The organism is Pseudomonas sp. GW821-FHT03C07 (assembly GCF_059420925.1).
In genome coordinates, this window is record NZ_JBWKUQ010000002.1 from 1 (window position 1) to 113,091 (window position 113,091).

A 113,091-nucleotide genomic window follows, 5' to 3' on the forward strand; every position below is an offset into this window, starting at 1 on the left:
CTCGCTGTCGTTGGCTTCATTAGAATGCCACCGTGGCGCTACAGACGCCTCGGCTTGGGCGAGTCCATCCAATTACAGGGGGGCGGTGTCCTCAAGGTTGACGCTCACTGAGTGTCGGCCGGTTCGATCCGCACAATCTCGATCGACTGATCACCGGCCGGTCGTTTCCACAGCACTTCATCGCCCAGGCGCGCGCCCAGCAGCGCCCGACCCAGGGGCGAGCCCCAATTGATCAAACCGCGAGGGGCATCCGCCTCGTCCTCGCCGACCAACTGTACCTGTTGTTCTTCATCCTGTTCGTTGGCGAAGGTCACGCGACTGCCGATCTGCACCACCTCGCTGGAGGTCGCCGGCGCGGCGAGCTGGGCGCTGGACAGGCGTTGATTGAAGTAGCGCAGGTCGCGCTCGATATCGGCCTGGCGCTGTTTGTCGGCCGCCTCGCCCAGGGCGCTTTGCTGGCCGTATTCGGCTTGCAGCGCCGCGACACGGGTGTGCAATTGCGCCAGGCCCCGTGGGGTGACGTAATTGGGCTGGCTACTGACCTGGCGTTCCACCGGCTGCTCGGCCTGGGCGGCGGCGTTGTCTTCGTTGACGAAGGCGCGGCTCATGGCAATCTCCCGTTCTTGGGTATCGGACCATGCTCGCAGGGTTTGGGTTTGCCGGTATATCCGTAAGCGACCTGTGGTGGTTGGATCTGCACCGTATCGGCTTTCCGAGCGGAGTTCGACGTTCGTAGATGCAGGCGTGAGGTGGGCGCGATAAGCGGTTTGTGAGCCTGGGTGGTAGATTTTTTCGGCGTCGATCGTTCTTTTTCGTTGTAGGGTAATACGACGCCGGATGCTCTGCGTCGAGTGTTTCAGCCCCACGCAGGCGCGCGGGGCGAGTGCAGTCAAAGAAAGCGAGTGTTGTGTATGAGTTGTTTCAAAACCCATGGTATGGGTGTCGGCCTGACCTTGTCCGCCTGTGTCGCCGTGGGCGAGCCATTGCCCGAGAGTTCCTTGTTGGGCCGTTATGGCGTGACGCCGGAGCAGTTGCCTATTGCCACTCGGGCGGAGACGTCTGGCGTGCCTGACGAGAAGTTGCCCAGCCTGTTTCAGCTGAAACCCGAGGCGCCTGCGGTGGATATCCGCTTCGGCGAGCGAACGGCGCCGGAAGATATGGGCAATATCACCATCGACCATATGGCCAGGCGCGATTACGAGCGTTGCGTGCGTTTGCACTCCGAATTGCTGGAGCGCAAGTCCGGCCTGCCGGCCGTGCAGTCCGGGCAGTTGAACTTACAGTGTGAATAGCCCTGTCTGTCTCAATAGTGATACCACTTCACTTCCAGCATCACCTCGTTCTCCGGCGCCGCCAGCTTGCTGAATTCGCGTTGGGCGCTTAACCGCAGCCCCAGGTTGCGCGACAGCTCCCATTGCTGGTTGAGGCTCAGGCTGCGGCGTACTTCGCCATGGGTGAAGTAGTCGCCCTTGGCCTCCAGGCTCAGGTTGCCCAGCGGATTTTTCCACAACAGGCCGCTGTCGAACCCCGCCGCCGGCGAGACCAGCGCCGCAAAGTCGGCATTGTGCTCGACCCGCACGGTGCCCAGGGCAAACCCCAACACATCGTCGGCCAATTGCCAGGTGCCGCCCGCGCCGCCGTTCACATGGCTGACCAGGGTCTGGTCGGCGTGCCGCCCTGGGACTCGCTCCAGGCCACCGGTGACTTGCCACGACCACGGCTGCAACAGCGCATTACGCGGCGTCAGCGAGCGAATGGTCGCCAGGTCCAGTTGCTGCAACTGCCAGTGATCGCCTTCGTATTGGCGCAGTTTCATCTGCAGGATCTCGATCTGCGCGCCTAAGGGAAAGCTCTCGGCGTTGTCGTTGAGGTCGTGATAGGCCATGCGCAAGCCGTACTCGCCGAATGTCCGGCTGCCCCGGGTACCGATTCCGGCCTGCCAGGTGCGTGACTCATGGCCATTTTCCGGCAGGCCCGGACGCTCGATCCGCAGCTCCGGCGGCGGGTTCCGGTTGATCGCCCGCAGCAGCTCGAAGCTGCGTTGGGCCTGCGCCGGATCACGCTCCTGACCATTGGCCCGGTAGCGCTCCAGTCGATAGGCCGCGTCGATGATCAGTGCCTGGCGAGCCTTGGCCAATTGCTTGAAACCGGTCGATTGCAGTTGCTGGGCATCGGCACTGACTTTCAGTACCCATTGCTGTTCCTCTGGATTCAGTGGTTTGGCCCGCTCCAGCAGTTCGCGCTCGCGGGACGGCCGATAATCGATCCTTTCCACCAATCCGGCGTCCTTGACCGCTTTGACGGTATCGGTGGGAATCGCGGTCAGCGGGAACTGTGCGGTCAGGTGCAAGCTCGGACGCGCCACCTGCAACAGTTCCAGCAGGCGGTAGGAGCAGTTTTCATCGAAGAAGAAGTAGTCGAACTGGATCTGCTTCAACTCCCAGACATGCCCGACCATGCGCTGGGTCTCTTCGGGTGTCAGGTTCAGCCGGTATTCCCACAGGTCGCGGTTCTCCAGGCTGCGGTATTCGGACAGCTTTTCCTGGTAGGGCACCATGGCGAACAGACCCGGATAACCGCCCATCAGGCCTTTCCAGGCATAAAGAATGCTGTTGTCGGAGCCTTCGATATAGGCGCCGAAATTGATCGCGTAGCTGAGCAGGGCGGTCTGGTTACGTTGTACGTCGGCTTGGTCGATGCGCAGCAAGGTATGGCCGAACATCGACGACGGGCTGTTCAGGTAGGCCGCCGGGAAAATCATCACCGTGCTGTGGGGCGCGACGTCCTTGAACCACTGCTTGAACTCCACGCAATCCGGCGCCGGCAGGTCAGTCAGTTGCAGCTGCGCCTTGAGCCAGCGCGTACGGGCCGGATAGACGCACTGGGCATGCTGGTTGCCGAGGCTGGCCGGGGCGTAGAGGGCCGTGAGGGTGGCTTGCAGTTCCGCGTCCGGATGATGGGCACCGTCGGCCGCGAGGAAATATTTTTTGTCGCTGACATAACTGCGCCAGCCGCCGAGCTTGGCTGTCTCGTAATGGCCCAGGGAAATCCACAACGGCTCGTGGGCCAACTGCTGCAAACGCTGGGTGTCGAGGTGCGGTGCGGCGTACAGCGGGGCGCAAGCACAGAGTGCCAGGTAGGCAAGGCGTTTGAGCATGGTGGGCAACTGTTGTCAGACGAAAGAGGGCAGCCTGCAAAGCCCGCCCCGGAGGGGGCGGGCAGGTCGGACTCAAGCCTGGGTGGCGTATTTGGCCAGGCGCGGATCGCTTTTCAGGACCGCGAGGGTATTGCTGTGCACGTCGTCGGCGGTCACGTCAGCCTTGCTGAAGATCTGCTGGAAGTGCTCGTGGGTGACCGCGGCGAAATGCTCCCGGTCTTCCGGGGCCACGCCGAGGACCACGGCGTAGGTGGTCAGGGCTTCGCCCTGGCCCTTGGCCATGTCTTCGGAGAGTTCGTTCATCATGCCGTTCATGGCGATCCAGGAGCGGCCACCATAGGTCAGTGAGTCGCGGGTGGAGCAGCCGTTGGTGCCGGAGGTCATGCCGAAGGTGGCGTTGCCGGAAGTGCCGTTGGTGGTGGACGCCAGGACATGCGCCGGGGTGCCGCGCTGGCCCTTGAACAGCATGTTACCCCAGCCGCAATCCGGCCCGCCTGGCGACTCGGCCATGGCATTGAGGGAGACAACCGTGAAGAGAGTACCCAGAAGAATCCGTTTCATAGCTTTGTTCTCTTTATGTGCGTGCCAATGACAAGGGGATCTGGCCTGGTTCAGGGCCAGTAGACGGGTTATCGGTCCCGCCTCGCACGTTGGAGTTTAGGCAGGTTCCAAGGGTTCCATTGATTTTTACTCCGGTGAATGAGGGTGGCGGTTTGTAGTCCCTGTCTGAGGACTTTTGCCACGCTGTAGCGATTCCGCCATCGCTCGCCTTGCCAGTCAGGCATGGCGAGCGCCAGAATGCTTTCATCTGCCCCGCCTGATGTAAGGAAGCCCGATGCCTGATTCTGTTGCTGCCAGCTTGCGACTAGCGCCCGAAGCGCTGACCCGTCCTTTTTCCGCTGAACAGTTCAGCTTCTCTACCACCAATGATCTGGAGCCTTTTCGCGGTGTGCTTGGCCAGGAACGTGCGGTTGAAGCCTTGCAGTTCGGCGTGGCGATGCCACGCCCCGGTTACAACGTGTTTGTCATGGGCGAGCCCGGCACCGGGCGTTTTTCGTTCGTCAAACGCTACCTGAAAGCCGAAGGAAAACGCCTACAGACGCCGTCTGACTGGGTGTATGTCAATAATTTCGACGAGCCTCGCGAGCCACGGGCGTTGGAGTTGCCGTCGGGCAAGGCGGGTGCTTTCATCGCCGATATCAACGGCTTGATCGACAACCTGTTGGCCACCTTTCCTGCGGTGTTCGAGCACCCGTCCTACCAGCAAAAGAAGAGCGCCATCGACCGCGCCTTCAACCAGCGTTACGACCGCGCCCTGGATGTGATCGAGCGCCTGGCACTGGAGAAGGAAGTCGCGCTGTATCGCGACAGCAGCAATATCGCCTTTACCCCGATGAGCGAAGGCAAGGCCCTGGATGAGGCGGAGTTCGCCCAGTTGCCGGAAGCCGAGCGTGAACGTTTCCACACCGATATCGCCGACCTTGAGGAGCGCCTCAACGAGGAACTCGCCAGCTTGCCGCAATGGAAGCGCGAATCGAGCAATCAGCTGCGCCAGTTGAACGAAGAAACCATCACTCTGGCCCTGCAACCCTTGCTGGCGCCGTTGTCGGAAAAGTACGCGGAGAACGCGGCGGTTTGCGGTTACCTGCAAGCCATGCAGGTCTACCTGCTGAAAACCGTGGTTGAGCAGTTGGTCGACGACAGCAAGACCGACGCCGTGGCCCGCAAGCTGCTGGAAGAGCAGTACGCCCCGAGCCTGGTGGTCGGTCAGCCGCTCAACGGCGGTGCGCCGGTGGTCTTCGAACCGCACCCGACCTACGACAATCTGTTCGGCCGCATCGAATACAGCACTGACCAGGGGGCGCTCTACACCACCTATCGGCAGTTGCGTCCCGGTGCCTTGCATCGGGCCAACGGCGGCTTCCTGATTCTCGAAGCCGAGAAAATGCTCAGCGAACCCTTTGTCTGGGATGCGCTCAAGCGTGCCCTGCAATCGCGCAAGCTGAAGATGGAGTCGCCGCTCGGTGAGCTGGGGCGTCTGGCCACCGTGACCCTGACGCCGCAAATGATTCCGTTGCAGGTCAAGGTCATCATCATCGGTGCCCGCCAGTTGTACTACACGCTGCAGGACCTGGACCCGGACTTCCAGGAGATGTTCCGCGTGCTGGTGGACTTCGACGAAGACATTCCCATGGTCGACGAGAGCCTGGAGCAGTTCGCTCAGTTGCTCAAGACCCGTACCTCGGAAGAGGGCATGGCGCCGCTGACCGCCGATGCGGTGGCGCGCCTGGCGACCTACAGCGCCCGCCTGGCTGAGCACCAGGGGCGTCTGTCGGCGCGGATCGGCGATCTGTTCCAGTTGGTCAGCGAGGCGGATTTCATTCGCCACCTGGCCAATGACAACATGACCGACGCCGGCCACATCGAACGGGCGCTCAAGGCCAAGGCCACCCGTACCGGGCGGGTCTCGGCGCGGATTCTCGACGACATGCTGGCGGGGATCATCCTGATCGACACCGCCGGCGCGGCCGTGGGCAAGTGCAACGGGCTGACGGTGCTGGAGGTCGGCGATTCGGCTTTCGGCGTACCGGCGCGGATTTCCGCCACGGTGTATCCGGGCGGCAGCGGGATCGTCGATATCGAGCGCGAGGTCAACCTCGGCCAGCCGATCCACTCCAAGGGCGTGATGATCCTCACCGGTTACCTGGGCAGCCGTTATGCCCAGGAATTCCCACTGGCGATTTCCGCGAGTATCGCCCTGGAGCAGTCCTACGGTTATGTCGATGGTGACAGCGCGTCCCTGGGCGAGGCCTGCACGCTGATTTCGGCGCTGTCGAAAACCCCGCTCAAGCAGTGCTTCGCGATCACCGGTTCGATCAATCAGTTCGGTGAAGTGCAGGCGGTGGGCGGGGTCAACGAGAAGATCGAGGGCTTCTTCCGGCTCTGTGAGGCTCGTGGCCTGACCGGCGAACAGGGAGCGATCATTCCCCAGGCGAACGTCGCCACCCTGATGCTCGATGAGCGGGTCTTGCAGGCGGTGCGCGCCGGGCAGTTCCACGTGTATGCGGTGCGCCAGGCCGATGAGGCGCTGAGCTTGCTGGTGGGCGAGCCGGCCGGTGAGCCGGATGCCGATGGCCAGTTCCCGGAAGGTAGCGTCAATGCGCGGGTAGTCGAGCGCCTGCGGGTGATCGCCGAGATGATCAGCGAGGATGACCTCAAGGAAGCGGAAAAGGAGGCGGCCGAGCAGGCGCTGGCGGAGGTCAAGGCGTCCTGAGGATATAAGGGGAACGGGAGTCAAGGCTTTGGCGCATGCCAACTTGGCGCCCGTTGGTCCTGCAAATGCTTGCTGCCCGTGGTTTTATTCTATTCTCTGGGCAAGGACCTCCACTGCAGTCACTGGACTGATGCAACCTCCCCCCGGAGGCTGAAGACAGGATTTACCGAGGGTCGCCGCCATGCCGCGCAACCTTTGTCTCACCCGTCAATGCCTGGGTCTTGTGACCCGTATCGAATGCAGTATTCGCCCGCTCGCTGGCGATACCGGAATGTGGACCCTCCTGTTCGCCGCCGGAATGGCCGGTGAACAACCCTCGGCCATCAAGGCCCAGGGTCCGTTCCATGGCCCGGTCGTGGCCGAATCCATCCTTGAGTCGATTGTCGAAAGCCTGACCCTGCATGGCTATCAATTGGCCGAGGATCCGCAGATCTGGTGCCTGCATTTGCAGGCCCAGCTACGGGAAATCAACGGTTCGCGAGGTCGGGGCCTGGAACACTAGGCCGCGACCCGGGGATCGTCACTCGGCAGGACCTGAACCCTGGGCCTTGTCGAGCTTGACCTCGAAACCGTACTCGACGGTGTTCAAGGCCGTGCGCTGGTAACTTTCCAGTTGGGTCGGCTGCCCGTAGAAGTAGTGCACGTCGTAGACCGGCGGCGAGTCGGTCTTGTCGCTATGGCTGGTGGCGAGGATTTCCTTGAGGTAATTGCCGCTGTCGTCCTTGGCGTAGAAGCGCCAGGCATCGGCCGGGAAGCGCTTCTGGTCGACGACCAGTGCGTTGCCCTTGAGCTCCAGGCCCGCGGGCAACTGATGGGCGTCGAGGGTGTCTTTCTGGATATCGGCCAGGAACAATGGCATTGAGCCGACGGCATACGCCGGCGTTTCCGGGAACAGGTTCAGGTCGTAGGTGATGGTGCCATCCAGCGGGTTGACTTCGAAGGCCTCGGGGGGCAGTTCCAGGGGCTCGCCACGCTTGCCTTGTTCGTCTTCGGTGAAGAAGGTCACCGGGCTGTCGCTGGGGGCGCTGGGTGAGCCGAGCAGTTCGTCGTTGAAGGTCTTGGGGTGGTCGAACTCGATATTCGCCGCGCTGGCGTCGTCCACCGACTGGCTGATGACCACGCTTTTTTTCAGTTTCTCGGCATCCAGGTTGGCGCCCTTGAGATAGCTCGCCGCCTGGTCGTCATAGACCACCACCGGCATCGGCAGCGGCTGGACATCCTTGCTGGTGGTGTTGTCGAACTGGCGTACCGGCAGGTCGAGCTCCTTGCGGTTGACCGTGGCACCGGAAAAATCCATCACGCTGATTTCCAGCTTGTCGATCATGCCGTTGAAGTAGACCCGGGTGTAGTGGCTGGTCTGCTTTGCTTCGAAGGCTTTTTGCTCGTCGTCGAGTTTTTTCCCGAATGCGTCGCTCCAGCTCTGCTGTTTGAGCATTTCGTCCAGTTGCTGCTGGTAGAAGGCGATCTGCGCGGCATTTTCGTTGATGGCACCGGCGCGCGAGAGAAATTGCCCGGTGCCGTCCATGGCCTGGACGATCAGGGGGTTGAGCGGTGTGTCACCGACCTGGGGCGCTTGCGCGGCAGTGCTGTTCAGTTCGATTTCGGCGTTGTTCTTGTCCAGCGACAGCAGGGTCAGGCTGACGTTGTCGCTGCTTTGCAGCTTGCCGACGTCCTGGCGGCTCAGGTTGAAGGTCACCACCTTGCGCGGGGCGATCACTTCGACCTTGCCGTGCAGGGTCAGGGGTTGCGGCTGCTTTTTCGGATCGACTTCCATGCCTTCGACGTACGGGTAAGTAATCGTCAGGTCGTCGGGGTTGGTCGTGTTGGAGCTGGAAGGGCTCAGTTGGATACCGGGATCGGTCTCCGACCATTCAGGCTGGAATGGGATCACCTGTTTGTTGCTCAGGGTCACCGACTGCCATTCCAGGGCATGGGGAAACGGGAATTCGGTGGGGTAGTTGAAGCTGAACGGGAAGATCGGCTGCAGGTCGGTCAGGTAGTCGGAACTGGCGCTTTTGCGCAGCACGAAGAGGCCGTTGATATAGGTGTCGGCCAGGGCCTGCGGGCTGGGGTAATGCTTGAGCAACGCCAGGGCATCGTCGCTGTATTCGGTTTCGATGGGCTTGTCCCGCAGGCGCAGGCGAGCCCGTTCGAGCAACAGCAGGGAGCCGCCGAGGTCGGCCACGGCATCCTTGAGCTTGGGGTCCTGGAGGGTGTCGAGGGTCTTCTCGAACTGCGCGGTTCTTTCCTCGAGGCTGGTGGGGTGTTGCTTGTCTTTGGGGGAACAGCCGCTCACCAGCAGAGCCACCGAGAGCCCGAGGCAACCCAGGGGAAGTCGCAAATCCATTGTTCAGTTTTCCTGTACACAGTGCACACGCGATGTCGTTGATGCCGACACTAGCAGAAAATCGCCGCGGCGCAGCTGTCCCGATGTTGAACGAGCGCCTGTGGAGGGCTTTTTCCCTTGGGTTTTCGCGCTGATATACTCGCGGCCATTTTCAGTTGGTATGAGATCCATGGAACGTTTTATCGAAAATACGATGTATGCCTCGCGCTGGTTGCTGGCGCCGATTTACCTCGGCCTGTCCCTGGGGCTGCTGGCCCTGGCGCTGAAATTCTTCCAGGAAGTGTTTCACGTTATCCCCAACGTCTTTGCCATGGCCGAGTCCGACCTGATCCTGGTGCTGCTGTCGCTGATCGATATGGCGCTGGTGGGGGGCTTGCTGGTGATGGTGATGATTTCCGGCTACGAGAACTTCGTGTCGCAGATGGACATTGATGACGGCAAGGAGAAGCTCAGCTGGCTGGGCAAAATGGACTCCACCTCGTTGAAGATGAAGGTAGCGGCGTCGATCGTGGCGATCTCCTCGATTCACCTGCTGCGGGTGTTCATGGACGCCAAGAACGTCGATCCGGTACACCTGCAATGGTATGTGATCATCCACATGACTTTTGTCGTGTCGGCCTTTGCGATGGGCTACCTGGACAAGCTGACCAAGCACTGACCCCGCTGTGCTTGTGTGCTAGTCTGCTGGCCCTTTTTGGTTCCGGGTGCGTGGGACAATACCCTGTTCGACAGGTGTTTCCCGCCGCAGCCCACAGCGGAGCAGTGTTATGTCCGAAGTAAATCTGTCCACCGACGAAACCCGCGTCAGCTACGGTATTGGCCGTCAGTTGGGTGACCAACTGCGTGACAACCCGCCACCTGGCGTGAATCTCGACGCGATCCTGGCCGGCCTGACCGACGCCTTTCACGGCAAGCCAAGCCGCGTGGGCCAGGAAGAGTTGTCCGCCAGCTTCAAGGTGATCCGCGAAGTCATGCAGGCCGAAGCCGCTGCCAAGGCTGAAGCCGCGGCGGGTGCCGGTCTGGAGTTCCTGGCGGAAAACGCCAAGCGCGAAGGGATCACCACTCTGGCTTCCGGCCTGCAGTTCGAAGTGCTGACCCAGGGCGAGGGCGCCAAGCCGTCCCGTGAAGACAGCGTGCGTACCCACTACCACGGCACCCTGATCGACGGCACTGTGTTCGACAGCTCCTACGAGCGCGGCCAGCCAGCCGAATTCCCGGTCGGCGGCGTGATCGCCGGCTGGACCGAGGCGCTGCAACTGATGAATGCCGGTAGCAAATGGCGTCTGTACGTGCCGAGCGAACTGGCTTACGGCGCCCAGGGCGTCGGCAGCATTCCGCCGCACAGCGTACTGGTGTTCGACGTCGAGCTGCTCGACGTACTGTAAGTACCGCGCGACTCTGGTCGCCGCTGTACTTGTAGGGGCAGGGCTGGCCCGCGAAGCTTTAGCGGTCTTGAGGACCTCTTCGCGGGCAAGCCAGGTTCCTACAAAAAGCGGTGAGCAGCCGGGACAGCCGCGTCATAAGCGGATCCTGGCATCCAGTTCCCCACTCGGACGCAACGCCCGGGCATAGCAGAACAGAAACAGGTTACGCACCAGTTCCTTGAGCACCAGCGGTTCGCTGGAACTCAAACCACTGACGTCCAGGTCGCCCTGGTCCTGCAGCTCGTTCAAGGCTTCTTCTTCCAGTACCGCACAGACTTCCCCCGTTTCCCGATGCAGGATGCGCAGGTAAGGGTGTGGGCGGTCCAGCCAGGCATCGATCAAATAAGTCATGCTCTCATCTCCTTGATGGGTTTCAATGAGAATAATTCTTATTCAAAGAATAGCAAGTGTCTATTGGCCAATGGCTGGATTTTTTGTAGGGGGATTTGTCTGAGATCAAGGAAGGCGGGGTGTAGAGGCTGTGTTGACTTTGGCGTCGCAACGATGGTCAGCGCGGACCGGTGTAGGAGCCGGCTTGCCGGCGATGGCGTCCGCAAGGTCGCCGCATGGCTCAAGGGCCTCATCGCCGGCAAGCCGGCTCCTACAGGTGGGACAGTGTTTCTTCAGACCTTTCTGACGAACTCGGACTTGAGCTTCATCGGGCCGATGCCGTCGATCTTGCAGTCGATGTCGTGGTCGCCATCGCACAGGCGGATGTTCTTGACCTTGGTGCCGACCTTGACCACCAGGGAGGTGCCCTTGACCTTCAGGTCCTTGATCACGGTGATGGTATCGCCGTCTTGCAGGACGTTACCCACGGAGTCCTTTTTCACGGTGTCGTCGCTGGCGGCCTCGGCTTCGCCGCTGGCGGACCATTCATGGGCGCATTCCGGGCAGACCAACTGGGTGCCGTCTTCGTAGGTGAATTCAGAATTGCATTTCGGGCAGGGTGGTAACGTGCTCACTAAGGTTCCTCGGTTTCGGGAAGGTGAAAAGCGCACATTATATAGGGTTTTAGCGGGGGAGGGGGTACGGCGGGTGAGCAGGTTGGCGCAGAACCTTGTAGGCGCTGGCTTGCCGGCGATGGCGTCCGTAAGGTCGCTGCATGGCTCTAGGGCCTCATCGCCAGCAAGCTGGCTCCTACAGGTAGATCGTGCTGGGTCTTCTCAGTGAGTGCGGGCGACCGCAAACTCGCTCAGTTCCACCAGGGCATCGCGGTATTCGCTCGCCGGCAGGGATTCCAGGCAGGCGATGGCACGGGCTACATAGTCGCGGGCCAGTTGTGCGGTGTAATCCAGGGAGCCGGAAGCCTGTACCGCTTCACGAATGCTTTCCAGGTCTTCGATGCCGCCCTTCTGGATCGCCTGGCGCACCAGGGCCGCCTGTTCCGGCGTGCCTTCGCGCATGGTGTAGATCAGCGGCAGGGTCGGCTTGCCTTCGGCCAGGTCGTCGCCGACATTCTTGCCCAGGGTCTCGGCATCGCCCTTGTAGTCCAGCAGGTCGTCGACCAACTGAAACGCGACGCCCAGGTGGTCGCCGAAGGTCCGCAGCGCTTCGGTCTGCTCCGGCGTCGCCTGGCACAGGGCCGCGGCGCTGTGGGTCGAGGCTTCGAAGAGCATCGCGGTCTTGCCGCGGATGACTTCCATATAGGTTTCTTCAGTGGTGCTGGCGTCGCGGACCTTGGACAGCTGCAGCACTTCGCCTTCGGCGATGATGCGGGTGGCTTGTGAAAGAATCTTCATCACCGGCATCGAACCCAGCTCGACCATCATTTCGAAGGAGCGCGAGTACAGGAAGTCGCCGACCAGCACGCTCGGCGCATTGCCCCACATGGCGTTGGCGGTGGAGCGGCCACGGCGCATGCCGGACATGTCGACCACGTCGTCATGCAGCAGGGTGGCGGTGTGCAGGAACTCGATGGTGGCGGCCAGCAGGCGCAGGTCGTCGCCTTCGCGGCCCAGGGCCTTGCCACACAGCAGCACCAATAAAGGACGCAGGCGTTTGCCCCCGGCCGAGGTGATGTAGTCGCCGATTTTCGAGACCAGTGGCACCCGGGAAGTCAGCTGCTTCTTGATGATGCCATCGACGGCGCTAAAATCGTCCGCCACCGCGCGGTAGAAAGCTTGGGGTTGCATCAGCGAGAGTCGCTCCAGAAGGGTTGCGCGGCATGCTAGGGCGGGGGGTCTACGCTGTCAAGGCACGCGGTCTGCACGCTTGCAATGGCCTGATGGCTTGCGTACAATCGCGCACCCTGAACTTCCTGGGCAGCACCTGCCTTACGCAATTGCAACTGGGCCGTTCCAGCCCCATGCAGCCATGCCAGCCAATACCTTTACCTATAAAGCGCTGGGTGAGCAGGATTATCGGAGAAATACCATGTCTTACGCAGTAATCGTTACCGGCGGCAAGCAGTACAAAGTCGCTCCAGGTGAATACCTGAAGATCGAGAAACTGGAAATCGCCACTGGCGAATCCGTTACCTTTGATCGCGTTCTGTTGGTCGCCAATGGCGATGACGTGAACATCGGCGCTCCAGTGGTTGCTGGCGCTACCGTTGTGGCTGAAGTGATCTCCCAAGGTCGTCACGATAAAGTCCGCATCATCAAGTTCCGTCGTCGTAAGCACCACATGAAGCGTATGGGCCACCGTCAGTGGTACACCGAGATCAAAATCACCGGTATTCAGGCTTAATTTCAGCCTAATCCCCTTTTTGGAGAATTGAACTCATGGCACACAAAAAAGCTGGTGGTAGTACCCGTAACGGTCGCGACTCAGAAGCCAAACGCCTTGGCGTGAAGATGTATGGCGGCCAGGCTATCAAAGCGGGCAACATCATCGTGCGTCAGCGCGGCACCCAATTCCACGCCGGTTACGGCGTTGGCATGGGTAAAGATCACACTCTCTTCGCTAAAGTCGAAGGCGTGATCAAGTTTGAAGTAAAAGGCGCGTTCAACCGCCGTTACGTGAGCATTATCGCGGCTTAATCGCGAGAATGCTGGAGAAGCCCCGTCTTGCGACGGGGCTTTTTCGTTTGTGGGGTGAGTCTCTTGCAAAGCTGTTTGTATGGGCTGCCGGCGCTGGATTTTTCGGTCGTTGATTGAGGTCGCCGCGCTCATCTTTGCAAGAGTCTTATACTTGTATTTGTGATTTTTCGGCTCGTCCTGGTGGCGAGAGGCGTGTGTTATGAAGTTCGTTGATGAAGTATCGATTCGCGTAAAAGCTGGCGACGGCGGCAACGGTTGCATGAGTTTCCGTCGGGAAAAATTCATCGAAAACGGTGGCCCCAATGGCGGCGACGGTGGTGATGGCGGCTCGATCTATATGGTCGCCGACGAAAACCTCAATACCCTGGTGGACTACCGCTATACCCGGCACTTCGATGCCGAGCGCGGTTCCAACGGCGGCAGCACCGACTGCACCGGCAAGAAGGGTGAGGATATGGAGCTGCGCGTGCCGGTCGGCACCACGGTGATCGATTCCGCCACCCAGGAAATCATCGGTGACCTGGTCAAGGCGGGTCAGCGCCTGCTGGTGGTCCATGGCGGTTGGCACGGTCTGGGCAATACCCGTTTCAAATCCAGTACCAACCGTGCGCCGCGCCAGACCACGCCGGGCAAGCCGGGCGAGCAGCGTGACCTCAAGCTGGAAATGAAGGTGTTGGCCGACGTCGGCCTGCTGGGCTTGCCGAATGCCGGTAAAAGTACCTTTATCCGTTCGGTCTCGGCCGCCAAGCCAAAGGTGGCGGATTATCCGTTCACTACCCTGGTGCCGAACCTGGGCGTGGTCAGTGTCGACCGCTGGAAAAGCTTCGTCATTGCCGATATCCCGGGTCTGATCGAGGGGGCTTCGGGCGGTGCCGGCCTGGGGATTCGCTTCCTCAAGCATTTGTCGCGTACGCGCCTGCTGTTGCACCTCGTCGATATGGCGCCGCTGGATGACAGCAGTGCGCCGGATGCGGCTGAAGTAATCGTCAGCGAGCTGACCAAGTTCAGTCCGTCCCTGGCTGAGCGTGATCGCTGGCTGGTGCTGAACAAGTGTGACCAGATCCTCGAGGAAGAACACGAGGAGCGGGTCAAGCAAGTGGTTGAGCGCCTGCAGTGGACCGGTCCGGTCTATGTGATCTCGGCGATCGCCAAGGAAGGGACCGAGCGCCTGACCCGCGACATCATGCGTTACCTGGAAGATCGTCTTGATCGCCTGGCCAACGACCCGGCCTACGCCGACGAGTTGCGCGACCTGGATCAGCGTATCGAAGATGAAGCGCGTGCCCAGTTGCAGGCCCTGGATGACCAGCGTGCCCTGCGCCGCAGCGGCGTCAAGAGCGTCCACGACATCGGAGACGATGACTGGGACGAAGAAGATGTCGATGACGAAGATGGTCCGGAAATCATCTACGTGCGCGACTGACCTTAGGGTTTGTTGCGCGGATTGGCCGCTGCTCGAGGGTGAGTGGGCGGTTTATCCGACTGGAGGCGGTGTTATCATCGTCATCAGCCTGTTCCACCTGGCGCCGCTCATTCGAGCGGCGTTCTGGTTTCTGGGAACCGGCTACCCTGAACAATCGCATGGGCAGCGCTCGGTCGTGCTGCCCGCAAGCCAAGGTTGAAAGATGATGCGGAGCAAGGTGACAGGTGCGCGGCGTTGGGTCGTGAAGATCGGCAGCGCACTGCTGACGGCGGACGGCAAGGGTCTGGATCGCGCCGCAATGGGTGTCTGGGTCGAGCAGATGGTGGCGTTGCATGAGGCGGGCGTCGAGTTGGTGCTGGTGTCTTCCGGTGCGGTGGCGGCGGGCATGAGTCGCCTGGGCTGGACGCTGCGACCGACAGCCATGCACGAGTTGCAGGCGGCCGCCGCCATTGGCCAGATGGGCCTGGTGCAGGCCTGGGAATCGAGCTTTGCCGAGCATGGCCGGCATACCGCGCAGATCCTGCTGACCCATGACGACCTGTCCGATCGCAAGCGTTACCTCAATGCGCGCAGTACGTTGCGGGCACTGGTGGAACTCAAGGTTATCCCGGTGATCAACGAGAACGACACCGTGGTCACCGACGAAATCCGGTTTGGCGACAACGACACCCTGGCGGCGCTGGTGGCTAACCTGGTGGAGGCGGACTTGCTGGTGATCCTCACGGATCGCGATGGCATGTTCGACGCCGATCCGCGCAACAACCCCGATGCCCAGCTGATTTATGAGGCGCGTGCCGACGATCCGGCGCTGGATGCGGTGGCGGGTGGGACAGGTGGGGCGCTGGGGCGTGGTGGGATGCAGACCAAGCTGCGCGCGGCGCGACTGGCGGCGCGTTCCGGGGCGCACACGATCATTGTCGGTGGGCGCCTTGAGCGGGTGCTGGATCGCCTGAAGTCGGGCGAGCGCATTGGCACCTTGCTGTCGCCCGAGCGCGGCATGCTGGCGGCGCGCAAGCAGTGGCTGGCCGGGCACCTGCAGACCCGTGGCACGCTGGTCCTCGATGATGGCGCGGTGAATGCGCTGGCGCGGGATCACAAAAGCCTGCTGCCGGTAGGGGTGAAGCTGGTTCAGGGGAGTTTCCGTCGCGGTGAGATGGTGGTGTGCGTGGCGGCGGACGGGCGTGAGATCGCTCGCGGGCTGGCGAACTACAGCGCGCTTGAGGCGCAGAAAATTATCGGGCTGCCGTCGGATGCAATTGTCGGTGTGCTGGGGTATATGGCGGAGCCTGAGCTGGTTCACCGCGATAACCTGATTCTGGTGTGATGGTTTGAGGGATATGGGTATGGGTATCGCAAAGGGATTGTTGGGATTGGGATTGCTGTTGGCGATGCCGTTGCTGGCGTCGGCGGAAGAGATTGGTCAGGTGTCCACGGTCTTCAAGTTTGTCGGGCCGAACGATCGCATCGTGGTCGAGGCGTTTGACGATCCCAAGGTCGAGGGTGTGACCTGCTACCTGTCCCGGGCCAAGACCGGCGGTTTGAAAGGTGGTCTGGGGTTGGCCGAGGATCGCGCCGAAGCGTCGCTGGCCTGTCGTCAGGTCGGACCGATTCGCTTCAGTGGTGAATTGAAGGATGGCGAGGAGGTGTTCAAGGAGCGCACCTCGCTGGTATTCAAGACCATGCAGGTGGTGCGTTTCCTCGACAAGAAGCGCAATACCCTGGTGTATCTGGTCTACAGTGACCGCTTGATCGAGGGCAGTCCACAGAATGCGGTGACGGCAATTCCGATTCTGCCTTGGTCGCATCAGTGAGGTCTTGAGGTCGCCATCGCCAGCAAGCTGGCTCCTACAAGTGAGCATTTCAACGCAATAATATTGTCATGCGCAAAAAAAACTGTAGGAGCCTGCTTGCTGGCGATAAGGCCTCTGAGTCTTGCATCGATCTCGGGGCTGCCGGTGTCATCTGTATGCTTTCTTGCAGGCAATAAAAAACCGACCCTAGGGTCGGTTTTTTAACACGCGTGTCGCTTAGGCTGCAGCAGCAAGGTTCAGGGCCTTGATGTGGCCGTTCAGACGACCCTTGTGACGAGCGGCCTTGTTCTTGTGGATGATGCCTTTATCGGCCATACGGTCGATAACAGGAACAGCCAGAACATAAGCGGCTTGAGCTTTGGCAGCGTCTTTTGCGTCGATGGCTTTAACCACATTCTTGATGTAGGTACGAACCATGGAACGCAGGCTGGCGTTGTGGCTGCGACGCTTCTCAGCCTGTTTTGCACGTTTTTTGGCGGAAGGTGTGTTGGCCACCGTCGAGCTCCTCGAAAGACTTTTTAGGAAATAGCAAACAAAATAGGCCGCGAATCATGCCGATGAGTTAGAGACTTGTCAAGGGCAGGTGATGCGTTCCGCTGAGTGGTCGATCTTGAAGTGACGGGTGATTTATTTCCGGCGCCTGACCTGTAAACTCGCGAGCTTTGGCTCTGTGCTGTTGCGGCGCGGAGTATCGCACAACTGGGCGCTTTGTTCGCCTGCTCTTTCTCCAAAGGCGCACTCTCTTTTAATGAATCTGCTCAAGTCGTTGGCTGCCGTCAGCTCTATCACGATGATTTCCCGGGTTCTGGGCTTCGTTCGCGATACGATTATCGCGCGTATCTTCGGGGCCGGAATGGCCACCGATGCCTTCTTTATTGCCTTCAAACTGCCCAATCTGCTGCGCCGGATATTTGCCGAGGGGGCTTTTTCCCAGGCCTTCGTGCCGATCCTGGCGGAATACAAGAGCCAGCAGGGCGAGGAGGCGACCCGTACGTTTATTGCTTATGTCAGCGGTTTGCTGACCCTGGTGCTGGCGTTGGTAACGGTGCTTGGCATGGTCGCCGCGCCCTGGGTGATCTGGGCCACGGCCCCGGGTTTCACCAACACGCCGGAGAAATTCAAGCTGACCTCCGACCTGCTGCGGGTGACTTTTCCTTATATATTGTTGATCTCACTGTCCTCTTTGGCGGGAGCGATCCTCAATACCTGGAACCGTTTTTCGGTGCCGGCCTTCGTGCCGACCCTACTGAACGTGAGCATGATTATTTTTGCCCTGTTCCTGACGCCGTACTTCGATCCGCCGGTAATGGCCCTGGGCTGGGCGGTATTGGCCGGTGGCCTGGCGCAGTTGCTCTACCAGCTGCCGAGCCTGAAAAAGATCGGCATGCTGGTGCTGCCACGGCTGAATCTGCGTGACAGCGGTGTCTGGCGAGTGATGAAGCAGATGCTACCGGCGATTCTCGGGGTCTCGGTCAGCCAGATTTCCCTGATCATCAACACCATCTTCGCCTCCTTCCTGGTGGCGGGCTCGGTGTCCTGGATGTACTACGCCGACCGGCTGATGGAGTTGCCGTCCGGCGTGCTCGGCGTGGCCCTGGGCACGATTCTGCTGCCGATCCTGTCCAAGACCTATGCCAGCAAGGATCGCCACGAGTATTCGCGGATTCTCGACTGGGGCCTGCGCCTGTGCTTCGTGCTGGTGCTGCCGTGCTCCCTGGCGCTGGCGATTCTCTCCAAGCCGCTGACGGTTTCGCTGTTCCAGTACGGCCAGTTCAGTGCCTTCGATGCGTCCATGACCCAGCGTGCGCTGGTCGCCTACTCGGTGGGGCTGCTGGGCATCATCATGATCAAGGTGTTGGCGCCGGGCTTCTACGCGCAGCAGAACATCCGCACGCCGGTGAAGATCGCGATTTTCACCCTGACCGTCACCCAGTTGCTCAACCTGGTGTTTATCGGGCCGTTGGCCCATGCCGGGTTGGCGCTGGCCATCAGCGCCGGGGCCTGCATCAACGCCGGGTTGCTGTTCTGGCAATTGCGCAAGCAGCAGCTGTTTGTGCCGCAGCCGGGCTGGTGGTCGTATCTGGCGAAGCTGGTGCTGGCGGTGGCGGTGATGTCGGCGGTGTTGCTGGGGTTGATGCACTTCATGCCGGCCTGGGACCAGGGGCATATGTTCGAGCGTTTCCTGCGCCTGGGGGCCTTGGTGGTGGCGGGTGTGCTGGCCTATTTCGGCGTGTTGCTGGCGTTGGGGATGCGCCTGCGGCATTTCAATCGCAAATCGCTGATGTAGCGTGTGGCCCCCTGTAGGGGCGAGCTGGCTCGCGATGGTGGCCCAGGCGCCTCGAGGAATCAGGCTCCCCGCGTTATCGTTGACGTCCATCGCGAGCCGGCTCGCTCCCACAAACGGAGGCGGCGCAGGAGAGTTTTGTCGGTTCGATCGATTTGGGTAGTGCTGTTGCCTGTCGTCAGCCGCCGGGTGTGGTTATAATCGACCACTTTATGAGCAAGAAGCGCGTTATGCAGCTGGTTCGAGGCCTTCACAACCTGCGCCCCCGGCATCGGGGCTGCGTCGCCACCATTGGCAACTTTGACGGTGTTCACCGTGGTCACCAGGCTATCCTGGCCCGACTGCGCGAGCGTGCGCTGGAGTTGGGCCTACCCAGCTGCGTGGTGATTTTCGAACCGCAGCCGCGCGAGTTTTTTGCCCCGGACACCGCGCCGGCGCGTCTGGCACGGTTGCGCGACAAGCTGAAACTGCTGGCCGCCGAGGGCGTCGACCGGGTCCTGTGCCTGGCCTTCAACCAGCGCCTGAGCAAACTCAGCGCCGCCGAGTTCGTCGATACCATCCTGGTGGACGGTCTCGGCGTACAGCATCTGGAGGTCGGCGACGATTTCCGCTTCGGCTGTGATCGCGTCGGCGATTTCGCGTTCCTGCAGCAGGCCGGCAGCGCCCGTGGTTTTACCGTCGAGGCGGCGCAGACCGTCGAGCTCGATGGCCTGCGGGTCAGCAGCACCCAGGTGCGTAATGCCCTGGCGGCGGCGGATTTTCCCCTGGCCGAGCGGTTGCTCGGCCGCCCGTTCCGCATTGCCGGACGGGTGCTGCATGGCCAGAAGCTGGCGCGCCAATTGGGCACGCCGACGGCCAACGTGCAGCTCAAGCGCCGTCGCGTGCCGTTGACCGGGGTTTACCTGGTCAGCGTCGAGCTCGACGGCCAGCCGTGGCCGGGCGTCGCCAATATCGGCGTGCGGCCCACGGTTTCAGGTGATGGCAGCGCTCACCTGGAAGTGCACCTGCTGGATTTTACCGGTGATCTGTACGACCGGCGTTTGACCGTGGTTTTCCACCACAAGCTGCGCGATGAGCAGCGATTCGCCTCCCTGGAGGCGCTCAAGACGGCGATCAATGCGGACGTCGCCGCCGCCCGTGCCCACTGGCAGGGTTCACCGCTTAAAAAGAGCCTGAAATGACCGACTACAAAGCCACGCTTAACCTTCCGGACACCGCCTTCCCAATGAAGGCCGGCCTGCCACAGCGCGAACCGCAGATCCTGCAGCGCTGGGACAGCATTGGCCTGTACGGGAAGTTGCGCGAGATTGGCAAGGATCGTCCGAAGTTCGTTCTTCACGACGGTCCTCCGTATGCCAACGGCACGATTCACATCGGTCATGCGCTGAACAAGATTCTCAAGGACATGATCATCCGTTCCAAGACCCTGGCCGGCTTCGATGCCCCTTATGTGCCGGGTTGGGACTGTCATGGCCTGCCGATCGAGCACAAGGTCGAAGTGACCTATGGCAAGAACCTGGGCGCGGACAAGACCCGCGAACTGTGCCGTGCCTACGCCACCGAGCAGATCGAAGGACAGAAGTCCGAATTCATCCGCCTGGGCGTGCTCGGCGACTTCGCCAACCCCTACAAGACCATGGATTTCAAGAACGAGGCCGGTGAGATCCGCGCCCTCGCCGAAATCGTCAAGGGCGGTTTCGTGTTCAAGGGCCTCAAGCCAGTGAACTGGTGCTTCGATTGCGCTTCGGCCCTGGCCGAGGCCGAAGTCGAATACCAGGACAAGAAGTCCTCGACCATCGACGTGGCCTTCCCGATTGCCGACCAGGACAAGCTGGCCGCCGCGTTCGGCCTGCCGTCGCTGAGCAAGCCGGCGGCGATCGTGATCTGGACCACCACCCCGTGGACCATCCCGGCCAACCAGGCGCTGAACGTCCACCCGGAATTCAACTACGCCCTGGTGGATGTCGGTGATCGCCTGCTGGTGCTGGCCGAAGAGCTGGTGGAGTCGTGCCTGGCGCGCTACAAGCTGGAAGGCTCGGTACTGGCCATGGCCAAGGGCGAAGCCCTGGAGCTGATCAACTTCCGTCACCCGTTCTATGAGCGCCTGTCGCCGGTGTACCTGGCCGACTACGTCGAATTGGGCGCCGGTACCGGCATCGTGCACTGCTCGCCGGCCTACGGTGAGGATGACTTCAAGATCTGCAAGCAGTACGGCATGGTCAACGATGACATCCTCAACCCGGTGCAGAGCAACGGCGTATATGCCGAGTCCCTGGAGTTCTTCGGCGGCCAGTTCATCTTCAAGGCCAACGCAGGCATCGTCGACAAGCTGGCCGAAGTCGGTTCCTTGCTGCATACCGAAACCATCAGCCACAGCTACATGCACTGCTGGCGCCACAAGACCCCGCTGATCTATCGCGCCACCGCGCAGTGGTTTATCGGCATGGACAAGGCCCCGGTGGCCGGCGATACCCTCCGTGAGCGGGCGCTCAAGGCCATCGAAGAGACCCAGTTCGTCCCGACCTGGGGCCAGGCGCGCCTGCACTCGATGATCGCCAACCGTCCGGACTGGTGCATCTCCCGTCAGCGCAACTGGGGCGTGCCGATTCCGTTTTTCCTCAACAAGGAAAGCGGCGAGCTGCACCCGCGTACCGCCGAGCTGATGGAACAAGTGGCCCTGCGCGTCGAAGTCGAAGGCATCGAAGCCTGGTTCAAGATGGATGCCGCCGAACTGCTGGGCGACGAAGCGCCGCTGTACGACAAGATCAGCGACACCCTTGACGTCTGGTTCGACTCCGGCACCACCCACTGGCACGTGCTGCGCGGTTCGCATCCGATGGGCCATGAGAGCGGTCCACGCGCCGACCTCTACCTGGAAGGTTCGGACCAGCATCGCGGCTGGTTCCACTCGTCCTTGCTGACCGGTTGCGCCATCGACAACCACGCGCCGTACCGCGAGCTGCTGACCCACGGCTTCACCGTCGACGAGGCCGGTCGCAAGATGTCCAAGTCCTTGGGCAACGTGATCGCGCCGCAGAAAGTCAACGACACCCTGGGCGCCGATATCATGCGCCTGTGGGTGGCCTCGACCGACTACTCGGGCGAAATGGCGGTGTCCGACCAGATCCTGCAACGCAGCGCCGACGCCTACCGGCGTATCCGCAACACCGCACGCTTCCTGCTCTCCAACCTGAGTGGCTTCAACCCGGCCAGCGACCTGTTGCCGGCCGACGAGATGCTCGCCCTGGACCGTTGGGCCGTGGACCGCGCGCTGCTGCTGCAACGCGAGCTGGAACTGCATTACGGCGAATACCGCTTCTGGAACGTCTACTCCAAGGTGCACAACTTCTGTGTGCAGGAGCTGGGCGGTTTCTACCTCGATATCATCAAGGATCGCCAGTACACCACCGGCGCCAACAGCAAGGCCCGGCGTTCCTGCCAGACCGCGCTGTTCCATATCAGCGAAGCGCTGGTGCGCTGGATCGCCCCGGTTCTGGCCTTTACCGCCGACGAGCTGTGGCAGTACCTGCCGGGCGAGCGCAACGAATCGGTCATGCTCAACACCTGGTATGAAGGCCTCAGCGAGCTGCCGGAAGGCTTCGAGCTGGATCGCGCCTACTGGGAGCGGATCATGGCGGTCAAGGTCGCAGTCAACAAGGAGATGGAAAACCTGCGGGCGGCCAAGGCCATCGGCGGCAACCTGCAGGCCGAAGTGACCTTGTTCGCCGAAGAGGCCCTGGTGGCCGACCTGGGCAAGCTGAGCAACGAACTGCGTTTCGTCCTGATCACCTCCACCGCGACCGTTGCGCCATTCGCATTGGCCCCGGCGGATGCGGTGGTCACCGAAGTCGCCGGGCTCAAGCTCAAGGTGGTCAAGTCGTCCCATGCCAAGTGCGGCCGTTGCTGGCATCACCGAGAGGATGTCGGGGTCCACCCGGAGCATCCGGAAATCTGCGGTCGTTGCGTGGACAATATCAGCGGCGCCGGCGAGGTACGCCACTATGCCTAATGCCAGTGTCGGCCGTTTCGGCCGCCTGGGCTGGTTGTGGTTGAGCGTGCTGGTCCTGGTCATCGACCAGGCCAGCAAGCTCCACTTCGCAAGCTCGCTGTCGCTGTACCAGCAGATCGTGATCATCCCCGATTACTTCAGCTGGACCCTGGCCTACAACACCGGTGCGGCGTTCAGCTTCCTGGCTGAAAGCTCCGGCTGGCAGCGCTGGCTGTTTGCGCTGATCGCGCTGGTGGTCAGCGCGGTGCTGGTGGTCTGGCTCAAGCGCCTGGGGCGCAACGAAACCTGGCTGGCGATCGCCCTGGCCCTGGTGCTCGGCGGTGCCCTGGGCAACCTGTATGACCGCATCGCCCTGGGCCATGTGATCGACTTCGTCCTGGTGCATTGGCAGAACCGTTGGTACTTCCCGGCGTTCAACTTTGCCGACAGCGCCATCAGCGTCGGTGCGGTGATGCTGGCGCTGGATATGTTCAAAAGTAAAAAGTCCGGAGAACCCGCTCATGGCTGAACACGCAGTGGCTGAGCAACGCATCGGTCAGAACACCCAGGTCACCTTGCACTTCGCCTTGCGCCTGGAAAACGGCGACACCGTCGACAGCACCTTCGACAAGGCCCCGGCGACCTTCAAGGTCGGCGACGGCAACCTGCTGCCGGGTTTCGAGGTGGCGTTGTTCGGCTTCAAGGCCGGCGACAAGCGTAACCTGAGCGTGGCTCCGGAAAATGCCTTTGGCCAGCCGAACCCGCAGAACGTGCAGGTCATCCCGCGCTCGCAGTTCCAGGACATGGAGCTGTCGGAAGGTTTGCTGGTGATCTTCAATGACGCGGCCAATACCGAGCTGCCTGGTGTGGTGAAGGCTTTCGACGACGCCCAGGTGACTGTCGACTTCAACCACCCGCTGGCGGGCAAGACCCTGACTTTCGATGTCGAGATCATCGAGGTCAAGGCGCTTTAAGAACATCGCGAGCAAGCTCGCTCCTACAAGGTTTGTGGCGTGCACAGATGTCGAGTACGACACCAACCCCTGTAGGAGCGAGCTTGCTCGCGATAGACCGCCCCAGCGGTCCCACGATCAAGACACGAGGCACAGCATGCACATCAAACTCGCCAACCCCCGTGGCTTCTGCGCCGGCGTGGACCGGGCGATCGAAATCGTCAACCGGGCCCTGGAAGTCTTCGGCCCGCCGATCTACGTGCGCCATGAAGTGGTCCACAACAAATTTGTCGTCGAAGACCTGCGCGCCCGTGGCGCCATCTTCGTCGAAGAGTTGGACCAGGTCCCGGATGACGTGATCGTGATCTTCAGTGCCCACGGCGTTTCCCAGGCCGTGCGCACGGAGGCCTCGGGCCGTGGCCTGAAGGTGTTCGACGCAACCTGTCCGTTGGTGACCAAGGTGCATATCGAAGTGGCGCGTTACAGCCGCGACGGTCGTGAATGCATCCTGATCGGCCATGCCGGCCATCCGGAAGTCGAAGGCACCATGGGCCAGTACGACGACGCCAACGGCGGTTCGATCTACCTGGTGGAAGACGAGAAAGACGTCTCCGACCTGCAGGTGCGCAACCCGGAAAAACTGGCGTTCGTCACCCAGACCACCTTGTCCATGGACGACACCAGCCGGGTTATCGATGCCCTGCGGGCGCGTTTCCCGGCCATTGGCGGGCCGCGCAAGGACGATATCTGCTACGCCACGCAAAACCGCCAGGACGCGGTCAAGCAACTGGCGGACGAGTGCGATGTGGTGTTGGTGGTGGGCAGCCCGAACAGCTCCAACTCCAACCGCCTGCGTGAGCTGGCCGAGCGCATGTCGACGCCGGCCTACCTGATCGACGGTGCCGAAGATCTGCAGCGCAGCTGGTTCGACGGTGTCGAGCGGATTGGCATCACCGCCGGGGCCTCGGCGCCGGAAGTGCTGGTGCGTGGCGTGATCCAGCAGCTCCAGGCCTGGGGCGCGACCGGCGCCGATGAGCTGGCCGGGCGTGAAGAGAACGTGACCTTCTCCATGCCCAAGGAACTACGCGTTCGCTCCTTGCTGTAAGCCTGGGGAGGTGCAGAGCGACTCTGCCATTTCTCTCTTTTCGAGCCTGATCCGCCCGGTCCCCGCCAGTATCACTTGATGGTGGCTGACCGGGCGATCACTGGCACAGATATGCAGCGTCCCGCCCATCGAGGCGCCGTTCTGCGGATTGACCCATCCGCTAGCCGTGAAGCGAACAAACTGCTGAAGCAACCGGTTGCCTTTGATCGGTGTCAGTCCGGCATTCCGTCGTTCGACCAGCACCGGGTTGTCCGGGTCCAGGTGACCTTGCCCGCTGCGGTCGACGATGATTCGCCAGCCTCGACTCCAATCTTCTTCCAGGGCATGCATGACAACGGCCTGCTGGCGCAGAATCGCCTCGGTTCTCGCCAGTTGCAAGCCATTTGCCATCTCATTGGCGCTCACCTGGCGACGCTGTGAGGCGATCAGTTCACTGAATGTCGGACTGGCGAGTTGGGCAAGAATGCCGATGACGGCCAGGCCAATCAGTAACTGAACAAGACTGAATCCTTTCTGATCCATCTGGGCTCCCTCCTGGAGACTGGGTGTTTCAGCGCGATCCGAGCGCTGGTCCTTGGAAAACAACCGTACGTCCTGATGAAGAATGTTTTGGCTTGTACCGCTAGTTATAGTCGATGAGCCAGGCCGACCACGGCCAGCGCAGCCCGGAGCACCGATCTGGGGGCTGTGGTTGTCACCTGTACGCTGGGCGCACAAAGTCGCGTGATCAATGTGTGCCTCAATGGTCGGGGTTCATTGGGAGGGAGTTGTTGATGCGACGGACGAGGAGCGTGAGGCAATCAGGGATGACCCTGGTGGAGGTGCTGATTTCGGTGTTGATCCTCGTCGTCGGCCTGTTGGGGGCGGCGGCTATTCAGCTCAATGCGCTGATCTACACGGACAGCTCGAAGATGAGAAGCCAGGCCAGTTTCATTGCCTACGACATGATGGACCGTATCCGCGCCAATCCGGATGCGGACTACACCCTGGTCAGCGCTACAGCTAACACCGCAACGGCGGGTTCGACAGTGGTCCGGGATGCCGATTTCCATGACTTCAAGACCAACATCAGTCATTTCGCCGGGGCTCCCGGGGATGGGAGCATTTCCGTGAACGGCAGGGCGGTCACTATCGTCATCAGCTGGAATGATCAGCGGGCCGCCAATATGGCCAGCGACACGGCGAGTAGCCGTTTCACGCTCAATAGCCGCGTTGCAATCGATCCGGTAGCCGGGCCATGAGTCGTCGCAGCAGAGGCTTCGGCCTGATCGAGTTGATGATCGCCATCACCCTGGGACTGATCGTCGTCTTGGGCATTACCCAGATATTTGTCGCGGCCAAGACTACCTATATCAGCCAGAACAAGGCCGCCGGCATGCAGGAGGATGCGCGTTTCATCCTCAGCAAGATGGTCCAGGAGATTCGTATGGTCGGCATGTTCGGCTGCCTGGCCACCAGCGCCATCGATACCTCGACGGCGGCGGATTTCGCGACCATTGCCGCCACGCCGATCACTTGGCATAGCGCCAGCAATACCCTGACGCTGGTGACCGCCGATATTGGCAGCAGTGGCGGGGCGCCAACCTGGACCATCGTCTCCGATTGCCGCAAGGCGGCGAAGGCCGTCCAGGGCTCGGCCTCGCCGGCCCCCGGGCAAATAGCCTTTTCCTTGCGCAAGCAGATCTATGTCTTCGGCAACAACCAGATTAGCGTCGCCACCGGGGCCGGCCAGGCGGCCGGGTTGGTGAGCAATGTCAGGAGCTTCAGCGTTTCCTTCGGCGTTGCGACATCCGCGACCGATATCGCGGTCAGTGCCTACAGCAACAACCCTGCGGACCCGGCAACCATCCGCAGCGTGCGCCTGCAAATGACCCTGTACGATCCGAACGGCCAGGTCGCCGATCAGCAGTACAGCGTGGTTGCGGCACTGCGTAACCGGCTCCGCTAGGTGGACTTCGTATGATGTACTCGCCGCGAAAACACTCAGGCTTGAGGTCCGCTCCACAGCGCGGAATGGCATTGCTGATCAGCCTGATATTCCTGCTGCTGTTGACCCTGATCGGTATTTCCTCGATGCAGAATGCGACGTTGCAGGAAAAAATGGCCGGGAGCGTGACCTTCCGCAACACCTCGTTCCAGACTGCCGAGGCGGCGCTGCGTATCGGTGAAAGCGCGGTGCAGCGAAGCAGCTATGTCCTGGCGGTGTGTGCCACCCTCATCACCTGTGCGCCGCCGGCGGAGTCCGCCACGGTGGTGGCGGCTGGGTCGGGCGGGGCCTCGGGTGTGACCTGGATTGCCGCTGGCAACGGTTTTTATGCGGTGCAGAACCTCGGTACCACGGTGTTGGCGGTCAACGTGCCGAGCAATACCTCGGCCACCCTGTACCGGGTAACCGCCGTGGCGATCAACGGCAATGCGCGGTCAATCGTGGAGAGTGTCTATGCCAAGTATTAAGGGCCGCAGAAGTCGTTTCTCCGGTGGGGCCTGGCGGATTATCGGTGCTTTGCTGGGGTTGTATCTGGCGGTGCCGGGCAGCACCGCCGCTGTCGATACCACCGCTCCTTGCTCCAGCTTCGGTACAGGCAAGGTGGTTGAGTGGGATGCGTTTACCGGCAAGATCTTCAGCGATTCCAGCGGCGGCATCACCGCCATGGCGGAACAGGGCGGTGTTGCTGGCGGTCGGCGGATCATGTGGCGACAAATCCAATAGGGAAGGCGGTGTATGCAAAAAGTCTCCAAAGGCTTTACCTTGATCGAACTCATGATCGTCGTGGCCATTGTCGCTATCCTGGCGGCGGTGGCTTACCCCAGTTACATCGAGTATGTGAAGAGCACACACCGCTCGGAGATCGCCGGGTTGTTGTCCGAGCAGACCCAGAACCTGGAGCGGTTCTACTCGAAGAACGCTACCTACTCGGCGGCGACGGTCAGTGCCGGCAATAGCTATTACGCGATTACCCCGACCTTGAATGCCCAGGATTTCACCCTGGCGGCGACGGCGGCGCCCGGGTCGATGATGGTCGGTGACAAGTGCGGTGGTTTCACCATCACCAACACCGGCCAGCGTACCAACCCCGGGGCTACCGCGGGTTTGACGAGCAAGGATTGCTGGGGCCGCTGACTGCTGCTTTCCAAGGCGCAACCCGCGCCGGTTTCTTTTTCTGTTGGATGACGCGATGGCAACGAAACAACATGTGGTAATCATTGGCGGCGGCGTGATTGGCCTGCTGACGGCCTTCAATCTGGCCGCCGAGGTCGGGCAAGTGACATTGCTCGACCGTTCCGGTCTGGGCCAGGAGTCTTCCTGGGCCGGCGGCGGTATCGTTTCTCCGCTGTACCCCTGGCGCTACAGCCCGGCGGTCACGGCCCTGGCCCATTGGTCCCAGGATTTTTACCCGCAACTGGGCGAGCGCCTGTTCGCCACCACGGGTGTCGATCCCGAGGTGCATACCACCGGACTGTACTGGCTCGACCTGGATGACGAGGCCGAGGCCCTGGCCTGGGCCGAACGTGAACAGCGTCCCCTGAGCGCGGTGGATATCTCGGCGGTGCATGACGCGGTGCCGGTGATGGGCGACGGCTATTCCCGGGCCATCTACATGGCCGATGTCGCCAATGTGCGCAATCCGCGCCTGGTGAAATCCCTCAGGGCAGCCCTGCAGGCCTTACCCAATGTGACGCTTCGCGAGCAGTGCGAGGTCGCCGGGTTTCTCCATGAGGGTGAGCGGGTGGTCGGCGTGCGCACCGCCACGGGCGAACTGCGTGCCGATCAGGTGGTGCTCGCGGCCGGGGCCTGGAGCGGCGAGCTATTGGGCCGCCTGGGACTGGCGCTACCGGTGGAGCCGGTCAAGGGACAGATGATTCTCTACAAGTGCGCGGCGGATTTTCTTTCGAGCATGATCCTGGCGAAGGGGCGTTATGCGATTCCTCGGCGCGATGGACATATCCTGGTGGGCAGCACGCTGGAGCACGAAGGCTTCGACAAGACACCGACGTTGTCGGCGCTGGAAAGCCTCAAGGCGTCGGCGGTCGAGTTGATTCCGGCGCTGGCGGAGGCCGAGGTGGTCGGGCATTGGGCGGGATTGCGGCCGGGCTCGCCGGAGGGCATTCCCTATATCGGTCGGGTACCCGGGTTCGAGGGCCTGTGGTTGAACTGCGGGCATTATCGCAATGGGCTGGTGCTGGCGCCGGCGTCCTGCCAGCTGTTTGCCGATCTGTTGCTGGGGCGTGCGCCGATTATCGATCCGGCGCCTTATGCACCCGAGGGGCGAATCTGAGGCGGCTCCGGTGATCTTGAAAACACTGCAACCCCTGTAGGAGCCCGGCTTGCCGGCGATGGCGGCCGATCAGGCGATGCAAGGCTTACGGGCCTCATCGCCAGCAAGCCGGCGCCTACAATGGACCGTGTCAACCGATGGGCGCTCAATCCAGCCCGAGCTTCTTGAGCCGATAACGCATCGAACGAAACGACAGGTTCAAGCGCTGGGCCGCCGCCGTGCGGTTCCAGCGGGTTTCCTCCAGCGCCTGGAGAATCAGCTTGCGCTCGATGCTCTCCAGGTAGTCCTCCAGATTGTCGATCTGCGCCAGGCTCGGTTCGCCAATTTGCGCGCAGCTCCCGCCGCCTTCGGCCAGGCGCAGGTCGCCGGCTTCGATCTGTTCGTTTTCACACAGGGTGTAGGCCCGTTCGAGCATGTTCTCCAATTCCCGGACATTGCCGGGGAAGCGGTAGCCCTTGAGCGTATCCAGCGCCAGCGGATGAAGCCGGGCCGCTGGCATGCCGCTGCCCGACGCCAGTCGATTGAGAACATTGGTGGCCAAGGGTTCGATATCGTCGCGGCGCTCGCGTAAGGACGGCACCCGCAACTCGATGACATTCAGGCGATAGTAGAGGTCCTGGCGAAAACGCTCGGCACTGACCTCGGCGTTCAGATCCTTGTGGGTGGCGCAGAGGATCCGCACATCGACGATTTCCTCCTGCTGGCCGCCGACGCTGCGCACGGCCTTTTCCTGGATAGCGCGCAGCAGCTTGACCTGCATCGCCAGCGGCAAGTCGGCGACTTCATCGAGAAACAACGTGCCGCCATTGGCGGCCTGGAACAGTCCAGGCTTGTCCTCCACCGCGCCGGTAAAACTGCCTTTGCGATGGCCGAAAAACTCGCTTTCCATCAGTTCGGCCGGAATCGCCCCGCAGTTCACCGGCACGAACGGTCGTTCCGCACGCGGCCCCTGCTCGTGGATCAGCCGCGCCACCAGTTCCTTGCCGCTGCCCGATTCGCCGCTGATATACACCGGTGCCTGGCTGCGGGCCAGCTTGTCGATCTGCTTGCGCAGGGCGCGCATGGGCAGTGAGTCCCCCAGCAACCGGCTGTCGATGGACGGCTGCTTGCCACCACTGGTCGGCAAACGCAGCGCGCTGCTCACCAGTTCGCGCAGGCGCGCCAGGTCCACCGGTTTGGTCAGGAAGTCGAAGGCGCCGGATTTCAGGGCGTTGATCGCGGTGTCGAGGCTGCCATAGGCGGTGATCATCGCCACTGGCAGCTGGGGATAACGTTGCTGGATATGCTGCACCAGCTCTAGACCGGTACCGTCTGGCAGGCGCATGTCGGTCAGGCACAGGTCGAAATTTTCCTGGGCCAGCTTTTCCCGGGCTTGCGCCACATTGCGGGCACTGCTGGTGTCGAGTTTCATCCGGCCCAGGGTTATTTCCAGGAGTTCGCGGATATCCGGTTCATCATCGACGATCAGGATTCTTTGCCGTGGGCTCATGTTCAACTCTGTTTGCGTGCGTGAGCGAAGGTGATGCGAAAGCAACTGCCGCCTTGGCGTACCGAGTAGTCTAGGCGGGCCTGGTTGCTTTCGCATAGCTCGCGGGACAAGTAGAGGCCCAGGCCGGTGCCTTGGCTCTCGGTGGTGAAGAAAGGTTCGAACAGATGCTGGCGTTGCTCGGCGGCGACACCGGGGCCGTTATCCAGGACTTCCAGGGTCGGCAGGCCATTTTTCGGGTCCACTGACAAGGTCAGCCAGACCTGCGCCAGTTCATGCAACTGGGCACTGTAGCGCAGGCCGTTTTCCAGCAGGTTGTTCAGCACCTGGGCCAGTTGCAGCGGATCGGCACGGGTCTGCAGGGGCGCGTCGTCGATCTGCAGGTGCAGGCACTGTCTGGGCCGGGCGCGCTCGCGCCATTCGTTGACAAAGGCCCGCAGCCATTCATTGAGGTCGAGCAGCTGTGTTTGCGTCTGACGCCGCCGGGACAGCTGGAGCACGTTCTCGATCACCAGGTTCATGCGTTTGGATTGGTCCTGGATGATTTGCGTGAGGCGCCGGTCCGCCTCCGGCATCTGCTCCGACTCCTGCAGCAACTGCGCCGCATGGCTGATGGCACCCAGCGGGTTGCGGATTTCATGGGCAATGCCGGCGGTCAGGCGGCCGAGGGCGGCCAGCTTGAGCTGCTGGGCCTGCTGGGCGATCTGCGACAGGTCTTCGAGGAACACCAGTGTCTGGGTTTGCTCGCCGCGTTTCAGGGCGATGAAACTGGGTTGCAGGATCGGTCCGGCGCCGAGGATCTTCAGGCTGCGCGGGCGCAGAGTCGGGTTGCTTTGCCACACCTGCAGGCGCTCGACCAGTTCCAGGGAGTAAGCGTCGATCAGCTGCCCACTCAGGTCCTGCTCGCCTATCAGCGTCAGTGCGCCTTGATTGGCCAGTTGCACCCGGTGCTGCTCGTCGAGTACCAGGATACCGGTGCGCATGCGTTGCAGGATCAGGGCGTTGAGCTCTTCCAGGTTGGTGACGTCACTGGCGCGTTGTTCGGCGAGGTTTTCGCTTACCGCCAGCAGCCGGGTCAGGCCCTGCACCAGTACCGCGGCAGCGAAGCACAAGATGCCGAGCAAGCCGGCCTGCACGTAATAGTTGGCGGCGGCCGGTCGGCTGAAGCTCAGGTAGAAGGTCAGGTAGATGATGCCGATGGCCGAGACGGCGGCGATCAGAAAGCCGATTCGACCGCGCAGCAGCACGTTGCTGATGGCCACCGAGGCGATCAGCAGGTTGCCGAGGCCGCTCGGTGCTCCGCCGGCGGCATAGAACAGGCCGGACAGCATCACCGCATCCGCCAACGCCAGGATGAAGACTTGGCCCTGGCGCTTGGGGTTTTCCAGCAGCGCCACTACCAGGATATTCAGGATCAGGTAGATCCAACTGCCGGTGCGAAACAATTCGCCGTCGGCCAGCTCCAGCAGCTTGTCGTCCATCTTGCTGGAGATCAGCAACACCAGGGCGATGCCGATGCTCAGGCGGTAGAGGTGATAAAGCCGTAGCAGGCGCTGGGCCTGGGCACCGCCGAGACTGAAGGTCTCAGCGCTCACGAGGGCTCGGGCCTTGCTCGAGGTGGGCCTGGCTGCAATACCAGGTCTGTTGCACGTTCAGGGCGCGATCACGGGGCAGGTGCACGCCGCAATGGGCACAGCGGACCATGGGCGCGGCATCCAGTGTGTCTGCCGGGCGGGTGGGGGTGGAGGGCCGATTGAATTTGCGCCAGAACCATACGGCGGCCGCAATCAGTGCAATCCAGAACAGTAGGCGAACCATGGCAACCCGCTTATTGGCAAATGATCCGGCAGTTTAGCCAAGGACATGCCGGGCGCACAGCGCATTTGGTGGGGGGCGTTGCGAAGGCAAAAAAAAGAGCCTCGAAAGGCTCTTTTCTTGGGCACGATGGAATATGCCTCTGTAAACACTACAAACCTGTAGGCGCTGGCTTGCCAGCGATAGCGGTGGTGAATGTTGCATCGCTATCGCTGGCAAGCCAGCTCCTACATTAGGGGCGTGGACTCAGTCGAACACGCCGAAGGTCATGTAGCTGAACCAGGAGCGGTTGCTGTTGCTGCCTTCGGCCTGGTGCTGTTCTTCCTGGACCGCATCGCCTTCAAGCGGCTTCAGGTCCGACGGAATCGCATCTTTGGCGTCCTGGAACTGCCTGACCACGTCCTGGTTGGCGCGGGTTTCGCCCGGCGGCAGCGGTGGACGCGATTCGATCAGGCCGAGGGTGGCCTTGCTTATCCACGAACGGTTGTCGGCCTCGGCTACTCGTGGCACGAACTGACCGTCCACCAGCGATGGATGGGTCGGGTAGTTGGCTTTCAGCACTTCGAGGCTCGAAGCCGCCAGTTCGTCCAGGCGCAGGCGCTGGTACGACTCGACCATCACCGCCAGGCCGTCAGCGACCGAAGGGGTTTCCTGGAAGTTTTCCACTACATAGCGACCACGGTTGGCCGCGGCGACATAGGCCTGGCGGGTCAGGTAGTAGTCGGCGACGTGGATCTCGTAGGCCGCCAGCAGGTTGCGCAGGTAGATCATGCGCTGCTTGGCGTCCGGCGCGTAGCGGCTGTTCGGGTAGCGGCTGGTGAGCTGGGCGAACTCGTTGTAGGAGTCGCGGGCCGCGCCCGGGTCACGCTTGGTCATGTCCAGTGGCAGGAAGCGCGCCAGCAGGCCGACGTCGCGGTCGAACGAGGTCAGGCCCTTGAGGTAGTAGGCGTAGTCGACGTTCGGATGCTGCGGGTGCAGGCGAATGAAACGCTCGGCGGCCGACTTGGCAGCCTCCGGCTCGCCATTCTTGTAGTTGGCGTAGATCAGTTCGAGCTGGGCCTGGTCGGCATAGCGACCGAACGGATAACGCGACTCCAGAGCCTTGAGCTTGGCGGTGGCGCTGGTATAGCTGTGGTTGTCCAGGTCGGCCTGCGCCTGCTGGTACAGCTCGACTTCGCTCAAGTTTTCGTCGACGACTTCCTTCGACGAGCAAGCAGCAGTCAGTGCGAGGATGGCGATCAGCAGCAGGTGTCTCACTTGCATGGCGGCTTGCGTCCCTATGACGGCCGCTGTCTTGGGCGGGGCCGTCCTGTTATGATGAGTGCCCCGTTGATAGCCTCGGGGCAAAAGACGCCGTATTTAACCACAAGCGCGCAGCCGAAACCAAAGGCTGTGCCGACGCCTAGTCCGAGCATGTCCGATAAAATTGAACTTCGCGCAGAGGTGCCGTCCGAACTGGGCGGTCAACGCCTCGATCAAGTCGCCGCCCAACTCTTCGCTGAGCACTCACGCTCGCGCCTTTCCGCCTGGATCAAGGACGGCCGCCTGACTGTGGATGGGGCGGTTATCCGCCCGCGAGACATTGTCCATGGTGGTGCTGTTCTTGAACTGACTGCCGAGCAGGAAGCTCAGGGTGAGTGGATCGCCCAAGACATCGAACTCGATATCGTCTATGAAGACGACGATATCCTGGTGATCAACAAGCCCGCGGGCCTGGTGGTGCATCCGGCTGCCGGTCATGCCGATGGCACCTTGCTCAACGCCTTGCTGCACCACGTGCCGGACATTATCAATGTACCGCGCGCGGGCATCGTGCATCGCCTGGACAAGGACACCACCGGTCTGATGGTGGTCGCCAAGACCATCCAGGCCCAGACGCAACTGGTTACGCAATTGCAGAGCCGCAGCGTCAGCCGGATCTACGAATGCATCGTGATTGGCGTGGTCACCGCCGGCGGCAAGATCAATGCGCCCATCGGTCGTCACGGCCAGCAGCGCCAGCGCATGGCGGTAATGGAAGGCGGCAAGCAGGCGGTGAGTCATTATCGCGTGCTGGAGCGCTTCCGTTCCCACACCCATGTACGGGTCAAGCTGGAAACCGGTCGCACCCACCAGATTCGCGTGCACATGGCCCACATCAACTTCCCGTTGGTCGGCGATCCGGCCTACGGCGGTCGCTTCCGCATTCCGCCGGCGGCCAGCGTGACCATGGTTGAATCGCTGAAAAACTTCCCGCGCCAAGCCCTGCACGCGCGTTTCCTCGAGTTGGATCATCCGACCAGCGGTAAGCGCATGAGCTGGGAATCGCCACTGCCGGACGATTTCGTCTGGTTGCTGACGTTGCTCAAGCAGGACCGCGAGGCGTTCATCGGGTGAGTGACTTCCTGATTCCCGACTGGCCCGCGCCGGCCCGGGTCAGGGCCTGCGTGACCACGCGGGCGGGCGGCGTCAGCCTGGCGCCGTTCGACAGTCTCAACCTCGGCGATCATGTCGACGACGATCCGCGCGCCGTCACGGAAAATCGCCGACGCCTCACCGATACCTTCGCTATTCAGCCCGCCTGGCTACGTCAGGTACATGGTGTCGGGGTAGTCGAGGCCGATCCGACGCTGACCGCCGAAGCCGACGGCAGTTGGACCAGCACGCCGGGCATCGCCTGCACGTCGATGACCGCCGATTGCCTGCCGGTGCTGTTTTGCGACCGTGCCGGCAGCCGTGTGGCGGCGGCCCATGCCGGTTGGCGCGGATTGGCCGCGGGCGTGCTGGAAGCCACCGTCGATCAGATGGGCGTGCCGGCCTCGCAAATCCTCGTCTGGCTCGGCCCGGCCATTGGTCCCGGGGCGTTCGAAGTCGGGGCGGAAGTGCGCGAGGCCTTTCTCTCCACGCATCCCGAAACAATCAAAGCCTTCGTCCCCAGCGTCAATGCCGGACGCTTCATGGCCGACATTTATGCCCTGGCGCGCCTGCGTCTGGCCGCCCGTGGAATCACCGCCGTCCATGGCGGCGGGCTGTGTACGGTCAGCGACCCGCGCTTTTTCTCCTACCGGCGCAGTCCGCGTACCGGTCGCTTCGCCTCCCTGATCTGGCTGGAAGACTAGACTCTTCTGATCTTCGTCAAGCTTATGACGCTTGAAACTCGCAGAATAGGCCGCATCTACTTGGGCATCTGGCAGGTTTCTTTATTCAGGTGCGTCCTTTGCTCCGGCCTGCTCCAAAGGAAGGTGACTCATGCGTATAGATCGTTTAACCAGCAAATTGCAGTTGGCGTTGTCAGACGCCCAATCCCTGGCGGTCGGCCTCGATCATCCGGCCATTGAGCCGGCGCACTTGATGCAGGCGCTGCTGGAGCAGCAGGGTGGCTCGATCAAGCCCCTGCTGTTGCAGGTCGGTTTCGACATCAACAGCCTGCGCAAGGAATTGAGCAAAGAGCTCGATCGCTTGCCGAAAATCCAGAATCCCACTGGCGACGTGAACATGTCCCAGGATCTGGCGCGCCTGCTCAACCAGGCCGATCGCCTGGCCCAGCAGAAGGGCGATCAATTCATCTCCAGCGAACTGGTGCTGCTCGCCGCCATGGACGAGAACAGCAAGCTGGGCAAGTTGCTGCTCGGCCAGGGCGTGAGCAAGAAGGCCCTGGAGAACGCCATCAACAACCTGCGCGGCGGCGAGGCGGTCAATGACCCCAACGCCGAGGGCGCGCGCCAGGCCCTGGACAAGTACACCGTCGACCTGACCAAGCGCGCCGAAGAGGGCAAGCTCGACCCGGTGATCGGCCGTGATGACGAGATCCGCCGCACCATCCAGGTCCTGCAACGGCGGACCAAGAACAACCCGGTGCTGATCGGTGAGCCTGGCGTGGGCAAGACCGCGATTGCCGAAGGCCTGGCCCAGCGCATCATCAATGGCGAGGTGCCGGATGGCCTGAAGGGCAAGCGCCTGCTGTCCCTGGACATGGGCGCGTTGATTGCCGGGGCCAAGTATCGCGGCGAGTTCGAAGAGCGCCTGAAGTCGCTGCTCAACGAGCTGTCGAAGCAGGAAGGGCAGATCATTCTGTTTATCGACGAGCTGCACACCATGGTCGGCGCCGGCAAGGGCGAAGGCTCGATGGATGCGGGCAACATGCTCAAACCGGCCTTGGCCCGTGGCGAGCTGCATTGCGTCGGGGCGACCACGCTCAATGAATATCGCCAATATATAGAGAAGGATGCGGCCCTCGAGCGGCGCTTCCAGAAAGTGCTGGTGGATGAGCCGAGCGAGGATGACACCATTGCCATCCTCCGTGGTCTGAAAGAGCGTTATGAAGTGCACCACAAGGTGGCGATCACCGACGGCGCGATCATCGCGGCGGCCAAGCTCAGTCATCGCTATATCACCGACCGCCAGTTGCCGGACAAGGCCATCGACCTGATCGACGAGGCCGCCAGCCGTATCCGCATGGAGATCGACTCCAAGCCGGAAGTGCTGGACCGTCTGGAGCGCCGTCTGATCCAACTCAAGGTTGAATCCCAGGCCTTGAAGAAAGAAGACGACGAAGCGGCGAAAAAACGCCTGGAAAAACTCCAGGAAGAAATTCTCCGCCTGGAACGCGAGTACGCCGACCTGGAAGAGATCTGGACTTCGGAAAAAGCCGAAGTGCAGGGCTCGGCGCAGATCCAGCAGAAAATCGAGCAGTCGCGCCAGGAGTTGGAGGCGGCACGCCGTAAAGGCGATCTCAACCGCATGGCCGAGCTGCAATATGGCGTGATTCCGGACCTGGAGCGCAGCCTGCAGATGGTCGACCAACACGGTAAGAGCGAGAACCAACTGCTGCGCAGCAAGGTGACCGAGGAAGAAATCGCCGAAGTCGTGTCGAAGTGGACCGGTATTCCGGTGTCCAAGATGCTCGAAGGTGAGCGCGACAAGCTGCTGAAGATGGAGAGCCTGCTGCACCAGCGCGTGATTGGCCAGAACGAGGCGGTGGTGGCGGTGGCCAACGCCGTGCGGCGCTCCCGGGCCGGCTTGTCCGATCCGAATCGGCCGAGCGGTTCCTTCATGTTCCTCGGCCCGACCGGCGTCGGCAAGACCGAGTTGTGCAAGGCGCTGGCCGAGTTCCTCTTCGATACCGAGGAGGCCATGGTGCGCATCGATATGTCGGAGTTCATGGAGAAACACTCCGTGGCGCGTCTGATCGGGGCGCCACCAGGCTATGTGGGCTATGAGGAGGGCGGTTATCTGACCGAGGCCGTGCGACGTAAGCCTTACTCGGTGATCCTGCTGGACGAGGTCGAGAAGGCCCACCCGGATGTGTTCAACATCCTGCTGCAAGTGCTGGAAGACGGTCGCCTGACGGACAGTCACGGGCGTACCGTGGATTTCCGCAACACCGTGATCGTGATGACTTCCAACCTGGGCTCGGTGCAGATCCAGGAGCTGGTGGGGGATCGCGAAGCGCAACGGGCGGCGGTGATGGATGCGGTGAGCACGCATTTCCGGCCGGAGTTCATCAACCGGATCGACGAAGTGGTGATTTTCGAGCCCTTGGCGCGGGATCAGATCGCGGGCATTACCGAGATCCAGTTGGGTCGCCTGCGCAGTCGCCTGGCGGAGCGCGAGCTGAAGCTGGAGCTGAGCGACGAGGCCTTGGACAAGCTGATCTCGGTGGGTTACGACCCGGTCTATGGCGCGCGGCCACTCAAGCGCGCGATCCAGCGCTGGATCGAGAACCCGTTGGCGCAACTGATCCTGTCGGGGCAGTTCCTGCCGGGAACGAGCGTGACGGCCTCGGTGGCCAACGACGAGATCGTGTTTGCCTGAGTCCCCAGGGCCTACACGACCCCCCCGTGTAGGAGCCAGCTTGCTGGCGATGAACGCAAGAGCAGCGCGGTGATCCAGATTCTCCGCGTTATCGTTGACGCCCATCGCCAGCAAGCTGGCTCCTACAAGGGTGCATTGCGATTTCGGAAGACTTTTTTTCGCTAGGGCGTTGAACTCAGTGGCAAAGGCTTGTAAAGTGCGCCCCGCAGCACGTCACCCCTCGGACTTCTCTTACAAGGGAAATTCGGAAAAAAGATTGCAAATCATTGTCTTGAAAGCAATTTAGGGGGTTGACAGAGGTTTTCAGAGTTGTAGAATAGCGCGCCTCAGACAAGCGAACGCAGCGATGCAAAAGCCTGGTTGAGGAAGCTTTCAGCGATGGAAGTCTGCGGTAAAGGTTGTAACTTGAAATATGTAGTTCCGTGATAGCTCAGTCGGTAGAGCAAATGACTGTTAATCATTGGGTCCCAGGTTCGAGTCCTGGTCACGGAGCCAATTTCAAATCGGGGTATAGCGCAGTCCGGTAGCGCGCCTGCTTTGGGAGCAGGATGTCAGGAGTTCGAATCCCCTTACCCCGACCATTTTTGGGTCGTTAGCTCAGTTGGTAGAGCAGTTGGCTTTTAACCAATTGGTCGTAGGTTCGAATCCCACACGACCCACCATTTTTGATACCAGTTCGCTGGGATTAAATCTTAAGATCAGAGGCCAAAAGCGCTGATCGCAGAAGGCGCCTTTAACGGGTGCCTTTTTTTTACCGGGGTATAGCGCAGTCCGGTAGCGCGCCTGCTTTGGGAGCAGGATGTCAGGAGTTCGAATCCCCTTACCCCGACCATATACAAAAAAGGCGTCCAATAGGACGCCTTTTTTTTTGTGTTTGTCCCGTCGGAAAGCAAAAAACCAAGCAGCCGCGGGTCCATCACCCATGCAATGGTCTCCAATACTGTTCTGATCTTTATCAACGGCTGCGCATCAGGCACGGCATCACCTGCTCGATGGTGGATGGTTGTGACTGCTATCAGAACGCCATGGCGGAGCGGGTAAACGGAATTTTGAAGATCGAATTCCTGCTGCACCGCTCAAGGGGCTTGGCAGAAGCGGAGAAATGGTGGGCGAATCGGTCCTGATCTACTGGGGGGGGGGGGGCGGCCGCACTTGTCCCTGAAATACAAAGCGCCGATGCAGTGTATCGGGTGGTTTGAGTGAGGTAGGTGTCACACAGTAGCCGTCCCTCACGTCCAAAAAAATATCTCTCGCCCCTTGGCATGGGGTAAAATTTATCGGCTACTCAATGCGGGGTAAGCTGTTGCATGATCCCTGACGGTCGACGGCCAGATTTTTACTGCAGCAATGGACTGTTTTAGTCATTACGTCTCGTAGCAGGCAGGCATGAGGGACAAAAATCAATCATGCTGGTCTTCACCAGATGCTTTTTTATTTTTCAACAGCATCTGGATCCCGAGCAAGGAATGCCAGTATCTGGCTTTTTAGGCTTTTTGTTCAAGTAGATCACTGATGACATTCAACTCAATCACCCCAGTTATTCTCTGCGGCGGCTCCGGTTCTCGACTTTGGCCGCTGTCGCGTAAAAGCTTTCCGAAACAGTTTGTCCCACTGATAGGTGAAAAAAGCCTGCTGCAGCTAACGCTGGAACGAGTGTCTCACTTGGCAGACCGTGTGCTGATGGTGGCGTCTGAGGAACATCGCTTCCTGGTATCTGACAGCCTACTATCGGTACAAGTGCAGGGAAGTATTATCCTTGAGCCCTGTGCTCGCAATACTGCAGCAGCCATGGCCCTGGCCGCCCTGGATTGCATGCAAGAGGGGCGCGACCTCCTCCTGTTCTGCCCTGCTGACCACCATATTCCTGACGTCGAAAGCTTTTCGAAAACTATCTGGAGCGGCATCGCACAGGCAGAAGCCGGAGCCATAGTTACCTTTGGCGTTGTGCCGAGTTACCCGTCCACCGCATATGGGTACATTCAGCAAGGTGCCACCCAAGAGCTGGGAGGTCGCTGCGTCGAGCGCTTCATAGAGAAACCAGATGCCCCCACCGCGCAAAACATGCTCCTGGCCGGAAATGTACTGTGGAACGCTGGCATTTTTCTATGCAAGGCCAGCACGCTCATTGATGCGCTGGCACAACATGCACCCGATATTCTGGTGAGTTGCAGAGCGTCTCTTGATTCTGGAACGTCAGAGCGCTTCTCAAAGGACACCTCTTTTATTCGTCCCGACCCTGCTATCTTTTCAGCATGCCGCTCACAAAGCATTGATTACGCCGTCATGGAAAAACACGATAATATCGTGGTGGTTCCTTTTAACGGTCAGTGGAGCGACGTGGGCAGTTGGAATGCGTTGGCCGAGTTGACAGTGGCCGATGACGCCGGAAACAGAGTCCATGGAAATGGCACGATCAGCCGGTCGGTCAATACATTTATTCATGCCCCCCATCGCCCGGTTGTCGCACTGGGTACTGAGAACCTTTTAATCATCGACACGCCGGACGCCGTCCTGATTACACACAGGGACTATGTTGAGCAGGTCAAAGACATTGTCGTGCAACTCGAAAAGGAAAATTGCAGCCAAGCCATTTCCCATCGCAAGGTTTCACGCCCCTGGGGCTGGTACGACAGCATTGATATGGGGGAGCGTTTCCAGGTAAAACGCATCGGTGTCAAGCCGGGTGCCTCGTTATCCTTGCAAAAACATCATCACCGCGCCGAACACTGGATTGTCGTCAAGGGCACTGCGGAGGTGACGCGAGGTCAAGAAACTTTTATATTGACGGAAAATCAGTCCACTTACATCCCTATCGGGGAAATCCATCGCCTGAAGAACCCTGGAATGGTTGAGCTTGAAATAATAGAAGTTCAATCAGGCAGCTATTTAGGTGAAAACGATATAGTCAGATTTGAAGATAATTATGGAAGAACCAATGATTAAGAAAGCACTGATAACCGGCGTCACCGGACAAGATGGCGCCTATCTTGCAGAACTTTTGCTGAGCAAAGGTTACGAGGTGCATGGTATAAAACGCCGCAGTTCGTTGTTCAACACTGCTCGAATTGATCATCTGTTCCATGATGTCCATGATAAAGGTCTGCCATTTTTCCTGCATCATGGAGATATGACGGACTCCTCCAGCCTGACTCATATTATTCAAAAAGTACAACCCGACGAAATCTATAACTTGGCCGCACAAAGCCATGTTGCTGTTTCGTTTGAGGAACCGGAATACACCGCCAACTCGGACGCCTTGGGTGCATTGCGCATTCTGGAAGCCATTCGAATTCTCGGACTTGAGAAAAAGACTCGTTTCTACCAGGCTTCTACATCCGAGCTGTATGGTTTGGTTCAAGAGACACCACAGAAAGAAACCACACCTTTTTATCCACGTAGCCCTTACGCTGTCGCCAAGCTATATGCCTATTGGATCACCGTAAACTATCGTGAAGCTTATGGCGTCTATGCCTGCAATGGGATTTTATTTAACCATGAAAGCCCTATCCGTGGGGAAACATTTGTAACACGTAAAATCACCCGAGCGCTCGCACGAATCAAGCTGGGGCTGCAAGAGTGTCTCTACCTGGGTAATATGGATTCACTGCGCGATTGGGGGCATGCTAAAGACTATGTCGAAATGCAGTGGTTGATGCTTCAGCAGGAAAAGCCAGAAGACTTCGTTATCGCTACCGGCGTGCAATATAGCGTGCGTGATTTTGTCAATGCCGCTGCGCAGGAGCTGGGGATCAATATCACTTGGCAGGGCAAAGGCGAAGAGGAAAAAGGCTACAACGACGCGGGTCAATGCATCGTTGCTGTCGATCCGCGTTATTTCCGACCTACCGAAGTTGAAACCTTGCTGGGCGATGCCTCTAAGGCGAAATCGAAACTTGGCTGGACACCAAAAATTACGTTTGCCGAGCTCGTCAGCGAAATGGTCCGTGAAGATCTGAAAAGCGCCGAGCGTGATGAGTTGATTAATCAGCATGGCTACGCCACTTTCAGTTATAACGAATAATTTCACTTGGCGGCCCATTAAATGAGCAAGATGCGAATATTGTTGACAGGCAGCGGCGGAATGGTTGGGCGCAATGTGCTCGAACACCCCAGCATCGGTGACTATGAAGTGCTGGCACCGCGTAGCAACGAACTGGACTTGCGAGATTTTGGCGCCGTTGAGGCTTATCTGGAACAACACAAGCCTGATCTGGTGATTCATGTTGCGGGTAAAGTGGGTGGCATCCAGGCGAACATAAGAGAGCCCGTGAGCTTTCTGCTGGATAACTTGGACATGGGCCGTAATATTGTATGGGCCACCTACAAGGCCGGTATAACGCGCCTGATCAATCTGGGCAGCTCATGCATGTACCCGCGCAACCATTCCGACCCTTTAAGTGAGGAGATGGTCCTCAAGGGCGAACTGGAGCCGACTAACGAAGGCTATGCACTGGCCAAGATCGCTACCGCGCGCCTTTGCGAATACATCATGCGCGAGGATGCTCGCTTTCAATATAAAACCCTCATTCCCTGCAATATCTACGGCCGCTTCGACAAATTTGATCCCGTTCACTCGCATCTCTTGCCCGCCATCATTCACAAGATCCATATGGCGAAAGAAAATGGCGAACAATCCGTTGAAATCTGGGGCGACGGTACGGCTCGACGTGAGTTCATGTACGGTGGCGATCTGGCCGACGCGATAGTGCATGCGATAAAGGAGTTCGATTCGCTGCCACCCTATTTGAACATCGGGCTAGGGCACGACTTCTCTATCAACGAATACTACCAAGCCGTGGCTGCAGTGATGGGATATGACGGGCGGTTTGAGCATAACCTCGACAGACCTGTGGGGATGGCCCGTAAACTAGTAAGCATCGAGCGTCAATCGCTGTGGGGGTGGAGTCCGCGCCACGGCCTGCAAGAGGGCGTCGAAAAGACCTATCGTTATTATCTGGAGCATCAGCAATGAGTATTCAATTTCCGCTGGCAGCCTCTTCCTGGGAAAAGGAAGAGCTTGACGCAATGCAACGTGTTATCGCCACTGGCATGTTTACCATGGGCGAACAGGTTAAAGCATTTGAGCGGGATTTTGCGCAATATGTTGGTAGCAAACATTGCGTCATGGTGAACTCCGGCTCCTCTGCAAACCTGTTGATTGTGGCCGCGCTGTTCTATACTCAAAACACTGCTTTGAAACTGAAACGTGGCGACGAAATCATTGTGCCCGCCGTATCCTGGAGCACGACCTACTACCCGCTTTACCAATACGGCCTGAAGATAAAATTTGTCGACATCGATCTGCAAACACTTAATTACGACCTCGAGCAACTTGAGCTTGCAGTGACCGACAAGACTCGGGCGATTATGGCTGTGAACCTGCTCGGCAATCCCAATGACTTTGGGCGCATTCAGGAAATTATTGGTAATCGTAATATAGTTCTAATCGAAGACAACTGCGAGTCCATGGGCGCCACTTACAACGGTAAACCGGCTGGCACCTTTGGCGTTATGGGTAGTTTCAGTTCCTTCTTTAGTCATCATATCTCGACGATGGAAGGCGGCCTGATTGTGACCGACGACGAAGAACTCTATCAGATTCTGCTTTCACTACGCGCGCACGGCTGGACACGCAATCTACCCAAGCAAAATCTGGTGTGCGGCGAAAAAAGCGATGATCCGTTCGAGGAGTCCTTCCGTTTTGTCTTGCCCGGATACAACGTTCGGCCGCTCGAACTGGAAGGGGCACTTGGCGTGGAACAAGTGAAGCGCCTCCCTCGGATGATTGAGGCGCGGCGTGAAAACGGCGCTCTTCTGCAAGCCGCCATGAGTGATCATCCAGAGATCATGATTCAACTTGAAGTCGGACAGTCCAGCTGGTTTGGCTTTAGCCTGGTGATACGACCTGGGAGCACATTGACACGCAAGGCACTGGTTTCCAAACTGAATAATATTGGATTTGAATGCCGCCCTATTGTTGCAGGGAACTTTGCGAAGAACGAAGTGGTCAAATATTTTGACTCAGAGGTTCATGGGGTACTGAAGAATGCCGAACATATAGACCAATTTGGCCTGTTTGTTGGCAATCATCATTATGCCATTCCAGAAGCATTCACCTTACTCAGCAGCATTCAAGCCTGATGCGATTTATATCTTTCTTTAAAAATAAGATACTGATCGGCCTGGTGAATATTCGTGGTGGCAACCGCATTCGCTCGCACGCCGTCTCAGCACCGGCTGTTGACGGTTCTACGGGCGTAGAAACCCTGCATGACGTAAACGTAGACGCTGCCAGTAACATTGGCAGCTATACCTATATCGGCTCCCACAGCGCAATCACAAAAAGCACAATAGGGAAATATTGCTCCATTGCAAATAATGTATCAATTGGACAAGGTGAGCATTTGCTCGATCGCGTTTCGACTTCAGCGTCTTTTTATAAATCACCTTGGGAGACGCTCACCCAAAAAGAATGCATTATCGAAAGCGACGTCTGGATCGGTGTAGATGCGGTTGTTTTGAGAGGCGTGAAAATCGGGTTTGGTGCGGTGGTTGCTGCAAATGCGGTTGTCACCAAAGATGTGCCTCCGTTTGCCATCGTGGGCGGTGTTCCTGCACGGCTTATTCGGTTCCGTTTTTCAGAAGAGCATCAAAATCTGATTCTGGCCTCTCGCTGGTGGGAGCATGGGCATGCAGAGGCTGAGTTGATAGTCACACGGCTAGAAGCAGAGATGGCGCTGGAGAACATATGAAACATTCTCTTTTACGCGGCTTTGGGCTGCGCAAGAATATTATCTTTGATATTCATAGCTCCTATAACAGAGATAACTGCTTTGCTCCTTATGCTCGGCTTAAGGAGGCTTTAAATGCACGTAATATAGAAATCAACACGTCAGATTCAACCCAAAAAGGTGTTGTTCTTTTTGAGCTCCACCAGGATGTTCAGCTCGAATCAGATGCCGCTGATAACTATCTACTCTTGTTTGAAACCCCATTTATCAGGTCCGAAAATGGCGATCGCTCTCATTTTAATCGCTATCGAAAGATTTTTACTTGGGATGATGAACTGGTTGATGGTAAGCGATTTATAAAGATAAATTTCCCTAACAACCTAGAGGTTCACGGTGTAGACGGTTTCTCTTCAAGAAGCCAGTTTTGCTGCCTTATTTCAAGCAATCGTGCGCTGTCGGTCCCAGACAGCAGAGACTTGTATATTGAACGTGTTGCCGCTATACGTTGGTTTGAAAAGAATGCACCACAAAATTTTGATTTGTACGGCGTGGACTGGAATTTCCCAGCCGCAAAAGGTGGAATCAGAGGTCGAATCGAACGTCGACTCTGGAAGCTTTTAAATCGAGTTATAAAACTCCGCTCTTTCCCAAGTTATCGCGGACGAATTGATAGTAAACATGACGTCCTGAAGAAGACACGCTTTTCTATTTGTTATGAAAATGTAAGTGATTTGCCTGGATATATAACTGAAAAAATATTTGATTGTTTTTTTGCAGGGTGCATACCCATTTATTGGGGGGCGAGCAATATAACCAAGCACATCCCGGAAAACTGCTTCATTGATCGCCGTCGATTTAATAGCATGTCAGAGCTTTATAACTTTCTGCAAGCAATGACCGAAATTGAGTTTATCAGCTACCAACAGCGGATTTCAGATTTTTTGAACAGCGATGCGGCTTACCCTTTTGGAGCGGATTTCTTCGCGGAGACTATCGTTAACACGGTAGCTGAAGATCTTGGCATTTAAGCGTGACTTTCTAGTTATCAGCTTCGGGCGCTTCGGAACGACGCTCATTGCTCTGATCTCGATCCGTGCAGTGACGTCCTTTTTATCACCCGAAAAATATGGCGAACTGGCCATTTTAATAACGATACAGATGTTATGTGGTTTATTCCTGATAAATCCTGTCGGCCAGCATATTAATCTGCATACACATGCCTGGTGGGATGAAGGTACGTTGATTCAACGACTCAAGTCGTACAGCTTATACATCATCACCGCGTCTACTCTTGGTTCTATTGTCGCTTTGGCTGTCACCCATTCGACTTCACCTACCATCGCCGCCTATACGGTGGCTATTGTTTTTATGATGGTGGCTGCGGGAACCTGGAATGCAACACTGGTCCCGATGCTGAATATGCTCGGTTTCCGCACTGCCTCCGTCGGCTGGTCTGTCGCCACGGCAGCAACCGGTCTGATTGCCTCGATCTCCTTCGTCACCCTTTGGCCATCAGCGATTGCCTGGTTCGCTGGCCAAGCGGTGGGGATGCTCGTTGGAGCAATAGGCGCGCGTTATTACCTCAAGGCCCATGTCTCTGCGACTGCTTACAGCCAACCACGATTGCCACTGCTCAACAAAAAAACAGTCACGACATACTGCGCCCCGCTGGCAGTAGCGGCCGGTTTAATGTGGATACAGCTTAGTGGATATCGTTTTGCCATTGAACACTATTGGGGACTCGCTCAACTGGGTTTCTTTGCCGTGGGCCTGCAGCTGGCCGGGCAAATATGGGCCTTGGTAGAGTCCCTTGCCATTCAGTTCCTGTATCCGTTTTTCTTCCGCCGAGTCAGCGAGCACTCTAACGACGCCGAGGTACGATTAGCTGTTTCCGACCTTTTGAATACGCTGCTACCAGCCTATTTACTTCTGGCAGGCCTGACCGTTCTCGCAGCACCTTATCTGTTAAAATTACTCGTTGCTTCCGAGTACAGTAATGCATGGCAATTTGTGGTAGTGGGTGCAGTGATTGAGCTGTGCAGGGCATCAGGAAACGTCTTAAGCAACGCCGCACACGTCAAAAGAAAAACCACCTCATTAGCACTACCTTATGCATCAGGTGCGGCAGTTATTTTAGTGTTTATCGTGGCCGCAGGCACCTACAGGATGGACATCCGGTGGGCAGGTCTCGCTCTGATCGCGGGCGCATTACTGATGCTCTTCACGATGTATGTGAATATGCATAAGCAGGTAAAATTCAAGCTGGATCGCGTGCGTTGTTCAAGTGCCTTTTTTCTGATGATGGGCATGGTGGGCCTCGTCGCGTATATGCCGCAAGCGCTCGGTTGGACTGCCGCTATTGCTGATCTTCTGGTCATATCAATACTGGGAGGGGGGGTATTGCTTCTGATGCTTTGGAAAAACCCCGCCCTCTCAAGGCTGCTCAACGTGCAGCTAAGGAAGAGTTAAGATGGTTATTGCACACCTTATTGGCGGTCTGGGCAATCAGATGTTTCAGTACGCGGCTGCTCGTGCGCTTTCGTCCCGAAAAAATACGGAGCTATTGCTGGATACGGAATCCTTTGAATCCTACACACTTCATCAGGGTTTCGAGCTGGATAGATTATTCTCAGGGGAAATCCGTATTGCCCGTCACTCAGATATTCAACAGGCACTTGGCTGGCAGGCCCCATCTTCAGTCCGTCGCATTTTGCAACGTTCAAAACTATCCTGGTTACGAAAGGCAGGCTTGGCCATCGAGCCAACATTCCAGTATTGGGATGGCCTGCAGACGGTCCCGGACGACTGCTATATGATGGGATACTGGCAGAGCGAGCGCTACTTTCGAGATGCTGCAGACATCATTCGAAAAGACTTCACCTTCAAACCGCAGATGACGGTTGAAAACGCTGCAATTGCTGAAAAAATCCATCAGACCAATGCCATCAGCCTGCATGTACGGCGTGGGGACTATGTGAACAACTCAGCCTATGCTGCTTGCTCGCTGAATTATTATAAGTCTGCTATTCGGCACCTTTCCAAAGACATTCAATCGCCCACGTTCTTCATTTTTTCTGATGACATTGAATGGGTAAAAAACAATCTAAAAATAGAACATCAACACACTTACGTTGACCATAATAAAGGCCAAGAAAGCTATAACGACATGCGGCTCATGAGCTTATGTAAACACCATATTATTGCTAACAGTTCGTTCAGCTGGTGGGGGGCATGGCTAAGTTCAAATACTGACAAAATCGTCGTCGCCCCTAAACAATGGTTCGCTAATAACACCTGTGTGAATGATCTATTTCCACCAGCATGGGTACTATTATGAGTATCAAGAACACCTCAAAAATATCGACCCTCGTTATCGGAGGCGGTGGCTATATTGGTGCATATCTTGCGTTTCAACTCATTGCCTCGGGCAGGCGAGTCACCGTCTTGGGACGCAGTCAGCAGCCGCGCTTCAAACTACCGTCCGAAGCAACTTACATTGCAGGAGATTTTGCACAACAAGAACTGATTTGCAGCCTCTTGGACGCCCATCAGGAAGTGATTCACCTTGCTTATGCTACCGTACCGAACACGTCTTTCGAGAACCCGTTGGCAGACCTGTTGCAAAACCTGCCGGCAACAGTACAGCTGTTCACCGAAGTATCACGGCGTCATCGAAAACTGGTACTGATATCCTCTGGTGGTACGGTCTATGGAGAGGCCTTGTCGTTACCCATTAGCGAGACGCACCCGGCCAAACCGATTTCTCCCTATGGCGTGACCAAACTCACACTTGAATGCTACGCTTATTTATACGCAAAAACCCATGGCCTCCAATTTGTTTGCGTACGTCCGGCCAACGCCTACGGTGTTGGCCAACGGCCCTTCGTCGGCCAAGGGTTTATTGCAACAGCAATAGCCTCTTCAATAAAAAATATCCCGATCAAAATATTTGGCGAAACAGGGTCTATTCGAGATTATTTATACGTCAGTGACGTCGCTTCCGGTATTGTTCATGCCTTGAACCATGGAAAGCTCTTTGAAGTTTACAATTTGGGCTCATCGTTTGGAATGAGCAATATTGAGGTTATAGAGGCTATTGAACCCCTGATGCGTCAAGTAGGATGCGGCATAAATATTCAACACCTTCCTGAGCGCGCTTTCGACGTAAAAGCCAACGTGCTGGATGCTTCAAAATTAAAAAGAGACACCGGCTGGTCTCCTCAGATAAATTTCAACGATGGATTGTCTATTACACGGGATTGGTTATGGAGCAACAAACATGACTTCTAGTGCTCCGGTCAGCTCTCCGTTAATTTCGGTTGTCTTGCCTGTCTATAATGGCTCAGATTTTTTAGCCGCTGCTATAGATTCCATCCTCAAGCAGACAATCTCTGATTTCGAACTCATTATAATTGATGATGGTTCGACAGATAACTCTTTGGCCATTCTGCACTACTACGAGGAGCGCGATCCCCGTATCAAGGTCATTACTCGTGCAAATAAAGGACTGGCTAATACGCTAAATGAATCACTCACTCTTGCGACAGGAGAGTGGATCGCGCGAATGGACCAAGATGATATCGCGCTTCCCTTGCGATTTGAAAAGCAACTCGCTTACCTGAGATCTTCGGGCGCCGATATAGTTGGGAGCTGGGTTAAACGTTTTGGCGCCGCAGACAATCGAATCGTCAGGCTACCCGAGTCCGACAATGCCATAAAAATGGAGATGCTATTTCTCTCTCCTTTCGCTCATCCAACCGTTATGATGCGTGCGGCACTGGTCAAGCAACTACGCTATGAACACAAGTGGGACAAAGCCGAAGACTATGATCTCTGGGTAAGAGCGGCTATCGCCGGATGGAAAATGGGAAATGTGCCTGAGGTCCTACTTCTGTATCGCGTCCATGCTGCTCAGATTTCTACGGCAGCTTCTAATCGTCAACTGAAACTTTCTCAGGGTATAAGAAAAGCCTACTGGAATTATATTTTTAATTTATGGAACATAGACAAGTCGTGTATCGACTCAGTGTTGAACAGTCGCGTGACAGGCCTAAAGGCCGACATAAACGAAATTGAAAAAGCAATGACTGAAGTGTTGCGAAACTGCCAGGAAAGCTCTCGGGAAGTAGTCCTAAGCCACGCCTTGCGGATCTATTATCGGATGGCAGCAGACTGCCCTGATATTGTTTCGCGCTGGAAAAAACTGAGCAACGAATTTGCAGAGGGAGCTTCTCTAAAAAGCAGACTCATGCTGGGTGGATTACGATTCTTCAGAGTCAAACCGGAAGGCAATTTTTTCATCGGAATACGGGCTATATTGATTTTTTTGCAGGCCCGATAGCCGTCAATCATAAAGTACTTAATTACACTATCAATTTCGGTATTATATGAGCATGCAGAGCATTATTAACGTATCATTTTTTTCAAGAAAAAATTTAATATCCTTCGTATTATTTTCTATCTGGCTGACTCTTTTCTTTTACGGAGTCGTTCGATACCAAGGTGCTTGGTATGTTTATACTGTTTTTTCCTTGGCTTTTTTATTGTTGTTGCTTTCCGGCCTCTGCTGGAAAGTCACGTATGGGTATATCTTTCTAGCAGTAATATTTTGGCTCGGATTTTGGCTCAAAACGGTTACACACCTGCTGATAGATTACCCCTTTGAGGAGCCAGTAGGCCTTTTCAGCAACACGGGCGCAGAGTGGGATGCTGTTCTGGTTATTGCTAGCCTTGGAGCAGTAGGGATAATTATCGGAAGACTGATTTACCATGGTTTTTTTGGCAGGGTGCCTACAATGACTGTTGATGTCAGCTACCCACAGCCCACGTGGTACAAACAGTACAAAGTCTCTTTGTGGAGCGCGATCGCGATCGCGATGATCGTTTTTTCTGTACTGAATATGCTTTTTTCTTTTCAACAAATCGGTTTGGTTCCAAGAACCATCATCTGGCCCCTAAACGCGCTCACCTTCTGGTTACAGTCTACAGGCTTCGCTATGGCTGTGGCGACTCTTTTATGGTGGGAAGTACTGTCAAAAAAGGGAAACATAAACACTGTTTATTTCGTACTATTTGAAGCCACCACCTCATCTATCTCGCTTCTGAGTAGAGGTCTATATATATTTCACATTATCCCTTTGTTTTTCTCCCTCTTCATAAATCGACGTCACCTGTACAAGGTCAACCTTAAATGGGCAAGCATGTTGCTCAGCTCCTGCCTTCTCTTATTTCTGCTCTGCTATCCCATTGTCAACTCTGTCCGTGACTATTACTACTCATCCGTCCCTTTAACAATGCCTTGGCAGCCTCAAGAAAAATCATCGACCTTGGAAAAGGGCATGTTATTGGAAAAGGGCATCTTAAAATTAGCTAAATTTTCAGTGGATCGCTGGATCGGCATCGAAGGGCTGATGGCCACCTCAGCTCATCCAGATAAAAATCTTTCCCTGTTCCTATCGGCTGCGGTGGAAAAAGGCAGTATTGGTAAGGCGTCTATCTTCCAAGAAATAGCCTTGTCGCACTACAGATTTATGGACCTGAATAAATTTGTATTTGCCACTTTGCCGGGCCCGGTATCTTTCTTTTATTTATCGGGGAGCTCATGGCTGGTAGTCATTGGAATGGCGATATTGTCTTTTCTTGTACTAACGAGTGAAAGGCTACTTTATAAGTTTTTACCCAATCCCTTTTTGGCTGCCCTCTGGGGAAGTATTCTTGCCACCACGGTCGGGCAAATGGGTGTCAATATTCCTGGACTTATTTTTTACCTGTTTTTGTGCTCGCTTGGTATTTTGACACTTTACTTATTTCAACATTCTTTTTTTGTAAAGCACTTCCCTTTGGGGAAACACAAGTCGTAACGATTGGGGGACCCTGTGAAAAAGGTAAAAGTACTGACATTTTCTGTTTATTATCTCCCTGGTTACAAAGGAGGAGGACCGATACGAACCATTGAAAACATGGTTTCGCATCTTGACGATGACCTCGAGTTCTGGATCGTTACTCGTGATCGTGACTCGGGCGACACCTGTCCATATCCTGCAGTAACGCGCGGTGAGTGGCATAAACAGGGAAACGCCTACGTCTATTATCTCCCGCAGGAAGAGACGAGCTTAAAGGCTATTGGTAGCATTATAAAAAATACCGCTCACGACATTGTTTACCTGAATAGCTTTTTTGATCCTGTGTTTACAGTTTTTCCACTGTTGCATCGATATTTTGGCCGAGCGACCATGAAGCCGTTTGTACTCGCACCACGTGGTGAGTTTGCCGAAGCGGCTCTAAAAATAAAAAAATTCAAGAAATCATGCTATTTAAAAATATGCCGTATTCTAGGCTTGACGAAAGGATTGCTATTTCAAGCTTCCAGCGAATATGAGCTTAATGACATCAAATACATACTGGGTGTCAATGAGTCCTCAATCAGGATTGCACTTGACCTGCCCAGCAAAAAAACTCATGCCATCGCAGAGGCCTCGTTGGTTTCTGCTACCGTGGGTGACCCTCTGCGCGTGATATTTCTTTCGAGGATATCACCCATGAAAAATCTTGATTTTGCGATTCGAGCCTTGATGTCATTGCGTAGCAGTGTGCAGTTCGACATTTATGGACCGAAAGAGGACCTTTCCTATTGGGCCCAGTGCGAGCAGTTACTGAATCAGCTGCCTCACAACATAAAATCCAGCTATTGCGGTAATGTATTGCCAGATAATGTGAAGGACACATTCTCTCGATATGATTTATTTTTATTCCCTACCCGGGGAGAAAACTATGGTCATGTGATAGCCGAGTCCATCAGTGCCGGTACCCCGGTTTTATTGAGCGATAGAACTCCTTGGCGCACACTTGATGAGAATGGCTTGGGTTGGGTTATACCCTTGGACTCTCCTGAGTTGTTCTCTAAAAAAATTGAGATGTTCTCAAGCCTGCCTTGCGAGCAACGAAATGAAAAACGCCGTCAAATATTGAAGTTTTCCGAGGAGAACTTTTGCAATCCAGAATCAATAAATCAAAACCGCGACCTGTTTCTGTCCTTGACTAATAGCAGAAGTCAGTAGTTCGACTAGAGAGAAACGGGTCGAACACGGCGACTTTGATATCCCGCTCGACCAGGGCAGCGAGATCGTCGATGGGCTTTCGAAAGTCCATAGGCTGGTGGTTGAGGGGGATGCTCCCGGCTAAGCTGCCTCTCGTCATGGGGGAATATCGTGAGTCGTAGCACCTTGCCTGGGGACAGCAATCACTGTCAAAATGTAAGCGCATTTCTGAGGCAGGGTCCTAAAATCCAGGCACTTATTTCAACCGAATAGAATGTGACTTTTTTGAAGCTATTAATTTTTTCCCAGTACTTTAGTCCTGAAAGCTTCATTATCAATGATATAGCGCGAACTCTCGCGGCTCAGGGGCATGAGGTTGTAGTTGCTACCGGTAAGCCCAATTATCCAGATGGCAAGATATTTCCCGGATACCGTGCTTGGGGTTGTCAGCGTGAGCGTTATCTTGAGGGTATCGAAATTCTGAGAGTGCCCTTATGGCCGCGAGGTGAAGGCGGCGCGAAAAACATGGTTCTCAACTATCTTTCATTTGTTATTGGGGGACTGTTGTTTTTCCCTTGGTTGCTGCGAAAGCGAGAATTTGACGCCATTCTGGTTTTCGCCCCGTCACCTATCACCCAGGCTATTCCTGCGATTGTGCTCAAGTGGCTGAAAAAAGCACGTCTTGCCTTGTGGGTGCAGGATCTTTGGCCTGAGAGTCTTGCCGCAACAGGGTTTGTAAAAAATCGGTATCTGCTAAGGATGGTTGGCTGGATGGTCAGGGGGATCTATGCTTGTTGCGATCAACTGCTGGTCCAGTCTCATGCCTTTATCGAACCCGTCGCTGACTATGCATCCCGGAACAAAATTGTCTACTACCCCAACTCTGTAGATGTTCAGGCACCCAAGGTCGTGGTGCCAATTCCTCATGATTTGTCTGCGGTACTGGAGCGTCATTTTTGTGTCGTCTTTGCTGGCAATCTCGGGACTGCCCAGGCGCTGAGCACACTTCTGCAGGCGGCAATACATTTGCGTGATGACCGCGATATCTGTCTGGTGCTGGTTGGCAGTGGTAGCCGACTGGATTGGCTCAAGGAGCAAAAGCAAGCGCACGGACTGGAAAACCTGATTCTACCAGGCCGTTTTCCCGTTGAAGCCATGCCGGAAATTTTTGCGCGCTCCTCGGCTCTATTGGTTTCTCTCAATGATGAGAGCATTTTCTCCCAAACCATTCCGAGCAAAATCCAGTCTTACCTGGCCGCTGGAAAGCCTATCATTGCGTGCTTGAACGGTGAGGGCGCTCGAATTGTCCAAGAGGCCGGTGCGGGTTTATCCTCTCCTGCCGAGCAGGTACTGCCGCTGGTCGCCACTATTCGTAAGATGCGGAGCCTCAGTGACGTCGAGAGAGAGGCAATGGGACGCTCTGGTCGTGACTATTTTGATCAGCATTTCGAAATGGGGCGGCAGGTCAGTCGTTTGGTCGAGTTGCTGCGGGGCTGATTTTGGCGCTTTAGCCCACCAGCACGCAGTGAGCAGGATTAATTCAAGATTTGGATCTGAGTGGCATCATGAAGATATTAGTGTTGGGCATTACCGGAATGCTCGGTAGTGCTGTATTCAAAGCATTCAGCCAAGATTCTCAGCATGAGGTATGGGGGACTCTGCGTGGTTCGGCGGCCCTCAAGCATTTTTCTGCATTCGATTACGAACGCATTCTGACGGGAGTCGATGTGCTGGATCAGGACACGCTTGTGACGGCGTTCGCACAGGTACGTCCGGACGTGGTCATCAACTGCGTCGGGCTGATCAAGCAACTGGCCGATGCCAAGGACCCGCTGACGGCGCTGCCGATCAATGCCATGTTGCCGCATCGGCTGGCACGGCTCTGTGCCCTGAGCGGTGCGCGCCTGATTCATGTCAGCACCGATTGCGTCTTCTCTGGACGTAAAGGTGGTTACCTGGAAAGTGATCTTTCGGATGCCGAAGATCTGTACGGAAAATCCAAGTACATCGGCGAACTGCACGACCTGCCCAATGCGATCACCCTGCGCACCTCGATCATCGGTCATGAGTTGAACTCCAGTCACTCTCTGGTGGATTGGTTCCTGGCGCAACAAGGCAGTGTGCGAGGCTTTTCCCGGGCTATTTTCTCCGGGCTGCCCACCGCTGAGCTGGCTCGGGTCATGAAAGACTTCGTCCTGCCGCACCCGGAGCTCAATGGCCTGTATCATGTCGCGGCAGAGCCGATTGCCAAGCTGGACCTGTTGACCTTGATTGCCGGTCAATACGGCAAGTCCATCGAGATCCACCCAGACGCGGCACTAGTGATCGATCGTTCGCTCAACAGCGAACGCTTCACTCAGGCTACTGGATACAAAGCCCCAACCTGGCCCCGGCTCATCGAGCTGATGCACGCCACTCGCTAACGAATTCGGAAGGTTTACATGTTCGACGACAAGGTATTGATGATCACCGGTGGTACCGGTTCTTTCGGCCATACGGTCCTCAAGCGTTTTCTCAATACCGCTGTGCGCGAGATTCGCATCTTCAGTCGTGATGAGAAGAAGCAGGAAGACATGCGTATTGCCTTGGCCAATGACAAGGTCAAGTTCTACATCGGCGATGTCCGCGATTACGACAGTTTGTCCCAGGCGATGGTCGGTGTGGATTACATCTTCCACGCCGCGGCACTGAAACAGGTGCCGTCCTGCGAGTTCTATCCGATGGAAGCGGTGCGCACCAATGTGCTGGGTACCGAGAACGTGCTGAATGCCGCGATTGCCAGTGGTGTGCAGCGGGTTGTGGTGTTGAGCACCGACAAAGCCGTCTATCCGATCAACGCCATGGGTATCTCCAAGGCCATGGCGGAAAAGCTGATGGTGGCCAAGTCGCGCATGATCCCGGCCAAAGGCCCGGTTATTTGCGCCACCCGTTATGGCAACGTCATGGCCTCGCGTGGTTCGGTGATTCCATTGTTCGTCGATCAACTGCGCTCAGGTGAAGTGCTGACGGTGACTGACCCGCACATGACCCGCTTCCTCATGTCGCTTGAAGACTCGGTCGACCTGGTTTTGCATGCTTTCGAACACGGCCAGCAGGGTGATTTGTTCGTCCAGAAAGCCCCGGCTTCTACTGTCGGTGATTTGGCCGAAGCGCTCAAGCAACTGTTTGGCAAGAGCAACGAAGTCAAGGTTATCGGTACTCGCCACGGCGAGAAACTCTATGAGTCGCTGGTTTCCCGAGAGGAAATGGCCAAGGCCGAAGACATGGGGCGTTACTACCGGATTCCGGCGGATAACCGCGACCTGAACTACAAGAAGTACTTTGTCGAGGGCGAACAGCGGATCTCCGAGCTGGACGATTACACCTCCCACAATACAACGCGCCTGGATGTGCCTGGGATCAAGGAACTGTTGCTCAAGCTCGACTACATCAAGGAGCAACTCGATGCTTAAGGTCATGACGCTGGTCGGTACACGTCCCGAACTGATCAAGATGAGCCGGGTTATCGCCGAGCTGGATCGCCAGGTCGATCATGTGCTGGTGCATTCCGGGCAGAACTACGATTACGAACTCAACCAAGTGTTCTTCGACGATCTGGAGATCCGCAAACCGGACCATTTCCTTGGTGCTGCCGGCGATACCGCGGCCAAGACCATCGCCGAAGTCATTGCCAAGTCCGATGAAATCTTCGAGCTGGAAAAGCCTGACGCGTTGCTGCTGTATGGCGACACCAATACTTGCCTGGCGGTGATCGCAGCCAAGCGCCGCAAGATTCCGGTGTTCCATATGGAAGCGGGCAACCGCTGCTTCGATCAGCGGGTGCCTGAGGAGCTGAACCGCAAGGTGCTGGATCACCTCAGTGACATCAATATGGTGCTGACCGAGCATGCTCGCCGTTATCTGATCGCCGAGGGCATTCGTCCTGAAACGATCATCAAGACCGGTTCGCACATGCAGGAAGTCCTCGACTACTACATGCCCAAGATCGAACAGTCCGATGTGTTGGAACGCAGTGGTCTGGAGCAGGACAAGTTCTTTATCGTCAGTGCTCACCGTGAGGAGAACGTCGATACGCCGGATAACCTGCGTGATTTGCTCGATACCCTGCGGGCCCTGGCCGATCACTATGGCTTCCCATTGATCGTTTCGACGCATCCACGTACCCGCAAGCGTCTGGAAGCTTTGGGGGAGTCGCTCGATCACCCGTTGATCCGCTTCGTCAAACCGTTCGGCCTGCTGGACTACATCAAGCTGCAGATGTCGGCGTTCTGTGTGCTCTCTGACAGCGGCACCATCACCGAAGAAGCTTCGCTGCTGAACCTGCCCGCTGTCACCCTGCGCAATGCCCACGAGCGTCCCGAGGGGATGGATGAAGGCACGCTGATCATGAGCGGCTTGAAGCGTGGATCGGTGATGGATGCGGTACGGGTGGTTACCAGCCAACATTCTCGCGATGAGCGCAAAGTGCCGTTGGTGCCGGACTATCAAGGTGGGCCGGTTTCGTTGCAAGTGGTTCGTGTGGTGCTGAGTTACACCGACTACATCAATCGCACTGTCTGGAACAAAGCCTGAGCACGCCATGACGCTAATCCTTTTGACGGGTGCCAGTGGTTTTGTTGGCTCTGCGGTCCAGGCTGAGTTGCTGAACGACAGGCGCTTTACATTGCGTGCGGCCTACCGACAGTTGCCGACGCAGTCGGTACCTGGCTTGCAGGTGTGCCAGATATCCGGTTTGACCCAGGATACCGATTGGCAAGCCGCCTTGGAGAGCATCGAGGTGGTCATTCACTGCGCGGCCCGCGTGCATGTCATGAATGAGCATGAGGCGGACCCCCTGGCTGCTTTTCGCCGGGTGAATGTGCAAGGTACGTTGCGCTTGGCGGAGCAGGCGGCCCAGGCGGGGGTTCGGCGGTTCGTTTACCTGAGTTCGATCAAGGTCAACGGTGAGGGTACGTTGCCGGAGCGTCCGTATACGGCAGGCGACCAACCGAATCCGCAGGATCCCTACGGTGTTTCCAAGTGGGAGGCCGAGCAGGGCTTGCAGGCGCTGGCGACGCGGACTGGCATGGAGGTCGTGATCATTCGACCAGTGCTGGTCTATGGGCCCGGAGTGAAGGCAAATTTCCGCAATATGATGAGTTGGCTGAGCCGGGGAATCCCTCTGCCGCTGGGGGCCATTGCCAACAAGCGCAGCTTGGTGGCAATGGATAATCTGGTCGACCTGATCGTGAGATGCATCCATCATCCGGCTGCTGCCCACCAGGTTTTCCTGGTGAGTGATGATGAAGATCTGTCCACCAGCCAATTACTGCGTCGGATGGCACGAGCGCTGGGCCGCCAGGCTTATCTCTTACCAGTACCGATGAGACTGTTGAACAGTGTTGCGCAACTTCTGGGGAGAAAGGCAATGTCCCAGCGTCTTTGCGGATCATTAACGGTCGATATCGAAAAAACCAAAAAACTGCTCGAATGGTCTCCTCCACTCGGTGTAGATGACGCCTTGGCAAAGACGGCAAAAGACTTTCTGGCGCATCGAAAGTGATGCCTGTGGGAAAGATTGCCGCGATTTGATCAAGTCTGTGTGTCCCCACGCTATTGGTGGGGACACACAAGCGATCAGTGCAACTTCAACCGCGGATCCGTCCCACGTCCGATCCGGCTGCCGAGCATCAGCATCAGGGTGCGGAAGGTGCCATACAGCGCCATCTGGTGCATCCGATACAGCGACACATAGAACATCCGCGCCAGCCAACCTTCCAGCATTACGCTGCCAGTCAGATTACCCATCAGGTTGCCGACGGCGGAAAAGCGTGACAGCGAAATCAGCGAGCCGTAATCGGTATAGCGATACTCCGGCAAGGTCTTGCCTTCGATACGCAGTTTCAGCGACTTGGCCAGCAATGACGCCTGCTGATGCGCGGCTTGCGCCCGTGGCGGTACATTGCGGTCGCTCCCCGGCTGCGGGCAGGCGGCGCAATCGCCGAAGGCAAAGATATTCTCGTCGCGGGTGGTCTGCAGCGTCGGCAATACCTGCAGCTGATTGATCCGGTTGGTTTCCAGGCCATCGATTTCCTTGAGAAAGCCCGGCGCGCGGATCCCCGCCGCCCAGACCTTGAGGCTCGCGGCAATCACCTGACCGTCGGCAGTCACCAGGTTTTCCGCGGTCACTTCACTCACGGCCGCATTGGTCATGACCCGCACCCCGAGTTTTTCCAGGGTCTTGTGCACCGGTCCGCCGATGCGCTCCGGCAAGGCCGGTAATACCCGAGGACCGGCCTCGATCAGGGTGATGTGCATGTTTTCCGGTTTGATACGGTCCAGGCCATAGGCCGCCAGTTCATGGGCGGCGTTATGCAGTTCGGCCGCCAGCTCCACGCCGGTGGCGCCAGCGCCGACAATGGCCACGCTGATCTGCTCGACCGCATCGCTTTGCCCGGCATGGGCGCGCAGGTAATGGTTGAGCAGTTGCTGGTGGAAACGCTCGGCCTGTTTGCGGGTGTCGAGGAACAGGCAGTGTTGCGCCGCGCCTTCGGTGCCGAAATCGTTGGTGGTGCTGCCCACCGCAATCACCAGCGAGTCGTAGCCCAGTTCCCGGGCAGGCAGCAGCTCCACGCCGTGTTCGTCGTAGGTGGCGGCCAGCTGGATCTTTTTCTGCTCGCGGTCGAGCCCGCTCATGCGCCCCAGCTGGAACTCGAAGTGGTTCCATTTTGCCTGGGCGACATAGTTGAGCTCGTCGGCCGAAGAATTCAGCGAGCCGGCCGCCACTTCATGCAGCAGGGGTTTCCAGATGTGGGTCAGGTTCGCGTCGACCAGCATGACGCTGGCAATGCCGCGCTTGCCCAGGGTCTTACCCAGGCGGGTCGCCAACTCCAGGCCGCCGGCGCCGCCGCCGACGATCACGATACGATGGTTCATGGGGATATCTCGCAAGGCTAAAGGAAATCTGTGCCTGCGTTATCCGGGCGAGCGCGAAGCAGCTCATAGCAGCAGATAACTCAGGAAGCGGCTCAACAGGCCCAGGCCGATGACCACGGCGAGCACCACCACCAGGAGTATCCACGGCCGAAATGGCCGGCGCTCGACTTGGTGTTGGGGGAGCTGCAGGTACTGATCGACATGCTGCTGGTCGTCGGGGTTCAGGCGGCTGGTCATGGGAGCCTCGTCAGGTAGACGTTACCAAGATGCTTTGTATCACTGGTGCGGTGATTACGCCATGGGCTTACAAACTGATGCCGACGTCGAAAACAATGCTGCGCCCCAGGTTGCCGCGCAGGAAGTCCGGGGCGTCGGGGTGGGCGAACAGCACCCGGGCGAAGGTCGGCCCCACCAGCGACAACGAGCGCCAGCCCTGGCGCAGGTATTCGGTCGGGGGCGGGAAGTGGCTGTTGAGGTCGAGCACTTCGCGCTTGAGACTGGCGAAGGCGATGATGTCCAGCTCGCCCAGGTCCAGCCCGCGCTCCTGGTAGTTGTGGGCTTTTTTGCGCAGGGTCGGCGCCAGCCGCTGCAGTAGCTCGGAGGCGGGAATACGCCTGGGTTTGGCCTCGCGGCGCACCAGCTGGCTGAGGGAAAAAGCGCTGCGTCGGCGCTGCAACTCTTCGCGCCACTCATCGTTGAGGCGCCGGCCTTCGTCGAGGACGAAAAACACCTCGAAGCAGGCGTCGCGAAACAGCACGTCCGGCGGCTCCTGGGCGGGGTGGAAGTCTTCGGCGCGATAGGCAATGTTCAGCCCTTGCAGCAGGCGCTGGCAGACCCAACGCTCACGCTCCCATTTGCGGGCATTGGAAAGAAACGTGTTGGCTTGCTCCGCCTGGATGGTCAGCAAGCGTAAAAAGTCTGAGTCGTCCATGGCCCAAGCTTAGCGTTGAAACCGTAAGGTCTGGAAGTCTGGAGCAATTTTTGTCGACATGGTGCGTCGTAACCGGCGGTGTAGACTTCAGGACTCAAGCAGGCAAGGGTTGTCGAGCCCGCGGAGGGTGGAGAGGTTTTATGATCGGTGCGCAACTGCTGTCGCCGGCCAGCCTGGTTATTGGCTGGCTGATCTATCTGCCGGTGGTGGTCTGGGCGATCTGGCGTTCGCCCTGGGTCGAGCTGTTCACCGACAGTCGCCGCCAGCACCTGCTGTTCGGCACGGTCTTCGCGCTGTTCCTGCTCTGGTTGGTGCGGCGCGACTTCGACACCGGGGTGTCCTATCACTTTATCGGCTTGACGGCGGTGACCTTGCTGCTGGACTGGCCGCTGGCGATTGTCGGCGGGCTGGTGGCGCAGCTCGGCTTGGTGCTGTTGGGGCACCAGGATCTAGTCGCGCTCGGCGTCAATGGCAGCTTGTTGATCCTGCTGCCGGTGCTGGTGACGGAGAGCTGCGCAATCCTGGTGGAGCGGGCGCAGCCGCGTAATCCCTTTGTGTATATTTTCTGTTCGGGGTTTTTCGCCGCCGCCCTGGCGGCCTTGCTCTGCCTGCTGGCGAGCCTGGGCCTGCTGTGGTTCGACGGGCGTTTCGCCCTGCCGGAGTGGCTGGGGGATTTTGTCGGTTACCTGTGGCTGATCATTTTCCCCGAGGCCTTTATCAACGGCATGGTGGTCAGCGCGCTGGTGGTGTTCTGTCCGGAGTGGCTGGAAACCTTCAACCGCACCCGCTACCTGTCGGCGCCGTGGAAGGACAATGAGCCTCGTTGACCTGGGTCAACCTCGCAGACGCGCCCCGCGACCATGCTGCGGAAAAAACCGGGAGCAAGGTCATGAGTGTGTACGAATGGGCGCGTCAGCAGGTGCAGGCCAGTCTGGAAGATGCGCAAGTGGAGGGATTCGAGCCGGGGCTGGGCCTGCGCGCCTTGCTCAGTGCGGTGGTGCAACAGAGCAAGGCGCTACGCAGTGCCGAGGATCTGGCGGATGAACTGCAATTTCTCGCCGAGAACCTCGATGACGACCAGGACTACGGTTTTATGCGGCCCTGATCCCTGACAATCAGTGGGCGCGGGGCGGCAGATCGTCGGAGAACAGGTCGTCCTCGGCATCAGGGCTGACGGGAATCTTGTGTTCCTCCGAAGCCCAGGCACCGAGGTCGATCAGTTTGCAGCGGTCGGAGCAGAACGGCCGCTGGGGATTGGTGGCGGTCCATTCCACGGGGGCGCCGCAGGTCGGGCATTCAACGGTCAAGGGTTGGCTCATCAGTGGCCTCCACGCAAAGTCAGATAAAAGTGATGCAGACGCTCGACCTCGCTACGTAGCCAGGCCTGGTCGCGGTCGTTGACCAGCACATCGTCGGCATGGCGCAGGCGCTCTTCGCGGCTGGCCTGGGCCTTGAGGATGGCCTGCACCTGTTGTTCGCTGGTCTGGTCCCGTTGCTGGGTGCGCTGGATCTGTAGTGCCTGCGGAGCATCGATCACCAGCACGCGCTGGGTGTTCTTGTATTGCCCCGATTCGATCAGCAGCGGTGAGACCAGGATCGCATAGGGCGATTGTGCCTGGGCCAGATGGCTGGCGATCTCTTCGCCGATCAGCGGATGCAGCAGGGCCTCGAGCCAGCGGCGTTGTTCCGGCGCTTCGAAGATCAGCGTGCGCAGGGCGGCGCGGTCCAGTTGGCCGTCGGCTTGCAGCACACGGGGGCCGAAGTGTTCGACGATCTTTTCCAGCGCCGGACGACCGGGCTCCACCACCCAGCGGGCGGCGTGATCGGCGTCCACGGTGTGGATGCCGAGGTCGATAAAGTGTTGGGCCGCGGCGCTCTTGCCGCTACCGATGCCGCCGGTAAGGCCTAGAATCCAGGGTGTTGAAACGGCTGTGGTCATTTGAAACCGGCAAACTGCAGATAGGAAGCGGTTATTTGACCACCCCAGAGCAAGGCAATCCAGCCGGCAATCGCCAGATAGGGACCAAAGGGGATCGGCGTCGAGGTCTGGGCGTTGCGCAGGCGTAGCAGAATCAGACCGAGCACGGCGCCCACCAGGGATGACAGCAGGATGGTCAGCGGCAGGATCTGCCAGCCGCCCCAGGCGCCGAGCATCGCCAGCAGCTTGAAGTCGCCATGGCCCATGCCTTCCTTGCCGGTGAGCAGCTTGAACAGCCAGTAGACCGACCAGAGGCTCAGGTAACCGGCCACGGCGCCCCACAGGGCGGCGTCAAGGCTGGTGAAGAGGCCGAAGTGGTTGGCGATCAGGCCGAGCCAGAGCAGTGGCAGGACCAGGGCGTCAGGCAGGAGCTGGTGGTCGGCGTCGATCAGGCTCATGGCCAGCAGGCCCCAGGTCAGTACCAGCATCAGGGCGGTGGACCAACCGAAACCGAAATGCCAGGCGACAAAGGCTGAGAGCAGGCCGCAGGCCATTTCAGTGAGGGGGTAGCGCTTGCTGATGGGAGCCTTGCAGCTGGAGCATTTGCCGCGCAGCAGGGTGTAGCTGATCAACGGGAGATTTTCCCAGGCGCGCAGTTGATGGTTGCAGTGCGGGCAATGGGAATGGGGTAGCAGTAGGTTGTAGGTCGGGCCGGGCGCGGGTTGGGGCAGGCCGAGCACTTCGTGGGCCTGGGTGCGCCAGTCGCGGTCGAGCATTTTCGGCAGGCGCCAGACCACGACGTTGAGGAAGCTGCCGACGACCAGGCCGAGGAGCAGGGCGAAAAAAACAAAAGCCAGCGGTTGGCTGGCCAGGAAGTCGGGTAGGGGCATGTTCAGACTACTGAGCCGAGTTTGAAGATAGGCAGGTACATGGCGATCACCAGGCCGCCGACGATCACGCCGAGCACGGACATGATGATGGGTTCCATCAAGCTTGTGAGGCTGTCGACCATGTTGTCGACTTCGGTTTCGTAGTAGCCCGCCACTTTGTCGAGCATATCGTCCAGTGCTCCGGATTCCTCTCCAATAGCGGTCATTTGAATGGCCATGTTCGGGAATACACCAGTGCTGCGCATGGAGAAGTTCAACTGCATGCCGGTGGAGACGTCCTGCTTGATGCGATTGACTGCATTTTTGAAAACGATATTGCCGGTAGCTCCAGCCACGGAATCAAGTGCTTCGACGAGCGGTACGCCAGCAGCGAATGTGGTGGATAGAGTGCGAGCATAGCGGGCGACGGCGGATTTGTAGAGTAAGGGGCCGATGATTGGCATCTTCAGCAGTGTCCTATCCATCCAGTTACGAAAGCGTTCGGATGTCTTGTGCGCCCGTCTCAGACAGTAGATGCCTCCAACCAGCGCTAGAATAATGATCCACCACCATTCCTGCACTATGTTGGAGAGTCCGATCACCATCAGGGTGAAGGCCGGAAGCTCAGCGCCAAACCCCTTGAAGATCGCCTGGAACTGCGGCACGACCTTGATCAGCAGGATCCCGGAAACGATGATCGCCACGAGCACGACGGCAATGGGGTAGTTCATCGCCTTCTTGATCTTGGCTTTCAAGGCTTCGGTTTTTTCCTTGTAGGTCGCAACTCGTTCCAGCAAACTTTCCAGAGCACCGGCCTGTTCGCCCGCATCCACCAAGTTGCAGTACAGATCGTCGAAATACTCCGGTTGCTTGCGCAAGGAGGTCGCGAAGCTGTTGCCAGCGGCGACTTGTTGCTTGATGTCATCCACCAGTTTGCGCATGTTCGGGTTCTCGAAACCCTCGCCGATGATGTCGAAAGATAGCAACAACGGTACGCCGGCTTTCATCATCGTCGCCATCTGGCGGGTGAACAGCGCGATATCCAGAGGCTTGATACGTTTGCCTTTGCTGAAGATCGAATTGCTTTTTTTCCGCACTCGGCTCGGGTTGATCCCCTGTTTGCGCAGCTGTGCCTTGACCAGTGCCGGGTTGTGGCCGGTGAGCTCACCGGACATCTTGTTACCTTTCTTGTCGGTCCCTTCCCAGGCATAAAGGCTGATTTTGACTGCTTTGGTCGCCATGGTTTAGTCCTTGGTCACGCGGTTGACTTCTTCCAGGCTGGTCAGCCCTTGCATGGCTTTTTGCAGGCCTGAGGTGCGCAGGTCATTGAAACCATCCTTGCGCATCTGGGTGGCGATCTCGATGGAGTTACCTTCGGCCATGATCAGCCGTTGCAGGTCCGGGGTGTTCTTGACCACCTCGTAGATCCCGATCCGGCCTTTGTAGCCACCATTGCATTGCTCGCAGCCGACGGGCTCGTAGATCTTGAAGGTGCCGATCTTGTCCGCAGGGAAACCCTCCTTGATCAGGGCTTCTTCGGGGATATCGATTTCCTTCTTGCAGTAGCTGCACAGTTTTCGTGCCAGCCGTTGGGCGATGATCAGGTTTATCGAAGTGGCGATGTTGAAACCGGGAATGCCCATATTGTGCAGGCGGGTCAGGGTTTCCGCCGCGCTGTTGGTGTGCAGGGTTGAGAGGACCATGTGGCCGGTCTGGGCGGCCTTGATGGCGATCTCGGCGGTTTCCAGGTCGCGGATCTCACCGACCATGATAACGTCCGGGTCCTGGCGCAGAAATGAGCGTAGCGCCTGAGCAAAGTCCAGGCCCTGTTTCGGGTTGACGTTGACCTGGTTGATGCCTTCCATATTGATTTCCACCGGGTCTTCGGCGGTGGAGATGTTGATGTCCACGGTGTTGAGGATATTCAGGCCGGTGTAGAGCGAAACGGTTTTACCCGAGCCGGTCGGGCCGGTGACCAGAATCATGCCCTGCGGTTGTTTCAGGGCTGCCATATAGAGTGCTTTCTGGTCCGGCTCATACCCGAGTGCATCAATCCCCATCTGGGCGCTGGACGGGTCGAGGATCCGCATCACGACTTTTTCGCCCCACAGCGTCGGCAGGGTGTTGACCCGGAAGTCGATAGCCTTGGTCTTCGAGATACGCATCTTGATGCGTCCGTCCTGGGGTTTACGGCGCTCGGAGATATCCATGCTGGCCATGACTTTCAGGCGTGCGGCGATACGGCTGGCGAGATGGATCGGCGGTTTGGCCACTTCGCGCAGGATTCCGTCGGTACGCAGGCGAACGCGGTAGACCTTTTCATAGGGCTCGAAGTGCAAGTCCGAAGAGCCACCTTTGATGGCATCCAGCAACATCTTGTTGACGAAACGCACCACGGGGGCATCGTCGGCATCCTGGCCGGCGATCTGTTCGTTCTTCTTGTTCTCATCGACCGACTCGATATCCAGGCCTTCGAGGTCGACGTCCCCCATCTCTTCAAAGCCGCCGCTGTTACTGTCGAAAAACTTGTCGATGGCATCGGCGAGCTTGTCGTCCTCTACCAGGATGGCCTCGGTCGTGAGACCGGTGCTGAACTGGATATCGGTGATAGCCTGGTGATTGCTGGGGTCGGAAATGCCTACGAACAATTTATTGCCACGCCGCCAAAGTGGCAGGACGTGATGCTGGCGGATCAGCTTTTCGCTGACCAGGCCTTTGGGCTGGCTCTCTTTGTCGAGGCAGCTCAGGTCGAGCAAGGCGACACCGAAATGCTCCGAGGCAATTTCCGCGACCTGGCGGCTCTTGACCAGTTTGTTCTGGACCAGATAGCTGACGAGAGACACCCGAGTGCGCTGGGCCTGTTGATACGCCTGCTGAGCGTTCTTGTCGGTAATCAGCTCGGCGGCAACCAGTTGCTTGGCCAGACCGGAAAGGGCGATATCGTTCATTTGAGCACCAAACGCAAACAGTCGGAGTCTTATAGCGTAGTCGGGCGATAGTGCCAAATCGGGGGAGAGAAAGTGACAAAAAATGTCATGTTCTGTTGTTCTGGAGCAGAGGTCTGGACCTGAAAGGACTACGCTGGCGTGCCGCAGAGAAATGGCACGGGCTGTGCTTTGGCTAGTCGAGTCATCACGCCTTTGCTCACGTCTGGAGACGAAATATGAACGCTCAAAAGGGTTTCACCTTGATCGAACTGATGATCGTTGTAGCGATTATTGGTATTTTGGCGGCGATTGCGTTGCCGGCCTATAACACCTACACGCAGAAAGCGCGGTTTGCCGAAGTGATTTCGATTGCGGATGGCTACAAAGCTGCCGTAGGCGTCTGTATGAGCGATCTTGGAAACACGAACGGAGCCGGTTGCAGCACTAGCACCCAAGGTATTCCGGCTGCTGCTGCCGCGACAGGCAGTTTGGCCAGTGGTATGACAGTAACGAACGGTGTGATTAGTATGTCGGGTACCTCTGCTGCAGGTTCACATACTTTTATTCTGACCCCAACTATGGTGAATGGCGCAATTACTTGGGCTCAAACAGGTGATTGCCTTGCTGCTGGGTTCTGTAAGTAAGGAGTGACGTCGACTCGGGTTATTGAAAGAAGCCGTAAATGAAGCCAGCATTTTCTTTGAGAATGCTGGCTTTTAGTATGGGGTGGATTAAATAATTTTAAGTGTAGAGAATTCTATGGTATCGCGGCGCTTTGGCTTTCTGTTATTGTCAGTGTTGGCGGTTGGTTTGCTGCTTGTGCTGTGTTTACCATTTCTCAATAATGATCTGGTTTTTGATGATGAGCCATTTTTTAGGCTGGGTGCGCCCGCAGAGCTACTGGCCAGAGGCTTCCGCTTCTCTCCTAGGGAGTGGGTGTATGATTCTCTGGCGGCTAGCTTTGTCTACCTCAGTGATAAAATTGTCTGGCTGAGAGTAGAGAACCTTTTTCTTCATGGCTGTACAGCTTTTGCATTGTTTGGATTGTCGCGTCAGTTTTTGAAAAAGCTAGACTCACAGGGGGCTTTTTTTCTGAGTGTCGATGCTGCTGCATTTGTCATCGCTGTTTTATTTTCCATACACCCACTGGCCATCCTGACTCAAGGGTATCTCATTCAGCGGACCATAGTCTGTGCAACGCTCTTTGCCTTACTTGCACTATGGGCTTTTTGGCAGGGGCTTGAGGGAAAACGTTGGGCACTCTGGGTTTCCTGTCTATGTGTATTGTTGTCGTTGTATGCTAAAGAACATGCTGTAATGCTACCGGTACTGTGTTTTTTGTTATGGGTATTGCATCGCCGCAGTCGGTTCTATTCTGCTCTGAGCTCCAGAGAGATATGTTCAGTCTTATTGGTTCAAGGCCTGATTGCTATTTCAGTGGTGTTGTGGTCAAAAGGTGTGATTGGCCATGCTTACGAAATCATGAGCGATGAAGTGCTGAGCGACGAAAAGTTCCAGCCTGACGGCTCACTTTATCTGTTGAGTGTTTTGAATCAGGTAACTCTGTTTTTCAAGTATCTTTCCGTTTTGGTTTTACCTCAGGGCAAAACAATGGGACTGGATCTGCGGGTGCCTTTTCCTTTGAGTTACGCTGTATGGTGGATTTGGGCTGGAGTCGCAGGATTTATTATCTATGGGGCTTCGGCCTTTATGTTGCTTATTCGTGGCGGGAGCAAAGGACTTCTGGGTTTTGCATTGCTGTTCCCTTGGGTGCTATTTTCAACCGAGTTGGTCACGGTTCGCTTGCAAGAGCCTTTTGTACTTTATCGTAGCTATCTTTGGGTTCCCGGCGTGTTTATTGCTTTGGCATTGGCACTCCGGCGCCTTAAGCGTATCTACGTTGTGACCTTGGTTCCCGTTTTTGGGCTTTACTTTTTTGGGCTTTCTTATGACCGCTTGCTGTCATTGTCCACGCCATTTTTCGTATGGAGTGAGGCTGCACAGTATCTTGAGTCTCAGGGAGAACAACCCGGTATTTTTGGTGGTTATCGAATTTATTATAACCTTGGGACTGCTTACCTAGATGCCGGCTTTGTTGATCAGGCAATGGTGAGTTTTGATAAGTCTATCCTCTTGAAGCCAACTTATGCTTATGCCTACCATCAGCGTGGCCGAGCTTTTTTCCTGAAAAACGAATTGGAAAAATCCAAGCTGGACTATGAGCACGCTATCGAACTCAAGCCCAGCTACGCTAAGCCATACTTGAGTATGGCCGAAACCCTGAGAAGCCTCGGCGAATTTGATGAAGCGCAACGTTATCTGGAGCTCGGATGCAGCAAAGGCAATCAGCCGGCCTGTGAGCGGGCGCACCCCAAGCCTCTCTTAATGTTGGCTCCGAAATCCTGATCTATCTGTACACCGCTTGAAATGGAAATTCCGAGGTCGTAATGGACGCTGCCAGGACTGGGCGAACAAAGATTTGGCTGGTACTCGCGCTGCTTATCGCTGTCATGATGGTCTTTGGGCACGGTCTGGGCGGGCATACGCTTCAGCGTCTTGGGCAACTCGTCGTTGTCGGTACGGCAGTGGTTTTCCTTCTTTGCTGCCGAATGCCCCGGGCGTTCGGTCTTGTCGATCGGCCCACGCTCTTGGCCTGCGGGCTGATTTTGCTGGCAGGTATCGTCTCTTCCCTCTATGCGCATCAGCCACTCTGGGCACTCACAGAGGTCGCCTTGATCGCTGCCTCTTGCCGCTGCGCTGAAGCCTTTGCCTATATGCGTCGATCCAATGGGGTCTCCGCTGATCGACTGCTGATGCTGTTTGTCGTGTTTATCTGCGCCTTCAAGAGCTTTGATTTCCTGACATTGGCGTTCCGTTCGTTTTTCGCTGGCACAGGGATACTGGATACCGGTGGACTTCTGAGCGGGTTTTCCAACAAACGCTTCTACGGCCAGTTCCAGACCTTCACCTTGCCGCTTTTAGCGCTCCCACTTTTGCTGTCTACCACCAAGCGTTCAGCCCAAGCCTGGGTTTTCTCGCTCTTGAGTGTCTGGTGGCTGATTGCGGTAGCTGGCGGTACTCGCGGCACTTGGCTGGGTATGGGTGTGGCGCCCTGCGTGCTCTTCATCTGCGGTCACTCCGGCAGGCGCTGGATCACCTGGCAGTTGCCCGCTGTCGGGGTGGGTGTAACGCTCTACTGGCTGTTGTTCAGTGTCCTCGCCGGCTATCTCGGCATGGAGGTAAGCAACGCCGCCAGCGGGCGCCTGACCACCACGCTCTCCGACCGAGGTCCGCTCTGGCAACAGGCCTGGGACATGATCCGCGAGCGGCCCTGGCTCGGCTTCGGCCCCATGCACTTCGCTGATATCCACAACCCTATTGCTGCCCATCCGCATCAAGCCATCCTGCAATGGGCCAGTGAATGGGGCATCCCCTCCACTTTGCTGGTCATGGGCTTGGTTGGACGCGGCCTGTGGGCCACCTTGCGCCTCATCCGCGAGCGCGCGACTTCCGATGATCCAACTGACCTGCTGCGCCTGTGCCTGTTCGCCAGCCTGATCGGCGCCCTGACCCAATCCATGGTCGACGGCGTGATCGTGATGCCTTACTCCCAGCTCTGGCTGTCGCTGGTCGTCGGCTGGTTAGTGGCCCTGCATGTCTGGAAGCGCGAGCCGGCCAAACCCAATGCTTTTATCCATTGGTCGTGGATGGGGATCGGCACTGCCGCCGTGCTGTTCCTGGTCTATGTGGCGATCCGCGATGTTCCTCACCAGGACGAGCGCAACAAACTCTACCAACAGCAATATGGCGGCCATTTCCAACCGCGCTTCTGGACCCAGGGCGTGATTGCGATCAAGCCCGAGTAACTTGCCCGCAGCGGCATCGGATGCTAGCTTTAGCGCCACGCCGGTGTAGCTCAGTCGGTAGAGCAGCGCACTCGTAACGCGAAGGTCGTAGGTTCGATTCCTATCTCCGGCACCATATCAAGATCAGTTCGTATCAACCCATCCGAAGAATCCCCCTGGGCCAAGACCTTGCGGGGATTTATCTGCCTCAACCCATCCTGACCTTTACGCTTTTCCAGATACGGAAATCAGTCAGGCTCGTGTTCTTCGAGAGCCTTACCACGTCGAACCTGCAACACCTTCGATAGGGTGTTGCGAAGATGATTATCGACTACGCCAAGCAGACGTTTTCCATGCTCTTCAGGTCGGCCGCTGAATGAGGTCACATGGAAATACTCGTCATTATCAGGCGACGTCTTCGAGAAGTAGTAGTTGGACACGCAGCAGCGTGGGGTGTCGACGACGACCTTACTGACGGAATGCCATGAGTCACGGTTCGTATCCATGACGACCAGTCTGTTGAATGCGGAAACGATGGTCTTTTGTTTCTTGACCTTGGTATCCCACAGCTCAAAGTTTCCACCATTCTCCAGAACCCAGTCGGGGGTCACGTAATAGAGGAGGTTCAGGCGCCGATAAAGGCCTCGACCGCCGTCGTGACTGTTGTCGATGTGCGGGTTCAGAAAATTATCCTTGAACATCATCGACAAGCCGCCAGCGTAAAGGGACGGGTCGGGGATGATGCTCTCGACGCCAACCAGTTCGGCGACCTTGCCAACCACCTCCTGACTCTGCATGGCGTAGGTGACATCGCGCAGAATCTGCGGGCGATCAGCTAGATTGGCCAGGGTTTTCTTTTTTTCGCGGAACGATTGCTGGTCAAGAAAACCGTCAGCGTTGCGCGGAAAAGCGGCATAAATATCCAGGGCTATTTCTTCAGGAAGAAGGCCGTCGATAACGAAATGGCGCGTATGGGTGTCTTGCGGGTTGTTCCACTGATTTTGGATATCTGCCCGGCAGCCCTCAAGGCGCTCGACGATGAGTGCTGCGATGTCTTTGACGTCCATTTCGATTCCTGACTGACGTGATGGCTTATTCATGGCAGGCATTTTCATGTTGGGGGCCGGATTTATCAAACTATTTTGATTGGGGTACAGATCGGCTTGCTGGCGGTTGGGCCAGTGAGTCTTGTATCGCCTGAGCGGACGCCATCGCCAGCAAGCTGGCTCCTACAGGGGCTGTGTGCAACCCGAAAAATGTCGCCGCATTCACGTCCGAAAATGGCGAGAACAGCCCCATCACCGGTGCTAGTCTCTGCCCATGAACACGATTATTGCCTCCTCATTTCCCTCGGCCGATATCTGCGAAAAGGCCCGCCTGAGCCGCGATGCGCGCTTTGACGGAGTCTTTTTTACCGCCGTTCTCAGCACCCGGATCTACTGCCGTCCCGTCTGCCCGGCGCGTCCGCCCAAGGTCGAGAACGTGCAGTACTACCCGAGTGCCGCAGCCGCCGAGGCCCTGGGTTTTCGGCCCTGCCTGCGTTGCCGCCCGGAACTGGCGCCGGGCAACACTATCTGGCTGCACGGCGAACATCTGGTCGGCCGTGGGCTGAAGCTGATCCACGAAGGTTTTCTCGCCGAACAGTCCCTCGACGATCTCGCCGCCCGGCTCGATGTCGGCGCCCGGCAGCTGCGGCGCCTGTTCGTCAAACACCTTGGCGCTCCGCCCATCGCGGTCCATGCCACCCAGCGTCTGTTGTTCGCCAAGCAACTGCTGACCGAAACCGCGCTGTCGATTACCGAAGTGGCGCTGGCCTCGGGTTTCCAGAGTCTGCGCCGCTTCAACTCGGCCTTTGCCGAGGCCAACCATGCACCGCCCCGGGAGTTTCGCCGCAAGCCGTTGACCAATCCCAACAACGCACTGGTCCTGCGCCTGGGCTATCGACCACCCTATGATCTCAAGGCTGTGTTGGCGTTCCTCGCCAATCGTGCCTTGCCGGGCATCGAAGTGGTCGACGAGCAGGGCTACAGACGTGTGTTCGGCAATCGCGAGTCGCCCAGTTGGTTGCAAGTCAGCACCTGGCCGGACGGTGGTCATGCCTTGAAGCTGGAACTGTTCAATGTCCCGCCCGGCCAGATGTTGCCGGTGGTCACGCGGATTCGCCGGATGTTTGACCTGGATGCTGATCCGCAGGCCATCGCCGCTACCCTGGGTGCTAGCCCCGTGCTAGCGCCTCTGGTCGAACGCTATCCCGGTCAACGGCTGCCGGGTGGCTGGGATGGTTTCGAGATTTCGGTGCGCGCGGTGCTGGGGCAGCAGGTCAGTGTGGCGGCGGCACGTACCCTGGCATCACGGCTGCTGACTCGTTTCGGCACTGTTCTTGAGACACCGCCGGCACCCGGCCTGGATCGGTTGTTTCCGGCGCCGGAGCAGCTGGTCGACGCGGACCTGGGTTCAATCGGCGTGATCAGGACGCGCACCGCCACCATTCAAGGGATCGCCCAGGCCTTGCTCGATGGCCGGGTGAGTTTTCGTACAGAACAACGTCTCAATGATTTCGTCAAAAGCTGGGTCGCGCTCCCGGGTATTGGGGAGTGGACCGCGCACTACATCGCCATGCGCGCCCTCAATCATCCCGATGCCTTCCCGGCGGCGGATCTGATCCTGCGCCGCGAAGTGGTCAGGGATATGCCGTCCTTGAGTACCAAGGCCCTGGAATTGCTCGCCGAAGACTGGCGCCCATGGCGCGCCTATACGGTGATGTACCTGTGGCGTGGGGCGAGTGAGGCAGAATCGATACGCAGGAGTCAAAAATGACAGCAAGCCCGATTTACTACGACATCATCCCTTCGCCCATCGGCCCCATGATGCTGGTGGCCGACGACGATGGACTACGCGAGCTGCGCTTCGAGCTGGACTATCGGCCGCAGACGCCATCAGTTGGCTGGGTGCATGCGCCGGACAAACTGGCGCGGGTGCGTACGCAACTGGAGGAGTACTTTGTCGGCGAGCGCGTCGAGTTCGAGCTGAAGCTCAATATGCAAGGGACGGATTTCCAGAAAGATGTCTGGCAGGCCCTGGTGACCATTCCCTACGGCGTGACCACCAGCTATGGCGAAATTTCCCAGCAGATCAATCGACCCAAGGCTTCACGGGCGGTCGGGGCGGCCAATGGCCGTAATCCGGTGCCGGTGATCGTGCCTTGTCATCGGGTGATTGGCAGCAACGGCAGCCTGACCGGGTTCGGTGGCGGGCTGGCGGCCAAGCAGTGGTTGCTGGAGCTTGAGTCGCGGCGCTTTTCGTTGCGTTGAGCTGCTGGGAATCCAATCCCGGGGGGAGCTTGTCGGCGATGGCGATATTGCAAGCGCCGTCGAAAGACCAGCCTGCCGGCTGATCGCGAGCAAGCTCGCTCCTACAGTGGAGAGGGGGCTCAGGCTTTCTGTCAGAGACTCAGGCGCATCGACAGGTCCACTGCCTTCACATCCTTGGTCATGGCACCAATGGAGATGTAATCCACACCCGTCTCGGCAATCGGTCGCAGCGTGCTTTCATTGATCCCACCGCTGGCTTCCAGCTTCGCCTTGCCCGCATTCAGGCGCACCGCTTCACGCATATCGTCCAGGCTCAACTCATCGAGCATGATGATGTCCGCCCCCGCCGCCAGCGCTTCCTTGAGCTCGACAAGGCTTTCCACCTCGATCTCCACCGGCTTGCCCGGGGCGATCTTGTGCGCCGCGTTGATCGCCCGGGCGATCCCGCCGCACGCGGCGATATGGTTTTCCTTGATCAGGAACGCATCGTACAAGCCAATCCGATGGTTATGGCAACCACCGCAAGTCACCGCGTACTTCTGCGCCAGGCGCAGGCCCGGCAAGGTCTTGCGGGTATCCAGCAGCTTGACCGCGGTATCGGCGACCTGGTCGGCGTAATAGCGCGCATGGGTCGCGACCCCGGACAGCAACTGGAGGAAATTCAGTGCGCAACGTTCGCCGCTGAGCAGCGAGCGCGCCGGGCCTTCCAGGTGGAACAGCGGCTGGTTCGGCTGTACCCGGTCGCCATCGTGCACCTGCCAATGCACGGCCACCCGCGGATCGAGCTGGCGAAACACCGCATTCACCCAAGCCGTGCCGGCGATGGTCGCCGCGTCGCGAGTGATGATGGTGGCCTTGGCCAGGCGCTCGGAGGGGATCAACTGGGCGGTGATGTCGCCACTGCCGATGTCCTCGAACAACGCACGGCGCACGTTGGCTTCGATTTCGGCGGTCAGGTCGGCGAGGCGTAGATTCGGCATAACGGACTCCACAAACAAAGTGTCTCGATTATAGGGCCTGGGTGCCGCCCAACCCAAGGCGTGTGGCCGAGACTGGCTGCTCGGACTTTGCCTTTGGTCGCTTGCCGCGAGCGTTTTGCCCGTTCGACGGTCTATTTTCATATCGATATAAAAAGGCATTGCGGAGGCACTAGTAAAAGTGACATCTTTTACAAGATAATCTGCCTTGTAATTGACGTCATGGATTTGACGTTCGTGTGATTCCCCGATTATCGATAGCCGGTGAACGCCTGAGGTGTTCGCCGAGAAGCGGTCGTGGGCCATTTGGCTTACGCCCCGCACAGACCGATCTTTCACGCAGAACTGACAGAACCGCTGCGGCAGGAGGCTTTGATGCAAAATGACGGGAAGGTCGTGCCTTTGCACAAGGCCGCCGACGATCAAGCGACGCCGTCGCCGCTTGCCCGTTTGCCCGTGGTTCTCGTCCAGGTCCGTGACAAGGCCGCGCTGCAGCTCAAGCAGGGCTTGCAGGTGCTGTTCGATAATGCCGACGACACCTTGTTCGAAATGGCCGACAAGGCCCAGAACAACGTCGACCAGAACACCTTTTTCGAAGCCATGCGCGACCTGCGCCTCAAGCGCAAAAGCATCGAGCGCGGTTTTCTCGAGCGCTTTTTCGAGGCCTTTGATAGCCTTGGCCAGTACGACATCAGTGAGCCGACGCTGTCCACGGCGGTGTCCTACGAAACCCTGGCGCTGGTGCCCAACGATGAGTTGGAACGCACCGTGGCCCTGGACGCCATGGTCTCCAAGGTCCTCAGCCGCGACGGTTTTGCCCTCGGGCAACTCAGCACCCGCTTCAACGCCCTGATCGCCCGACGTGTCGACGACGCGAGCAATCCCATGGGTCCGGCGATGCTCTGCGGGTATTTCCTCGAGGCCGGGCGCAACCTCGGGGTGGAGATCAAGGTCAAGCTGATCATCCTCAAGCTGTTCGAGAAATATGTCCTCCGCGATGCCGACCAGTTGTTTACCGAAGCCAATCAATTGCTGATTGCCACCGGTGTGCTGCCGGAGCTCAAGGCCGCCCCGGCGCGCCGTGCCAGTGATCGCTCGGCGGCCAGCGCCCCTGGCCGGCAGTCCCCGAGCGCCGGCGCCAAGCCCCTGGATGAAAGCGTGCAAGAGGTGTTCGCCGCCTTGCAGGAGCTGCTGCTGCATGTGCGTGGCAGTGTCGCGCCCAAGCTTGAGGCCGGCTCCGAGGTCCAGCCGATTTCCACCAACGACCTGCTGCGTCTGCTCTCGCATTTGCAACAATATGTGCCGGAGCCCAATTCGGTGGAAGATTTCGACCTGCGCAACCAGTTGGAACAACTGTTGACCCGGGTCAGCGTAAAAAGCGGCAAGTCCCGGGTGGTCGGGGGCATGGACGAGGACGTGATCAACCTGATCGCCATGCTCTTCGAATTTATCCTCGATGACCGCGTCTTGCCGGACTCGCTGAAAGCGCTGATTGGCCGCTTGCAGATCCCAATGTTGAAAGTGGCGGTGCTGGACAAGAGCTTTTTCAGTCGTGGTAGCCATCCGGCACGACGGCTGTTGAATGAAATTGCCTCCGCCGCCCTGGGCTGGGGTTCTCGTGACGACTATCAGCGCGATGCTCTGTACGTGCGCATCGAACAGATCGTGCAACGGCTGTTGAATGATTTCGTCGACGATCCGGCGATCTTTTCCGAGTTGCTGGTGGAGTTCCTCGCCTTTACCAGCGACGAACGCCGGCGCAGCGAATTGCTTGAGCAGCGCACCCGCGATGCCGAAGAAGGTCGGGCCAAGGCCGAACAGGCGCGCCAGCGGGTCCAGGAAGTGTTGAACGAACGGCTGTTGGGTCGCACCTTGCCCGAGGTGGTGGTACGCCTGCTCCAGGAGGCCTGGAGCAAGGTGCTGTTGCTGACCTGGCTCAAGCAGGGCGAAGCGTCCGCCGAATGGCAGGCCGGTTTGCAAACCATGGACGATTTGATCTGGAGTGTCGAACCCCAGGACCCGGTCGATGCCCGGCTCAAACTGCTGGAGTTGGTCCCCGGTTTGCTCAAGGCCCTGCGTGACGGCCTGACCAGCGCCGCGTTCGACCCCTTCGCCACCAGCGAATTTTTCAGCCAGTTGGAAGGCCTGCATGTCCAGGTGCTCCAGCAGCTTGCCAGGAAGAGCGCCGAGCCCGTGGTGAGCACCCAGGCACCGGCGATGGTCGAGGTGGTGGAGGAGATTGTCCTCAGTGCGCCCCACGAGCCCCTCGCCGAAGACACCGCCTTCGAGTTGCCGGCCGATGACGCGGCACTGCTCTGGGTCCGGCAATTGCACATCGGCCAGTGGGTGGAAATCCGCGAGGACGCGGAGAACAGCCTGCGCTGCAAACTGACGGCGATCATCGAGCCGGGTGGCAAGTACATTTTCGTCAATCGCACCGGCCTGAAGGTGCTTGAGCGAACGGCCCAGGCCCTGGCCGTGGAGTTCCGCCGTGGCGCGGTGCGCCTGCTGGACGACGCCTTGTTGTTCGACCGGGCGTTGGCCTCGGTCATCGGCAATTTGCGGCGGATGACGACGCGCTGAGTGCGCCTTGCTTGTCCCGTCGCCGTGCGTTCGCCGAGAAAATTTCCGGCATAAGCGCGGATTGCTGACCCATCCGCGTGCCTATCGCGGCATACTGAGCCTGTCGTTTTTGTCTTCGAAGGAATCGGTATGCAGTTGGATCCCGCCAGCGGTTGGTGCCAGGACGTGCGTCACTGTCCGTCGCCCAACTTCAACCAGCGTCCGGCTGGGGAAATCTCCCTCCTGGTGATCCATAACATCAGCCTGCCGCCGGGGCAGTTCGCCACGGGCAAGGTGCAGGAATTCTTCCAGAACCGCCTGGATGTCACGGAACATTCCTACTTTGAAGGCATCGCAGACTTGCGCGTGTCCGCGCATTTTCTGATTGAGCGTGACGGTATAGTCACTCAGTTTGTCTCTTGTCTGGAGCGCGCCTGGCATGCCGGGGTGTCGTCTTTCGAGGGGCGGGAAACCTGTAACGATTTTTCCCTGGGCATCGAGTTGGAAGGCACCGACGATCTGCCTTTCAGCGAGGCGCAGTACGTGGCGCTGATCGGTTTGACCCGTCAGCTGCGGGCTGCTTACCCGGCCATTACCCCGCAACGGATTTGCGGCCATAGCGATATTGCCCCGGGCCGCAAGACCGATCCGGGGCCGGCGTTCGACTGGGGGCGCTTTCGTGCCGCCGTGCTGGAAAAAGGAGAGTCACAATGAGTTTTCTGGTGTTGCTGCTGGCGGTCTGGGTCGAAAAATTCTCGGCCTTGCGTCAACGGGTCCAGCGTGACGGCGCCTGGCTGCGGGAGCTGGCCAGGCTGGAGGCCGGCCCGCGGACGGCCGGGCAGCCATGGCTGGTGTTGATCCTGCTGGTGCTGTTGCCGGTGGTCGTGCTCGGTCTGGTACTGATGGCGCTGCAACCGCTGGCCTATGGTTTGCTGGCTTTGCCGGTGCACCTGCTGGTGGTGATTTACAGCCTGGGCCGTGGCGATCTGTTGGCGGCCCTGGGGCCGTTTCGCGATGCCTGGCGGCGCGGTGATGTGCAGGCGGCCGTGCATGTGGCCAAGCGTGACCTGGAGGTGTGCGCCGAGGATGGCGACGATCTGCTGGAACGAGTCCAGGGTTATCTGTTGTGGCAGGCCTACCAGAGTTTCTTCGTGGTGATTTTCTGGTACTTCCTCCTGGGCCCGGTGGCGGCGCTGAGTTATCGGCTGCTGGCGCTGGCGGCGGAGCGCGGCCAGAACCCGGCGCTGGTGGAGCGCGCGACCTTGCTGCGGCACGCCTTCGACTGGTTGCCAGTGCGCTTGCTGGCGGCCAGCCTGGCGTTGGTGGGCAACTTTGTCGGGGTCAGCCGGGTGATGCTGCATGAGTTGCTCAACTGGGACATCACGGCGCGGCAACTGGTGGAGAAAGTCGGTCGTGTCGCAGGGGAGGTCCCGGCGCCGGTGGTGGGCGCCGATGGCGTCACCAGCCTGGACAGCCTGTGGGAGTTGCTGCTGCGGGCGGCGGTGCTCTGGTATGCCGGGTTTGCCCTGTGGACCCTGTTGATCTGATCCGAGGGAACACACGGCCCTCACAAACACCGCGGACCTTGTAGGAGCCCGGCTTGCCGGCGATGGCGTCCTTATAAGCGGCGCAAGGCCCAAGGGCCTCTTCGCGGGCAAGCTCCGCTCCCACAATGTCCGGGGCTGACCGAGGGTTTGCGGTGTGACTCGGTCCTGTGCTAGCACCGCGAACCTTGTGGTCCGGCTTGCCAGCAATGGCGTCCTTATAAGCGGCGCAAGGCTCAAGGGCCTCTTCGCGGGCAAGCTCCGCTCCCACAATGTCCGGGGCTGACCGAAGGGGGCGGTGTGGCTCGGTCCTGTGGGAGCGGAGCTTGCCCGCGAAGAGGCCGGCTCGGGCAGCGCAAAAGGCACTGTGGTCAGGCCGCCGTACGCAGCGCCATTAACCTTAAGTTACAAAACTCCCGTTCAAATTAAGTTATACAAGCAGTAGCTGCGGATACTGGCTTTGTGCCTTGCCGTGCTTGTCACTATAAAAATAATAGAAAGGGAGCGTTCCAGTGAAGAGCTTGCTATATCCCGCCGTGGCCCTGATGAACCGCTTGAGCTTCGGGATGAAGTTCAGCCTGATCAGCGTGCTGTTCTTCGTGCCGATGCTGGTGACCAACTTCTACCTGGTGCGCGATTCCTATCGCGAATTCTCCGGCACCCAGATCGAGCTGAAAAGCCTCGACCTGCTGGGCAGCAGTCTGATTCTGCGACGTGACCTGGAAACCCTGAACAACCAGGTGCAGATCAACGCCGTCCTCGGTCAATCCGGCAAGGCGGGGGACCTGGAAGGCAAGATCCACACCTTGGAGCAGAGCGTCCTGGCCCGCCTGCAAGGCCTGGCAGCAGTGACGATCGATCCGGAACAGATCGACGCCTTCAACGCCAAGCGCGATGAAATGATCAGCGCCTTCAAGGCCCAGCAGGCCGAAACCTCCTTGCAAAGCAAAAGCGCACTGATTACCAAGCTGTTGGCCAAGGCGCAGATTTTCAGCCAGATCATCGCCAGCCAGTCGGGGCTTAGCCGCGATAACCAGAGCGATCTGCGGCAGTTGAGCGAACTGGTGACCAGCGTTACACCACAAGTGACCCAGATCCTCGGCGAAGGCCGCTCCATTGGCGCCTATTCCCTGGGCCAGGGTTTTCTCAATTCGGCGTCGAGTACGCGCTTCGACGAGCTGTTGCTGCAGATCGAGAAGGTACAGGCTGAATATGCCCTGAAGCTCCAGGATGCCTTGGGTACCAGTAGAAATGCCCACGCCGCCCTGGACACACAAGCCGCCGCCAGCAAGGCGTCGTTGAAAAAAGCCAGCGAGCTGTTCGAAGAGCAGGTGGTCATGGCTGAAACCCTCGACGCACCTTGGCCGGCCTTCTACGATCAGGTCAGCGCCCTGATGGCGCAAACCTACCAGCTCAATGACGCGACCCTGGCCTATCTCGGTCAGGAGCTTGAGCAGCGCCTGGGGCAAAACCGCCTGCATATGCTGTCACTGGTGGTCGCGCTGGCGGCAGTGTTCTTCTCCATCGTCTACCTGTACGGCGGTTTCTATGCCTCGACCCGGACCACTTTGCGGCGTCTGGGGGAAATGATGAACAAGGTGGCGGCGGGTGACATGACGGTCAATTTCGTCGCCCATAGCCGCGATGAGCTAGGTGAGCTGGGGGATGTCTTCAACGGCACCGTGGCGAAGATCCATGATCTGATCGAGCGGGTCGGGCAGACCGTCAGTGAGGTCGAGCGCCAGGCCGGGCAGGTCGAGTCGGTGTCGGCCCGCAGCAATCTGGCGGTGGCCGGTCAGCGCAGCCAGATCGAGCAGGTGGCCACCGCGATGAACCAGATGTCCGCCACCGCCCAGGAGGTGGCTCGTAGCGCCGCGGCCGCGGTGAACAGCGCCCACAGTGTCAATGGCGAAACCCTCAGCGGTCGCGGCCTGGTCGAGTCGCAACAGAACAGTATCGTGCAGTTGGCCGGTGAGATCGATCAGTCGGTGCAGGTGATCAATCAACTGGCCACTGACAGCCAGTCCATCAGTCGGGTGCTGGAGGTGATCAAGAGCATTGCCGAGCAGACCAACCTGCTGGCCCTCAACGCGGCCATCGAGGCGGCCCGGGCTGGCGAGCAGGGGCGGGGCTTCGCGGTGGTGGCTGACGAAGTGCGCACCCTGGCCAAGCGCACGCAGCAGTCGACCGGGGAAATCGAGCAGATGATCAGCCGGCTCCACGGCGGTGTGGGGGCGGCGGTGAAAGCCATGGGTATCAGCCATGGAATGGCGAACAGCACGGTGAGCCAATCGGAAAAGGTCCAGCAGGCGCTGGAAAATATCCTCGGCGCGGTGGGCATGATCGTCGATCAGAACCAGCAAATCGCCGCCGCCGTCGAGCAGCAAACCGCCGTGGCCCATGATATCGACCAGAATATCGTCGAGATCAACCGCGCGGGCGAGCGTACGGCTGAAGGCGCTCATCAGACCGAAAGTGCCAGTCGCCTGCTCTCTGTGCAGGTGGTGGAGCTCAAGCAATTGATCGGGGCGTTCAGAGTCTGAAGCGGGCCGTTCAGTTAAGGCCGAACACGGTCCCTGTAGGCGCTGGCTTGCCGGCGATAAGGCCTTTTAGTCTTGCGGCGCCGATCCGGACGCCATCGCCGGCAAGCCAGCTCCTACAATGATCGCGTTGATCCTGGAGGGCTAACCGCTGCTCAGGCCGCCTTTGCCGGCCAGTTGAAGAGCGCACAGGCATTGACGGTGCTGGCGTTCGCCAGGGTTTCTGGACTAACCCCCATCAACCCGGCCAGCGCGGCACAAATCGCTGGCAGGTGCTCGGGGCTGTTGCGCTGGCCGGCGAACATCACCGGCGCCATGTCCGGTGAATCGGTTTCCAGTACCACGCTGTCCAGCGACAGGTCGGCGATGACCTTGCTCAGGCGCAAGGCCTGCGGCCAGGTGCCGGCACCGCCCAGGCCCAGCTTGAAGCCCAGCTTGAGGTATTCCCGGGCTTCCTCGCGACTGCCGGCAAAGGCGTGGATGATGCCACCGCGAGCCGGGCGAAAGCGCTTGAGGGTGGCAATGGTCGCCGCGTGGCTTCTGCGCACATGCAGCAGCGCGGGCAGGGCGAAGTCCACCGCCAGTTGCAACTGGGCTTCGAACAGCACTTGCTGGCGTTCACGATCCAACTGTGGCAAAAAATAATCCAGGCCAAACTCGCCCACCGCGCACAGCTGCGGATGGCCCGCGCAGCGCGCTAGCCAGTCACCGAGTTCGTTGAGATCCGCCGGGCGGTGATCATCCAGATACACCGGGTGCAAACCGAACGCTGCGTGCAACCGCGAGTCGCTTTGCACCAGGTCCCAGACCCGCTGCCAGTTCGCTTGATAGACTCCCAACACGACCATCCGGCCCACGCCCAGGGCACGGCTGCGTTCGAGGACCTCGCCACGATCGGCATCGAAATCGGCAAAGTCGAGGTGGGTGTGGGTGTCGATCAACTCCACTGTCAGACCTCGTGGATGCGCTGCTTGAAGGTCCGGGCGATGGCCTGGACGCCAGGTTGGTAGTTCTTTTCCTCGATGGCGGCCAGGGCCAGTTCCAGGGCCTTATCGGCAATCAACTGATGCTGCTGGGCCATGGCGTTGACCGGCAAGGGCAGGAAATCCAGCAGTTGGGTATCGCCGAAGGTCCCCAGACGCAGCGGTTGCGGCTTGAGCGGGTGATCGTGCAGGGCATCGAAGACGCCTTGTAGCAGAACGTAGGAGGTGGTGACCAGGGCATCTGGCAGATGGCCGAGGCGCTTGACCAGATCGTCCATCAACCGACGCCCGCACTCGCGGCTGAAAGCTTCGCCATGCTCGATCAGCACTTCACCCTTGAAGCCCTTCAAGGCCTCCTGGAATCCGGCGGCGCGCTGACGGCTGATGCTCAACTCGGAGCGGGCACCAATCAGGGCGATATGCCGCGGCAAGGGCTGCAGCAGGCTGCGGGTCAATTGCAGGCTGGCCTGATGGTCGTCACTGACCACTGAGCAGAAGTGCGCCGGTTCCATTTCCCGGTCGATGGCAATCACTGGTGTGCCGCGTGCCTGCAGCAGGTGATAGCTGTCGTCATCAGCCGGCAGGCAACTGGCGACGAACAGCGCATCGCAGCGCCGCGCGCGGAACAGTTGCAGCAGTTGTCGCTCGCTGTCGGGGGCGTCGTCGGAACTGGCAATCAGCAACTGATAGCCGCGGGCGCGGGCGCCTTGCTCGAGCAGCTTGGCGATGCGCGCGTAACTGGGGTTTTCCAGGTCCGGCAGAATGAAACCCAGGGTTCGCGTATTGCGACTGCGTAGCCCGGCCGCCTGCGGGTTGGGCGTGAAGCCATGTTGCTCGACCACTGCCCGCACCCGCTCGACGGTGCTGCTGCTGATACGCTGTTGCTCGGCCTTGCCATTGATCACGTAGCTGGCGGTGGTGACGGACACACCGGCCAACTGGGCGATATCACTGAGTTTCAAACGGGGAGTTCCTTATTTTGCTGCAGCGTTCATGTCTGCATTTTCGCTGATCGTATCCTATTCCAGCAGCCGACTGTGTGGGCGCGGAGCTTGCCGGCGAAGAGGCCCGTGAGCCCGGCAAAAGATTCGCTGACAAACGCCGTGTGCCCATTCCTGCATTTACCAGGGGATGATCGAGCGCTAGCTGACAGGTTGGGCTTCAACACGGAACAATAATCGAGTAACGTAACGAACACTCTAGATTAAACGTTTCAGCAAGCGTATTTTTTGGACATTCGGCCTGTGTCACGGTCCTGCCGAAAGACCGTTGCACATTGTTCAGGCCACCCGCCTAAGCTGATTCATTCAAAACAATACCTAGCGCCCCTATGGCGCTGAATAGGAGAAAGGCATGCTCGAGCTTACCGTTGAGCAGATTTCCATGGGCCAGTCGGCCGTGGACAAGTCTGCGGCCCTGCAACTGCTCGCCAACCGACTGGTGGCTGACGGCCTGGTGGCCGAGGGTTACCTGGCGGGCTTGCAGGCCCGTGAGGCCCAGGGCTCGACCTTTCTCGGCCAAGGTATTGCGATTCCCCACGGCACGCCGGAAACCCGCGACCTGGTGTTCGCCACCGGCGTGCGCCTGTTGCAGTTTCCCGATGGTGTGGACTGGGGCGACGGCCAGATCGTCTACCTGGCCATTGGTATCGCGGCGCGTTCCGACGAGCACTTGCGCCTGTTGCAACTGCTGACCCGGGCCCTTGGCGAAACCGATCTGGGCCAGGCCCTGCGGCGTGCCAGTTCCGCCGAAGCGCTGCTGAAGCTGTTGCAGGGCGCGCCGCAGGAACTGGCGCTGGATGCCCAGATGATCGGCTTGGGCGTGGCCGCCGACGATTTCGAAGAATTGGTCTGGCGCGGCGCGCGGTTGTTGCGCCAGGCCGATTGCGTCAGCAACGGTTTTGCCGCCGTGTTGCAGCAGGTCGAAGCCTTGCCCCTGGGGGACGGCCTGTGGTGGTTGCACAGTGAACAGACGGTCAAGCGTCCGGGCCTGGCCTTCGTCACCCCGAACAAACCGATGCGCTACCTCGGCCAGCCCCTGAGCGGCCTGTTCTGCCTGGCCAGTCTCGGCGCAGCACACCAGGCTCTGCTCGAGCGCCTGTGTGCGTTGCTGATCGAAGGCCGAGGTCATGAGCTCGGTCGCGCCACCAGCAGCCGCGCGGTGCTCGAAGTCCTCGGCGGTGAGTTGCCGGCCGATTGGCCGAGCGCGCGGATTGCCCTGGCCAATGCCCATGGCTTGCACGCCCGGCCGGCGAAAGTCCTGGCACAACTGGCGAAGAATTTCGAAGGTGATATCCGCGTGCGCATCGTCGATGGCGCCGCTAGCTCCGTGTCGGTGAAAAGCCTGAGCAAGCTGCTCAGCCTCGGCGCCCGGCGTGGCCAGGTGCTGGAATTTATTGCTGAACCAAGCATTGCCGCCGATGCCTTGCCCGCGCTTCTGGCGGCAGTGGCGGAAGGCCTGGGTGAGGAAATCGAGCCATTGCCGGTGGTCAGTGTCGCGTCCCTGGCCGCGGAGGAAGTGCTCGTGCCGCTGCTGGCGCCGAGTGCTGGCAGCCAGCTCCAGGCCATCGCCGCCGCACCGGGGATCGCCATCGGCCCGGCGCATGTCCAGGTGCTGGCGCAGTTCGATTACCCGTTGCGCGGCGAGTCCGCGCTGGTTGAGCGTCAGCGCCTGCAACAGGCCCTGGACCTGGTGCGCCAGGATATCGAAGGTCTGATCCAGCGCAGCAAGGCCAAGGCCATCCGGGAAATTTTCATTACCCACCAGGAAATGCTCGACGACCCGGAACTGAGCGACGACGTCGAAGCCCGGCTCAAGCAGGGCGAAAGCGCCGAGGCCGGCTGGATGACGGTGATCGAGGCGGCGGCCCGTCAGCAGGAGGCCTTGCAGGATGCCTTGCTGGCCGAGCGCGCGGCGGATCTGCGGGATGTTGGCCGGCGCGTGCTGGCGCAATTGTGCGGCATCGAAACCCTGGCCGAGCCCGACCAGCCTTATGTGCTGGTGATGGATGAAGTCGGGCCATCGGACGTGGCGCGGCTGGACCCGGCGCGGGTCGCCGGGATTCTCACGGCCCGCGGCGGGGCCACGGCCCACAGTGCGATCGTGGCCCGGGCCCTGGGCATTCCGGCCCTGGTCGGTGCCGGCGCGGCGGTGCTGCTGCTGGCGCCTGGCACGTCGTTGCTGATCGATGGGCAGCGCGGTCGCCTGCATGTGTCGCCGGATGAGGCGACCCTGCAGCGCGCCTTGCAGGAACGTGACACCCGCGAACAACGCCTGCGGCTGGCCTCGGAGCAGCGCCACGAACTGGCGCTGACCCGCGATGGCCATGCGGTTGAGGTGTTCGCCAATATCGGCGAAAGCGCGGGCGTCGCCAGCGCGGTGGAGCAGGGTGCCGAAGGCATTGGCCTGCTGCGTACTGAACTGATTTTCATGGCCCATTCGCAGGCGCCGGACGAGGCGACCCAGGAAGCCGAATACCGTCGCGTGCTCGATGGCCTGGCGGGGCGTCCGCTGGTGGTGCGGACCCTGGATGTGGGCGGCGATAAACCGCTGCCGTATTGGCCGATCGCCAAGGAGGAGAATCCCTTCCTCGGTGTACGCGGTATTCGCCTGACCCTGCAACGTCCACAGATCATGGAAGGGCAGTTGCGCGCCTTGCTCCGCGCCGCCGACAACCGGCCGTTGCGGATCATGTTCCCGATGGTCGGTAGTGTCGCCGAGTGGCGCCAGGCCCGGGACATGACCGAACGCCTGCGGCTGGAAATTCCGGTGGCCGACCTGCAACTGGGGATCATGATCGAGGTACCGTCGGCGGCGTTGCTGGCGCCGGTGCTGGCCAAGGAAGTGGACTTCTTCAGTGTCGGCACCAACGACCTGACCCAGTACACCCTGGCCATCGACCGCGGTCACCCGACCCTCTCGGCCCAGGCCGATGGCCTGCACCCGGCGGTGCTGCAACTGATCGATATCACCGTGCGCGCCGCCCATGCCCATGGCAAATGGGTCGGCGTGTGCGGCGAGCTGGCGGCGGACCCCTTGGCGGTGCCGGTGCTGGTCGGGCTGGGGGTGGATGAATTGAGCGTCTCGGCGCGCAGCATTCCCGAGGTTAAGGCCCGGGTCCGTGAACTGAGTCTGCCCCAGGCCCAAGCGCTGGCCCAGGCCGCCCTCGCGGTGGGCAGCGGCGATGAAGTCCGTGCGCTGGTGGAGGCTTTGTAATGGCGCGGATTCTGACCCTGACCCTGAACCCGGCGTTGGACCTGACCGTGCAGTTGGCGCGGCTGGAGCCCGGCCAGGTCAACCGCAGCGAAGCGATGCAGACCCACGCCGCCGGTAAAGGGATGAATGTCGCCCAGGTGCTGGCGGACCTGGGCCATCAACTGACCGTGGGCGGTTTTCTCGGCGACTGCAACCCGCAAGCGTTCGAGGCCCTGATGGCGCGTCGCGGCTTTGTCGATGCCTTTATTCGGGTGCCGGGGGAAACCCGCAGCAATATCAAGCTGGCCGAGCATGACGGACGGATCACCGATCTCAATGGCCCAGGCCCCCTGGTCAGTGAACAGGCGCGACAAGCCCTGTTGGACAAACTCGACCTGATCGCACCGGGTCACGACGCCGTGGTGGTGGCCGGCAGCTTGCCGCAAGGGGTGAGCCCCGAGTGGTTGCAGGCATTGTTGCTGCGTTTGAAGAACCTCGGTCTGAAAGTCGCTTTGGACACCAGCGGCGCGGCATTGCGTGCCGGCCTCGCGGCGACGCCCTGGCTGATCAAGCCCAATGGCGAGGAACTCGCCGAGGCCTTGCGGATCCCCGCGACCTCGCTACAAAGCCAGGTCGAAATCGCCGCACGGCTGCATGCCCAGGGGATCGAACACGTGGTGATTTCCCAGGGTGCCGAGGGGGTGAACTGGTTTTCCAGCGCACCGGCGTTGCAGGCCGTACCGCCGAAAGTGAAAGTCGCCAGCACGGTCGGTGCCGGTGACTCCCTGCTGGCCGGCATGTTGCACGGTCTGCTCAGCGGTCACGCCGCCGAGCAGACCCTGCGCACTGCCACCGCGATTGCTGCCCAGGCGGTGACCCAGATCGGTTTCGGTATCAGCGACAGGGCGCAGTTGGCGCAGCTTGAAAGCGGCGTCCGCGTGCACGCCCTGACAGAACAATAAGAGGGATAGTGATGAAATTAGCCATTGTTACCGCCTGCCCGAACGGCATGGTTACCAGTGTGCTGTGTGCCCGTCTGCTCGATGCAGCGGCCCAGCGCCAGGGTTGGAGCACCAGCGTCGAAGTCCACGACAGCCAGCACCCGGAGCGCCAATTGTCGGCGGCGACGGTGGAGGCCGCCGAATGGGTACTGCTGGTCAGCAGCGTGCCGGTGGAGATGTCGCGGTTTATCGGCAAGCGGGTTTTTCAAAGCACCCCGGCCCAGGCCTTGCAGGATGTCGAGGCGGTGTTGCGGCGCGGTGCCGAAGAAGCGCGGGTATTGGTCGCGCCCGAGGTTGTGCCTGACGCGGTAACCGAACCGGTGGCAGCTGCCAAGCGCGCACCACGGCTGGTGGCGGTAACCGCCTGCCCGACCGGGGTGGCCCACACCTTCATGGCCGCCGAAGCCTTGCAGCAGTCGGCCAAGCGTCTGGGTTATGACCTGCAGGTGGAAACCCAGGGTTCCGTCGGCGCCCGTAACCCACTGAGCGCGACGGCGATTGCCGAGGCCGATGTGGTGCTGCTGGCGGCGGATATCGAAGTCGCCACCGAGCGTTTCGCCGGCAAGAAAATCTATCGTTGCGGTACCGGCATCGCCTTGAAGCAACCGGACGCGACCCTCAACAAGGCCCTGGCCGAAGGTCAGCCAGAACAGGCCGCGACGGGCAACGTCGGGGCTCCGGCCAAGCAGGAAAAAACCGGTGTCTACAAGCACCTGCTCACCGGTGTTTCGTTCATGTTGCCGATGGTGGTGGCGGGCGGCCTGATGATCGCCTTGTCGTTCGTCTTCGGCATCACCGCCTTCAAGGAGCCCGGCACGCTGGCGGCGGCCTTGATGCAGATCGGTGGCGAAAGCGCGTTCAAGTTGATGGTGCCGTTGCTGGCCGGCTATATCGCCTACTCGATTGCCGACCGTCCAGGCCTGGCGCCGGGGATGATCGGCGGCCTGCTGGCGAGCACCCTGGGCGCGGGTTTTATCGGCGGCATCGTCGCCGGTTTTCTCGCCGGCTACAGTGCCAAGGCGATCAATCGTTATGCGCGGCTGCCCAGCAGTCTTGAGGCATTGAAGCCGATCCTGATCATTCCGCTGCTGGCGAGCCTGTTTACCGGTCTGGTGATGATCTACGTGGTGGGCAAGCCGGTGGCCGGGATGCTCGAAGGGCTGACCCATTTCCTCGACAGCATGGGCACCACCAACGCCATTTTGCTCGGGGTGCTGCTGGGCGGAATGATGTGCGTCGACCTTGGTGGGCCGATCAACAAGGCGGCCTATGCGTTCTCGGTCGGCCTGCTGGCATCGCAGAGTTATGCACCGATGGCGGCGACCATGGCGGCGGGCATGGTGCCACCGATCGGCCTGGGGATTGCCACGCTGATTGCGCGACACAAATTCGCCCAGAGTGAGCGCGAGGCGGGCAAGGCGGCATTGGTGCTGGGGCTGTGCTTTATCTCCGAGGGAGCGATTCCGTTTGCCGCCAAGGACCCGTTGCGGGTGATTCCAGCGAGCATCGCGGGCGGCGCGCTGGCCGGCGCCTTGTCGATGTATTTCGGCTGCAAGCTGATGGCGCCCCACGGCGGGTTGTTCGTGATGCTGATCCCGAATGCGATCAACCATACGTTGCCGTACCTGCTGGCGATTATCGCCGGCAGCCTGCTGACGGCGCTGGCCTATGCGCTGCTCAAGCGGCCGGAAGTGGTTGAGTTGACGGTGGAGCCGGCGCGGGCCTGATTGCGTTCGGCTTCGGATGCGGCAGCGGCAGTTGCTCCGCCATTGCCAGCAAGCTGGCTCCTACAGGTTATTGCGTCGTATATGGCTATCTGACTCGACGCGGACACTGTAGGCGCTGGCTTGCCGGCGATGAACGATAACGCGGTGTCTCGCCGGGCCTCAGTACACATCGCGCCGATACCGCCCTTGCTCTATCAGTTGCTCGACAGCCTCGGCCCCGAGCAATTCCACCAGCACCTGATCGACACCCGTCGCCATCCCCTGCAAGCTGCCGCAGATATAGATCGCCGCCCCACCCGCCAGCCATTGGCGCAGTTCAGCCGCTGCTTCACGCAGGCGATCCTGGACGTAGATCTTTTCCTGCTGGTCGCGGGAAAACGCCAGGTCTAGGCGCGCCAGGTCACCGCTGGCCAGCCAATCTTTCAACTCTTGCGCGCAGTGGAAATCGTGGGCGATATTGCGCTCGCCGAACAACAGCCAGTTGTCCCGCTGGCCATCGGCGATGCGCGCCTTGAGCAAGCTGCGCAATCCCGCCAGGCCCGTACCGTTGCCCAGCAGAATCAGCGGACACGGCACCGTCGGCAGATGGAAGCCGCTGTTGCGCCGCACCCGCAGGCTGATGCTGGAACCTGGCGCCGCGTGCTCGGTCAACCACCCGGAGCCCAGGCCCAGGCTGCCATCGGCATGGCGTTCCTGGCGCACGAGCAACTCCAGTTGCCCATCGCTTTCAAGGGAGGCGATGGAGTACTCACGCGGGCTCAGTGGGATCAGCGCATCCACCAGCGCCTGGGCATGCAGGCCGAGCAGATGGATCCGGTTCTCCGGTAACTGGCGTCCGCCCAGGGCCTGGGCGAGGTTCTCCCGCAGTCCGTCGAGTTGCACCGGGCTATTGGCCTCAAGCCCGAGTCCGGCGAGGAAGCGTTCCACCGCCTGGGCACTCTGGCGTGGGAGGATTTCCACCAGGTCGCCAGCTTGCCATGGGATCGCTGTCGCGGTTGTCAGGCCCAGCAGGTAGACCGCCGAACCGGTGCTGCCCGGATTGAGCAGGTCGCGCTGGCGCAAGCTCCAGTTGGCGAAACCCGGTGCCTGCCAGGCTACCGGAGGCGCGCCGCCGGTCAGTTGGTTGAGTTGCTGTTGCCAGTAACGCAGGGCATAGGGATCGCCGTTGTCGACTTCGATCGGGGTGAACAGGGGATTGCCGCCGCGCGCTTCCAGCCACTGATGCAGACGTCGGGCGAAACCACAGAAGTGCGGGTACTGCCGGTCGCCGAGGGCCAGTACCGAATAGTTCAAGGTGTCGAGGGGCAGCGGCTGGCCGAGCACCTTGCGCTCGAATCCGCGGGCGCTGTCCGGCGCTTCGCCGTCGCCGAAGGTGCTGACAACGAACAACGCATGCGGCGATTCGCGCAGGTCCCGTGCATTGATGTCGGCCAGCGGACTGACCCGCACCGGCACGCCAGCGGCCTGCAACTGACTGGCGCTCTGCCAGGCCAGTTGTTCGGCGAAACCGCTCTGGCTGGCGAAACCGATCAGCCAGGCTGGCGCATCGCCGTGTTGCGGTTCCAGCTCCAGGCGGGCCTGCCGTACCTGGCGTTTCTTGCGCCGCCGATCGAGGTACAGCAGCCAGCCAGTGACGAAGAACAGCGGCATGCTCAGGCTCGACAGGGTCAGCAGGACTCGCCCGCTGATCCCGAAGTAGCTGCCGACGTGCAGCGCGTAAACGCTGGTCAGCAATTGCGCCTTGAGGCTTTGCTCGGCGTAGCGCAACTGGTCGCGGATACCACCCGTGGCCGGGTCCAGGTTGATCTGGTTGAGGGCGCGCTCATGGGGGGAATCCTTGAGCAGGTAGTAGACCGTTGCCGGTTGACCGGCCACCGCCGGCATGCGGATGTTGTAGGCGCTGAGCTCGGGCCCCGCGGCCCGTTGGAGACTGGCCCAGATGGCATCGTAGTCGGCGTTCGGTGCCGGGCCGCTGGGGGGCGGCTTGTGTTGTCCAGCCCCACGATGCTGTATCGGTGAATCGGCCAGCAGTTTGTTCAGGCCGTTGTTGTACCACTCGTAGGACCAGAACAGGCCGGTCAGCGCCGACAGCAGGTAGAGCAGCAGACACCAGGTACCGACGACCGCGTGCAGGTTCCAGTTGAAGGCGCGACCTTTTTTCGCCCAGTCGAAGGTCAGCCAGACCCGCCAATTGAGGGCCTGGCGCGGCCAGCGCAAATAGAGTCCGGAGAGGCAGAAGAACACCAGTATCAGGGTGCACGCGCCAGTGATCTGCCGGCCGGTATCGCCCAGGGCGAGAAAACGGTGCAGTTGTAGCATCAGAGCGAAGAAGTCCTGGCCTTGCGCCTCGCCCTGGTAGTCCCCGGTGTAAGGGTCGAAGTAGCGCATCTGCCCACGGCGTTCACCCGGCGGGGGGCTGAAGGCGACCCGCGCGGCGTGGTCGCCATGGGGGGAAACCCAGAGCATGGCAACGCTCTTGCCCTCGCGAGCTTCGAGCTTGCGCACCAGTTCGGCCGGGGGCAGGGCTTCGCCATGGGCCGGCACGTCGAGTTGCAGGACACTGGGATTGAACAGGCGCAACAGCTCGTCCTGGAAGGACAGCGTGGCCCCGGTGATCCCCATGAAGGCCAGCACCAGACCGGCGCTGATGCCGAACAGCCAATGCAGTTGGAACAGTGTTTTCTTCAACACGGCGACCGCCTTGCTCTCTCGAAGTGATTCTTCCGGCGCGCATTATGCCGTGTGTTTGTGAGAATGCGACGAATTCATATTCGCGGTATTTTTCTCGTGTAACAAGGCAGACAAAAGCCCCACTCACAGGCATGAGCGGGGCTGAGGGCACTGTCGCTGCCCTGGCTTTAAAAGTGGAAGCTGGTGGTGAGCAAGGCAGTCCGCCCCGGCGCCTGGTTGGCGAAGTGGGCGGCATAGGCCTTGTCGTAATAGGTCTCGTTGGTCAGGTTCTGAACGTTCAACTGCAGGTCGATGTTCTTCGTCAGCTTGTAGCTGGCCATGGCGTCGTAACGGGTGTAGGCCGGTACATAGACGGTATTGGCCGCGTCGCCGTAGACCTCATCGACGTAAAAGGCACCGCCCCCGACGGTCAGCTTCGGCAGCACTTCATAGGTTGTCCACAGACTGAAGCTGTTCTTCGGCGTGTTCGGCATCTGGTTGCCGCTGGCCTGTGCGGCCCCGGCCGTGATCGCCCCACTGCGCCCGGTCAGGCCAGCGTCCACCAGCTCGCTCTTGAGATAGCTGTAGCCGGCGAACAGCTGCCATTTGTCGGTGATCTTGCCGCTGGCCGACAGCTCCAGGCCATCGACCCGGGACGTACCGGCATTTTCGTAGATGTTTTGGGAGACCAGGATCCGGGTGTTTTCCTTCTCGGTGCGGAAGATCGCGGCGGTCAGGGACAGGCGGTCGTGGAACACATCCCACTTGGTGCCCAGCTCGTAGTTGGTGGTGGTTTCCGGTTCCAGATCGCTTTGCAGCGTACTGTTGCCGGCGGTCAGCGGGTTGCCGTCGCTGCCCTGGCCGAGCATCGCACCGGGTGGCGTGGCGGACGTGGCGTAGGACACATAGACGCTGCCGTTCTCGAGCGGTTTCCACACCAGGCCGCTCTGCCAGTTCCAGAAGTGACTGTCGTTGCTGGTCTTGCCGGTGGTGGTGTTGTCGGCCTTGGTATTGAAGGCGTCATACCGCAGGCCGACGTTGAGCAGCCATTTCGGATCGAGTTCGAGGGTGTCGAAGACATAGGCCGCCCGGGTGTCGCCAGTGGTCTGGGTGCCCGCGTAGTTGCGGGTAATGGCGCCGGTCCAGGGGTCATTCGGGTTGGGATTGCTCAGCGAGGTGCAGCTTGGCGTCGTGCCCGGGTTGCAGACTTGTGCGGTATTGCCGGCGACGTTGTAGCTGCTGGTGCGACTTTCCTCACGGCTGAACTCGACCCCCGTCGAGTAGGTGTTTTTCAGGCCCAGCAGGTGGAAGTTGCCGAACAGATCCGTCTGGTTGGTGGTGGTTTCGGTGTTCGACACCAGGGTGTTGGCGCGGCGCCAGACCGTCCCGTACTTGTTGACGTTGTTCTTGCTATCGTCCGGTTGCGTCAGGATGTAGTCCTGGCCGGTGTTGCCATGGCGCAAGGTGTTCTTGAGGGTCATCGCATCGCTGAGGTCGTGCTCGAAGGCAAAGGTGCTGATGTCGCTGCGGGTTTTACGGAAGTCGCGGTCTTTCAGGCCGTAGAAGTTGTCGCTGTCGCCGCCGTCGGTCGGTTTGTCGTGAACGTGAGCCGTGGCGGTTGGCGAGCTGAAACCGTAGGGAATGCCCGAGTCCGGCAGGTCGTTGCTTTGCATATGGTAGTAGCTGAGGTTGACACGGGTATCGGTGCCGAGGCCGAAGCTCAACGAGGGGGCGACGCCCCAGCGGTCGTAGTTGACCGCGTCGCGACCGGCAACGTTCTGCTCGTGGCTCATCAGGTTCAGGCGAAACGCGGCGCTGTCGAGGAACTGGCGGTTGACGTCCAGGGTGTAGCGGCGAGTCTGGTCGGAACCGTAAGTGAAGCCGCCATTGGTGAAGTCCTGCTGCTTGGGCAATTTGCTGACCAGGTTCAGGCTGCCACCGGCCGAGCCGCGGCCGCCGAAGGACGAGTTCGGGCCCTTGCTGACTTCTATGGATTCGACGTCGAAAATTTCCCGCGATTGCGCGCCGGTGTCGCGTACGCCGTCGACATAGGTGTCGCCCTGGGCGTCGAAGCCCCGAATGAACGGTCGATCGCCTTGCGGGTTACCCCCTTCACCGGCACCAAAGGTGATCCCGGGTACGGTGCGCAACGCATCTTGCAAGGACGTGGCGGCGGTGTCCTTGAGCACCTGTTGCGGGACGACGGTCACCGAGCGCGGGGTGTCGGTCAAGGGCGCGGTGTACTTTTGCGAGGAGGCTTTTTCCACTTGGTAGGACGTCGACTCCTGGGCTTCTGCGGTCACGCTCGTGGCGTCCAGCGCAATGCTGTTGCGTGGGTGCTTGCCGTCAGTGTCCTCGGCCGCTTGCACCATCTGTGTGGCGGCGGTGGCGGTCATGGCCACCCCCATCGCCGAAGCGAGCAGACGTGGTGAACTGACTGGAAGATGTGGCTGTTGGCGTGACATGTGGCATTCCCTCCCCAAGGTTTCGAGGCGGCGGAATATAGGGTAAACGAGTATTTGTATCAACTGCGATAAATTATTATTCGCAATAAATCACGTTCCTTGCACTTTCCCTTTACGGTTTTGACGTTCTGCTGCGCGCGGCGGCGGATAAGGGTTTTACAGTGGCAATAAGAATCAATACCATTGGCACTCATTCGTTTTCAGGTATCGACCATGCTGTTGCACATTCCCGGCTTGTTCTCCCGTGAAGAGCTGCTGCGCATACGCCAGGCCCTGGAGCAGGCCGATTGGGCTGACGGCAAGGTGACGGCCGGCTATCAGTCGGCCAAGGCCAAGCACAACCTGCAACTGCCCGAAGGCCATCCGCTGGCGCAGGAAATCGGCGCGGCGATGCTGGAGCGGTTGTGGAAAAATCCGCAATTCATGTCGGCGGCGTTACCGCATAAGGTGTTTCCACCGTTGCTGAACTGTTACACGGCCGGTGGCAGTTTCGATTTCCATATCGATAACGCCGTGCGCCAGCCCAAGGGCCACTCGGAGCGGGTCCGCACCGACCTGTCTTCCACGCTGTTTTTCAGCGATCCGGATGAATACGAGGGCGGCGAACTGGAGATCCAGGACACCTTCGGCAGCCGTCAGGTCAAGTTGCCCGCCGGCGACCTGTTGCTCTATCCGGGCACCAGCTTGCACAAGGTCAATGCCGTGACTCGCGGTTCCCGCTATGCCGCGTTCTTCTGGACCCAGAGCCTGGTGCGTGAAGACAGCCAGCGCAGCTTGCTGTTTGAAATGGATGGGGCGATCCAGAGCCTGACCCGCGATGTCCCCGAGCATCCGGCGCTGATCCAGCTCACCGGGACCTATCACAACCTGTTGCGGCGTTGGGTCGAGGTCTAGGGCATGGGCTTTCATCTGCGTCGGGAGGAACTGCTCGACGGTGACTCACTCAAGGCGATGCTTGAAGAGAATCCGGCCCGGGCGGCCCAGGCGGTGTTGTTGGCGGCCGCCCAGGGCGTCCTCGAAGCCCAGGCGCTGCTGGGGCAGATCCTGCTGGACGGGCAGGGCATCGAGCAGGACCCGGCGCTGGCCTTGCGCTGGTTCCGGATCGCGGCGAACGGCGGCCACTTGATGGCGCGCAATATGCTCGGACGTTGCCTTGAACAGGGCTGGGGTTGTGCGCCCGACGCCCGGGCGGCGGCACAGGAATACCGTCTGGCGGCCGAAGGCGGCTTGGACTGGGGCTTGTACAACTATGCCAATCTGCTGGCGACCGGGCGTGGAGTCGTCGAGGATCAGGTTGCGGCGCTGGCCTGCTACCGGCGTGCCGCTGAACGGGGGCATGCCAAATCGATGAACCTGCTGGGGCGCTATCTGGAGGACGGACGTTTCTGTCCGGTCGATCTCGTGGCGGCCTGCGAATGGTATCGGCGGTCGGCCGAGGGCGGCGACTTTCGCGGACAGTTCAGTTATGCCGCGGTGCTGGCGGACCTGGGGCAGATCGACCAGGCGCTGGACTGGTTGCGCCAGGCATGGGTGGGAGGCAACCTGAAATTCCTCCGGGTCGCTCGCCAGGCCCTGCTGGCGGTGGCGCATCCCGAGATCCGCGCGCTGGCGCTGGACTACCACCAGCGAGCGGCGCTGCTGGGCGATGAAACCGATGCTGCAGCATTGCAGGCGCTGGTGGGGTGAAGGCTCAGACGCCCTGCAACACGCGCAAGGCCGCGCTGGCCAGGAAGCCGGAACGGCTCTTCTGCTCGGGATGATTGCGCACGTAAGCGTCGATACGGCTCAACAGGTAACCCGGCAAGGTGATATTGAGTTTTTCCGACTTGCCCAGGTACTGGGTGATATCGATGCTCACCAGGGCCCAGATGCAGCCCGCGTAGTCTGGATTTTTTGCGTGCTGGGTCACGGTGCCCGCGCGAGGGATGGGGGCGTCGTCCTCGGCGAGAATTTCCAGATGCCCTTCGATGGCTTCACGGGCCATGGCCAGGGCGTCGTCCAGGTCCTCGCCCGCCGAGAAGCAGCCCGGAATATCCGGAACCTCTACGCCCCAGGCGTGCTGCTCATCACCGGGTTGAATCGCAATGGGGAAAAGCATGATGGTCTCCTGCTTGCAACTGTGCTTGTTTCAGGATGCTGGTGACTGTCTTGGTCAGTAGGTCCTTCTTCGGATGGGGGATGGTCACCAGCCCTGGTTTGTACAGGTGCTTGAAGTGGTGGTGACTGCCCTTGATCATGACCAGATACCAACCGTCCGCTTCGATAAGCCTGATCAGCTGTCGGCTATTCAAGACGACGTTCCTTGTCGATGGGTTTGGTGGTTACTGTACCCACCAAATTCCACAGAGCAACCGTACACCGCTTCGAAAGGTTTTGCAGCATGTGAAATAGAAAAGGCCCGTGAGGGTTCACGGGCCTTTCGGGAGCAACGCGCGGTGTCTGCAAGGCCGCCTTTCAGCGGCCCGGCGTCTTACACGTAGAAGGACTTCAACGGCGGGAAGCCATTGAATTCCACGGCGCTGTAACTGGTGGTGTAGGCACCGGTGGACAGCCAGTACAGGCGGTCGCCGATAGCCAGGTTCAGTGGCAGGCCGTACTTGTAGTTTTCGTACATGATATCGGCGCTGTCGCAGGTAGGACCGGCGATGACCACTTCTTCCATCTCGCCTTTCTTCTCAGTCCAGATCGGGAACTTGATGGCTTCGTCCATGGTTTCGATCAGACCGGAGAATTTACCCACGTCGGTGTACACCCAGCGCTCGACGGCGGTACGCGATTTCCGCGCGACCAACACCACTTCACTGACCAGGATCCCGGCGTTGGCGATCAACGAACGACCTGGTTCGAGGATGATTTCCGGCAGGTCGTCGCCGAAGTCTTCCTTGAGGAAACGGATGATTTCTTCAGCATAGGTTTCCAGGCTGTTGGTGCGGGTGATGTAGTTGGCCGGGAAGCCACCGCCCATGTTGATCAGCTTGAGATTGATACCGTCTTCTTCCTTCAGGCGCTCGAAGATCACCTTGACCTTGGCGATCGCCGCGTCCCAGACGCTGATATCGCGCTGTTGCGAACCGACGTGGAAGGACACGCCATAAGGCACCAGGCCCAGGTCGCGGGCGAGGATCAGCAGGTCCATGGCCATGTCGGTCTGGCAGCCGAACTTGCGCGACAACGGCCAGTCGGCGGTGGTCGAGCCTTCGGTGAGGATCCGCACGTAGATCTTGGAGCCCGGCGCGGCCTTGGCGATATTGCGCAGGTCGGCTTCGGAGTCGGTGGAGTACAGGCGCACGCCCTTCTCGTAGAAGTAGCGGATGTCTTTGGATTTCTTGATGGTGTTGCCGTAGCTGATACGGTCGGCGCTGACGCCCTGGCCCAGGACCTTGTCCAGTTCGTAGATCGAGGCGATGTCGAAGCTGGAGCCTTTTTTGTTCAGCAGGTCGATGATCTCGACGGCCGGGTTGGCCTTGACCGCGTAATAGACCTTGGCGAATTCGAAACCGGCGCGCAGGTCATCGTAGGCCTGGCTGATCATCGCGGTGTCGATCACCACGAACGGGGTTTCTTGTTTGTCGGCGAACGCCTTCATTTTGTCAAAAGTGGCGCGCGCGAAATAGTCTTCGACCTGAATCGACATGCTGGGAACTCCTACTGGCAAACTAGATTGATCAATGGGTGCAAATGAACGTCCTCCGTATCCCCACTTTGGTTCGCCTACTTCCCAAGGCATGTCGCCGAAAGCAAAAAGGCCATGGGAACAACCGCTTCCCTTGGCCTTGCTGTCTCGTCGTCAGTACTTGAGCCGGATGGATCGTTTCCAGCATGGACGTTCGGCGCGAACTTTAGGACTTGAGGGGCTTGAGATCAACTAAAAATGTCGCGTTTTTGCACGCACCCGTCGCGTGGTCCGGATCAGTCACCTATTTAACCGACCCGGATGACAGTCTGATGTTCCCCGAGAAGAGCGATCTGGGAGATTTTGTGCCAATCCCAAAGTGGGGCATTGGCTGGGAGCGGAGCTTGCCCGCGAAGCTTTTGGCGGCCTCAAGGGCCTCATCGCTGGCAAGCCAGGCTCCTACAGGGTTGTGTCGTCTACAAGATCTGCGTTCTGCGCGGTCCCCATGTGGGAGCGGAGCTTGCCCGCGAAGCTTTTGGCGGCCTCAATGGCCTCATCGCTGGCAAGCCAGGCTCCTACAGGGTTGTGTCGTCTACAAGATCTGCGTTTGGCACGGTCCCCATGTGGGAGCGGAGCTTGCCCGCGAAGCTCTTGGCGGCCTCAATGGCCTCTTCGCTGGCAAGCCAGGCTCCTACAGGGTTGTGTCGTCTACAAGATCTGCGTTCGGCGCGGTCCCCATGTGGGAGCGGAGCTTGCCCGCGAAGCTTTTGGCGGCCTCAAGGGCCTCTTCGCTGGCAAGCCAGGCTCCTACAGGGTTGTGTCGTCTACAAGATCTGCGTTCGGCACGGTCCCCATGTGGGAGCGGAGCTTGCCCGCGAAGCTTTTGGCGGCCTCAAGGGCCTCTTCGCTGCGGTGCGGCGTCCCGACAAACCAGGCTCCTGCAAGAGCCGGCAGTCTGTCAGACCGCCGCCAGCTCGGCGGGCGAGACAATGCTGGTCTTGGCCCCACGCGAGCGCCCGGAACTCAGGTAGGCGGCAATCGACTCCTGGGTCACCTCGCCAAGGAATACCCGCTCGGCGTCCATCACCGGCAGCCACGAACGGTTGAACTCGTACATCCGCGACAACAGGATGCGCAGGTGTTCGTCGTACGCCGCCGTGGCGTTGAACTCGCGCAGGAACTGCGCGCAGGTCCCGGCCTGACGGTGCAGGTCGCGGCGGCGCACATAACCCCGCGCCCTGTTCCCAGCGTCAGTAACCACCATGTAGCGCCGATCATGCTCGTCCATCAGCTCCAGGGCATCGGCCACCGGGGTCTCCGGGCTCACCGATGGCGCGTTGTCCGCGGCGTCTTCGGCCTTCACCAGCAGCAGGCGCTTGAGGGTGCTGTCCTGGCCGACAAAGCTGCTGACGAATTCGTCGACCGGGTGGGCCAACAGGGTGTCCGGGTGATCGAGCTGCAACAGCTTGCCAGCGCGAAAGATGGCGATCTTGTCACCCAGCTTGATGGCTTCGTCGATATCGTGGCTGACCATGATCACGGTCTTGTTCAGCGCCCGCTGCATTTCGAAGAACTCGTTCTGGATCATCTCGCGGTTGATCGGGTCGACCGCGCCGAACGGCTCATCCATCAGCAGCAACGGCGCGTCGGCCGCCAGGGCGCGGATCACGCCGATCCGCTGTTGCTGACCACCGGACAGCTCACGTGGGTAGCGGTGCAGGTACTGCCTGGGCTCCAGCTTGATCATGCTCATCAATTCACGGGCGCGGTCGTGGCATTTCTGCTTGTCCCAGCCCAGCAGTTTTGGCACCACCACGATGTTTTCCTCGATGGTCATATTGGGGAACAGACCGATCTGCTGGATCACATAACCGATGTTACGGCGCAGGGTCACGGCGTCCAGGTCGCTGGTGTCTTCGCCGTTGATCAGGATCTTGCCCGAGGTGGGCTTGATCAGGCGGTTGATCATCTTCAGCGTGGTGCTCTTGCCGCAACCCGAAGGGCCGAGAAATACACAGATCTCGCCTTCGTTGACGGTCAGGCTTACCGAGTCGACGGCGCTGATGGTCTTGCCGTTGCTTTGAAAGGTCTTGGTCAGGTTTTGAAGTGCGATCATTTGAGCAGTCCTTTTGGAGTCAGCGTGCGTTGCAACCATTGCAGAAGCAGGTCGGCGACGATGGCCAGGAGGCTGACCAGTACCGCGCCGACGATCAGCATCGACATGTCGCTGCGACTGATGGCGGCGAGGATCAATACCCCCAGGCCGCCGGCACCGATGGTGGCAGCGATGGTCATGACGCCGATGTTCATCACCACGGCGGTGCGGACACCGGCGAGGATCACCGGCACCGCGATGGGCAGCTCGACCCTGCGCAGGCGCTGGCCGAAGGTCATGCCGATGCCGCGCGCGGCTTCGCGAATACCCGGCTCGACACTGGTCAGCGCCAGGTAGGTGTTGCGCATGATCGGCAGCAGGGAGTAGAGGAACACCGCGCTGATCGCCGGCAGCGGCCCCAGGCCCTGGCCGAACCTGGAGTAGAACGGCAGCAGCAGGCCGAACAGGGCGATGGACGGCACGGTCAGCAGCACCGTGGCGCTGGCTTGCAGTGGCCCGGCCAGGCTGGGAAAACGGGTCATCAGCACGCCCAGGGGCACGCCGACGACAATTGCGAGCATGACGGCGATGCCCACCAGGGTGATGTGCTGCCAGGTCAGGTGCAGGACCTGTGTCCAGTCGAGATGGGAAAAGGCCTTGAGAAATTCCATGTCTTCTCCTCAGTTGATCGGATGTTGGCGCAGGAAGTCGGCGGCCACGGCGGACGGGCTTTCATGCTCGACATCGACCCGCGCATTCAGCTGGCGCATGGTGTCGTTGTCGAACAGCGCCGCCAGTGGCTTGAGATCGGCGGCCAGTTGCGGGTGGGCGTCCAGGTAAACCTGGCGCACCACAGGGGCGGCGGTGTAGTCCGGGAAGTAATGCCTGTCGTCTTCCAGCAGCTTCAATTTGAAGGCGTTGAGGCGACCGTCGGTGGTGTAGACCAGGCCGGCAAACACCTGGCCGTTACGCAACGCCGTATAGACCAGGCCGGCGTCCATCTGCCGGGTGTTCTTGCGGGTCAGGTTCATCTGGTACAGCTTGACCATGCCGGCCAGGCCGTCGGAACGGTTGGCGAACTCGGTGTCCAGGGCCACCAGGCGGTTTTCCTGGCTGTCTTTGGCCAGGGCCTGGGTCAGGTCGCTGATGCTGTTGATCTGCGGGTATTCCTTGGCCACCTGCTCCGGCAGGGACAGCGCGTAGGTGTTGCTGAACTTCGACGGCGCCAGCCAGACCAGGCCCTTTTTCGCATCGAGCTCCTTGACCCGGGCGTAGGACTGTTCGCTGTCGAGTTTCTCGTCGACATGGTTGTAGGCCACCAGCGACACCCCGGTGTATTCCCAGATCAGGTCCAGTTGCCCGCTTTCCTGGGCACTGCGTGCCAGGTTGCTGCCCAGGCCGCCGGTCACCTGGGGGTTATAGCCCTTGGTGCGCAGGTACTGGGCGGTGATTTCCGCCAGCAGGGTCTGTTCGGTGAAGACCCGGGCGCCGATGCGGATCAAGGGTTTTTCAGCGGCCTGCGCTATTCCCGCGGACAGCAGGACGCAGACCAGTATCGCAGTCAGTTTTTTCATATCGATTCCTTTGCCGAGTCTTAAGACACTCGGACTCCGCGTTCCAGCCAGAAGCGGCTGGTCATGCTCACCAGGCCGTCAAGCAGCAAGGCCAACAGCGCGGTGCAGGCGGCGCCGAGCAGCAGTTGCGGCTGATTGTTCAGGGCAATGCCGGGGAAAATCAGGCTGCCGAGGCTGTTGGCGCCAATCAGGAACGCCAGGGGCGCGGTACCGACGTTGATCGCCAGGGCCACCCGCACACCACCGATGATGATCGGCGCGGCGTTGGGCAGTTCCACCTGCAACAGCACCTGGCGCGGGGTCATACCGATGCCGACGGCGGCTTCTTTCAGGGAGCCCTGGACGTTTTTCAGGCCTTCGTAGGTGTTGCGCACGATGGGCAGGAGGGAGGCGAGGAACAGGGCGAGGATCGCCGGGCCACTGCCAATGCCCAACACGCCGAGGGCGATGGCCAGCACGGCCAGGGGTGGGACGGTGTTACCGATATTGAAGATCTGCATGAAGCGTTCCGCGCGCCCGACCATGCTCGGTCGGCTCAGCAGGATACCGGCGGGAATCCCTGCAATCAGGGCGGCAAGCATGGAGACAAGGACCAGGATCAGATGAGCTTGCAGGTAAAACAGCAAATCGTCGCGGTACCGTTCGATCGTGTTGATGCCAATCCAGTGGACCAGCAGGGCCAGGAGAGCGACGACAACCGCTCCACCTATCAGCCCTTTGTCATAGCGAATAGCCACAGGCGGACTCCTTTTTTCTGTCGGCGAACACCGCTTCGTGTGGCAATGCCATTCCTGGCCGCCGAAGAAAGTGTTCGCGAAATGCAGCTCGCCACTGCCGGCAAAGCGGCAGGCGGTCGGGCCATAAGCGCAGCCTCGTCAGGCTGACTTGCTGATATTTCAGCCCCTGGTACGAGTCAGGTAGCAGGGGAGTGGACGCCTCCACCTTTTAAAAGGTTCCATAATTGGCAGCATTTAGCCACCCTTGAAGTCACTGCAAGCGGGTGAGCGGTGGTCCGTGGACCTCGGTTTGCGCTATACTCGCCGCCCTTTTTTGACTCACCTGCCAGGCGATTTCCCATGACCCACCAGGCCGCCGAAGTCGCGAAACGCCGCACTTTCGCCATTATTTCCCACCCCGATGCCGGTAAAACCACCATCACCGAGAAGCTGTTGCTGATGGGCAAGGCGATTGCGGTTGCCGGCACGGTGAAATCTCGCAAATCCGACCGTCATGCCACCTCCGACTGGATGGAAATGGAAAAACAACGGGGTATCTCGATTACCACGTCGGTCATGCAGTTCCCGTATCGCGATCACATGATCAACCTGCTCGACACCCCGGGCCACGAAGACTTCTCCGAAGATACCTACCGCACCCTGACCGCGGTCGACTCGGCGCTGATGGTCCTCGACGGCGGTAAGGGCGTCGAGCCACGGACCATCGCCCTGATGGACGTCTGTCGTCTGCGTGACACGCCCATTGTCAGCTTTATCAACAAGCTCGACCGCGATATCCGCGACCCCATCGAACTGCTCGACGAGATCGAAGCCGTCCTGAAAATCAAGGCCGCGCCGATCACCTGGCCGATCGGTTGCTACCGCGATTTCAAGGGTGTGTACCACCTGGCCGACGACTACATCATTGTCTACACCGCTGGTCATGGGCATGAACGTACCGATGTGAAAATCATCGAGAAGCTCGACTCCGACGAAGCCCGCGCGCACCTGGGTGACGAGTACGACCGTTTTGTCGACCAGTTGGAACTGGTGCAGGGTGCCTGTCACGAGTTCAACCGGCAGGAGTTCCTCGACGGCCAGCTGACCCCGGTGTTCTTCGGTACTGCCCTGGGCAACTTCGGTGTCGATCATGTGCTGGACGCGGTTGTTGATTGGGCGCCGATGCCTCTGGCTCGCGTCGCCAACGAGCGCACCGTGGAGCCGGTGGAAGAGAAGTTCGCCGGCTTTGTGTTCAAGATCCAGGCGAACATGGACCCCAAGCACCGCGACCGGATCGCCTTTATGCGCATCTGTTCGGGCAAGTACGACAAGGGCATGAAAATGCGCCATGTGCGCACCGGCAAGGATGTGCGGATCGGCGATGCGCTGACCTTCTTCTCCTCCGAGCGCGAGCAACTGGAAGAAGCCTACGCCGGCGACATCATCGGCCTGCACAACCACGGCACCATCCAGATCGGCGACACCTTTACCGAGGGCGAGGCCCTGGGCTTTACCGGTATCCCGCACTTCGCTCCAGAACTGTTCCGTCGCGTGCGCCTGCGTGACCCGCTCAAGTCCAAGCAACTGCGTCAAGGTTTGCAGCAGTTGGCGGAAGAGGGCGCGACCCAGGTGTTCTTCCCCGAGCGCAGCAACGACATCATCCTCGGTGCCGTCGGTGTGCTGCAGTTCGATGTGGTCGCCAGCCGCTTGAAAGAGGAATACAAGGTCGAGTGCTCGTATGAGCCGATCACCGTGTGGTCCGCGCGCTGGATTGATTGCAGCGACAAGAAGAAGCTTGATGAGCTGCGGGTCAAGGCCGTGGAAAACCTCGCGTTGGATGGCGGCGGTCACCTGACCTACCTGGCGCCGACCCGGGTCAACCTGGCGCTGATGGAAGAGCGCTGGCCGGACGTGAAATTCCGCGCGACGCGCGAACATCACTAAATAAAGAAAAGCTATATAAAAAGGCAAAACATTAATGTTTTGCCTTTTTTATTAAAGGGTGATTAGTCGGCCAGGTGCTCTATGAGAGGAGTGAGTTTGACCTGAAGATTTTTATCTTTCGTAATGGTCAGAAATTTATCTCTTTCGGCTTGAGAAATGTTTCTATATTTTTCGTGACGTTCTCTGTCGAAGCTGTCGTCTATACCAAAATACGTGCTTAGTATTTCGTTGTAAGTTTTAAAATCTATAGAGTTTTTCTCTGTCGATGTCAGATGGTCCAAGAGTTCCAGGTGTTTGCGGACGGCTATATTTTCTTCAGCTTCGACGCAGGTTTTGAGTCGTTGCCTGATTTCTACTCCGAGCAAGATAGCGGCTTCTGATTTTTTGAAAACGCTAAGGTCGTTGGGGGTGATCGCTGTTTTGGTCTTTTCCTGCGACAGGCACTCGTCAGATTTTTTGTGATAGTTGTCCGTGGCGTCTTTGAATTGACTGATCAGCTCTTCTTTTACGCTCAAGCCATCAGCCTGTGCGATTGCTGAAAGCAGAACGGCGAAAAAAACAGCTGTATGAGTTAAGCCGCATTTATTATGCACTTCCAGAATTCTCGTTCATTGTAAGTTATAGCGTTATCTTGGCTAAGGTCCCAGGCGATTTGCTGGATGCCGCTCCTGATAATACCCGGTGATGATTGCATGGCGTCGCTAAATAACTTGAAGTCGTAGTTGGAGATGGCGTAGCTGCTACCGATGACGCCATTCTTGAAGAATAAATTGACTAACGTTCCTGCTGAAATGGCAACGTTGAATACCTTCAGCTTTTTATAGAGTGTGCCGATTTTTTCAAGGCCATTTTTGCTTTTCTCTCCGAAGGACACATTGAGCGTGCTGCAGATCATGATGGAGTGGCTTTGTCTGGCTGAGGAATAGATGAATATATTTTCCTGAGGACAGCGAAAGCTATCGGGAAATTGGATTTGTTTTGTAGGTATTTTCTTTGTTGTTTGAGGCCTGTTTCTATTTTGGATGTGTGTGCGTTTTAGGTATGATCTCGGAAAACCTTGCTGTATAGAGTTGATTTTTATTAGTGTCCATGGTTCTGACTTGCCGAGAGCCCTGCAGGAACCCTGCTTGCTGGCGTTGACTTTTGTGTGGCAGCGTTTGAGTCGACACGCTTTGTGGTACATGGTTCTATAGAGTCGAGAGGATGGTGAGTCATGCATCCCACCCGCACTTTCACTGAAAAATTGGTTGGTTTCGTAATGTTCATCCCGGTTGGGATAGACTATATTCGTACTGGCTGCATATGGCCTGACGCGTCGGAGGCGCTATGAGTCTAGCTATATGAGGTGTCTATGAATAATGTAATAACCCATGCTTGGTACTTTGTTCGTAATTCAAGCTTTTTGAAATATTTAATTCTGCTGTTAGCCCCGGCATTCGTTCGGCCTGCGGCATTTATTCCCGGTCTCAATCAGCCCCAGCGCGGGCAAGCCCGCTCGCCACAAATACCGGCAAGCTGAAGATTGCCCTTAACTGAGTTGGATTAGGTTTTGTCTGGGCTTTTCCGATTTCTTATTCTTCGAGGTGTTGCTGATGCTGAGAAACGCTATCGAAGTGGCCTATATTCTTTTTGAATCTAATGGTCATTCAGAATAATTCTATCGCCAGCCAGCAGTTTTCATCTAGCCAGTATGGAAAAGTCCGTTCAACGGGTCTAGGTTCAGACAAGTTGCGGTTGCCTTCTTGAAGTCGGCTGCAAGGTGCTGGTGATTTATCCACAGAGGGACGGAAGCGACGATGAAAATTTTTCAACGCGGCGTGCTGCTGATCAAGGTGCTGGTGTTGTTGATGGTGGGGGCTTCAAGTGCCTGGGCCAGTAATGCGGTGTCGGATCATGGGGCGGTTTCTCCTTCGAAATCCGCGGTGCACGCGCTTTACGCCGATGACACCGACAAGAAAGCCGATCCTGGTCAGGATGATTCGGGCGATGACAGCGGCGATGACAGCGACAGCGATACCTGAGTCGCACGAATGAAAAAGCCCCTTGCGCCCAGCGGATAACTCGCTCGACGAAAGAGGCCGTACTAGCGTTTTCAGCGTTCTCGCTTACTCAGGAGAGCGCTTTTTTGTTGCCTGTCAGCCGAGGAATTGCTCCGCGTAATGGCAAGCCACCTGCCGCGAGTCGAGCTCGCGCAAGGCCGGCTCTTCCGTGCTGCAACGCTCGGTGGCGTATGGGCAGCGCTTGTGGAAGGCGCAGCCGGACGGCGGGTTGAGCGGGTTAGGCAATTCGCCGGCGATCTTGATCTTCGGCTTCAACGGATCCGGGTGGATCGCCGGCGTCGCCGAGAGCAGGGCCTGGGTGTACGGGTGCAGGGGACGGGCATAGATGTCTTCCTTCGGGCCCATTTCCACCGGCCGGCCGAGGTACATCACCAGCACCTGGTCGGCCACGTGACGGACCACTGCCAGGTTGTGGGAGATGAACACGTAGGCGGTGTTGAACTCCTGCTGCAGATCCATGAACAGGTTCAGCACCTGGGCCTGGATCGACACGTCCAGCGCCGAGGTCGGTTCGTCCGCCACCAGCACTTTCGGTTGCAGCATCATCGCCCGCGCCAGGGCGATACGCTGGCGCTGGCCGCCGGAGAACATGTGCGGGTAGCGATGATAGTGCTCGGGGCGCAAGCCGACCTGCTTCATCATCGCCTGGACTTTTTCCCGACGCTCGGCGGCGGACAGCTTGGTGTTGATCAGCAGCGGCTCGCCCAGTTGGTCGCCGATCTTCTGCCGCGGATTGAGCGAGGCATAGGGGCTCTGGAACACCATCTGCACGTCTTTGCGCAGTTGCTTGCGCTGGGCCTTGTCGGCCCCGGCGACTTCCTGCCCGGCGATTTTCAGCGAGCCGGACGACGGCTCTTCGATCAGTGTCAGGGCCCGGGCCAGGGTGGATTTGCCGCAGCCCGACTCGCCGACCACGGCGAGGGTCTTGCCGGCTTCCAGTTCGAACGACACGCCATTGAGCGCGCGCACCAGCGCATGGCCCTTGAACAGGCCACGGGAGACTTCGTAGTGACGGGTGAGGTCGCGGGCGGTAAGAACGACGGCCATTACGCCACCTCCTGGTTCAGCGGGAAGAAGCAACGGGCAAGGCTGTTGGCTTTTTGGTCCAGGGTCGGACGCTGCAGCCGGCAGCTTTCCTGCACATAGGGGCAGCGCGGCGACAGCAGGCAACCCTGCGGCCGGTCATAACGCCCGGGCACGATACCCGGCAGGGTCGACAGGCGCTCGGCCCCCAGGCTGTGCTCCGGAATCGCCTTGAGCAAGGCTTCGCTGTAGGGATGCGCCGGCACATCGAACAAGCCCGGCACCTGGCCGACTTCCACGGCCTGGCCGGCGTACATCACGCAGACCCGCTGGGCGGTTTCGGCAACGACCGCGAGGTCGTGGGTGATCAGCACCAGGCCCATGTTCTGCTCTTGTTGCAGGCTGAGCAGCAGATCCATGATCTGCGCCTGGATGGTCACGTCCAGGGCGGTGGTCGGTTCATCGGCGATCAGCAACTTGGGTTCGCCGGCAATCGCCATGGCGATCGCAACGCGCTGGCTCATGCCCCCCGACAGTTGGTGCGGGTAGGCATCCATGCGGCTGGTGGCGCCGGGAATCTCGACTTTTTCCAGCAGTTCGATGGCCCGCTTGCGCGCCGCCTTGCCGGACATTTTCAGGTGCAGGCGGAGCACTTCCTCGATCTGGAAACCCACGGTGTAGCTGGGGTTCAGCGCGGTCATTGGGTCCTGGAAAACCATTGCCAGGTCCTTGCCGACCACCTGCCGACGCTGGCGGGCGCTGAGCTTGAGCATGTCCTTGCCGTCGAAGCGCAGGGCGTCGGCGGTGACGATGCCGGGGTGCTCGATCAGCCCCATCAACGCCATCATGGTCACGGATTTACCCGAGCCCGACTCGCCAACAATGGCCAGGACTTCGCCCTTGTCCACGCTGATGTCGAGGCCGTCGACCACTGGAACGGCGGTCTTGTCGCCGAAGCGAACATTGAGATTCTTGATTTCTAGCAGTGACATGGGAATCTCCTCAGGCGGCGTTCTTGAGTTTCGGGTCCAGCGCATCGCGCAGGCCGTCGCCCATCAGGTTGATTGCCAGCACGCTGAGCAAAATGGTCAGGCCGGGCAGGCTGACGACCCACCAGGCGCGCTCGATGTAGTCGCGGGCCGAAGCCAGCATGGTGCCCCACTCCGGGGTGGGCGGTTGTACGCCCAGGCCGAGGAAGCCCAGGGCGGCGGCATCGAGGATCGCCGAGGAGAAACTCAGGGTGGCCTGGACGATCAGCGGTGCCATGCAGTTGGGCAGCACGGTGATGAACATCAGGCGCGGCAGGCCGGCACCCGCCAGGCGGGCGGCGGTCACGTAGTCACGGTTCAGTTCGCCCATCACCGCGGCGCGGGTCAGGCGTACATAGGACGGCAGCGAGACAATGGCGATGGCGATCACGGTGTTGATCAGGCCAGGGCCGAGGATGGCGACAATCGCCACGGCCAGCAGCAGTGAAGGCAGGGCCAGCATGATGTCCATCAGGCGCATGATGGTCGGGCCGAGAAGGCGCGGGAAGAAGCCGGCCAGCAGGCCCATCATGATCCCCGGGATCAGCGACATCACCACCGAGGACAGGCCGATCAGCAGCGACAGGCGCGAACCATGGATCAGCCGCGAGAGCAGGTCGCGGCCCAGTTCGTCGGTGCCCAGCAGGTACTGGATCTGCCCACCGGCAAGCCACGACGGTGGGGTCAGCAGGGCGTCGCGGAACTGTTCGCTGGGGTCGTGTGGGGCGACCCAGGGCGCGAAGATCGCGCAGAACACCACCAGCGACATGAACAGCAGACCGGCGACGGCGCCCTTGTTCTTGGCGAAGTGCTGCCAGAATTCCTTGTACGGCGAGGGGTACAGCAGGCTTTGATCGACGGTGGTCGAAGCGATAGTAGTACTCATGATCTTGATCTCAGCGCTGGTGGCGGATGCGTGGATTGACAAGGCCGTAGAGGATGTCCACGACGAAATTGACCACAATCACCAGGCAGGCGATTAACAGGATGCCGTTTTGCACGACCGGATAGTCCCGCGCACCGATGGCTTCGATCAGCCATTTGCCAATGCCGGGCCAGGAAAAGATGGTTTCGGTGAGCACGGCGCCGGCCAGCAGAGTGCCGACTTGCAGGCCGACCACGGTCAGTACTGGAATCAGCGCGTTGCGCAGGCCATGGACGAACACCACGCGCGCCGGCGACAGGCCCTTGGCCCGGGCGGTACGGATGTAGTCTTCGCGCAGGACTTCGAGCATCGAGGAACGGGTCATCCGGGCGATCACCGCCAGCGGGATGGTGCCCAGCACGATGGCCGGCAGGATCAGGTGGTGCAGCGCGTCCCAGAACGCCTCGGGCTGGTCGCTGAGCAGGGTATCGATGAGCATGAAGCCGGTTTTCGGCTCGATGTCGTAGAGCAGGTCGATGCGTCCGGACACGGGGGTCCAGCCCAGGCCCACGGAAAAGAACATGATGAGGATCAGGCCCCACCAGAAGATCGGCATCGAATAGCCGGCCAGGGAGATGCCCATCACCCCATGGTCGAACAGGGACCCTCGCTTGAGGGCGGCGATCACCCCGGCGAGCAGTCCCAGGACGCCGGCGAACAGCAGCGCGGCGCTGGACAGTTCCAGGGTGGCGGGGAACAGAGTGGTGAACTCGGTCCACACGCTGGTGCGGGTCCGCAGGGACTCGCCGAGGTCGCCGTGGGCGAGCTTGCCGACATAGTCGATGTACTGGGCATAAAGCGGCTTGTTAAGACCGAGGCGTTCCATCGCCTGGGCGTGCATTTCCGGGTCAACCCGGCGCTCGCCCATCATGACTTCCACGGGATCGCCCGGGATCATGCGAATCAACGCGAAAGTCAGCAACGTGATGCCGAAAAACGTGGGGATCAGTAACCCCAGTCGGCGGGCAATAAAACTAAACATCGTGTGGTGTACCTCATCAGCCGGTTAGGCGTGCTCATCAGTACCCGGGGTCGGGTACCGACGAGCGTTTGTTGTTCTACTTCACCTGGGTGGTGGCGAAGTTGTTCGTGGATAGAGGGCTCATGTGGTAGCCCTCTACGTTCTTGCGCATAGCGGTAAACATCTTCGGATGGGCATCGTTCGCCCACAGGACCTGGTTATGCAGGATCTCCAGAGCCTGTTCATAGAGTGCGGCACGTTGGGCGGGGTCAGTCTTGGCGCGAGCCTGGTCGATCAGCGCCTGGAACTGAGGATTGCACCAGCGGCTGTAGTTTTCGCCGTTTTTCGCCGCTTCGCAACTCAATAGCGGGCTAAGGAAGTTATCCGGGTCGCCGTTGTCCCCGCTCCAACCGGCGGAGACCATATCGTGCTCACCTTTTTTCGCTCGTTTGAGCATTTCGGCCCACTCCATGACGCGGATATCCAGAGTGATCCCGACCTTGGCCAGGTCGGCCTGCATCAGCTGGGCACCGAGTTGCGGGTTCGGGTTGGTCGGGCCGCCGCCGTTGCGAGTATAGAGGGTAAAGACCGTACCCTCGGGAACGCCGGCTTCCTTGAGCAGGGCGCGGGCCTTGTCCAGGTCCTGGGGCGGATTCTTCAGTTTGGTGTTGTAGCCCAGCAGGGTCGACGGGTAAGGATTCACCGCGGGGATGGCATTGCCCTTGCCATACAGGGTGTCGACGTAGTTCTGCTTGTCCAGGGCCAGCTCGATGGCCCGGCGCACCCGCACATCGCTCAGGTACTTGTGTTCGGTGTTGATGGCGACGTAGCCGGTGGCCATGGCCGCCATTCCGTCGATCTTCAGGTTCGGATCGGCCTTGATGTTCGGCACATCATCGGGTTTGGGGTACAGGGCGACCTGGCACTCGTTGGCCTTGAGCTTCTGCAGGCGGGTGTTGTTGTCGATGGTGATGGCCAGGATCAGGGTGTCCGCTGGCGGCTTGCCACGGAAATACTCCGGGTTGGCCTTGAAGCGGACCTGGGCGTCCTTGGCATAACGCTGGAAGATGAACGGGCCGGTGCCGACCGGCTTGCTGTTGAGGTCGTCAAGCTTGCCGGCCTTGAGCAGCTGGTCGGCGTATTCGGCGGAGTGGATCGAGGTGAAGGCCATGCCCAGGTCGGACAGGAACGGGGCTTCGGGACGATTGAGGGTGAAACGCACGGTCAGGCCGTCGACTTTCTCGACGCTTTTGAGCAGGTTCTGGAAGTCCATGCTCTCGAAATACGGGAAGCCGACGGTGGACGCTTTATGCCAGGGATGATTGGGGTCCAGTTGCCGCTGGAAGCTCCAGACCACGTCGTCGGCGTTCAGCTCGCGGGTCGGTTTGAAATAGTCGGTGGTGTGGAACTTGACGCCCTTTCTCAGGTGAAAGGTGTATTGCAGGCCGTCTGGGCTGATCTCCCAGCTTTCGGCCAGGGCCGGCTGGATCTCGGTGGTCCCGGGCTTGAAGTCCACCAGACGGTTGAACATGGTTTCAGCCGCGGCGTCGGCGGTGACGGCGGTGGTGTAGAGCACCGGGTCGAAACCCTCCGGGCTGGCTTCGGTACAGACCACCAAGGGCTTGGCTGAAACACCGATAGCCACGCTGAATACGGCGGCCGCGAGGGCGGCGCGCAGGGGAAGCTTCTTCATGTAAACCCTCCTTGATCGATTGAGCCAGATGAGACCCTGGGGCCGATTCGTCGAATCGGCCCCAGGGCAGTCAGGTGTCAGAGAATGTTGAATGGAATGGTGGTGACCAGGCGGAACTCGTTGATGTTGCCGTCACCCTGATTCGCGCTGGCGCGATGGGTGGTGTAGGTCGCACGAATGGAGGTGGCTTTCAGCGGACCACTCTGTATGGCGTAGGAAGTGCCGACGCCATATTCGTAGTGGTGCTCACCGTCGAGGTTTTTCACGTCGTAGGCGGTGCCGGTGTAATGGGTGCCGTCAATGCCCCAGCCGCGGACCGTATAGACGTTGAATTTCAGGCCAGGAACGCCGTACTGGGCCATGTTCAGGCCGTAGGCAATCTGGAAGGACTTCTCGTTCGGGCCGTTGAAGTCCGACAGCATGGAGTTGGCCAGGTAGATGCCGTTGGTTTCGTGCAGGTAGTCGAAGTATTCGTTACCAACGATTTGCTGGTAGGAGAAAGTCAGGCTGTGGGCCTGGTGGGTCAGTCCGAGAGACAGCGAGTAGGCGTCGTTGTCGATTTCGCCCATCTTCTTTTTGCCGGTGTCCAGTGTCTTGTAGTAATTCAAACCAGTCGTCAGGCCGAGCACTGAGGTGTCGCCCAATTCGTGGGTGGCGCCAAAGTAGTACTGGTTCCAGAAGTCCTCGACGTTGGCCATGTACAGGCTGGTCTTCAGACTTTTGAACGGCTGATAGTTCAGGCCGAAGGTATTGACGTGGTCGGTCTCGGCCCCGTTGTTGGAGTACTCGGTGCGGAACCGGGACAGGCTCTCCTCGGTGCGTGGGGATACGCGATCGAAGGTCGCTGCGTCAAACGACAGGTTGCTGAATTCTTCACTGTGAAGGCTTACACCCTCGAAGCTTGAAGGCAGTGGGCGGTTGCCGATGACATCGACGATCGGCGTGCTGAAGTTCTGGCGACCGGCGGTCAGCGTGGTGTTCGATACGCGGAACTTGACGTTGGCCAGGCCGAGTTTGCTCCACTGGTCGACCGCGTCGCCATTGCGGTTGGCCAGGGTGCGGTTGCCACCTCCGGCGATGTCCTCGCGACTGCGATCCAGGGCAATGGCGTTGTAGAGCGCGACTTCAGTGCTGACGCCTACGGTGCCTTGGGTAAAGCCCGAGCTGTAGTCGAGGATGGTCCCCTGGACCC

General features: G+C 59.1%; 102 protein-coding genes, 5 tRNA genes and 1 pseudogene (1 of these 108 only partly in view). 66 read left to right on the forward strand and 42 right to left on the reverse strand.

The window, feature by feature from the left end; all coding sequences use genetic code 11:
• Window positions 1-104 precede the first annotated feature (104 nt).
• Window positions 105-608 (reverse strand): GreA/GreB family elongation factor, encoded by a 504-nt coding sequence (locus tag AC07VG_RS03225; protein ID WP_495004795.1) that lies wholly within the window; start codon window positions 606-608, stop codon window positions 105-107.
• 303 nt (window positions 609-911) lie between these two features.
• On the opposite strand from AC07VG_RS03225, the gene AC07VG_RS03230 reads away from it, so the two are divergent.
• Entirely contained in the window at window positions 912-1,292 is a 381-nt protein-coding gene (locus AC07VG_RS03230; protein WP_495020473.1) for a hypothetical protein, read from the forward strand.
• A gap of 11 nt (window positions 1,293-1,303) precedes the next feature.
• On the opposite strand, the gene AC07VG_RS03235 is transcribed toward AC07VG_RS03230, so the two are convergent.
• Together AC07VG_RS03235 and AC07VG_RS03240 are read right to left on the reverse strand one after the other, a co-directional pair.
• On the reverse strand, window positions 1,304-3,157 hold the full coding sequence (locus tag AC07VG_RS03235) for an Lnb N-terminal periplasmic domain-containing protein (protein WP_495020474.1): 1,854 nt from the start codon (window positions 3,155-3,157) through the stop codon (window positions 1,304-1,306).
• Window positions 3,158-3,229: 72 nt separating this feature from the next.
• Window positions 3,230-3,718, reverse strand: coding sequence for a DUF3015 domain-containing protein (locus AC07VG_RS03240; protein WP_495004798.1), 489 nt, complete (start codon window positions 3,716-3,718; stop codon window positions 3,230-3,232).
• Between the two features lie 274 nt (window positions 3,719-3,992).
• On the opposite strand from AC07VG_RS03240, the gene AC07VG_RS03245 reads away from it, so the two are divergent.
• Together AC07VG_RS03245 and AC07VG_RS03250 are read left to right on the forward strand one after the other, a co-directional pair.
• A complete protein-coding gene (locus AC07VG_RS03245; protein WP_495004799.1) occupies window positions 3,993-6,431 on the forward strand; it encodes a Lon protease family protein in 2,439 nt (812 codons plus the stop codon).
• Window positions 6,432-6,612: 181 nt separating this feature from the next.
• Window positions 6,613-6,933: a PA4575 family protein gene (locus AC07VG_RS03250; RefSeq protein WP_495004800.1), complete on the forward strand. Its 321-nt coding sequence runs from the start codon at window positions 6,613-6,615 to the stop codon at window positions 6,931-6,933.
• 18 nt (window positions 6,934-6,951) lie between these two features.
• Here the strand turns inward: AC07VG_RS03250 and AC07VG_RS03255 are convergent, their stop codons facing one another.
• Window positions 6,952-8,778 (reverse strand): hypothetical protein, encoded by a 1,827-nt coding sequence (locus AC07VG_RS03255; protein WP_495004801.1) that lies wholly within the window; start codon window positions 8,776-8,778, stop codon window positions 6,952-6,954.
• A gap of 169 nt (window positions 8,779-8,947) precedes the next feature.
• On the opposite strand from AC07VG_RS03255, the gene AC07VG_RS03260 reads away from it, so the two are divergent.
• Window positions 8,948-9,436 carry a TIGR00645 family protein gene (locus tag AC07VG_RS03260; protein ID WP_495004802.1) on the forward strand — a complete coding sequence of 163 codons (489 nt, stop codon included), beginning with the start codon at window positions 8,948-8,950 and terminating at the stop codon, window positions 9,434-9,436.
• A 109-nt stretch (window positions 9,437-9,545) separates the two neighbouring features.
• Window positions 9,546-10,163, forward strand: coding sequence for a BamJ family beta-barrel-assembly machinery protein (gene bamJ, locus AC07VG_RS03265; RefSeq protein ID WP_495004803.1), 618 nt, complete (start codon window positions 9,546-9,548; stop codon window positions 10,161-10,163).
• Between the two features lie 132 nt (window positions 10,164-10,295).
• On the opposite strand, the gene AC07VG_RS03270 is transcribed toward bamJ, so the two are convergent.
• From AC07VG_RS03270 to AC07VG_RS03280, 3 genes are all read right to left on the reverse strand, one after another.
• Complete coding sequence (locus AC07VG_RS03270) at window positions 10,296-10,553, reverse strand: PA4570 family protein (protein ID WP_495004804.1); 258 nt, start codon at window positions 10,551-10,553, stop codon at window positions 10,296-10,298.
• A gap of 272 nt (window positions 10,554-10,825) precedes the next feature.
• Window positions 10,826-11,167 carry a zinc ribbon domain-containing protein YjdM gene (locus AC07VG_RS03275; protein ID WP_495004855.1) on the reverse strand — a complete coding sequence of 114 codons (342 nt, stop codon included), beginning with the start codon at window positions 11,165-11,167 and terminating at the stop codon, window positions 10,826-10,828.
• Between the two features lie 201 nt (window positions 11,168-11,368).
• Window positions 11,369-12,337 (reverse strand): polyprenyl synthetase family protein, encoded by a 969-nt coding sequence (locus AC07VG_RS03280; RefSeq protein WP_495004854.1) that lies wholly within the window; start codon window positions 12,335-12,337, stop codon window positions 11,369-11,371.
• A 241-nt stretch (window positions 12,338-12,578) separates the two neighbouring features.
• On the opposite strand from AC07VG_RS03280, the gene rplU reads away from it, so the two are divergent.
• The 5 genes from rplU to AC07VG_RS03305 all read left to right on the forward strand — a co-directional run bounded on the left by rplU (window position 12,579) and on the right by AC07VG_RS03305 (window position 16,420).
• The gene (gene rplU / locus AC07VG_RS03285; protein ID WP_003176051.1) at window positions 12,579-12,893 is read left to right on the forward strand and encodes a 50S ribosomal protein L21; all 315 of its coding nucleotides are present in this window, start codon (window positions 12,579-12,581) and stop codon (window positions 12,891-12,893) included.
• Between the two features lie 35 nt (window positions 12,894-12,928).
• Complete coding sequence (rpmA, locus tag AC07VG_RS03290; RefSeq protein WP_100941438.1) at window positions 12,929-13,186, forward strand: 50S ribosomal protein L27; 258 nt, start codon at window positions 12,929-12,931, stop codon at window positions 13,184-13,186.
• 199 nt (window positions 13,187-13,385) lie between these two features.
• Window positions 13,386-14,609, forward strand: coding sequence for an Obg family GTPase CgtA (gene cgtA, locus AC07VG_RS03295; RefSeq protein ID WP_495004853.1), 1,224 nt, complete (start codon window positions 13,386-13,388; stop codon window positions 14,607-14,609).
• Window positions 14,610-14,814: 205 nt separating this feature from the next.
• Window positions 14,815-15,933 (forward strand): glutamate 5-kinase, encoded by a 1,119-nt coding sequence (gene proB, locus AC07VG_RS03300; RefSeq protein ID WP_495004856.1) that lies wholly within the window; start codon window positions 14,815-14,817, stop codon window positions 15,931-15,933.
• A 19-nt stretch (window positions 15,934-15,952) separates the two neighbouring features.
• Window positions 15,953-16,420, forward strand: a complete 468-nt coding sequence (locus tag AC07VG_RS03305; RefSeq protein WP_495004852.1) for a CreA family protein — start codon at window positions 15,953-15,955, stop codon at window positions 16,418-16,420.
• Between the two features lie 216 nt (window positions 16,421-16,636).
• Here AC07VG_RS03305 and rpsT read toward each other — a convergent pair whose 3' ends face one another.
• Window positions 16,637-16,915 carry a 30S ribosomal protein S20 gene (gene rpsT / locus AC07VG_RS03310; RefSeq protein WP_016967023.1) on the reverse strand — a complete coding sequence of 93 codons (279 nt, stop codon included), beginning with the start codon at window positions 16,913-16,915 and terminating at the stop codon, window positions 16,637-16,639.
• A 253-nt stretch (window positions 16,916-17,168) separates the two neighbouring features.
• Between rpsT and murJ the strand changes: the two genes are divergently transcribed.
• From murJ to ispH, 6 genes are all read left to right on the forward strand, one after another.
• Window positions 17,169-18,707 (forward strand): murein biosynthesis integral membrane protein MurJ, encoded by a 1,539-nt coding sequence (murJ, locus tag AC07VG_RS03315; RefSeq protein WP_495020475.1) that lies wholly within the window; start codon window positions 17,169-17,171, stop codon window positions 18,705-18,707.
• Window positions 18,708-18,934: 227 nt separating this feature from the next.
• Window positions 18,935-19,885, forward strand: coding sequence for a bifunctional riboflavin kinase/FAD synthetase (gene ribF / locus AC07VG_RS03320; RefSeq protein ID WP_495004822.1), 951 nt, complete (start codon window positions 18,935-18,937; stop codon window positions 19,883-19,885).
• Window positions 19,882-22,713, forward strand: a complete 2,832-nt coding sequence (gene ileS, locus AC07VG_RS03325; RefSeq protein ID WP_495004821.1) for an isoleucine--tRNA ligase — start codon at window positions 19,882-19,884, stop codon at window positions 22,711-22,713. Before ribF ends, ileS begins: the two co-directional genes overlap by 4 nt.
• A complete protein-coding gene (gene lspA / locus AC07VG_RS03330; RefSeq protein WP_495004820.1) occupies window positions 22,706-23,221 on the forward strand; it encodes a signal peptidase II in 516 nt (171 codons plus the stop codon). Before ileS ends, lspA begins: the two co-directional genes overlap by 8 nt.
• A 7-nt stretch (window positions 23,222-23,228) precedes the next feature.
• Window positions 23,229-23,666, forward strand: coding sequence for an FKBP-type peptidyl-prolyl cis-trans isomerase (gene fkpB / locus AC07VG_RS03335; RefSeq protein WP_495004824.1), 438 nt, complete (start codon window positions 23,229-23,231; stop codon window positions 23,664-23,666).
• A gap of 136 nt (window positions 23,667-23,802) precedes the next feature.
• Window positions 23,803-24,750 carry a 4-hydroxy-3-methylbut-2-enyl diphosphate reductase gene (gene ispH / locus AC07VG_RS03340; RefSeq protein ID WP_495004819.1) on the forward strand — a complete coding sequence of 316 codons (948 nt, stop codon included), beginning with the start codon at window positions 23,803-23,805 and terminating at the stop codon, window positions 24,748-24,750.
• Here the strand turns inward: ispH and AC07VG_RS03345 are convergent.
• On the reverse strand, window positions 24,727-25,272 hold the full coding sequence (locus AC07VG_RS03345) for a GspH/FimT family pseudopilin (protein WP_495020476.1): 546 nt from the start codon (window positions 25,270-25,272) through the stop codon (window positions 24,727-24,729). The two genes, ispH and AC07VG_RS03345, sit on opposite strands and share 24 nt — an antisense overlap.
• 162 nt (window positions 25,273-25,434) lie before the next feature.
• On the opposite strand from AC07VG_RS03345, the pseudogene AC07VG_RS03350 reads away from it, so the two are divergent.
• The 7 genes and pseudogenes from AC07VG_RS03350 to thiO all read left to right on the forward strand — a co-directional run.
• A pseudogene (locus AC07VG_RS03350) lies at window positions 25,435-25,524 on the forward strand (GspH/FimT family pseudopilin); the annotation flags it as partial.
• Window positions 25,524-25,991, forward strand: a complete 468-nt coding sequence (gene pilV, locus AC07VG_RS03355; RefSeq protein ID WP_495020477.1) for a type IV pilus modification protein PilV — start codon at window positions 25,524-25,526, stop codon at window positions 25,989-25,991. The pseudogene AC07VG_RS03350 and the gene pilV, both read left to right, overlap by 1 nt.
• Complete coding sequence (locus AC07VG_RS03360; protein ID WP_495020478.1) at window positions 25,988-26,698, forward strand: PilW family protein; 711 nt, start codon at window positions 25,988-25,990, stop codon at window positions 26,696-26,698. Before pilV ends, AC07VG_RS03360 begins: the two co-directional genes overlap by 4 nt.
• Window positions 26,699-26,763: 65 nt before the next feature.
• Entirely contained in the window at window positions 26,764-27,204 is a 441-nt protein-coding gene (locus AC07VG_RS03365; protein ID WP_495020479.1) for a pilus assembly PilX family protein, read from the forward strand.
• Complete coding sequence (locus AC07VG_RS03370; RefSeq protein WP_495020657.1) at window positions 27,191-27,460, forward strand: hypothetical protein; 270 nt, start codon at window positions 27,191-27,193, stop codon at window positions 27,458-27,460. Before AC07VG_RS03365 ends, AC07VG_RS03370 begins: the two co-directional genes overlap by 14 nt.
• A gap of 12 nt (window positions 27,461-27,472) precedes the next feature.
• Window positions 27,473-27,871 (forward strand): type IV pilin protein, encoded by a 399-nt coding sequence (locus AC07VG_RS03375; protein ID WP_495004814.1) that lies wholly within the window; start codon window positions 27,473-27,475, stop codon window positions 27,869-27,871.
• Between the two features lie 55 nt (window positions 27,872-27,926).
• Complete coding sequence (gene thiO / locus AC07VG_RS03380) at window positions 27,927-29,027, forward strand: glycine oxidase ThiO (protein WP_495020480.1); 1,101 nt, start codon at window positions 27,927-27,929, stop codon at window positions 29,025-29,027.
• A gap of 145 nt (window positions 29,028-29,172) precedes the next feature.
• Here thiO and AC07VG_RS03385 read toward each other — a convergent pair whose 3' ends face one another.
• From AC07VG_RS03385 to AC07VG_RS03400, 4 genes are all read right to left on the reverse strand, one after another.
• Complete coding sequence (locus AC07VG_RS03385) at window positions 29,173-30,516, reverse strand: sigma-54-dependent transcriptional regulator (RefSeq protein ID WP_495004812.1); 1,344 nt, start codon at window positions 30,514-30,516, stop codon at window positions 29,173-29,175.
• 2 nt (window positions 30,517-30,518) lie between these two features.
• A complete protein-coding gene (locus AC07VG_RS03390) occupies window positions 30,519-32,108 on the reverse strand; it encodes a sensor histidine kinase (protein WP_495004811.1) in 1,590 nt (529 codons plus the stop codon).
• Complete coding sequence (locus AC07VG_RS03395; protein ID WP_495004810.1) at window positions 32,098-32,331, reverse strand: PP0621 family protein; 234 nt, start codon at window positions 32,329-32,331, stop codon at window positions 32,098-32,100. The genes AC07VG_RS03390 and AC07VG_RS03395 overlap by 11 nt, the downstream gene beginning before the upstream one ends.
• A 243-nt stretch (window positions 32,332-32,574) precedes the next feature.
• Window positions 32,575-33,591 carry an outer membrane protein assembly factor BamD gene (locus AC07VG_RS03400; protein WP_495020481.1) on the reverse strand — a complete coding sequence of 339 codons (1,017 nt, stop codon included), beginning with the start codon at window positions 33,589-33,591 and terminating at the stop codon, window positions 32,575-32,577.
• 150 nt (window positions 33,592-33,741) lie between these two features.
• Between AC07VG_RS03400 and rluD the strand changes: the two genes are divergently transcribed.
• From rluD to AC07VG_RS03520, 24 genes are all read left to right on the forward strand, one after another.
• On the forward strand, window positions 33,742-34,704 hold the full coding sequence (rluD, locus tag AC07VG_RS03405; RefSeq protein ID WP_495004808.1) for a 23S rRNA pseudouridine(1911/1915/1917) synthase RluD: 963 nt from the start codon (window positions 33,742-33,744) through the stop codon (window positions 34,702-34,704).
• Window positions 34,701-35,426: a peptidoglycan editing factor PgeF gene (gene pgeF, locus AC07VG_RS03410; protein WP_495004807.1), complete on the forward strand. Its 726-nt coding sequence runs from the start codon at window positions 34,701-34,703 to the stop codon at window positions 35,424-35,426. The genes rluD and pgeF overlap by 4 nt, the downstream gene beginning before the upstream one ends.
• 130 nt (window positions 35,427-35,556) lie before the next feature.
• Window positions 35,557-38,121 carry an ATP-dependent chaperone ClpB gene (clpB, locus tag AC07VG_RS03415; RefSeq protein WP_495020482.1) on the forward strand — a complete coding sequence of 855 codons (2,565 nt, stop codon included), beginning with the start codon at window positions 35,557-35,559 and terminating at the stop codon, window positions 38,119-38,121.
• 419 nt (window positions 38,122-38,540) lie between these two features.
• Window positions 38,541-38,616, forward strand: a tRNA-Asn gene (locus tag AC07VG_RS03420).
• A 9-nt stretch (window positions 38,617-38,625) separates the two neighbouring features.
• Window positions 38,626-38,702, forward strand: a tRNA-Pro gene (locus AC07VG_RS03425).
• Between the two features lie 5 nt (window positions 38,703-38,707).
• Window positions 38,708-38,783: transfer RNA gene (locus AC07VG_RS03430), tRNA-Lys, on the forward strand.
• Window positions 38,784-38,876: 93 nt separating this feature from the next.
• Window positions 38,877-38,953 (forward strand) — tRNA-Pro (locus tag AC07VG_RS03435).
• Window positions 38,954-39,633: 680 nt separating this feature from the next.
• Complete coding sequence (locus AC07VG_RS03440) at window positions 39,634-41,064, forward strand: mannose-1-phosphate guanylyltransferase/mannose-6-phosphate isomerase (RefSeq protein ID WP_495020483.1); 1,431 nt, start codon at window positions 39,634-39,636, stop codon at window positions 41,062-41,064.
• On the forward strand, window positions 41,057-42,142 hold the full coding sequence (gmd, locus tag AC07VG_RS03445; RefSeq protein ID WP_495020484.1) for a GDP-mannose 4,6-dehydratase: 1,086 nt from the start codon (window positions 41,057-41,059) through the stop codon (window positions 42,140-42,142). The genes AC07VG_RS03440 and gmd overlap by 8 nt, the downstream gene beginning before the upstream one ends.
• A gap of 21 nt (window positions 42,143-42,163) precedes the next feature.
• On the forward strand, window positions 42,164-43,093 hold the full coding sequence (locus AC07VG_RS03450) for a GDP-L-fucose synthase family protein (protein WP_495020485.1): 930 nt from the start codon (window positions 42,164-42,166) through the stop codon (window positions 43,091-43,093).
• Window positions 43,090-44,262 (forward strand): DegT/DnrJ/EryC1/StrS family aminotransferase, encoded by a 1,173-nt coding sequence (locus tag AC07VG_RS03455; RefSeq protein ID WP_495020486.1) that lies wholly within the window; start codon window positions 43,090-43,092, stop codon window positions 44,260-44,262. Before AC07VG_RS03450 ends, AC07VG_RS03455 begins: the two co-directional genes overlap by 4 nt.
• Window positions 44,262-44,873 (forward strand): CatB-related O-acetyltransferase, encoded by a 612-nt coding sequence (locus tag AC07VG_RS03460; protein ID WP_495020487.1) that lies wholly within the window; start codon window positions 44,262-44,264, stop codon window positions 44,871-44,873. Before AC07VG_RS03455 ends, AC07VG_RS03460 begins: the two co-directional genes overlap by 1 nt.
• Window positions 44,870-45,880, forward strand: a complete 1,011-nt coding sequence (locus AC07VG_RS03465) for a glycosyltransferase family 10 domain-containing protein (protein WP_495020488.1) — start codon at window positions 44,870-44,872, stop codon at window positions 45,878-45,880. The genes AC07VG_RS03460 and AC07VG_RS03465 overlap by 4 nt, the downstream gene beginning before the upstream one ends.
• Entirely contained in the window at window positions 45,870-47,321 is a 1,452-nt protein-coding gene (locus AC07VG_RS03470; RefSeq protein WP_495020489.1) for a lipopolysaccharide biosynthesis protein, read from the forward strand. Before AC07VG_RS03465 ends, AC07VG_RS03470 begins: the two co-directional genes overlap by 11 nt.
• 1 nt (window position 47,322) lies before the next feature.
• The gene (locus AC07VG_RS03475) at window positions 47,323-48,189 is read left to right on the forward strand and encodes an alpha-1,2-fucosyltransferase (protein ID WP_495020490.1); all 867 of its coding nucleotides are present in this window, start codon (window positions 47,323-47,325) and stop codon (window positions 48,187-48,189) included.
• Window positions 48,186-49,142: an NAD-dependent epimerase/dehydratase family protein gene (locus tag AC07VG_RS03480; RefSeq protein WP_495020491.1), complete on the forward strand. Its 957-nt coding sequence runs from the start codon at window positions 48,186-48,188 to the stop codon at window positions 49,140-49,142. Before AC07VG_RS03475 ends, AC07VG_RS03480 begins: the two co-directional genes overlap by 4 nt.
• Window positions 49,132-50,193: a glycosyltransferase family 2 protein gene (locus AC07VG_RS03485; protein ID WP_495020492.1), complete on the forward strand. Its 1,062-nt coding sequence runs from the start codon at window positions 49,132-49,134 to the stop codon at window positions 50,191-50,193. The genes AC07VG_RS03480 and AC07VG_RS03485 overlap by 11 nt, the downstream gene beginning before the upstream one ends.
• Window positions 50,194-50,245: 52 nt before the next feature.
• Entirely contained in the window at window positions 50,246-51,712 is a 1,467-nt protein-coding gene (locus AC07VG_RS03490; protein WP_495020493.1) for a hypothetical protein, read from the forward strand.
• Between the two features lie 15 nt (window positions 51,713-51,727).
• Window positions 51,728-52,909, forward strand: coding sequence for a glycosyltransferase family 4 protein (locus AC07VG_RS03495; protein ID WP_495020494.1), 1,182 nt, complete (start codon window positions 51,728-51,730; stop codon window positions 52,907-52,909).
• A gap of 264 nt (window positions 52,910-53,173) precedes the next feature.
• Complete coding sequence (locus AC07VG_RS03500) at window positions 53,174-54,385, forward strand: glycosyltransferase family 4 protein (RefSeq protein ID WP_495020650.1); 1,212 nt, start codon at window positions 53,174-53,176, stop codon at window positions 54,383-54,385.
• A 68-nt stretch (window positions 54,386-54,453) separates the two neighbouring features.
• Window positions 54,454-55,311 (forward strand): dTDP-4-dehydrorhamnose reductase family protein, encoded by an 858-nt coding sequence (locus AC07VG_RS03505; RefSeq protein ID WP_495020495.1) that lies wholly within the window; start codon window positions 54,454-54,456, stop codon window positions 55,309-55,311.
• A gap of 18 nt (window positions 55,312-55,329) precedes the next feature.
• A complete protein-coding gene (locus tag AC07VG_RS03510) occupies window positions 55,330-56,340 on the forward strand; it encodes a polysaccharide biosynthesis protein (protein ID WP_495004215.1) in 1,011 nt (336 codons plus the stop codon).
• A complete protein-coding gene (wecB, locus tag AC07VG_RS03515) occupies window positions 56,333-57,460 on the forward strand; it encodes a non-hydrolyzing UDP-N-acetylglucosamine 2-epimerase (RefSeq protein ID WP_495020496.1) in 1,128 nt (375 codons plus the stop codon). The genes AC07VG_RS03510 and wecB overlap by 8 nt, the downstream gene beginning before the upstream one ends.
• 7 nt (window positions 57,461-57,467) lie before the next feature.
• Window positions 57,468-58,430: a UDP-glucose 4-epimerase family protein gene (locus AC07VG_RS03520; protein WP_495020497.1), complete on the forward strand. Its 963-nt coding sequence runs from the start codon at window positions 57,468-57,470 to the stop codon at window positions 58,428-58,430.
• 74 nt (window positions 58,431-58,504) lie between these two features.
• Here the strand turns inward: AC07VG_RS03520 and AC07VG_RS03525 are convergent, their stop codons facing one another.
• From AC07VG_RS03525 to AC07VG_RS03535, 3 genes are all read right to left on the reverse strand, one after another.
• Complete coding sequence (locus AC07VG_RS03525) at window positions 58,505-59,803, reverse strand: NAD(P)/FAD-dependent oxidoreductase (protein WP_495004211.1); 1,299 nt, start codon at window positions 59,801-59,803, stop codon at window positions 58,505-58,507.
• Window positions 59,804-59,866: 63 nt separating this feature from the next.
• Window positions 59,867-60,040, reverse strand: a complete 174-nt coding sequence (locus tag AC07VG_RS03530; RefSeq protein WP_495020498.1) for a DUF3094 family protein — start codon at window positions 60,038-60,040, stop codon at window positions 59,867-59,869.
• 67 nt (window positions 60,041-60,107) lie between these two features.
• Window positions 60,108-60,734 carry a DUF1780 domain-containing protein gene (locus AC07VG_RS03535; protein WP_495004209.1) on the reverse strand — a complete coding sequence of 209 codons (627 nt, stop codon included), beginning with the start codon at window positions 60,732-60,734 and terminating at the stop codon, window positions 60,108-60,110.
• 140 nt (window positions 60,735-60,874) lie between these two features.
• Here AC07VG_RS03535 and AC07VG_RS03540 point away from each other — a divergent pair, with 140 nt between their 5' ends.
• Together AC07VG_RS03540 and AC07VG_RS03545 are read left to right on the forward strand one after the other, a co-directional pair.
• Window positions 60,875-61,561: an energy-coupling factor ABC transporter permease gene (locus AC07VG_RS03540; protein WP_495004208.1), complete on the forward strand. Its 687-nt coding sequence runs from the start codon at window positions 60,875-60,877 to the stop codon at window positions 61,559-61,561.
• Window positions 61,562-61,623: 62 nt separating this feature from the next.
• Entirely contained in the window at window positions 61,624-61,839 is a 216-nt protein-coding gene (locus tag AC07VG_RS03545; protein ID WP_495020499.1) for a hypothetical protein, read from the forward strand.
• 10 nt (window positions 61,840-61,849) lie between these two features.
• Here AC07VG_RS03545 and yacG read toward each other — a convergent pair whose 3' ends face one another.
• Genes yacG through pilB form a run of 5 tightly spaced genes read right to left on the reverse strand, consistent with a single transcriptional unit; the run spans window position 61,850 to window position 66,469 of the window.
• Complete coding sequence (yacG, locus tag AC07VG_RS03550; RefSeq protein ID WP_495020500.1) at window positions 61,850-62,053, reverse strand: DNA gyrase inhibitor YacG; 204 nt, start codon at window positions 62,051-62,053, stop codon at window positions 61,850-61,852.
• Window positions 62,053-62,673, reverse strand: a complete 621-nt coding sequence (gene coaE / locus AC07VG_RS03555) for a dephospho-CoA kinase (RefSeq protein WP_495020501.1) — start codon at window positions 62,671-62,673, stop codon at window positions 62,053-62,055. The genes yacG and coaE overlap by 1 nt, the downstream gene beginning before the upstream one ends.
• The gene (locus tag AC07VG_RS03560) at window positions 62,670-63,542 is read right to left on the reverse strand and encodes a prepilin peptidase (protein ID WP_495020502.1); all 873 of its coding nucleotides are present in this window, start codon (window positions 63,540-63,542) and stop codon (window positions 62,670-62,672) included. Before AC07VG_RS03560 ends, coaE begins: the two co-directional genes overlap by 4 nt.
• Before the next feature lie 2 nt (window positions 63,543-63,544).
• Window positions 63,545-64,762 (reverse strand): type II secretion system F family protein, encoded by a 1,218-nt coding sequence (locus tag AC07VG_RS03565; RefSeq protein WP_495020503.1) that lies wholly within the window; start codon window positions 64,760-64,762, stop codon window positions 63,545-63,547.
• A 3-nt stretch (window positions 64,763-64,765) separates the two neighbouring features.
• On the reverse strand, window positions 64,766-66,469 hold the full coding sequence (pilB, locus tag AC07VG_RS03570; protein ID WP_495020504.1) for a type IV-A pilus assembly ATPase PilB: 1,704 nt from the start codon (window positions 66,467-66,469) through the stop codon (window positions 64,766-64,768).
• A 215-nt stretch (window positions 66,470-66,684) separates the two neighbouring features.
• Between pilB and AC07VG_RS03575 the strand changes: the two genes are divergently transcribed.
• The 4 genes from AC07VG_RS03575 (at window position 66,685) to AC07VG_RS03590 (ending at window position 70,429) form a co-directional block, all read left to right on the forward strand.
• Window positions 66,685-67,092, forward strand: a complete 408-nt coding sequence (locus AC07VG_RS03575; RefSeq protein WP_495020505.1) for a pilin — start codon at window positions 66,685-66,687, stop codon at window positions 67,090-67,092.
• Between the two features lie 115 nt (window positions 67,093-67,207).
• The gene (locus AC07VG_RS03580) at window positions 67,208-68,854 is read left to right on the forward strand and encodes a tetratricopeptide repeat protein (protein WP_495020506.1); all 1,647 of its coding nucleotides are present in this window, start codon (window positions 67,208-67,210) and stop codon (window positions 68,852-68,854) included.
• Window positions 68,855-69,180: 326 nt separating this feature from the next.
• Complete coding sequence (locus AC07VG_RS03585; RefSeq protein WP_495020507.1) at window positions 69,181-70,314, forward strand: O-antigen ligase family protein; 1,134 nt, start codon at window positions 69,181-69,183, stop codon at window positions 70,312-70,314.
• Window positions 70,315-70,353: 39 nt separating this feature from the next.
• A tRNA-Thr gene (locus AC07VG_RS03590) sits at window positions 70,354-70,429 on the forward strand.
• 112 nt (window positions 70,430-70,541) lie between these two features.
• On the opposite strand, the gene AC07VG_RS03595 is transcribed toward AC07VG_RS03590, so the two are convergent.
• Window positions 70,542-71,360: a 2OG-Fe(II) oxygenase gene (locus AC07VG_RS03595; protein ID WP_495020508.1), complete on the reverse strand. Its 819-nt coding sequence runs from the start codon at window positions 71,358-71,360 to the stop codon at window positions 70,542-70,544.
• Window positions 71,361-71,613: 253 nt separating this feature from the next.
• On the opposite strand from AC07VG_RS03595, the gene AC07VG_RS03600 reads away from it, so the two are divergent.
• Window positions 71,614-73,110 (forward strand): AlkA N-terminal domain-containing protein, encoded by a 1,497-nt coding sequence (locus AC07VG_RS03600; protein WP_495020509.1) that lies wholly within the window; start codon window positions 71,614-71,616, stop codon window positions 73,108-73,110.
• Entirely contained in the window at window positions 73,107-73,604 is a 498-nt protein-coding gene (locus AC07VG_RS03605; RefSeq protein WP_495020510.1) for a methylated-DNA--[protein]-cysteine S-methyltransferase, read from the forward strand. The genes AC07VG_RS03600 and AC07VG_RS03605 overlap by 4 nt, the downstream gene beginning before the upstream one ends.
• Before the next feature lie 131 nt (window positions 73,605-73,735).
• On the opposite strand, the gene nadC is transcribed toward AC07VG_RS03605, so the two are convergent.
• Complete coding sequence (gene nadC, locus AC07VG_RS03610; RefSeq protein ID WP_495020511.1) at window positions 73,736-74,584, reverse strand: carboxylating nicotinate-nucleotide diphosphorylase; 849 nt, start codon at window positions 74,582-74,584, stop codon at window positions 73,736-73,738.
• A 372-nt stretch (window positions 74,585-74,956) separates the two neighbouring features.
• Between nadC and AC07VG_RS03615 the strand changes: the two genes are divergently transcribed.
• From AC07VG_RS03615 to AC07VG_RS03630, 4 genes are all read left to right on the forward strand, one after another.
• Window positions 74,957-77,164 (forward strand): DUF1631 domain-containing protein, encoded by a 2,208-nt coding sequence (locus AC07VG_RS03615; RefSeq protein ID WP_495004194.1) that lies wholly within the window; start codon window positions 74,957-74,959, stop codon window positions 77,162-77,164.
• 129 nt (window positions 77,165-77,293) lie between these two features.
• A complete protein-coding gene (gene ampD, locus AC07VG_RS03620) occupies window positions 77,294-77,857 on the forward strand; it encodes a 1,6-anhydro-N-acetylmuramyl-L-alanine amidase AmpD (protein ID WP_495004193.1) in 564 nt (187 codons plus the stop codon).
• Window positions 77,854-78,690, forward strand: coding sequence for a regulatory signaling modulator protein AmpE (gene ampE / locus AC07VG_RS03625; protein WP_495004192.1), 837 nt, complete (start codon window positions 77,854-77,856; stop codon window positions 78,688-78,690). Before ampD ends, ampE begins: the two co-directional genes overlap by 4 nt.
• A gap of 1,835 nt (window positions 78,691-80,525) precedes the next feature.
• Window positions 80,526-81,230, forward strand: coding sequence for a methyl-accepting chemotaxis protein (locus AC07VG_RS03630; protein ID WP_495000786.1), 705 nt, complete (start codon window positions 80,526-80,528; stop codon window positions 81,228-81,230).
• Window positions 81,231-81,382: 152 nt separating this feature from the next.
• Here AC07VG_RS03630 and AC07VG_RS03635 read toward each other — a convergent pair whose 3' ends face one another.
• Both AC07VG_RS03635 and cra read right to left on the reverse strand, forming a co-directional pair.
• Window positions 81,383-82,174 (reverse strand): TatD family hydrolase, encoded by a 792-nt coding sequence (locus AC07VG_RS03635; protein WP_495020512.1) that lies wholly within the window; start codon window positions 82,172-82,174, stop codon window positions 81,383-81,385.
• Between the two features lie 2 nt (window positions 82,175-82,176).
• Window positions 82,177-83,172, reverse strand: a complete 996-nt coding sequence (gene cra / locus AC07VG_RS03640; protein ID WP_495000559.1) for a catabolite repressor/activator — start codon at window positions 83,170-83,172, stop codon at window positions 82,177-82,179.
• A gap of 391 nt (window positions 83,173-83,563) precedes the next feature.
• Here cra and ptsP point away from each other — a divergent pair, with 391 nt between their 5' ends.
• The 3 genes from ptsP to AC07VG_RS03655 are packed head-to-tail and all read left to right on the forward strand — an operon-like array spanning window position 83,564 to window position 89,132.
• Window positions 83,564-86,425: a phosphoenolpyruvate--protein phosphotransferase gene (gene ptsP, locus AC07VG_RS03645; protein WP_495020513.1), complete on the forward strand. Its 2,862-nt coding sequence runs from the start codon at window positions 83,564-83,566 to the stop codon at window positions 86,423-86,425.
• The gene (gene pfkB / locus AC07VG_RS03650; protein ID WP_495020514.1) at window positions 86,425-87,366 is read left to right on the forward strand and encodes a 1-phosphofructokinase; all 942 of its coding nucleotides are present in this window, start codon (window positions 86,425-86,427) and stop codon (window positions 87,364-87,366) included. Before ptsP ends, pfkB begins: the two co-directional genes overlap by 1 nt.
• Window positions 87,367-87,377: 11 nt before the next feature.
• Window positions 87,378-89,132 (forward strand): PTS fructose-like transporter subunit IIB, encoded by a 1,755-nt coding sequence (locus AC07VG_RS03655; RefSeq protein ID WP_495000562.1) that lies wholly within the window; start codon window positions 87,378-87,380, stop codon window positions 89,130-89,132.
• Between the two features lie 159 nt (window positions 89,133-89,291).
• Here the strand turns inward: AC07VG_RS03655 and AC07VG_RS03660 are convergent, their stop codons facing one another.
• A complete protein-coding gene (locus AC07VG_RS03660; RefSeq protein WP_495020515.1) occupies window positions 89,292-91,823 on the reverse strand; it encodes a PepSY domain-containing protein in 2,532 nt (843 codons plus the stop codon).
• Window positions 91,824-91,990: 167 nt separating this feature from the next.
• Window positions 91,991-94,267, reverse strand: coding sequence for a TonB-dependent receptor (locus AC07VG_RS03665; RefSeq protein ID WP_495020516.1), 2,277 nt, complete (start codon window positions 94,265-94,267; stop codon window positions 91,991-91,993).
• Between the two features lie 213 nt (window positions 94,268-94,480).
• Between AC07VG_RS03665 and AC07VG_RS03670 the strand changes: the two genes are divergently transcribed.
• Window positions 94,481-95,161, forward strand: coding sequence for a Fe2+-dependent dioxygenase (locus AC07VG_RS03670; protein WP_495000565.1), 681 nt, complete (start codon window positions 94,481-94,483; stop codon window positions 95,159-95,161).
• 3 nt (window positions 95,162-95,164) lie between these two features.
• Entirely contained in the window at window positions 95,165-95,953 is a 789-nt protein-coding gene (locus AC07VG_RS03675; protein WP_495020517.1) for a tetratricopeptide repeat protein, read from the forward strand.
• A 4-nt stretch (window positions 95,954-95,957) separates the two neighbouring features.
• Here the strand turns inward: AC07VG_RS03675 and AC07VG_RS03680 are convergent, their stop codons facing one another.
• From AC07VG_RS03680 to AC07VG_RS03710, 7 genes are all read right to left on the reverse strand, one after another.
• Entirely contained in the window at window positions 95,958-96,365 is a 408-nt protein-coding gene (locus AC07VG_RS03680; protein WP_495000567.1) for a type II toxin-antitoxin system HicB family antitoxin, read from the reverse strand.
• Window positions 96,334-96,558 (reverse strand): type II toxin-antitoxin system HicA family toxin, encoded by a 225-nt coding sequence (locus tag AC07VG_RS03685; protein ID WP_495000568.1) that lies wholly within the window; start codon window positions 96,556-96,558, stop codon window positions 96,334-96,336. The genes AC07VG_RS03680 and AC07VG_RS03685 overlap by 32 nt, the downstream gene beginning before the upstream one ends.
• A 179-nt stretch (window positions 96,559-96,737) precedes the next feature.
• Window positions 96,738-97,901 (reverse strand): type III PLP-dependent enzyme, encoded by a 1,164-nt coding sequence (locus AC07VG_RS03690; protein WP_495000569.1) that lies wholly within the window; start codon window positions 97,899-97,901, stop codon window positions 96,738-96,740.
• A 937-nt stretch (window positions 97,902-98,838) separates the two neighbouring features.
• Entirely contained in the window at window positions 98,839-99,996 is a 1,158-nt protein-coding gene (locus AC07VG_RS03695; protein ID WP_495020518.1) for an osmoprotectant ABC transporter ATP-binding protein OsmV, read from the reverse strand.
• Window positions 99,993-100,646: an ABC transporter permease gene (locus AC07VG_RS03700; RefSeq protein ID WP_495000571.1), complete on the reverse strand. Its 654-nt coding sequence runs from the start codon at window positions 100,644-100,646 to the stop codon at window positions 99,993-99,995. The genes AC07VG_RS03695 and AC07VG_RS03700 overlap by 4 nt, the downstream gene beginning before the upstream one ends.
• Before the next feature lie 9 nt (window positions 100,647-100,655).
• The gene (locus tag AC07VG_RS03705; RefSeq protein ID WP_495000572.1) at window positions 100,656-101,549 is read right to left on the reverse strand and encodes a glycine betaine ABC transporter substrate-binding protein; all 894 of its coding nucleotides are present in this window, start codon (window positions 101,547-101,549) and stop codon (window positions 100,656-100,658) included.
• 20 nt (window positions 101,550-101,569) lie between these two features.
• Window positions 101,570-102,286, reverse strand: a complete 717-nt coding sequence (locus tag AC07VG_RS03710) for an ABC transporter permease (protein WP_495020519.1) — start codon at window positions 102,284-102,286, stop codon at window positions 101,570-101,572.
• A gap of 339 nt (window positions 102,287-102,625) precedes the next feature.
• Between AC07VG_RS03710 and AC07VG_RS03715 the strand changes: the two genes are divergently transcribed.
• Window positions 102,626-104,209: a peptide chain release factor 3 gene (locus AC07VG_RS03715; protein WP_121134782.1), complete on the forward strand. Its 1,584-nt coding sequence runs from the start codon at window positions 102,626-102,628 to the stop codon at window positions 104,207-104,209.
• Between the two features lie 62 nt (window positions 104,210-104,271).
• Here the strand turns inward: AC07VG_RS03715 and AC07VG_RS03720 are convergent, their stop codons facing one another.
• On the reverse strand, window positions 104,272-104,802 hold the full coding sequence (locus AC07VG_RS03720) for a hypothetical protein (protein ID WP_495000574.1): 531 nt from the start codon (window positions 104,800-104,802) through the stop codon (window positions 104,272-104,274).
• Window positions 104,781-105,104 (reverse strand): hypothetical protein, encoded by a 324-nt coding sequence (locus tag AC07VG_RS03725; RefSeq protein WP_495000575.1) that lies wholly within the window; start codon window positions 105,102-105,104, stop codon window positions 104,781-104,783. The genes AC07VG_RS03720 and AC07VG_RS03725 overlap by 22 nt, the downstream gene beginning before the upstream one ends.
• Window positions 105,105-106,005: 901 nt before the next feature.
• Between AC07VG_RS03725 and AC07VG_RS03730 the strand changes: the two genes are divergently transcribed.
• The gene (locus tag AC07VG_RS03730) at window positions 106,006-106,230 is read left to right on the forward strand and encodes a hypothetical protein (protein ID WP_495000576.1); all 225 of its coding nucleotides are present in this window, start codon (window positions 106,006-106,008) and stop codon (window positions 106,228-106,230) included.
• A gap of 114 nt (window positions 106,231-106,344) precedes the next feature.
• Here AC07VG_RS03730 and AC07VG_RS03735 read toward each other — a convergent pair whose 3' ends face one another.
• The 6 genes from AC07VG_RS03735 to AC07VG_RS03760 all read right to left on the reverse strand — a co-directional run.
• Window positions 106,345-107,316: a peptide ABC transporter ATP-binding protein gene (locus AC07VG_RS03735; RefSeq protein ID WP_495000577.1), complete on the reverse strand. Its 972-nt coding sequence runs from the start codon at window positions 107,314-107,316 to the stop codon at window positions 106,345-106,347.
• Window positions 107,316-108,284 carry an ABC transporter ATP-binding protein gene (locus AC07VG_RS03740; RefSeq protein ID WP_495020520.1) on the reverse strand — a complete coding sequence of 323 codons (969 nt, stop codon included), beginning with the start codon at window positions 108,282-108,284 and terminating at the stop codon, window positions 107,316-107,318. Before AC07VG_RS03740 ends, AC07VG_RS03735 begins: the two co-directional genes overlap by 1 nt.
• A 10-nt stretch (window positions 108,285-108,294) precedes the next feature.
• Entirely contained in the window at window positions 108,295-109,206 is a 912-nt protein-coding gene (locus tag AC07VG_RS03745; RefSeq protein WP_495000579.1) for an ABC transporter permease subunit, read from the reverse strand.
• Between the two features lie 10 nt (window positions 109,207-109,216).
• The gene (locus AC07VG_RS03750) at window positions 109,217-110,227 is read right to left on the reverse strand and encodes an ABC transporter permease subunit (protein ID WP_495000580.1); all 1,011 of its coding nucleotides are present in this window, start codon (window positions 110,225-110,227) and stop codon (window positions 109,217-109,219) included.
• Between the two features lie 76 nt (window positions 110,228-110,303).
• Entirely contained in the window at window positions 110,304-111,899 is a 1,596-nt protein-coding gene (locus AC07VG_RS03755; protein WP_495000581.1) for an ABC transporter substrate-binding protein, read from the reverse strand.
• A gap of 77 nt (window positions 111,900-111,976) precedes the next feature.
• On the reverse strand, window positions 111,977-113,091 hold the 3' portion of the coding sequence (locus AC07VG_RS03760; RefSeq protein WP_495000582.1) for an OprD family porin. Its footprint extends 262 nt past the window's final position; the window shows 1,115 of its 1,377 coding nt (coding positions 263-1,377); its start codon lies off the right edge, out of view; its stop codon occupies window positions 111,977-111,979.

Excerpts from the sequence above, each read along its gene's own strand:
- AC07VG_RS03225 (WP_495004795.1), bottom strand. The coding sequence starts at position 608 with ATGAGCCGCGCCTTCGTCAACGAAGACAACGCCGCCGCCCAGGCCGAG.
- AC07VG_RS03230 (WP_495020473.1), top strand. The coding sequence starts at position 912 with ATGAGTTGTTTCAAAACCCATGGTATGGGTGTCGGCCTGACCTTGTCC.
- AC07VG_RS03235 (WP_495020474.1), bottom strand. The coding sequence starts at position 3,157 with ATGCTCAAACGCCTTGCCTACCTGGCACTCTGTGCTTGCGCCCCGCTG.
- AC07VG_RS03240 (WP_495004798.1), bottom strand. The coding sequence starts at position 3,718 with ATGAAACGGATTCTTCTGGGTACTCTCTTCACGGTTGTCTCCCTCAAT.
- AC07VG_RS03245 (WP_495004799.1), top strand. The coding sequence starts at position 3,993 with ATGCCTGATTCTGTTGCTGCCAGCTTGCGACTAGCGCCCGAAGCGCTG.
- AC07VG_RS03250 (WP_495004800.1), top strand. The coding sequence starts at position 6,613 with ATGCCGCGCAACCTTTGTCTCACCCGTCAATGCCTGGGTCTTGTGACC.
- AC07VG_RS03255 (WP_495004801.1), bottom strand. The coding sequence starts at position 8,778 with ATGGATTTGCGACTTCCCCTGGGTTGCCTCGGGCTCTCGGTGGCTCTG.
- AC07VG_RS03260 (WP_495004802.1), top strand. The coding sequence starts at position 8,948 with ATGGAACGTTTTATCGAAAATACGATGTATGCCTCGCGCTGGTTGCTG.
- bamJ (WP_495004803.1), top strand. The coding sequence starts at position 9,546 with ATGTCCGAAGTAAATCTGTCCACCGACGAAACCCGCGTCAGCTACGGT.
- AC07VG_RS03270 (WP_495004804.1), bottom strand. The coding sequence starts at position 10,553 with ATGACTTATTTGATCGATGCCTGGCTGGACCGCCCACACCCTTACCTG.
- AC07VG_RS03280 (WP_495004854.1), bottom strand. The coding sequence starts at position 12,337 with ATGCAACCCCAAGCTTTCTACCGCGCGGTGGCGGACGATTTTAGCGCC.
- rplU (WP_003176051.1), top strand. The coding sequence starts at position 12,579 with ATGTCTTACGCAGTAATCGTTACCGGCGGCAAGCAGTACAAAGTCGCT.
- rpmA (WP_100941438.1), top strand. The coding sequence starts at position 12,929 with ATGGCACACAAAAAAGCTGGTGGTAGTACCCGTAACGGTCGCGACTCA.
- cgtA (WP_495004853.1), top strand. The coding sequence starts at position 13,386 with ATGAAGTTCGTTGATGAAGTATCGATTCGCGTAAAAGCTGGCGACGGC.
- proB (WP_495004856.1), top strand. The coding sequence starts at position 14,815 with ATGCGGAGCAAGGTGACAGGTGCGCGGCGTTGGGTCGTGAAGATCGGC.
- AC07VG_RS03305 (WP_495004852.1), top strand. The coding sequence starts at position 15,953 with ATGGGTATCGCAAAGGGATTGTTGGGATTGGGATTGCTGTTGGCGATG.
- murJ (WP_495020475.1), top strand. The coding sequence starts at position 17,169 with ATGAATCTGCTCAAGTCGTTGGCTGCCGTCAGCTCTATCACGATGATT.
- ribF (WP_495004822.1), top strand. The coding sequence starts at position 18,935 with ATGCAGCTGGTTCGAGGCCTTCACAACCTGCGCCCCCGGCATCGGGGC.
- ileS (WP_495004821.1), top strand. The coding sequence starts at position 19,882 with ATGACCGACTACAAAGCCACGCTTAACCTTCCGGACACCGCCTTCCCA.
- lspA (WP_495004820.1), top strand. The coding sequence starts at position 22,706 with ATGCCTAATGCCAGTGTCGGCCGTTTCGGCCGCCTGGGCTGGTTGTGG.
- ispH (WP_495004819.1), top strand. The coding sequence starts at position 23,803 with ATGCACATCAAACTCGCCAACCCCCGTGGCTTCTGCGCCGGCGTGGAC.
- AC07VG_RS03345 (WP_495020476.1), bottom strand. The coding sequence starts at position 25,272 with ATGGATCAGAAAGGATTCAGTCTTGTTCAGTTACTGATTGGCCTGGCC.
- pilV (WP_495020477.1), top strand. The coding sequence starts at position 25,524 with ATGCGACGGACGAGGAGCGTGAGGCAATCAGGGATGACCCTGGTGGAG.
- AC07VG_RS03360 (WP_495020478.1), top strand. The coding sequence starts at position 25,988 with ATGAGTCGTCGCAGCAGAGGCTTCGGCCTGATCGAGTTGATGATCGCC.
- AC07VG_RS03365 (WP_495020479.1), top strand. The coding sequence starts at position 26,764 with ATGGCATTGCTGATCAGCCTGATATTCCTGCTGCTGTTGACCCTGATC.
- AC07VG_RS03370 (WP_495020657.1), top strand. The coding sequence starts at position 27,191 with ATGCCAAGTATTAAGGGCCGCAGAAGTCGTTTCTCCGGTGGGGCCTGG.
- AC07VG_RS03375 (WP_495004814.1), top strand. The coding sequence starts at position 27,473 with ATGCAAAAAGTCTCCAAAGGCTTTACCTTGATCGAACTCATGATCGTC.
- thiO (WP_495020480.1), top strand. The coding sequence starts at position 27,927 with ATGGCAACGAAACAACATGTGGTAATCATTGGCGGCGGCGTGATTGGC.
- AC07VG_RS03385 (WP_495004812.1), bottom strand. The coding sequence starts at position 30,516 with ATGAGCCCACGGCAAAGAATCCTGATCGTCGATGATGAACCGGATATC.
- AC07VG_RS03395 (WP_495004810.1), bottom strand. The coding sequence starts at position 32,331 with ATGGTTCGCCTACTGTTCTGGATTGCACTGATTGCGGCCGCCGTATGG.
- AC07VG_RS03400 (WP_495020481.1), bottom strand. The coding sequence starts at position 33,591 with ATGCAAGTGAGACACCTGCTGCTGATCGCCATCCTCGCACTGACTGCT.
- rluD (WP_495004808.1), top strand. The coding sequence starts at position 33,742 with ATGTCCGATAAAATTGAACTTCGCGCAGAGGTGCCGTCCGAACTGGGC.
- clpB (WP_495020482.1), top strand. The coding sequence starts at position 35,557 with ATGCGTATAGATCGTTTAACCAGCAAATTGCAGTTGGCGTTGTCAGAC.
- AC07VG_RS03440 (WP_495020483.1), top strand. The coding sequence starts at position 39,634 with ATGACATTCAACTCAATCACCCCAGTTATTCTCTGCGGCGGCTCCGGT.
- gmd (WP_495020484.1), top strand. The coding sequence starts at position 41,057 with ATGATTAAGAAAGCACTGATAACCGGCGTCACCGGACAAGATGGCGCC.
- AC07VG_RS03450 (WP_495020485.1), top strand. The coding sequence starts at position 42,164 with ATGAGCAAGATGCGAATATTGTTGACAGGCAGCGGCGGAATGGTTGGG.
- AC07VG_RS03455 (WP_495020486.1), top strand. The coding sequence starts at position 43,090 with ATGAGTATTCAATTTCCGCTGGCAGCCTCTTCCTGGGAAAAGGAAGAG.
- AC07VG_RS03460 (WP_495020487.1), top strand. The coding sequence starts at position 44,262 with ATGCGATTTATATCTTTCTTTAAAAATAAGATACTGATCGGCCTGGTG.
- AC07VG_RS03465 (WP_495020488.1), top strand. The coding sequence starts at position 44,870 with ATGAAACATTCTCTTTTACGCGGCTTTGGGCTGCGCAAGAATATTATC.
- AC07VG_RS03475 (WP_495020490.1), top strand. The coding sequence starts at position 47,323 with ATGGTTATTGCACACCTTATTGGCGGTCTGGGCAATCAGATGTTTCAG.
- AC07VG_RS03480 (WP_495020491.1), top strand. The coding sequence starts at position 48,186 with ATGAGTATCAAGAACACCTCAAAAATATCGACCCTCGTTATCGGAGGC.
- AC07VG_RS03485 (WP_495020492.1), top strand. The coding sequence starts at position 49,132 with ATGACTTCTAGTGCTCCGGTCAGCTCTCCGTTAATTTCGGTTGTCTTG.
- AC07VG_RS03490 (WP_495020493.1), top strand. The coding sequence starts at position 50,246 with ATGCAGAGCATTATTAACGTATCATTTTTTTCAAGAAAAAATTTAATA.
- AC07VG_RS03505 (WP_495020495.1), top strand. The coding sequence starts at position 54,454 with ATGAAGATATTAGTGTTGGGCATTACCGGAATGCTCGGTAGTGCTGTA.
- AC07VG_RS03510 (WP_495004215.1), top strand. The coding sequence starts at position 55,330 with ATGTTCGACGACAAGGTATTGATGATCACCGGTGGTACCGGTTCTTTC.
- wecB (WP_495020496.1), top strand. The coding sequence starts at position 56,333 with ATGCTTAAGGTCATGACGCTGGTCGGTACACGTCCCGAACTGATCAAG.
- AC07VG_RS03520 (WP_495020497.1), top strand. The coding sequence starts at position 57,468 with ATGACGCTAATCCTTTTGACGGGTGCCAGTGGTTTTGTTGGCTCTGCG.
- AC07VG_RS03525 (WP_495004211.1), bottom strand. The coding sequence starts at position 59,803 with ATGAACCATCGTATCGTGATCGTCGGCGGCGGCGCCGGCGGCCTGGAG.
- AC07VG_RS03530 (WP_495020498.1), bottom strand. The coding sequence starts at position 60,040 with ATGACCAGCCGCCTGAACCCCGACGACCAGCAGCATGTCGATCAGTAC.
- AC07VG_RS03535 (WP_495004209.1), bottom strand. The coding sequence starts at position 60,734 with ATGGACGACTCAGACTTTTTACGCTTGCTGACCATCCAGGCGGAGCAA.
- AC07VG_RS03540 (WP_495004208.1), top strand. The coding sequence starts at position 60,875 with ATGATCGGTGCGCAACTGCTGTCGCCGGCCAGCCTGGTTATTGGCTGG.
- AC07VG_RS03545 (WP_495020499.1), top strand. The coding sequence starts at position 61,624 with ATGAGTGTGTACGAATGGGCGCGTCAGCAGGTGCAGGCCAGTCTGGAA.
- yacG (WP_495020500.1), bottom strand. The coding sequence starts at position 62,053 with ATGAGCCAACCCTTGACCGTTGAATGCCCGACCTGCGGCGCCCCCGTG.
- coaE (WP_495020501.1), bottom strand. The coding sequence starts at position 62,673 with ATGACCACAGCCGTTTCAACACCCTGGATTCTAGGCCTTACCGGCGGC.
- AC07VG_RS03560 (WP_495020502.1), bottom strand. The coding sequence starts at position 63,542 with ATGCCCCTACCCGACTTCCTGGCCAGCCAACCGCTGGCTTTTGTTTTT.
- AC07VG_RS03565 (WP_495020503.1), bottom strand. The coding sequence starts at position 64,762 with ATGGCGACCAAAGCAGTCAAAATCAGCCTTTATGCCTGGGAAGGGACC.
- pilB (WP_495020504.1), bottom strand. The coding sequence starts at position 66,469 with ATGAACGATATCGCCCTTTCCGGTCTGGCCAAGCAACTGGTTGCCGCC.
- AC07VG_RS03575 (WP_495020505.1), top strand. The coding sequence starts at position 66,685 with ATGAACGCTCAAAAGGGTTTCACCTTGATCGAACTGATGATCGTTGTA.
- AC07VG_RS03580 (WP_495020506.1), top strand. The coding sequence starts at position 67,208 with ATGGTATCGCGGCGCTTTGGCTTTCTGTTATTGTCAGTGTTGGCGGTT.
- AC07VG_RS03595 (WP_495020508.1), bottom strand. The coding sequence starts at position 71,360 with ATGGACGTCAAAGACATCGCAGCACTCATCGTCGAGCGCCTTGAGGGC.
- AC07VG_RS03600 (WP_495020509.1), top strand. The coding sequence starts at position 71,614 with ATGAACACGATTATTGCCTCCTCATTTCCCTCGGCCGATATCTGCGAA.
- AC07VG_RS03605 (WP_495020510.1), top strand. The coding sequence starts at position 73,107 with ATGACAGCAAGCCCGATTTACTACGACATCATCCCTTCGCCCATCGGC.
- nadC (WP_495020511.1), bottom strand. The coding sequence starts at position 74,584 with ATGCCGAATCTACGCCTCGCCGACCTGACCGCCGAAATCGAAGCCAAC.
- AC07VG_RS03615 (WP_495004194.1), top strand. The coding sequence starts at position 74,957 with ATGCAAAATGACGGGAAGGTCGTGCCTTTGCACAAGGCCGCCGACGAT.
- ampD (WP_495004193.1), top strand. The coding sequence starts at position 77,294 with ATGCAGTTGGATCCCGCCAGCGGTTGGTGCCAGGACGTGCGTCACTGT.
- ampE (WP_495004192.1), top strand. The coding sequence starts at position 77,854 with ATGAGTTTTCTGGTGTTGCTGCTGGCGGTCTGGGTCGAAAAATTCTCG.
- AC07VG_RS03630 (WP_495000786.1), top strand. The coding sequence starts at position 80,526 with ATGTCCGCCACCGCCCAGGAGGTGGCTCGTAGCGCCGCGGCCGCGGTG.
- ptsP (WP_495020513.1), top strand. The coding sequence starts at position 83,564 with ATGCTCGAGCTTACCGTTGAGCAGATTTCCATGGGCCAGTCGGCCGTG.
- pfkB (WP_495020514.1), top strand. The coding sequence starts at position 86,425 with ATGGCGCGGATTCTGACCCTGACCCTGAACCCGGCGTTGGACCTGACC.
- AC07VG_RS03655 (WP_495000562.1), top strand. The coding sequence starts at position 87,378 with ATGAAATTAGCCATTGTTACCGCCTGCCCGAACGGCATGGTTACCAGT.
- AC07VG_RS03665 (WP_495020516.1), bottom strand. The coding sequence starts at position 94,267 with ATGTCACGCCAACAGCCACATCTTCCAGTCAGTTCACCACGTCTGCTC.
- AC07VG_RS03670 (WP_495000565.1), top strand. The coding sequence starts at position 94,481 with ATGCTGTTGCACATTCCCGGCTTGTTCTCCCGTGAAGAGCTGCTGCGC.
- AC07VG_RS03675 (WP_495020517.1), top strand. The coding sequence starts at position 95,165 with ATGGGCTTTCATCTGCGTCGGGAGGAACTGCTCGACGGTGACTCACTC.
- AC07VG_RS03680 (WP_495000567.1), bottom strand. The coding sequence starts at position 96,365 with ATGCTTTTCCCCATTGCGATTCAACCCGGTGATGAGCAGCACGCCTGG.
- AC07VG_RS03690 (WP_495000569.1), bottom strand. The coding sequence starts at position 97,901 with ATGTCGATTCAGGTCGAAGACTATTTCGCGCGCGCCACTTTTGACAAA.
- AC07VG_RS03695 (WP_495020518.1), bottom strand. The coding sequence starts at position 99,996 with ATGATCGCACTTCAAAACCTGACCAAGACCTTTCAAAGCAACGGCAAG.
- AC07VG_RS03700 (WP_495000571.1), bottom strand. The coding sequence starts at position 100,646 with ATGGAATTTCTCAAGGCCTTTTCCCATCTCGACTGGACACAGGTCCTG.
- AC07VG_RS03705 (WP_495000572.1), bottom strand. The coding sequence starts at position 101,549 with ATGAAAAAACTGACTGCGATACTGGTCTGCGTCCTGCTGTCCGCGGGA.
- AC07VG_RS03715 (WP_121134782.1), top strand. The coding sequence starts at position 102,626 with ATGACCCACCAGGCCGCCGAAGTCGCGAAACGCCGCACTTTCGCCATT.
- AC07VG_RS03725 (WP_495000575.1), bottom strand. The coding sequence starts at position 105,104 with ATGATCTGCAGCACGCTCAATGTGTCCTTCGGAGAGAAAAGCAAAAAT.
- AC07VG_RS03730 (WP_495000576.1), top strand. The coding sequence starts at position 106,006 with ATGAAAATTTTTCAACGCGGCGTGCTGCTGATCAAGGTGCTGGTGTTG.
- AC07VG_RS03735 (WP_495000577.1), bottom strand. The coding sequence starts at position 107,316 with ATGGCCGTCGTTCTTACCGCCCGCGACCTCACCCGTCACTACGAAGTC.
- AC07VG_RS03740 (WP_495020520.1), bottom strand. The coding sequence starts at position 108,284 with ATGTCACTGCTAGAAATCAAGAATCTCAATGTTCGCTTCGGCGACAAG.
- AC07VG_RS03745 (WP_495000579.1), bottom strand. The coding sequence starts at position 109,206 with ATGAGTACTACTATCGCTTCGACCACCGTCGATCAAAGCCTGCTGTAC.
- AC07VG_RS03750 (WP_495000580.1), bottom strand. The coding sequence starts at position 110,227 with ATGTTTAGTTTTATTGCCCGCCGACTGGGGTTACTGATCCCCACGTTT.
- AC07VG_RS03755 (WP_495000581.1), bottom strand. The coding sequence starts at position 111,899 with ATGAAGAAGCTTCCCCTGCGCGCCGCCCTCGCGGCCGCCGTATTCAGC.